83 protein-coding genes and 2 pseudogenes are annotated in these 96,513 nt (G+C 38.1%); 45 read left to right on the forward strand and 40 right to left on the reverse strand.

All coding sequences use genetic code 11. The features are described from left to right. Positions 1-80: 80 nt before the first annotated feature. The 12 genes from IO68_RS25450 to IO68_RS25505 form a co-directional block, all read right to left on the reverse strand. Positions 81-344, reverse strand: a complete 264-nt coding sequence (locus IO68_RS25450; protein WP_007481631.1) for a PAAR domain-containing protein — start codon at positions 342-344, stop codon at positions 81-83. A 30-nt stretch (positions 345-374) separates the two neighbouring features. Next, entirely contained in the window at positions 375-1,142 is a 768-nt protein-coding gene (locus tag IO68_RS25455) for an OmpA family protein (protein ID WP_031234797.1), read from the reverse strand. A gap of 2 nt (positions 1,143-1,144) precedes the next feature. Beyond that, the gene (gene tagF, locus IO68_RS25460) at positions 1,145-2,104 is read right to left on the reverse strand and encodes a type VI secretion system-associated protein TagF (protein WP_023013377.1); all 960 of its coding nucleotides are present in this window, start codon (positions 2,102-2,104) and stop codon (positions 1,145-1,147) included. A 34-nt stretch (positions 2,105-2,138) separates the two neighbouring features. After that, positions 2,139-5,951, reverse strand: a complete 3,813-nt coding sequence (tssM, locus tag IO68_RS25465) for a type VI secretion system membrane subunit TssM (protein WP_023013378.1) — start codon at positions 5,949-5,951, stop codon at positions 2,139-2,141. A 28-nt stretch (positions 5,952-5,979) separates the two neighbouring features. Further along, positions 5,980-7,404 carry a hypothetical protein gene (locus IO68_RS25470; protein WP_023013379.1) on the reverse strand — a complete coding sequence of 475 codons (1,425 nt, stop codon included), beginning with the start codon at positions 7,402-7,404 and terminating at the stop codon, positions 5,980-5,982. Next, on the reverse strand, positions 7,404-8,399 hold the full coding sequence (gene tssG / locus IO68_RS25475) for a type VI secretion system baseplate subunit TssG (RefSeq protein ID WP_023013380.1): 996 nt from the start codon (positions 8,397-8,399) through the stop codon (positions 7,404-7,406). The genes IO68_RS25470 and tssG overlap by 1 nt, the downstream gene beginning before the upstream one ends. Further along, positions 8,363-10,171, reverse strand: coding sequence for a type VI secretion system baseplate subunit TssF (tssF, locus tag IO68_RS25480; protein ID WP_023013381.1), 1,809 nt, complete (start codon positions 10,169-10,171; stop codon positions 8,363-8,365). Before tssF ends, tssG begins: the two co-directional genes overlap by 37 nt. Before the next feature lie 12 nt (positions 10,172-10,183). Continuing rightward, positions 10,184-10,660: a type VI secretion system baseplate subunit TssE gene (tssE, locus tag IO68_RS25485; protein ID WP_007481642.1), complete on the reverse strand. Its 477-nt coding sequence runs from the start codon at positions 10,658-10,660 to the stop codon at positions 10,184-10,186. A 72-nt stretch (positions 10,661-10,732) separates the two neighbouring features. Next, positions 10,733-11,236: an Hcp family type VI secretion system effector gene (locus IO68_RS25490; RefSeq protein WP_007481644.1), complete on the reverse strand. Its 504-nt coding sequence runs from the start codon at positions 11,234-11,236 to the stop codon at positions 10,733-10,735. Positions 11,237-11,286: 50 nt separating this feature from the next. Then, positions 11,287-12,768, reverse strand: a complete 1,482-nt coding sequence (tssC, locus tag IO68_RS25495; RefSeq protein WP_007481645.1) for a type VI secretion system contractile sheath large subunit — start codon at positions 12,766-12,768, stop codon at positions 11,287-11,289. Then, positions 12,761-13,264, reverse strand: coding sequence for a type VI secretion system contractile sheath small subunit (gene tssB, locus IO68_RS25500; protein ID WP_019383967.1), 504 nt, complete (start codon positions 13,262-13,264; stop codon positions 12,761-12,763). Before tssB ends, tssC begins: the two co-directional genes overlap by 8 nt. A 19-nt stretch (positions 13,265-13,283) precedes the next feature. Next, on the reverse strand, positions 13,284-13,985 hold the full coding sequence (locus tag IO68_RS25505) for a hypothetical protein (protein WP_007481649.1): 702 nt from the start codon (positions 13,983-13,985) through the stop codon (positions 13,284-13,286). A gap of 363 nt (positions 13,986-14,348) precedes the next feature. On the opposite strand from IO68_RS25505, the gene tssH reads away from it, so the two are divergent. The 6 genes from tssH to IO68_RS25540 are packed head-to-tail and all read left to right on the forward strand — an operon-like array spanning position 14,349 to position 21,914. Next, entirely contained in the window at positions 14,349-17,018 is a 2,670-nt protein-coding gene (gene tssH / locus IO68_RS25515; RefSeq protein WP_023013383.1) for a type VI secretion system ATPase TssH, read from the forward strand. A 27-nt stretch (positions 17,019-17,045) separates the two neighbouring features. Beyond that, a complete protein-coding gene (tssA, locus tag IO68_RS25520) occupies positions 17,046-18,143 on the forward strand; it encodes a type VI secretion system protein TssA (RefSeq protein ID WP_031234798.1) in 1,098 nt (365 codons plus the stop codon). A 16-nt stretch (positions 18,144-18,159) separates the two neighbouring features. Then, positions 18,160-19,524, forward strand: coding sequence for a type VI secretion system baseplate subunit TssK (gene tssK / locus IO68_RS25525; RefSeq protein ID WP_007481653.1), 1,365 nt, complete (start codon positions 18,160-18,162; stop codon positions 19,522-19,524). Between the two features lie 10 nt (positions 19,525-19,534). Next, positions 19,535-20,344, forward strand: a complete 810-nt coding sequence (icmH, locus tag IO68_RS25530) for a type IVB secretion system protein IcmH/DotU (RefSeq protein ID WP_019383961.1) — start codon at positions 19,535-19,537, stop codon at positions 20,342-20,344. Positions 20,345-20,354: 10 nt separating this feature from the next. Further along, positions 20,355-20,954 (forward strand): hypothetical protein, encoded by a 600-nt coding sequence (locus IO68_RS25535; protein WP_023013385.1) that lies wholly within the window; start codon positions 20,355-20,357, stop codon positions 20,952-20,954. A 3-nt stretch (positions 20,955-20,957) separates the two neighbouring features. Further along, positions 20,958-21,914: a M15 family metallopeptidase gene (locus IO68_RS25540; protein WP_081401465.1), complete on the forward strand. Its 957-nt coding sequence runs from the start codon at positions 20,958-20,960 to the stop codon at positions 21,912-21,914. Positions 21,915-22,013: 99 nt separating this feature from the next. Here IO68_RS25540 and IO68_RS25545 read toward each other — a convergent pair whose 3' ends face one another. Then, entirely contained in the window at positions 22,014-22,385 is a 372-nt protein-coding gene (locus IO68_RS25545) for a DUF962 domain-containing protein (protein WP_004878406.1), read from the reverse strand. A gap of 177 nt (positions 22,386-22,562) precedes the next feature. On the opposite strand from IO68_RS25545, the gene IO68_RS25550 reads away from it, so the two are divergent. Then, positions 22,563-24,008 (forward strand): CYTH and CHAD domain-containing protein, encoded by a 1,446-nt coding sequence (locus IO68_RS25550; protein ID WP_023013387.1) that lies wholly within the window; start codon positions 22,563-22,565, stop codon positions 24,006-24,008. A gap of 348 nt (positions 24,009-24,356) precedes the next feature. Here IO68_RS25550 and IO68_RS25555 read toward each other — a convergent pair whose 3' ends face one another. Then, on the reverse strand, positions 24,357-24,989 hold the full coding sequence (locus tag IO68_RS25555; RefSeq protein ID WP_023013388.1) for a hypothetical protein: 633 nt from the start codon (positions 24,987-24,989) through the stop codon (positions 24,357-24,359). A 104-nt stretch (positions 24,990-25,093) separates the two neighbouring features. On the opposite strand from IO68_RS25555, the gene IO68_RS25560 reads away from it, so the two are divergent. Beyond that, complete coding sequence (locus tag IO68_RS25560) at positions 25,094-25,477, forward strand: DUF3144 domain-containing protein (protein WP_004878403.1); 384 nt, start codon at positions 25,094-25,096, stop codon at positions 25,475-25,477. Between the two features lie 72 nt (positions 25,478-25,549). Here IO68_RS25560 and IO68_RS25565 read toward each other — a convergent pair whose 3' ends face one another. From IO68_RS25565 to IO68_RS25575, 3 genes are all read right to left on the reverse strand, one after another. Then, positions 25,550-26,515, reverse strand: coding sequence for a calcium/sodium antiporter (locus IO68_RS25565; RefSeq protein WP_023013389.1), 966 nt, complete (start codon positions 26,513-26,515; stop codon positions 25,550-25,552). Positions 26,516-26,654: 139 nt separating this feature from the next. Continuing rightward, positions 26,655-29,423 carry a M16 family metallopeptidase gene (locus IO68_RS25570; protein WP_023013390.1) on the reverse strand — a complete coding sequence of 923 codons (2,769 nt, stop codon included), beginning with the start codon at positions 29,421-29,423 and terminating at the stop codon, positions 26,655-26,657. Between the two features lie 145 nt (positions 29,424-29,568). Continuing rightward, positions 29,569-30,387, reverse strand: a complete 819-nt coding sequence (locus tag IO68_RS25575; protein ID WP_004878400.1) for a PhzF family phenazine biosynthesis protein — start codon at positions 30,385-30,387, stop codon at positions 29,569-29,571. A 245-nt stretch (positions 30,388-30,632) separates the two neighbouring features. Between IO68_RS25575 and IO68_RS25580 the strand changes: the two genes are divergently transcribed. Beyond that, a complete protein-coding gene (locus tag IO68_RS25580; protein ID WP_023013391.1) occupies positions 30,633-31,283 on the forward strand; it encodes a DJ-1/PfpI family protein in 651 nt (216 codons plus the stop codon). Positions 31,284-31,359: 76 nt separating this feature from the next. On the opposite strand, the gene icd is transcribed toward IO68_RS25580, so the two are convergent. Next, positions 31,360-32,616, reverse strand: coding sequence for an NADP-dependent isocitrate dehydrogenase (icd, locus tag IO68_RS25585; protein ID WP_023013392.1), 1,257 nt, complete (start codon positions 32,614-32,616; stop codon positions 31,360-31,362). Positions 32,617-32,810: 194 nt separating this feature from the next. Between icd and IO68_RS25590 the strand changes: the two genes are divergently transcribed. Continuing rightward, complete coding sequence (locus IO68_RS25590; protein ID WP_007481676.1) at positions 32,811-33,614, forward strand: rRNA large subunit pseudouridine synthase E; 804 nt, start codon at positions 32,811-32,813, stop codon at positions 33,612-33,614. Positions 33,615-33,675: 61 nt separating this feature from the next. On the opposite strand, the gene IO68_RS25595 is transcribed toward IO68_RS25590, so the two are convergent. After that, positions 33,676-34,320, reverse strand: coding sequence for a hypothetical protein (locus IO68_RS25595; RefSeq protein ID WP_023013393.1), 645 nt, complete (start codon positions 34,318-34,320; stop codon positions 33,676-33,678). Between the two features lie 114 nt (positions 34,321-34,434). After that, positions 34,435-36,666 (reverse strand): NADP-dependent isocitrate dehydrogenase, encoded by a 2,232-nt coding sequence (locus tag IO68_RS25600; RefSeq protein WP_023013394.1) that lies wholly within the window; start codon positions 36,664-36,666, stop codon positions 34,435-34,437. Positions 36,667-37,157: 491 nt separating this feature from the next. Here IO68_RS25600 and uraH point away from each other — a divergent pair, with 491 nt between their 5' ends. Next, positions 37,158-37,556: a hydroxyisourate hydrolase gene (gene uraH, locus IO68_RS25605; RefSeq protein WP_023013395.1), complete on the forward strand. Its 399-nt coding sequence runs from the start codon at positions 37,158-37,160 to the stop codon at positions 37,554-37,556. An 84-nt stretch (positions 37,557-37,640) separates the two neighbouring features. Here the strand turns inward: uraH and IO68_RS25610 are convergent, their stop codons facing one another. Beyond that, on the reverse strand, positions 37,641-39,344 hold the full coding sequence (locus tag IO68_RS25610) for a M61 family metallopeptidase (RefSeq protein ID WP_023013396.1): 1,704 nt from the start codon (positions 39,342-39,344) through the stop codon (positions 37,641-37,643). A gap of 170 nt (positions 39,345-39,514) precedes the next feature. Between IO68_RS25610 and IO68_RS25615 the strand changes: the two genes are divergently transcribed. From IO68_RS25615 to IO68_RS25655, 9 genes are all read left to right on the forward strand, one after another. Then, complete coding sequence (locus IO68_RS25615) at positions 39,515-40,834, forward strand: D-alanyl-D-alanine carboxypeptidase PBP6B (RefSeq protein WP_031234800.1); 1,320 nt, start codon at positions 39,515-39,517, stop codon at positions 40,832-40,834. 93 nt (positions 40,835-40,927) lie between these two features. Continuing rightward, positions 40,928-42,214, forward strand: a complete 1,287-nt coding sequence (locus IO68_RS25620) for an NAD(P)/FAD-dependent oxidoreductase (RefSeq protein ID WP_023013398.1) — start codon at positions 40,928-40,930, stop codon at positions 42,212-42,214. Positions 42,215-42,327: 113 nt separating this feature from the next. After that, positions 42,328-42,810, forward strand: coding sequence for an FKBP-type peptidyl-prolyl cis-trans isomerase (locus IO68_RS25625; RefSeq protein WP_004878390.1), 483 nt, complete (start codon positions 42,328-42,330; stop codon positions 42,808-42,810). Between the two features lie 115 nt (positions 42,811-42,925). Continuing rightward, positions 42,926-44,368 (forward strand): cryptochrome/photolyase family protein, encoded by a 1,443-nt coding sequence (locus tag IO68_RS25630; protein ID WP_023013399.1) that lies wholly within the window; start codon positions 42,926-42,928, stop codon positions 44,366-44,368. A 151-nt stretch (positions 44,369-44,519) separates the two neighbouring features. Next, positions 44,520-45,266, forward strand: coding sequence for a hypothetical protein (locus IO68_RS25635; RefSeq protein ID WP_023013400.1), 747 nt, complete (start codon positions 44,520-44,522; stop codon positions 45,264-45,266). Next, positions 45,267-46,169 carry a hypothetical protein gene (locus tag IO68_RS25640; protein ID WP_023013401.1) on the forward strand — a complete coding sequence of 301 codons (903 nt, stop codon included), beginning with the start codon at positions 45,267-45,269 and terminating at the stop codon, positions 46,167-46,169. Then, positions 46,156-47,406 carry a glycosyltransferase family 2 protein gene (locus tag IO68_RS25645; RefSeq protein WP_023013402.1) on the forward strand — a complete coding sequence of 417 codons (1,251 nt, stop codon included), beginning with the start codon at positions 46,156-46,158 and terminating at the stop codon, positions 47,404-47,406. The genes IO68_RS25640 and IO68_RS25645 overlap by 14 nt, the downstream gene beginning before the upstream one ends. Continuing rightward, positions 47,407-49,254 carry a hypothetical protein gene (locus IO68_RS25650; RefSeq protein ID WP_023013403.1) on the forward strand — a complete coding sequence of 616 codons (1,848 nt, stop codon included), beginning with the start codon at positions 47,407-47,409 and terminating at the stop codon, positions 49,252-49,254. A 55-nt stretch (positions 49,255-49,309) separates the two neighbouring features. Next, positions 49,310-50,107 carry a hypothetical protein gene (locus tag IO68_RS25655; protein WP_023013404.1) on the forward strand — a complete coding sequence of 266 codons (798 nt, stop codon included), beginning with the start codon at positions 49,310-49,312 and terminating at the stop codon, positions 50,105-50,107. Positions 50,108-50,123: 16 nt separating this feature from the next. Here IO68_RS25655 and wecB read toward each other — a convergent pair whose 3' ends face one another. Both wecB and IO68_RS25665 read right to left on the reverse strand, forming a co-directional pair. Further along, complete coding sequence (wecB, locus tag IO68_RS25660) at positions 50,124-51,251, reverse strand: non-hydrolyzing UDP-N-acetylglucosamine 2-epimerase (protein WP_023013405.1); 1,128 nt, start codon at positions 51,249-51,251, stop codon at positions 50,124-50,126. Positions 51,252-51,254: 3 nt separating this feature from the next. After that, positions 51,255-52,469 carry a tetratricopeptide repeat protein gene (locus IO68_RS25665; RefSeq protein ID WP_023013406.1) on the reverse strand — a complete coding sequence of 405 codons (1,215 nt, stop codon included), beginning with the start codon at positions 52,467-52,469 and terminating at the stop codon, positions 51,255-51,257. A gap of 229 nt (positions 52,470-52,698) precedes the next feature. On the opposite strand from IO68_RS25665, the gene IO68_RS25670 reads away from it, so the two are divergent. The 5 genes from IO68_RS25670 to IO68_RS25690 all read left to right on the forward strand — a co-directional run bounded on the left by IO68_RS25670 (position 52,699) and on the right by IO68_RS25690 (position 57,962). Beyond that, the gene (locus IO68_RS25670) at positions 52,699-53,400 is read left to right on the forward strand and encodes a VIT family protein (RefSeq protein WP_031234802.1); all 702 of its coding nucleotides are present in this window, start codon (positions 52,699-52,701) and stop codon (positions 53,398-53,400) included. 182 nt (positions 53,401-53,582) lie between these two features. Further along, positions 53,583-54,035, forward strand: a complete 453-nt coding sequence (locus IO68_RS25675; RefSeq protein ID WP_026094042.1) for a DUF2946 domain-containing protein — start codon at positions 53,583-53,585, stop codon at positions 54,033-54,035. A gap of 155 nt (positions 54,036-54,190) precedes the next feature. Further along, complete coding sequence (locus IO68_RS25680; protein ID WP_023013409.1) at positions 54,191-55,624, forward strand: cytochrome ubiquinol oxidase subunit I; 1,434 nt, start codon at positions 54,191-54,193, stop codon at positions 55,622-55,624. A gap of 2 nt (positions 55,625-55,626) precedes the next feature. Further along, the gene (cydB, locus tag IO68_RS25685; RefSeq protein WP_023013410.1) at positions 55,627-56,628 is read left to right on the forward strand and encodes a cytochrome d ubiquinol oxidase subunit II; all 1,002 of its coding nucleotides are present in this window, start codon (positions 55,627-55,629) and stop codon (positions 56,626-56,628) included. 290 nt (positions 56,629-56,918) lie between these two features. Beyond that, positions 56,919-57,962 carry an NAD(P)H-dependent flavin oxidoreductase gene (locus IO68_RS25690; protein WP_031234803.1) on the forward strand — a complete coding sequence of 348 codons (1,044 nt, stop codon included), beginning with the start codon at positions 56,919-56,921 and terminating at the stop codon, positions 57,960-57,962. A gap of 86 nt (positions 57,963-58,048) precedes the next feature. Here the strand turns inward: IO68_RS25690 and ppk1 are convergent, their stop codons facing one another. Both ppk1 and mtgA read right to left on the reverse strand, forming a co-directional pair. After that, positions 58,049-60,127: a polyphosphate kinase 1 gene (gene ppk1, locus IO68_RS25695; protein ID WP_004878374.1), complete on the reverse strand. Its 2,079-nt coding sequence runs from the start codon at positions 60,125-60,127 to the stop codon at positions 58,049-58,051. Positions 60,128-60,237: 110 nt separating this feature from the next. Then, positions 60,238-60,912 carry a monofunctional biosynthetic peptidoglycan transglycosylase gene (gene mtgA, locus IO68_RS25700; protein WP_019383930.1) on the reverse strand — a complete coding sequence of 225 codons (675 nt, stop codon included), beginning with the start codon at positions 60,910-60,912 and terminating at the stop codon, positions 60,238-60,240. A gap of 106 nt (positions 60,913-61,018) precedes the next feature. Here mtgA and IO68_RS25705 point away from each other — a divergent pair, with 106 nt between their 5' ends. Further along, positions 61,019-61,825 (forward strand): rhomboid family intramembrane serine protease, encoded by an 807-nt coding sequence (locus tag IO68_RS25705; RefSeq protein WP_023013413.1) that lies wholly within the window; start codon positions 61,019-61,021, stop codon positions 61,823-61,825. On the opposite strand, the gene IO68_RS25710 is transcribed toward IO68_RS25705, so the two are convergent. Both IO68_RS25710 and IO68_RS25715 read right to left on the reverse strand, forming a co-directional pair. Then, positions 61,822-64,305: an ABC transporter permease gene (locus IO68_RS25710; RefSeq protein ID WP_023013414.1), complete on the reverse strand. Its 2,484-nt coding sequence runs from the start codon at positions 64,303-64,305 to the stop codon at positions 61,822-61,824. The genes IO68_RS25705 and IO68_RS25710 overlap by 4 nt on opposite strands. Then, complete coding sequence (locus IO68_RS25715; RefSeq protein WP_023013415.1) at positions 64,302-65,006, reverse strand: ABC transporter ATP-binding protein; 705 nt, start codon at positions 65,004-65,006, stop codon at positions 64,302-64,304. Before IO68_RS25715 ends, IO68_RS25710 begins: the two co-directional genes overlap by 4 nt. Positions 65,007-65,048: 42 nt before the next feature. Here IO68_RS25715 and IO68_RS25720 point away from each other — a divergent pair, with 42 nt between their 5' ends. Beyond that, entirely contained in the window at positions 65,049-65,672 is a 624-nt protein-coding gene (locus IO68_RS25720; protein ID WP_171068572.1) for an arylesterase, read from the forward strand. 29 nt (positions 65,673-65,701) lie between these two features. On the opposite strand, the gene IO68_RS25725 is transcribed toward IO68_RS25720, so the two are convergent. After that, the gene (locus tag IO68_RS25725) at positions 65,702-66,316 is read right to left on the reverse strand and encodes a carbonic anhydrase (RefSeq protein ID WP_004878368.1); all 615 of its coding nucleotides are present in this window, start codon (positions 66,314-66,316) and stop codon (positions 65,702-65,704) included. Between the two features lie 237 nt (positions 66,317-66,553). Here IO68_RS25725 and IO68_RS25730 point away from each other — a divergent pair, with 237 nt between their 5' ends. After that, the gene (locus IO68_RS25730) at positions 66,554-67,567 is read left to right on the forward strand and encodes an alpha/beta fold hydrolase (RefSeq protein WP_029424850.1); all 1,014 of its coding nucleotides are present in this window, start codon (positions 66,554-66,556) and stop codon (positions 67,565-67,567) included. Positions 67,568-67,590: 23 nt separating this feature from the next. Continuing rightward, a complete protein-coding gene (locus tag IO68_RS25735) occupies positions 67,591-68,598 on the forward strand; it encodes a hypothetical protein (RefSeq protein ID WP_023013417.1) in 1,008 nt (335 codons plus the stop codon). 32 nt (positions 68,599-68,630) lie between these two features. Here the strand turns inward: IO68_RS25735 and IO68_RS25740 are convergent, their stop codons facing one another. Next, entirely contained in the window at positions 68,631-70,640 is a 2,010-nt protein-coding gene (locus IO68_RS25740) for a ligand-gated channel protein (RefSeq protein ID WP_023013418.1), read from the reverse strand. A 226-nt stretch (positions 70,641-70,866) separates the two neighbouring features. After that, positions 70,867-71,505 carry a Fe-S biogenesis protein NfuA gene (nfuA, locus tag IO68_RS25745; protein ID WP_004878363.1) on the reverse strand — a complete coding sequence of 213 codons (639 nt, stop codon included), beginning with the start codon at positions 71,503-71,505 and terminating at the stop codon, positions 70,867-70,869. A 153-nt stretch (positions 71,506-71,658) separates the two neighbouring features. Between nfuA and IO68_RS25750 the strand changes: the two genes are divergently transcribed. The 3 genes from IO68_RS25750 to IO68_RS25760 all read left to right on the forward strand — a co-directional run bounded on the left by IO68_RS25750 (position 71,659) and on the right by IO68_RS25760 (position 73,921). Then, a complete protein-coding gene (locus tag IO68_RS25750; protein ID WP_007481717.1) occupies positions 71,659-72,276 on the forward strand; it encodes a rhomboid family intramembrane serine protease in 618 nt (205 codons plus the stop codon). A 161-nt stretch (positions 72,277-72,437) separates the two neighbouring features. Further along, the gene (locus IO68_RS34010) at positions 72,438-72,599 is read left to right on the forward strand and encodes a hypothetical protein (protein ID WP_004878361.1); all 162 of its coding nucleotides are present in this window, start codon (positions 72,438-72,440) and stop codon (positions 72,597-72,599) included. Positions 72,600-72,793: 194 nt separating this feature from the next. Next, positions 72,794-73,921: a helix-turn-helix transcriptional regulator gene (locus IO68_RS25760; RefSeq protein WP_023013420.1), complete on the forward strand. Its 1,128-nt coding sequence runs from the start codon at positions 72,794-72,796 to the stop codon at positions 73,919-73,921. 20 nt (positions 73,922-73,941) lie between these two features. On the opposite strand, the gene epmA is transcribed toward IO68_RS25760, so the two are convergent. Continuing rightward, positions 73,942-74,913 (reverse strand): EF-P lysine aminoacylase EpmA, encoded by a 972-nt coding sequence (gene epmA, locus IO68_RS25765; RefSeq protein ID WP_413540712.1) that lies wholly within the window; start codon positions 74,911-74,913, stop codon positions 73,942-73,944. Between the two features lie 8 nt (positions 74,914-74,921). Next, the gene (locus IO68_RS25770) at positions 74,922-75,989 is read right to left on the reverse strand and encodes a 4-phosphoerythronate dehydrogenase (RefSeq protein ID WP_023013422.1); all 1,068 of its coding nucleotides are present in this window, start codon (positions 75,987-75,989) and stop codon (positions 74,922-74,924) included. A gap of 193 nt (positions 75,990-76,182) precedes the next feature. On the opposite strand from IO68_RS25770, the gene IO68_RS25775 reads away from it, so the two are divergent. Beyond that, entirely contained in the window at positions 76,183-76,557 is a 375-nt protein-coding gene (locus IO68_RS25775) for a diacylglycerol kinase (RefSeq protein ID WP_004878357.1), read from the forward strand. 119 nt (positions 76,558-76,676) lie between these two features. On the opposite strand, the gene IO68_RS34185 is transcribed toward IO68_RS25775, so the two are convergent. Together IO68_RS34185 and IO68_RS25780 are read right to left on the reverse strand one after the other, a co-directional pair. Then, positions 76,677-79,073: a YadA-like family protein gene (locus tag IO68_RS34185; protein WP_023013423.1), complete on the reverse strand. Its 2,397-nt coding sequence runs from the start codon at positions 79,071-79,073 to the stop codon at positions 76,677-76,679. Between the two features lie 266 nt (positions 79,074-79,339). Continuing rightward, positions 79,340-80,077, reverse strand: coding sequence for a hypothetical protein (locus IO68_RS25780; protein WP_007481726.1), 738 nt, complete (start codon positions 80,075-80,077; stop codon positions 79,340-79,342). A 337-nt stretch (positions 80,078-80,414) separates the two neighbouring features. Between IO68_RS25780 and IO68_RS25785 the strand changes: the two genes are divergently transcribed. The 10 genes from IO68_RS25785 to IO68_RS34015 all read left to right on the forward strand — a co-directional run bounded on the left by IO68_RS25785 (position 80,415) and on the right by IO68_RS34015 (position 89,964). Continuing rightward, positions 80,415-81,632: a tyrosine-type recombinase/integrase gene (locus tag IO68_RS25785; RefSeq protein ID WP_031234806.1), complete on the forward strand. Its 1,218-nt coding sequence runs from the start codon at positions 80,415-80,417 to the stop codon at positions 81,630-81,632. Positions 81,633-81,709: 77 nt separating this feature from the next. Next, the gene (locus tag IO68_RS33940; RefSeq protein WP_023013426.1) at positions 81,710-81,865 is read left to right on the forward strand and encodes a hypothetical protein; all 156 of its coding nucleotides are present in this window, start codon (positions 81,710-81,712) and stop codon (positions 81,863-81,865) included. 134 nt (positions 81,866-81,999) lie between these two features. Continuing rightward, entirely contained in the window at positions 82,000-83,481 is a 1,482-nt protein-coding gene (locus IO68_RS25790; RefSeq protein ID WP_023013427.1) for a type I restriction-modification system subunit M, read from the forward strand. Beyond that, a complete protein-coding gene (locus tag IO68_RS25795; protein WP_023013428.1) occupies positions 83,478-84,656 on the forward strand; it encodes a restriction endonuclease subunit S in 1,179 nt (392 codons plus the stop codon). Before IO68_RS25790 ends, IO68_RS25795 begins: the two co-directional genes overlap by 4 nt. A gap of 31 nt (positions 84,657-84,687) precedes the next feature. After that, positions 84,688-88,128, forward strand: a complete 3,441-nt coding sequence (locus tag IO68_RS25800; RefSeq protein WP_023013429.1) for a DEAD/DEAH box helicase family protein — start codon at positions 84,688-84,690, stop codon at positions 88,126-88,128. A 75-nt stretch (positions 88,129-88,203) separates the two neighbouring features. Next, positions 88,204-88,542 (forward strand): hypothetical protein, encoded by a 339-nt coding sequence (locus IO68_RS25805; RefSeq protein ID WP_023013430.1) that lies wholly within the window; start codon positions 88,204-88,206, stop codon positions 88,540-88,542. A 71-nt stretch (positions 88,543-88,613) separates the two neighbouring features. Continuing rightward, entirely contained in the window at positions 88,614-89,015 is a 402-nt protein-coding gene (locus tag IO68_RS34360) for a transposase family protein (protein ID WP_023013431.1), read from the forward strand. A gap of 34 nt (positions 89,016-89,049) precedes the next feature. Next, positions 89,050-89,433, forward strand: coding sequence for a transposase (locus tag IO68_RS34365; protein ID WP_413540713.1), 384 nt, complete (start codon positions 89,050-89,052; stop codon positions 89,431-89,433). A 70-nt stretch (positions 89,434-89,503) separates the two neighbouring features. Beyond that, positions 89,504-89,773, forward strand: a complete 270-nt coding sequence (locus IO68_RS25820) for a hypothetical protein (protein WP_023013433.1) — start codon at positions 89,504-89,506, stop codon at positions 89,771-89,773. A 2-nt stretch (positions 89,774-89,775) separates the two neighbouring features. Then, positions 89,776-89,964 carry a hypothetical protein gene (locus IO68_RS34015; protein ID WP_023013434.1) on the forward strand — a complete coding sequence of 63 codons (189 nt, stop codon included), beginning with the start codon at positions 89,776-89,778 and terminating at the stop codon, positions 89,962-89,964. Between the two features lie 173 nt (positions 89,965-90,137). On the opposite strand, the pseudogene IO68_RS34320 reads toward IO68_RS34015, so the two are convergent. From IO68_RS34320 to IO68_RS25840, 3 genes and pseudogenes are all read right to left on the reverse strand, one after another. Continuing rightward, a pseudogene (locus IO68_RS34320) lies at positions 90,138-90,424 on the reverse strand (type II toxin-antitoxin system death-on-curing family toxin); the annotation flags it as partial. A 410-nt stretch (positions 90,425-90,834) separates the two neighbouring features. Further along, positions 90,835-91,473: a glutathione S-transferase family protein gene (locus IO68_RS25835; RefSeq protein WP_023013435.1), complete on the reverse strand. Its 639-nt coding sequence runs from the start codon at positions 91,471-91,473 to the stop codon at positions 90,835-90,837. A gap of 16 nt (positions 91,474-91,489) precedes the next feature. After that, positions 91,490-92,509 (reverse strand): NADP-dependent oxidoreductase, encoded by a 1,020-nt coding sequence (locus tag IO68_RS25840; protein ID WP_023013436.1) that lies wholly within the window; start codon positions 92,507-92,509, stop codon positions 91,490-91,492. A gap of 143 nt (positions 92,510-92,652) precedes the next feature. On the opposite strand from IO68_RS25840, the gene IO68_RS25845 reads away from it, so the two are divergent. Next, the gene (locus IO68_RS25845) at positions 92,653-93,261 is read left to right on the forward strand and encodes a TetR/AcrR family transcriptional regulator (protein ID WP_023013437.1); all 609 of its coding nucleotides are present in this window, start codon (positions 92,653-92,655) and stop codon (positions 93,259-93,261) included. Positions 93,262-93,424: 163 nt separating this feature from the next. On the opposite strand, the gene IO68_RS25850 is transcribed toward IO68_RS25845, so the two are convergent. Together IO68_RS25850 and IO68_RS25855 are read right to left on the reverse strand one after the other, a co-directional pair. Continuing rightward, the gene (locus IO68_RS25850) at positions 93,425-94,102 is read right to left on the reverse strand and encodes a type 1 glutamine amidotransferase domain-containing protein (protein WP_023013438.1); all 678 of its coding nucleotides are present in this window, start codon (positions 94,100-94,102) and stop codon (positions 93,425-93,427) included. Between the two features lie 75 nt (positions 94,103-94,177). Next, entirely contained in the window at positions 94,178-95,335 is a 1,158-nt protein-coding gene (locus tag IO68_RS25855) for an iron-containing alcohol dehydrogenase (RefSeq protein WP_023013439.1), read from the reverse strand. Positions 95,336-95,521: 186 nt separating this feature from the next. On the opposite strand from IO68_RS25855, the pseudogene IO68_RS34060 reads away from it, so the two are divergent. Next, positions 95,522-95,713 (forward strand): annotated as a pseudogene (locus IO68_RS34060) (IS3 family transposase); the annotation flags it as partial. A 218-nt stretch (positions 95,714-95,931) separates the two neighbouring features. On the opposite strand, the gene IO68_RS25865 reads toward IO68_RS34060, so the two are convergent. Beyond that, entirely contained in the window at positions 95,932-96,234 is a 303-nt protein-coding gene (locus IO68_RS25865) for a putative quinol monooxygenase (RefSeq protein WP_000920558.1), read from the reverse strand. Positions 96,235-96,513 lie beyond the last annotated feature (279 nt).

Here is a 96,513-nt window from a genome sequence, read left to right on the forward strand (position 1 = left end):
GACAAACATGGTACGGTTCATTATTATACATTTCAGTTGGCTTTGTTTTCTCCTGTTGACTATTTGGAGAACCACCAGCATTATCCCTTTACCACCAAACTCTGCTTAGGCAACAACTTACAACCACATGACAAAGCATCATTTACTCTTGCCACAGCTTTACCCATCACTTGAACTGTGGGATCACCCGCAACAATTGTGGCAACTGTTTGATGCTTTGGACAAGTTGCTTTATCGCCAACACAAGCAACAGGAATACCTTCAACTAAAAAACTACTATTTCCAGTAATTACTTGCCCACCACCTGTCGTTGGACAGCCAATAACAATATAAGGTGTTGCCATGCGGATATCTCTCTTATACTTTTCAATAAATTAAAGTACTTCAAACTCGATTCGACGATTTTTTCTACGTCCATCAGCAGTTGCATTGTCAGCGACTGGCTGGCTAGAGCCTTTACCCTCTGTACTCAAACGATCAATCGCAATATTTTTACTTACTAAATAGCTTTGTACAGCTACAGCACGTTCTTGGCTCAAAATTGTATTTTTAGCTGCATCACCAGAACTATCAGTATGACCAATAATTTTGACTTTCTTAGTACCTACTTTATTTAACGCGACAGCCATTTCATCAAGAATACTTTTACCTGCCGCAGTTAATATTGCACTTCCTGATTCAAATTCGATGATGCGATTTTTAAGCGCATCGTCAATAATTTTTTGCTCGGCTTGATTTACTGTAAGTTGTGCACTAAAACGATAAGGCTGTTGAACCAATGATTCAAATTTCGATGTTGTTGGTGTTATCTCATTCGGGTCAGTCATTTTTCCTGTCAATTCGATCTGAGTGCCACGAACATTCAATTGACCCTGCTTCACTTTTTTTAAATCAGAAGTAATGACTTGAGTAACAGAATCACTCCAATCATTAGGCGCAGAAACAGGTCGTACTTGTATTTTGTCTACGACTTGGTCTGCACCATAAACCGACTGCATTTTAGTTATGATCGCTTGTTTGCTTGCATCATTCGGTACAACACCCTCTACGACTATCGGGGCAGCATTAATCGCGGCACTGTAACTTAAAACAGTTAGCCCAAAAGATAGTGTAGCCAATATTACTTTCGAATTATTTTTCATCATTACTCATCTAAAAAAGTTTGTCTGAAAAGTTTTAAACCTTGATTTAGGCTCAATTGACGCTGGCAAAGAGATTGCTCTAATGTCGCAAGACCTGCATTCTGTTCAAGATAAGCATCAATCCACTGGGCTTGAATCAAAGAAACCCAATGCTCACTCTGCATGTTCTGAGTGAAAATATCACTCAGTGCCATGATGTCTGCACCTTGAAATCCAATAAACAAGAGTGGTTCATCACGATGTAAAATCCCTATTAACACCTCGGTATTACTACTTCCTAAGAATCGACCAATCATTCCTACCCAAAAAGCAGCGATTTCATAACAATACATATGGTTATTAATTGGAAGAATCAGCACTTTATTTAAACGGCTTGTACCATTCTTTAAAATTGGCTGTAGCAAAAGCCCAAGACCAATCATACTTTGAGCCAATTCATACACATTAATCTTCATCAATTGAGCAAATGAATGCATCGTATGATTTTCATAAAAGCTATTACATTCAGTGGATGTAAATACTTGAATAACATTCGGTAAATTATTCAACTTTTCAATCATGATATTGGTATCAGCAATACTACGAAGTACTCTATTTCTTTGAAATAAATCCACCAAAACAGCTTTATAAATGTACGGCGCTTGCAAAAGGTTCTGGTATGGTTGTTCAACCTCGAGTAGCTGACTTACCACCATTGGAAAAGCACGTCCAGAACTGTCTTGACTGGCAATCAAATTTGCAGCCAAAAACATTGGCTCGGCTGGATTTGCAATAAAGAAGTCTAGTGCAGGTAAGGAAGCGTAGCGTTGTTTAAACTCAGGAGTACGCATTGCCAGCTCTAGTGCTTCAGTAATCCACTGATCAAGCACTTGGATCAAAGCATATTGACCTTTGGACTTAATGAAATCCCCTCTTGCAGGCGTCTTTCCATAATACAATGGGGTGCTTTTTAATTGCTGCATATCAGCACCTCTTGCTTAATGATGATCATCCCTATCATTGCTGTACTGCTCCTGATTGGGGTGATAAAACTGGCGGTGCTTTCACACCCTCTCCAGCTGGGGTTGCTTGCGCTGCAACAACACGAACAGCTTTGTCTGTGACCACTTTATCGACCAATTTCAATCCAGCATATCCACGACTAGAGCCAATATTTCCTGAGCTATTTCCACTGATCAATCTGAACTTTACTTTAATTGAAAGAGATGGCTCGGCCTTGCTCGTCCACGTCATTTCAAAGCTGCCATTTTGTTCTTTGCGTTGTGCCGCATCAATTAAACGGTTAATCCCATATTCGCCGGGCTCTTCAAAAATCGTATGCGTCTTCCCTTCCAAATCAACAGCCGTGATGCGCGCACCAGGAATCGCTCCCTTATTTGGCCAAACGAAGTTCACCCACTGCTGAATACCATTTTCAAAGACCATCCGCTGACCATCGATATCAATCGTGTAAGACAAATACTGTGGATTTTGTAATGGATAAAATTGGAAATTAGACTGATTTGAAGCAGGCGCAGCAGCAGGCTGATCTAAACTGCCTGTCGCCATCCCATTGATTGGTGCAACATATTGTTGGAAAGCCATAACAAATTGTGGATTTAAACTAATGCCTAAATCTTTCCACGTTTTTGAAGTAAGAACGTATCCTCGGCGTATGACAAATGGATCTAAGGCTTCTTTAACAAATCTTGAAATGCTTCCAGTCTCACCAAAAATTTGAGCTATTTCATTACTTGTTGCTTGTAAAGTAACACCTGAGTTAAAGGGATATTTTTGACTTAAATTCGCTTGGAATGGTTGATAAGCTTGAATACCCCATAGTTTATTTAATTCATCCTGAGTCGGAACAATCAAACTTGCAAATGATTGCGTTAATGGTCCCATCAATAGCTTTTGTAATAATTGCTGATCGGTGTCTTTCAAACCGACCATCATTTTTTCATCAACATATTTCTGAGTTACATTAAAGACTGAGTTTTGATCATTAATGGTTTGTTTCACCAATGTCATCGCGCTCGGCCCAATTTCACCAGCAGTTTTTAAATCATTAAACTTACTACGCACTTGAGCAAGATTGTTCATGTACTCATCAAACAACGATTTATCTTGCAAATCATCCCGCTTACGAACGAGCTGATAAAACATTTGATATTCTTGAGAGATCGCACCTTGCGCTTTATTCACTGCCTGTGCAGCAGCTTTATCATCTGTATTATTTAAAACTTTTCGTTTAAACCATGCCACAAAACCTTTTTCAGGCACAGCAAGTTCAGCTTGTACAATCGGATTATCCCAGTTCGTCTCTATTGCAATCCGTTGTAATAATGCTCGAATTGGCGAGTTTTCAGGTTCACCCAAAACATCAATCGTTTTTACTTGCTGGCTGAATTGATCTGCTTTTGCGTAATAAATACCGTTCAGAAACTTCTTCCACTCAGCTACATATTCTTGCTTATATAATGCAACCAATTGCTTACGAATCTGTTCAGGACTACCAGAGAAAGTCAAATCATCAGATTGATTGCTGTTCAGCACCCAATCCTTACTATCGGTTGGTTTATTTGCGGCATCATCAATCGCTTGTTCTACATATTCATCCCATGCTTTATGAGTAAATACACCTGGTAATGCATAACTTCCCAAAACAATATTACGGTTTTGTTCGCCTACGATTTGACCAACTGTGACTGCTGGGAAGCGTACTGCAGCACGCATTTTGATTTCGTTATAAACACGATCTCGCGCAGGCATACCACGTATGACAGACAATAAAACTTGGCGTGTTTGGTCCACCACTTGTGCATCTGTTTCTAACGTAGGGAAACCTTCTTGATTCGCTAAAGACATCGCATAAGATAAAATTTTCTCAGCATCTTGAATCATCTCACCACGCGGCATATCACCACGATTTGCATCTAACCAAGAGCGCCAAAATCTAGACACCTGATCACTCAAATGACTACTATCCATATATTCAGGATTGCTCAACATAAGATATGCTTTCAAGGCGTTATAGGCATCTTGAGGATTGGTATCTGATGGTTCTAAATATTGTTGGGTCTTGGCAACTTGTTTAATTTCAACATTTGCATGATTGGCTTTGAGCGTTGCCTCATTATTTTTCACACGCTGTAAATACTGTGCAATATTTTGCTGTGTCGGTGTTAAAACAATCTGCTGAATCCCGTTCAGATACTCAGCTTTTAGACTTTCGCGTAACTGATTGCCTTGATATAAACCAAAACTAAATTTTAAAGGGCGATTTGCATCAAATTCATCTAGCTGCTGTAAACGCTCTTGCAAGATCAATAAAGATTCAAGTTGGGTTGATAATTGTTGTCCAGATGCTTTTTCTAAATGTACAACTTTATCTAAATCCGCCTGTACATCTGCAATCAATTGCTGGTTATTTCGATAAGACCACACCCATACGCCAAGAACCAAAGACACACCCACCAAAGCAGCAATAAAAGCAATATAACGCTGACGTTTTTTAGCAGGATTAATATGTTGTTTAACGAGATCCTTATCTCGTAAGATCACATTCGAGAAAAGACCTTGTAAGAAGTAACCATGATTAGGTGTAAGCGAAGAGTTTATTCCATCCTGATCTTGATTTGAAATTTGCTGTAATTGGAATTCTTGGGCAATATTTTCAGTCATTGGACTTTCAATAGCACCTTCCTGTAAAGCACTGGTGAAATAAAAACCACGGAATACAGGCTGGAATTGATAAGGATTTTCTTCGAATAATGTTCCAATAAAACTCTTCAATGCTGGTTTTAGTGTTTTAAACTCCAGTGGAAATGTCATCACGCTTGGTGAAATATTTTGTGAATGACGACGACTCAAATGCGTTGTACTAACACTTTTTAATCCATCGTAAAGAATGCTGTAATGCTTATCGAATAGTTCAACGGCATTATGAGATGAACTTTGCTCATAGGGTAAAGTAGCACCCCAAGCTTGATTGTATTCTTGAGATTCATAGCAATCGAAGAACTCAGTAAAACCAGCAATTAAGTCCATTTTCGAAAAAACCAAATAGACAGGAACCACGACTTCTAATTTTTCAGTCAAATCTTGAATTCGAGCGCGTAAGTTTTTAGCTAGTTTTAATGAACTTTCAGGGCTTTGACTAACCAACTCAGCAATACTAACAATCACAATAAGGCCATTTACGGGTGATTTTGAACGGTTTTTCTTCAAAATATTTAAAAAGCCTAACCATTCAGAATGGTCTTCAGAATAAACGGAATAACGCCCTGCTGTATCCAATAGAATACCTTCTGTTGAAAAGAACCAATCGCAGTTACGCGTTCCACTCAGCCCTGCTGAAACCATTTTTTGATGTGTTTCTTCAAATGGAAACTTCAATCCAGAATTATAAATTGCAGAACTTTTCCCAGCAGCAGGATTACCAATCACCATGTACCAAGGCAATTCGTATAAAGCAGCATTGCCCTTTTTGTCCCCCAATTTAGATTTACGAATCAATTGAATTGATTCTTTCACCTGCTGATTGATCAGTTGCAACTCGGCTTTATCTTTTTGTTGAGCATTTTCTGAATTGCCTTCTTGCTCTATCGCATTAGCAAGCTCTTCGCCTTGTGCAGCATGGCGTTTTCTTTGTATTAACGAATAAATCCCATAAACAATTAGCCCCAAAGCATAAGTCGCAGCCAACGCCCAAAAGATATTGCGAGGAATAGAAGAATATGAGGAAATAAGCGCCACAAATAATGATAAAGCAATGATTGCCTTAGGATTTGTGATGTACTGCCATAAATAACCTAAAATGATGTACATTGAGTTCTCGAATTCTTAATAAAATTAATCAATCAGCAATTGCGACACTTTCCTGATCTGCTGAGACCTCTGGGAAAGTTTGAAAAAATGCTTTTAAATCTTGACTATAAACAAACGCAACGTATTGATCCGAAAGCTGAGCAGCAAGCATCACTGCAAAAACTTTTGCGACATTTAACGTATTTCCAACTGCAGGTTTACAGTACAAATAATGATGTTGCTCAACTGAACTTTGTCCAAAAAACTGCTCAAGTTTCTTTACAACTTTGATGTCTGATCCATCTTCAGCAACAAATACAAATGGAGCTTCATCTTGATATTGCGGTAAATCATGGATATCTAACTCTTTAAATATTTGATTTAAATTATTATGATGAGCAACCAACTTTAAGGTTTTTACAGGCTGGGACTGCTCGATTTCTAGACTTGGATGCGCCACAAAACAACTACTGATAAATTCAGCTGGAATATACATTTTCGCACTCCAGCTCTTTTCATCGATAACATCCTGATCAATTTCAGAATCGACAGCAATCAACCATGAAATCTCATGAGGTTGTTTTTGAATACGATCAAATAATTCAAGTAAATATTGATCAGAGGATTCAGAACTCACAAAGTGATATTCGATATGCAATTTTTGAGGAATGATTTCTAAATCATAAAAAATGGTTTGGATATATTCATTACAATCATGTTCATTCCACGTATGTAGGAGGTCTTCAGACAGTAGGATATGTAAATTGAGTTTGTCTATACGATAAACTTGTTGAACCAGCTGAGGTTCTAGATCTTCTTCACTATCATGCGTTGGATCAGTCCAAGCAGGATGCATACGGTATTCATACAGACTTTGGCTTTCATAGAATAAACTTGAAGCTTTTAAATGCTGAGAAACCCGCATGAGGAATTCAGTATTTTGTTCAATTTGATGCTGAAGCAATGCGGTAATACGTTGCTGACGAATTGATAGAAAAGCTTGCTCAGATTCTTCATCATGTTCGAGTTGTTGATCTAAATCAGCAACTCGATAAGATAAAATCGGTAGTCCTTGAAAATTCAAAAGCGCTGTATCAAGTTGCGCGCTAGTAAATTGTTTGATTCCCTCAACAATTGCATCATTTTCACCAAAAGAGTGATAAGCACTCGCAGCAAATACATTCAATGCTATCCATTGGCTAGATTGATTAACTTGCTCTGCATCAACCTTCTGATCACTCCTCTCATCTTGCTGACTCGATGCCTGCTGCTTTTTCTTCTTGCGATGTTGATAAACGCTATAAACGAACCACGGTGAAAGTAAAACAACTGTGATAACAATAGGTAGAAAAATAAAATAATTAATTAAATCAGTAGATTCAGGTTGATACTGTGTATCACGCCAGTAAAAAATCACAATCAGAGCAACCAATACAAAGCAGCTCATCAAAGTTGCAAGGATTTTCTTAATCATTATGCCGCTCCCAAAAGTGCATAACGAGTTTCCTTGTTATGATGCAATTGTTCTGATGGCATTAGAAATGTACCCTGCCCCAACCCCAACTCATGACTAGAATCAAGACACAGAGGAATGACGTTATCTTTATCTAAAATCAACCGAACATCGATAAATAAAGTTGGGCTGCACCAAGTTTGGATGAGATCTTTTAATTTTTTACTTAATGGTTGATTTGGTAAAAAAGCTAAATATTTTTCGCGTGATAGTGGACCAATTTGGATTTCAATCTTGCCATCTATCTGCTCAACCGTGTCACCACAAAACGTGTTCACACCAAGTAAACTTGGGTTTGTGCCCCCTAGCGTTGTTTTCTGATCTTCGCCTAACTTAAATTTTTCTTTTATAAATTCCTCAACATTGACTTGTTCATTAAAAACACAAGATAAAACGGTTTTCAAAGCGTGAGCCGTGTTATTTTGCCCTTGTATCAAACCAGAAAATTCAGCGAAATATTCATCTAAATCATGTTGTTGATGCTGAGCACGAACATAGCCATTCAAAGCATGCAAGATATCAAGATAATGATTTTCTTGTTCTATTTCATAACGGATAGGTAAATTATAAGTAAGACTAGCATCTACGTATTTAGCAGTGAGATTATGGTTAAATAAACCAAGAAATTCTTTAATCTCAAGCCGTTGTTGTCTTGAACTTTGCTTTACCTTATTGGTATATGTATATGGTAAAGCTCCTTGTGTTCCTGTTAAACCGACAATCAAATTAGTCAAATGAATACGATCATCTTGATAACTTAATTCTTCAATTTCTGTCGCAGGAAAACTTAAGCTAAAAGAAGTGTCGAACTTAAAATCAGCCGACCAATTTTTTACGCTACTGCTATTGGGGACATGACGCAATAATCGTGTTGACTGAATAAACTCAAATGTACTCGATCGATTAAAAACCTGATCAACTACAGAAGCGTCTTGCCACCAACGTTCTGAACGCATTGGTACATCTCCTGCTGATGAATACTGTCTTTAACCACAACATCGACGAAACTATTGATTTGGACTTTTAGATTAAAAATATGACTTAATAATTGAATGAAAATATATAAGCTATGTCCTCTAAATACACTGCTATTCACAGTCAATTCAGCTTGAACACCTCGAATAAACATTGGAAAAGGCTTTGCATGAACGAGCTTATTCGTTGTCGAGAAACTTAGACTTTTAAGCGCATCAATTAACAAAATATTTTCTTTGGAATGTGGCAAGTTATATAAGGCAAGTAGTTCTTTAACATGACTCAAAGTATCCCCTTTCATCAAAGCCAAAGTATTCAAAGATAAATGTGAAATGATGCGCCACTGTTCATTTTTATTTTGATCAAAATAAAATGGCGATGTCGGGCGCTTTAAAATCAGAGCACGTCTTGCCAGACTACTATCATTCAGATTTAGAATATTATTACTTTGACTCAAAGCTTCATGTGGTAAATCACCATTCGAGCAAAGTAATTTCGTACTAATAAAATCTGATTTTATTTCATAGGGTTTTAGGTCTTTTGAAATGATTGAATATCCCATTTGCTTATGTTTGTTTTGGGAGGATAAGTAATTCAATGAATAGAAAAATTGTACTTTGTCATTGTGATAATGACTCATTGCAAAAAAAGGTAATACAGGAAGATGAGTCTGCTCCTGATTTGTCTTTTCTCGTACCATATTCATTTCAACAACTGAGTAAACATGGTAAAGATCAGGATGATGAGCATCTGTAATCAGTGGATATTGCAATTGTGTATGAGAAATTTTTTGTGGTTCAGCCTGCTTTTCAAATAAGTTAATCGCAGGTGTAGTAAATAATTTGAAGTTTGCGACATTCAATTCGGAGTAATTACGAACAACGGCTTGATCATTTAAATTGAGCTTAAGATGAATCAAGATTTCAAAATGATTGCTATTCCCTACCAGTGCCTTGAGTTGGCTTAGATCTAAGTTTAAATAATTAAACTTCTCTGGGAAGCAAAAATACTCCATCAATAAACGATAAGCATGGTGGGTATGCTGATCAACAGGCAACAAACTTTCTTGTTCAGTAAAGCCCATAACTTCAAAAGGATTATCAATTTGGACTAACCGCTGCCCCACACGAATCGAAAAACCAGTCTCTTTTCGAAAAATGTTATCTAAAACCTGCAATGGGAAATTAGAAATTGCATCTAAATAAATTGGTAACTTTTCATCTAAAACCCAATTCTGCGTATCATTGAAGATTTCAAATTTTAAGCTAAGTGATGCATTTTGATTTAAATGCATATGACTGCTTGGAGACGTCTGGAACGCTAAACTTGTTAATGTAATCGGCAATAATCGAACAGTACTCGTACTATTAAACTCACACTGTACCCCTTTAAAACTACGAGATTTCAATGTGGTTTTTTGAGGAATGATATGTGCTGTTGTAAGTTGCTTAATTTTATTTATATCTTCAAAACTAACCACTGTACATGCAGGGAAATGGCGTAGATATTGAGGGAACATAACCTCAAACAAGGAATGAGTAAAAACGTCATAACTATCCGCTAATTTTTTATCAATACGTGCGGCAATAAGTGAAAAAGCTTGAATAAGCCGCTCAATATGTGGGTCGTCAATTTGTTCTTGGTTTAATGACAGACGTTGCGCAATTTTGGGATATTTCTGCGCAAACTCTCTAGATTGCTGACCAAATTCTTGTAATTGTTTTTCATAATACGGTAAAAGTTGTTCTATCACGGTACGCTCACACTAAGTTCTAGCAGAAATAACATACTGCTGTGTTGTCGGTTTCAGTAAAGCGTCGAAAAAAACAGGTTCGTATAATGGATGAATGTTTAAGTAAGCTTGAATACTTAAACATAGTGATCCCATATTGTGACCATCTAATAACATCTCAACTTTGATCTGACGTAACCGAGGTTCGTGCGCAGCAATAGACTGTTCGATAGACTGACAAATTTTATCTCGATCCAAAGGATTTGCTGTTGAAAGGCCTACGAAATCAATAATTCCAAACTGCAAAATAGATTGTTTTGCCAATGGATAGTCATCCATGTCTTCATCAAACTGTGCAATACGACTATTAAGTAAATCCTCTAAATCACGAGCAACAGATTCTCGTAATTGCTGAATAGATAAACCTCTTAGATAGTCTTCATGCTCAGGAACTAAACGATCAAATAGTGTTGATCGAAATCCGTAGGGATATAAATGATCTAGATTCATGTCACAAAACAAAATATGGGAGAAATAGAGGCTAATGAATAATTAACCTCTATTAGAAAATCACGATATCTATTACGCAGCGTATGAAGCTGTGTTATTAGAAAGTGACCATTTCTTAGTAACAGCACCTTTCGCAGTACCATTAATATCTTGTTGATTATATGTCCACTCAACAGCAGCATATTTCAAACCAAATGCTTCTGTTGGTACACCTTCTTCATTTACAGTTGGCGTTACGCTTGATACAAGCACATGCTTCAATTTGATTTGTAAGTACTTGATGCGCTTATCACCATTTGCACGGTAAAAATCGATTTGTACTTCATCAAATGTATAACCAGCAGAACATGCTTCCCAAAGTTTAGGACTTGTAGCATCTAAATCTTTAACGAAGATCATGTCTGAGTGTTCAACACGTTCAGCAGTATGGCCACCAACACTACTCGAAGTAGCAGATTTTGGTTGGCGGATGTTATGAGACCAAGAGTTAACTTCTAGCCAACCTTTGTGCTCAGAGTCACGAGACTCACCATCCACTTTATATTTGCCGCGAAACTCAACGTATATATCTTTCATTTAAAAATTACCTCTATTTATTTAAAGTTATTATCTAGCTGATCTCATTTTTAATTTGAGGACTGCGGTAGTTCAGTCACGAGTCGTAAAGAAACGGACAACTCATCCAGCTGGAAATGCGGTCTTAAAAAGACCACTGATTTGTAGTGACCTGGTTGAGCAGGATCTTCTACAACTTTTACTGATGCTTCACGAAGTGGATATTGCGCCTTCGCTTCTTGAGAAGCACCATCATCAAGCAATACATATTGAGAAAGCCATTCATTCAAAAAGGCTTCAACATTTCCTGCTGATGCAAAACTTCCTACTTTGTCACGCATCATTGCTTTTAAGTAATGAGCAATCCTTGACACTGCCATGATGTACTGAATTTGACTTGAAAGTGCTGAGTTCGCATTTGCGGTATCGTTATCATATTTCTTCGGTTTTTGGGTAGATTGGGCACCAAAGAAAGCGGCATAGTCAGTATTTTTACAATGCACCAATGGAATAAAACCAAGATCACTGAGCTCTTTTTCACGACGGTCAGTAATTGCAATTTCAGTTGGGCACTTAAATACCACTTCACCGTCTGAAGTTTTGAATGTGTGAACAGGAAGTCCTTCAACTAAACCACCACCTTCAACACCACGAATCGCAGCACACCAACCATGCGAATCAAATGCATTGGTTAAACGTGTACCAAATGCATAAGCAGCATTCATCCAAAGATAATCATGATGATTTTCACCAGAAACATCTTCAGCAAAGTTGAAGCCTTCTGTCGCAGTTCCTTCTTTTGGATGGTACGGCAAACGACCTAAAACATGTGGCATAGTCAAAGCAACATAGCGAGAGTCTTCACTATCACGGAAAGATCGCCATTGAACATATTCAGCAGTTTCAAAAATTTTAGATACGTCACGAGGTCGGTCGATATCAGTAAACGATTCAAGACCTAAAATACTTGGGCTGGCTGCTGAAATAAATGGCGCGTGAGCTGCTGCGGCAACATGCGATACTTGTTCTAATAAATACATGTCAGATGGCGTACGATCAAATTCGAAATCACCAATCAATGCAGAGTATGGCGCACCACCAAATGAACCATATTCTTCTTCATAAATCTTTTTGAACAATGTGCTTTGATCAAAATCCGTTGCACCTTGAAAGTCCTTAACCAATTCTTTTTTCGTCGTATTTAACATACGAATTTTGATCATTGGATTAGATGGTGTTTCTTGGCAGAAATAATAAAGACCACGCCAAGTAGACTCAATTTTTTGAAATTGTTCGTGATGCATAATTTGACTTAATTGATTTGAAATCAATGCATCAATTTCAGCAATACGTTTATCAATCGACAAAGTCATATTTTCAGAAACAGTGATTGTTCCTGCCATCACTTCTTTAGCTAACTCACCAATTAAACTTTTAGCGCGAACATGCTCATCATCATTACGTGCGATGCGACTTTGCTCAACGATTGAATCTAATAAATTATTAGAATCTGCGGCTACTGCTGTTGCAGCTAAGGCTTGTGCATTACTCATTTTCAGCCTCCGCACTTAATTGACGTACTTGATCTGTATTTTGTAAGACCTCATCCAACAAATCTTCTAGACGCTCACTGTTAGAGATTTTGTTACGAAGATCTGTTAAACGTTCACGTGCAGCAACTAATTTGCGTAATGGATCAACCTGCTGAACAACTTGCTCAGGTCTAAAATCTTCCATTGAGTTGAATGTCAAATCCACTGACATGCGACCACCTTCCTCAGTCAAAGTATTATCGACTTGAAAAGCAGCTCTTGGTGCTAAAGACTCCATAACTTCATCAATATTATCTAAATCAACATTGATAAATTTTTTATCTTTTAATTTGGTTTTTTCTAATTCAGAAGCCGCAGAGAAATCACCCATTACACCAACAACAAAAGGTAATTCTTTTGACTCTTTTCCATCCCCAACTTCAACATCATATGTTAGCTGGACGCGTGGTGGTCGAATGCGTTGCAGTTTCTTCTGTACACTTTCTCTTTTCGCCATAACTCTATACCTCTGATTGTTATTTCAACGAATCGAATGGATTCGAACCTGTCTTTTGAACAGTATTTGGTTGTTTAGAAACAGTTGGGGTCACTGTTGTTTGACGTTTCGTAGTCGTGTTGACCTGATTTACTGTTTTTCGGGTTGATTGTGTAGTCCGAGTTTTCTGCCTATTGGAGGTACGGCGAGAATTCGTAGTTTGCTGAATTTCTTTTTGAAGTGACTCATCCGTAATTGCTTTACTTGTCGATGTATCTGGTGCCGGAATTGCACTGCGAATATTGTCACTCAATTGCTTTGCAGGCGGATAAGTTGAGTCATTACTGAGATAACGCATTTCTTCAGAACGCATATGCTTTAAAGCATTATTTGCAATTTCTACACTGGCAAGAAAAGTTACATCTGTGAGTGTCGCGCCTCGCACGTTTTGTTGTTGCAATTGATTTGCTAACTGCAATGCATTCATGGGTTGCTTTAACTGATACATACGCATGGCCGCTTGAGCTAACAAATCATTAACTCGCGAAGCATTGTCTTTATCACACACCTGTTGGTAAATATTTAATAACTCTTGATCCGTCTGATTCGCAGCTAATGGGTTGTGTCTAATACACTTACTTTTTAATTTAATTGGCTTAATTTCTTGATCTCCAGCATAAACAGAGCTGTCTACTAGACAAATCGTTATACAAAGAGTTGATATTAAAATACCTTTTTTCAAAATATGCCTCATCATTATTTAGTTTATAATTGAAGAGTGGACAATTATTGTTAAAAAACCCTCTTACTCGTCAATTTTTATACACACAGAACATTTCGGCGAATTTAACAAAAAAATCACACAGAAAGTCAATACTAATTACGTTTATTAACATTATTGTTTTTTTGATAGAATTTTTTTTAATAATTCTGATGCAATTTTTGTTTAAAAGTGACAATTTTTGTAGTAGAATAATCTGTATACCTTTGCAAGGTTTAGATAAGTTTTTGATTTTATTCAAAAAATATATATTCAACATAACAAACATATCAAGTCAAAATTTATGAACTAGTGCTTGGTATTCGAAAAACTTGTGAGTCTTAAATGAGTAACCTTAAGGTTTTAATTACAAAACTATCCCAACCTACTCGTTCAGCTTTAGAAAAATCTGCAAATTATTGTATTAACCAATTGAATTATGAAATAGAAATAGAACATTTATTTGTAGAATTATTAAATCAAAAAGAACCCAATGATTTACTTATTTTATTAAAGAAAAATAATATATCTTACGAAGCATTAATTAATGATTTAAAAGAAACCATTCTATCCTTACCCAAAGGAAATACTAGAACCCCTATTTTTGCAAAATCTATCGTTAAATTATTTGAACAAGCATGGTTATTAGCCTCTGCGGAACAAACACCTATCATTCGCAGCGGCCACTTGCTTGTTGCATTACTAACTGCACCTGATTTGCAACAAATTGCCGCGAGAGCTTCAAGTTTATTTGAGCTATTCCCAATAGATACAATGAAACACAAGTTCCTTGATATTTGTGAACAAAGTAGCGAACAAACCCAAATAGAAAATAGCCCTTCAATAGATGGGCAACAGAATAAATCTCAAAATGCTCCGATCCCTGTTAAGACGCCAGCCCTAGATCAGTACACAATCAATTTGACCGAAAAAGCGCAAAAGGGATTGATTGATCCAGTGATTGGTCGTGAATTCGAAATTCGTTTAATGCTGGATATTTTGATGCGTCGTCGTCAGAACAATCCAATTTTGACAGGTGAACCGGGCGTAGGAAAAACGGCTGTTGTGGAAGGCTTAGCTTTAAAAATTGCTCAAGGTCTGGTTCCAGATGCACTCAAGAATGTACATATCCATGTTTTAGATATGGGATTATTACAAGCAGGCGCTAGCGTAAAGGGTGAATTTGAAAACCGATTAAAACAAGTGATTCAAGAAGTTCAAGCATCAACACATCCTATTATTTTATTTATTGACGAAGCGCACACATTAATCGGTGCTGGTGGTCAAGCGGGACAAAATGATGCTGCAAATCTACTTAAGCCTGCTTTAGCACGTGGTGAGTTAAGAACGATTGCCGCAACAACTTGGGCTGAATATAAACAATACTTCGAAAAAGATGCGGCACTTAGCCGTAGATTCCAAGTTGTCAAAGTTGAAGAACCCACAGAAGAAGTTGCTATTGATATGCTACGTGCCATGATCCCAGTCATGCAAAATCATTTCAATTTACATATTGATGATCAAGCAATAATTACTGCGGTTCAAGCCTCTCATCGTTACATTAGTGGTCGACAACTTCCAGACAAAGCAGTTAGCGTATTAGATACGGCAGCAGCACGTGTTGCATTAACCCAGAATGCTCAGCCAGTTCTTTTGGATCAACTTAAAGCACAGCAACACAACCTAAACCTTGAGCAACAGATTTTAATTCAAGAACATCAGCATTTCCCAATTCATCATGAACGATTAGAGTCACTTAAACAGCAACTTGCGACTTTAGATCAAGATATTCAGGCAACAGAGGAAAAATGGCAGCAAGAATTAAAACTTGTACAAGAAATTAATCAACTAAATACTCAATCTGAGGATGAATCAGCACATTCTAAAATTGAGGCTTTAAGGACAGAATTAGAGCAACTGCAAGGCCAAGCACCATTGGTATTTGAACGTGTAAATGCACGTATCATTAATGAAATTATTTCTGACTGGACTGGTATACCTGTTGGAAATATGGTCAATGATGAAATTAAGCAGATTTTAACCCTTGAAGATAAATTAGCAGAACGAGTTATGGGGCAAGACTATGCCCTGTCACAACTCGTACAGGGAGTCAAAACTTCTAAAGCAAAATTAGAAGATCCAAATAAACCACAAGGTGTTTTTTTGCTGGTTGGTCCAAGTGGTGTAGGTAAGACAGAAACTGCGCTCGCGCTTGCAAATGAACTGTATGGTGGTGAACAACATTTGATTACGATCAATATGTCTGAATATCAAGAAGCACATACTGTTTCATCTTTAAAAGGTGCGCCTCCAGGTTATGTCGGTTATGGACAAGGTGGTGTCTTAACTGAAGCTGTGCGCCGAAACCCATATAGCGTTGTTCTATTAGATGAAATAGAAAAAGCACATAGTGATGTTCAAGAACTTTTTTATCAGGTCTTTGATAAAGGTATGCTTGAAGATGGTGAAGGTCGTATTATTGATTTTAAAAATACCACGATCTTATTGACCTCAAATACTGGTTCAAGCGCGATTATGCAAGCCTGTTTAAACCAGCCTGTTGAAGATTGGCCAAATGCTGAGGATCTGATTGAGCATCTAAAACCAAGTTTATATAAACAATTTAAACCTGCTTTTATTGGACGTATGCGAGTTGTTCCATACTTTCCATTACATGATGACCTACTTGTTCGAATCATTAAACATAAACTTGGCAAAATTATTCAACGTATCGAAAACCAATATGCAACGGCAGTTGAATATTCTGATGACCTCGTCGAATTACTTTTAAGTCGTTGTACCGAAGTTGATAGCGGCGCACGTAATGTCGATAACATTTTGAATTCAAGTGTATTACCTTCTCTCGCAACTGAAATTTTAGTGGCATTAGCTGAACATAAACTCCCTAAACGTATCGTAATTGATGTCAAAGATGATGATATTAGCTATCAATTAGATCCAGCAGAGAAAGTCACTAAAAAACGTACTAGTAAGAAAACTAAAGCTGACGTTTAGAAATTTAAAGATTGAGTTAACATTGTTATGCACATGGATATATCATCTCTCCTCACCCCAATTTACGAGCAAGCGCCTTGTGGTGAGGATTTTTCTTTTTCCAATGAGTTTCATGCAATTAAAAAAGCAAAAACTCAAGATGACCTACTGTTAGATCAAGGTGATTGGGTCACTGAACCCAAACAAGCAGATTGGGATTTTGTCGCATCTACTTCAGTCGATTTACTTCAATCCAAAAGTAAAGATATTCGCTTACTTACTTGGCTCTCTGAAGCTTGGGCCAATCTTTATGGTTTTGAAGGGATCTCAAAAAGTCTTGAATTAAGTCATCAACTCCTTGATCAATATTGGTTAAGCATACATCCAGAAGTAGAAGATGATGACTTAGATCAACGCATAGGTTTATTACAAGGCTTAATTAATCAACTTCCTTTATTAATTAAGAAAGTCGCGCTAATCAATCAAGCTCCTTTCTATCATCTTTTAGATTATGACAACTTTCTCTATCATGAAAATATTCGTCGCAAACAGAGCGATGAATATGAGAGTTCGCAGAATTCAACAGAGTTAGAATTATTTGAACAAGCTGTATCGAATACCGATAAAAATTTTGTTATCAAAAATTACCAATATTTTAATGAAATACTCCAGCAATGGTCTGTTTTAAAACAAGTATTGGATGACTTATTAGGCTTAGACTCACCAAGTTTTGCTTCAATAGATTCAAATTTAGATAACATTCATATCAGTCTGAAAAAAATTTATAAAACAGAGAACTTTGTGCAAACCTCTCAGCAACACACAACTGTGACTGAAACAATAATGGCACCGACAACAACCGAAATATTGACGCAACAAAGCATTCCTCAAAACCAAATGTCTTTTCAGCCTCAAGTTCAATCCCACATTGAGAATCGTGAACAAGCAATGCGAGTGTTACAGGACATTGCAACTTACTTTGAGAAAAATGAACCTCATAGCCCTGTTAGCTATATGCTGCAAAAAACAATTAAATGGAGTCAGATGCCACTTCATGAATGGTTAACACATGTAATTAAGGACGAACATCCGCTACAAATGTTGCAGGACACATTAGGTGTTCAACCAAAGAATGAATATGAATAAAGATTGGTAAGTAAAGATGTTTAAAGCAGAAAAAGTATTGTGGGGTGAAGGATTATTTTTACGCCCTCAACATTTCCAGATCCAAGATACCTATCATGAGCAGCGTTTAAATCATACTGTTCGTGCGATGATCCCCCATGCTTATGGCGTACAGAAACTAAAATTTGATTCTATACAACTTTCTACACACGTACTTGCTTTAGAAGATGTAGAAATTATTTGGCAGGACGGTGAAATCTACCACGCCCCTGCGCAAGATCTGTTACCTGAACCACTTTTGCTAGATGATCTAAATCTCCAAGGTGAAATGATTGTTTATTTGGCTTTGCCAATGTTACAAGCAAATAAAAAGAATATTGCAGATGACACTCGAACCGTATCAAGCCGTTATCATAATTATTTAACGGAAACCCATGATTTATTTACAGACGCAAGTCCTGCAGAACTCAATTTATTACGCCGTAGAGCTGAATTCAAATTACTTGAACCACATATTCAACCCAGCCAAAATTTGGATGGTTTCTTATATTTAGCGATTGGCAAATTAAAACGTCAAAGTTCTGGCAGCTTTGAACTTGATCAAAAATTTATTCCACCCATTTTACATATTGCAGCTTCAGAGTCTCTAACTGGAAATCTAAAACGTACGCTGAATGTCATTAAGGCAAAAATTAAAACGATCCAAAGTAATAATCGTGAGAATGAACAAAAGCTGATTGAGTTCCGTTCTGGTGATATTGTCTCTTTCTGGTTAATTAATGCCTTAAATACCGCTTATGCAGGTTTAAATCATCTTCAACAATATCCATTGGTGCATCCTGAACGTTTATTCGCTGAATTGCTGAGACTTGCAGGTTCACTGCTGACATTTTCCACTGCTTATGATGTTGATCATTTACCACATTACCAACATCAACAGCTGCAAGATAGCTTTCAAAAACTGGATATTATTTTAAGAGACTTGTTAGACACTATTATTTCAAGTCGTTATTTCAATATTGCATTAAAAGAAACTCGACCATCTTATTGGGTCGGTAGTCTTGAGTCAGACAAAATTACCCGAGATACACGGTTATATATTGCTGTTTCAAGCAGCATGATGCAAACCCATGAACTCATTCAAATCGTTCCTTTGCGCTTCAAAGTTGGCAGTACTATTGACGTGGAGCAACGGGTTATTGCTGCACTTCCAGCTGTACCAATTCATCACTTAATGCAAGTTCCTACCGCAATTCCAGTGCGTTCTGGGGTGAGCTATTTTGAAATTGAGCCACATCATGAACTGTATCAACGAATGCTTGAATCAGAAACTATTTGTGTCTATGTCCCTGCGGGCTTTCAAGACATTAGCATTGAACTGATTGCTGTAATGAATACCTAAGAGAATAGCAATGACGCAACATCCTACAGGCATCCCGTCTTTATTTGATGATGGTAAAATTGGTTCAGGACTTCCAAGTTCTGATCACACGCAAAATAAAATTCAAGCAACGAATTTAATTGATTTATTGCATGATGGCTTTTACCTCGTCTTCTTGCTCCGAAACAAATATATTCCTTCAAATCCAAATGATTTTCGTGAAAAGATTTTGGATTTACTCAATCGCTTCGAACAACAAGCGAAACGATTACAATTTCCTGCTGATGATATTCACGATGCAAAATATGCCTTTTGTGCTTTAATCGATGAAACTATCGCGACACAACAAGATGCCGCTTACTTTAATCTGCAAAACACATGGTTAATTAGCCCATTACAGCTTAGTTTGTTTGGTTCTCAACTAGCAGGTTATCGTTTTTTCGAAATCCTCGAACAACTTCGTAGCCGTGGAAAAGAACGCTTAGCATCACTTGAAGTTTTTCACTACTGCTTACTTCTTGGTTTTCAAGGTAAGTATCGTTTGGAATCAGTGGAAAGTCTAAACCATCTAGTTGCTCGTGTCGGTGATGAAATTGATTATTTAAAAGGGAAAAAAGCCGCCTTTTCACCTTTTGCTGCGATCCCTGATCAAATTAAGAATATTATCCATCATGAGTTACCATTTTTGTGGATTTTGATCTTCTTATTAATATTCAGTGTACTGACATTTTCAGGACTGAGATTTATGTTGTCAAAACAAAATCAAAGTGCTTTATCGCCTTATCAGAATGTTATTTCAGCACCAGCTGAAGAAGCACATATCACCATCCATTTACCTTAGTTGATAGCGCATGATTCAGGAAAAACCAACCTCTTTACGCTTATTACAAACCAATAAGAAAAAAAGTCTATCCCCTATTGTTTATGTTTTGATTGGATTTATTTCAGGTGTAGCTTTTACTTTATTGATTGGCTTTGTTTTCTTTATGACGCAACAGAAAAGCAAAACAGAAGTAGATAATGTCCAAACGGAGCAAGAACATTCTGCATTACCAGTTGAAACGCAAAAAGAATCATCAAAAGAAATTGCTGTAACCTCAACTCATGATGATGCTATGGGAGCGGAAGAGGACAATAATCTCGTACAACCTGGCAGTAATGACTTAAATAAGTTCTTCCAGCATGCACCAGCAGTACCTACCGCTCCAACAGAACAAAGGAGCTCTCCATTTGCAAATGAACCAAATAAAAAAGTGGCACATCCACCTTTAGTTGTTAAATCAACTACGACAGCAAACAGAACAACCTCACCGCAAAATAACAATATTTCGAAATCTATCCAAACAAACGAACATAAATCACAAGTTACCGAACCAGAAGTTGAAGCACCTCAAGCAACAGTTCAAATTAAAGTGACGCAAAAACCTTTTACAGTGAACGAACTTCATTAAACAATGATTTGGTTTATTGCAATCTGCTTCATAAGTGTCGTCATTACACTAACACTATTAATGTCACACGAATTGCGTTTTAAAGTTAAGCAAAGTTTGCTGTCTTTGATTCCCGATAGTAAGAAGCGATTAGCAAATGCAATGCAGTTTGCTGAAAATATGCATCAAGCGGCATCTCCTTCACGAATCCAGTCGGATTGGCATTTACAACAATGGTGGATCTTAATTGCAGGTTTCTTTTTATTTTCTAGTATTCTGATCTTTGCATTTACACGGCCGATTGATTCTACTCGAATCGAAGCAGAATATTTGAAGGAAACTGATCCGCAAATATATGCGTTACTCGATGGAGAAATACTCAGTCCTCTACCAGAAGTAGATGAAACACTAGTTCAAGATGCAATTGTTGAAGCAACTCGATTAGAGCAAGCATATCAGGCTCAACATAATATGAGCATTGATGCATCTCAAATCGAGATTCCAATAACACACTCACATGGCAGTTTAGACTCGCCTCTTGTTGATCGTAAATGGGATAAAATTAATCCTCGTTATAAACAACGTCTACTTATGGTCTTTAAAATCATGAAGGAACAACATGGGTATGACCTTGTGTTACTGGAAGGTTATCGCAGCCCAAGTCGACAAAACATGCTAGCAGGCAATCCAAATACAACACGTGCTAAAGGTTATCAAAGCTATCACCAGTTTGGGCTTGCTGCCGATGTCGCATTTAGACGCAATGGAAAAATTGTGATTACGGAACGAGATCCTTGGGCAATGCGCGGCTATCAACTTTATGGGGAAGTTGCAGAATCTGTAGGATTGACTTGGGGTGGCCGTTGGAAGTCAATCAAAGACTATGGTCACACTGAATATAGAATGCCTGGTTTAAGAAAAACCAAAGAAATGGCAGAGCAACTTATTGCCGAAGGGCAGTTAACGGCAAGTCAATCTTAGCTTGTGTTTTAAATAAAAAATTAAGGCTTGTACTTCATCAAGTATTTAAAATATATCTATCTAAACTTATTTATCTAAATAGATATATTACAAAGATAGTTAGCTATCAATCTTATCAAACTGACGATCAACCAGACTCAATCGACCACGTACAACATCTGACAACATACGCCAATCTGAAATAAAACTATATAAAGGTTGCTTGAAACTTGCTGGCTTATTATGTTCAAAGAAGAAATGCCCCACCCATGCACAAGCGTAACCAGATAATAAACCATAAGCCAAATATTTTGCCTTGCGTTGGCGGATAGCTTTACTCCAGAAATACAAACCGATCGAACTGCCTACCACATGCAAACGGCGGCTCGTAATATTTCGATGCTCAGTTAAATAAAAACGGTAAAACTCATTGTAGTTTTTAATAGGCAAAGAGAATTCCACTGGCTGAGGTAAATTTGCTGGTGCATTCATTTTATGATCATCCTAATCTTCTAAGGCTTAGCACACGTTAATGCATTTTTTGTTCAAAATAAAGTCATTGCATACCATCCTTTTCCAACTTAAAACAACTTTACAATGATTGTTAAGATCAACAGGTTATACTCATTTTTATATTTATCAGTCTCATTGATCAGGAGTCATTACATCATGGAAATAGAGTTAAAATTTCAACTTCCTGAATCTAAGAAAAAAAATGTCTTACAAACTTTAAATAAGCAAAAAGCACAGAAAATTCGTTTACAAGCTAAGTATTACGATACAGCAGACCGCCTACTTGCGAAAAATTACGTTGCGATTCGTCTACGTCAAGAAGGTGAACATTGGGTACAGACCTTTAAAGCTGCGAGCAAAAATCATTTACAGCGTATCGAAGAAGATATTTTCTTGGGTAAATGCGCAGAAGAACCTGAACTCGATCTGTCTCTTTATAAACATAACCAAACTGTTAAAAGTGTCCTACGTGATATTTTGGGTAATGATGCTCCAGAATTAATCTTGCAGTTTCAAACTGATGTACAAAGAAGCTTTCATGTATTTGACTTTGAGAACTCAAAAATAGAAGTCTGCTTAGATGACGGAGGAATCCGTACACCTACCGATCAAGCAAAAATCTGTGAGGTAGAATTTGAGCTGAAACAAGGTTCTGCTCAAGATTTAATTCTTTTCTCTAAAACTTGGGTAGAAAAATATCAGTTATGGCTCGATGTAAGAAGCAAAGCAGAACGCGGTAATTTATTGGCTATTGGCAAAAAAGTTTCTCCTGCCACCAAAGCTAAATCGTTAAATTTAGAATCAAATGCCAGTGCCGAACAAGCAATAAAACAGATTGTTGAAAATGCCTTGAACCATATTTTGCCTAATGCAGCTTCGATTGCAGATGGTGTAGCCGAAGCCACTCATGTTCATCAAGCGCGTGTTGGATTACGCCGTTTGCGTTCAGCTTTGAAACATTTTTCCAATTGGTCAACACAAATTGATCCAACATGGGAAAGCCAATTAGCAGAAATTTTTCAAGCTCTGGGACAATCTCGTGATTTTGATGCAATCAAAGACTCAGTCATTCCTTTGGTTCAACAGGTATCTCATTTTGAATTTTCACTTATCGCCAATCAGACAAAGGATATTGCCCAACAGTTTAGCCATCCCAAAACAACGCAGTTATTTTTATCACTATTGAACTTTGTATATAGTGAAAATGAACATAAAGCCAAACTATCAAAACAGGCGGCAAAAAGCTTATCTCAATTGTACGCCAAAATTCTAAAAGACTCGGCTCAGTTTCTGGATCTTCCTGTTGAGCAGCAACACCGTACTCGCAAACGTGTTAAACAATTGCGTTACTGCATCGACTTTATTGCAGGTCTTTATCCTGAGAAAAAAGTCCAACCATTTTTAGATAAACTACAGCCTATTCAGGAGTACTTAGGTTTTTATAATGATCTCTATGTTGCTGAAAAAATCTTTGAGCAACAGGCAGTAGGACAACCAAAATTTCTATTTGCATTAGGTTGGGTCAAAGCGCAACAACCGCATGTTGCAAAGAAAGCGGATAAAAAGCTGAAAACTCTATCTATTCAAGACGCTTTTTGGTAATAAAGTTTCATTCTCTAAGTTTATTTCATATCGGAGTCATGCCGACTTTTCATTCAATTTCAGAAGATACCTTCGGAGACCTATCTTGCGAAACGTTGTTTCTCATTTTGGGAAAAGTAGGCAAAACCTAGGTTGCGGTTATAGCAACGTAAGATCTACAAAACCTGAGGTACAAATAGCAAAGATTAATAATCTTTACCGTACCACAAGGTGAAAGCTTGCTTGAGCATGAACTACGCACTTCGTTTGTCTTGCGCTGTGCCAAAGCTTTAATCGCTTTGGCTTGCTCAGGTTGTAGATGACGCTCCCGACACTCATATTTTCGAGTAAAATACTCAATTAAATCATTTACCGATACTTTCCAAAAATTTTCCAAATCCCATTATCTGCAATCGGATCACTATAACTATCATTACGTTGCTTACGTGGCTTATCCCGTGCATCTACTAATTTAAAATGTGGCTCAACACTCAGAATCACGCCATTCATATAAAAACGTGTTCGTGTATATTCACTTTGTCCATGCTGAAACACATAAGTTCTTAAATCAATAAATTCACGATGGGCGACTAAAGCTGCCGTGTCATCACTTCCCAACCATTCCTGCATCGCAAAGATTTGATCCGTGTCAAACTGCCCGCATTTCTCCACCAAAGCAGCCACACCACGAAAGGTCTTTGACTCTTTAGCTCTCGTTTTATTAATACGAATTCGATCTACATGAAAGAAAAATAAAGGCAAATTCAAATGGCTTGGTAGATGAATCGCTTCCACAGCTTCATCTTCCATAAATGGCTGACACAACTGCTGTGCTCTTTCGATCAAAGGCTGCCATTGACGATAATATTCTTCAACTTCTTCTTTCAATCCATAATAAATTGGCAAACCTTCGACATGCTGCAAGTATTGTGGTGGATAAATATGTTGACGAAGTAAGGCAATATCTGTTTTTAGACTTTGAATGGCGATCGCATCTTGCATCATCTTGATCCGAATTGCTTAGGCTATTTTAGATTAAGGCAAAGGTTTAGTTTCGACAAGGCTTTGTCTATAATAATGTGTCTTATTTGTTGTTTGGAATTACCATGTCTCAAAAAATTAATGCCACTGATGTAACGGAAGAAGAAGCTTTAAATGCGGTGTTTTTTGAGCGTGCGGATGAGTTTATCAAACAAGCTAATGATTTCTGTCGCCCACCGAAAGGTCAACAAGCAAAGCCAGAAGAATTACGTGGTCAAGTGAGCGCGGCTATGTTATTTGCCACTGCCCGTTTTAATACGTGGGTTGCTGCCAATAACTTTAAAGATGGCGAAGAAATGCGTGAAGCGAAAGAACAAGTGATGTCTTATTTACTCCAACAATTCCAAATGATGTTAGAAGATAATTTTGATGAATATTGCGAACAATTTGAAAACTATCTTCGCTTCCGTAAAAACGAAGACTTCCACGCACATAAGCATGATCACTAATTCGAATATTCGGGAATGACTATTTCATTCCTCAATAAGAAAAAGGCATTGAATATTTCAATGCCTTTTCATTTAAAATGCAGTATTAATCAAATAACATGTGTATGCAATAAAACTAAATAGCCAGATACTACCTTTAACGCGTCCAATCCGCCCTTGCCCTTTAAAGCTCAACGTGAAAAGTAACAAGCTCAATGTCAGTGTGCCCATTACAACCATATCGCGCTGTAAAACTTCTGGCGGCACTATCGTAGGATGAATTACGCCAGCAAGCCCAACCACAGCAAGTGTATTAAACATATTTGAGCCGATCACATTGCCAATCGCAATATCAAGCTCTCCTTTTCGGGCCGCAGCAATAGAAGATGCCAACTCAGGTAAGGATGTACCAACAGCAACAACGGTTAAGCCAATAATCAGCTCGCTCACACCAAAAGCTTGAGCGATTTCCACGGCTCCCCAAACCAATAGTCGTGAACTAATCACTAAGACAATCAGACCAAAAATCAACTGAAATATTGATGTTTTTAAAGGGACTTCTTTCTCTTGTAATTGGTGATCAAACTCATGACTTAATACATCACTTTGGTTTCTCATTCCTTGCCAAATCGTCCAGCCCATATATAGAACAAGCATCAACAGCATAATAATGGCATCATTTCGACTAAGCACACCATCAAAGATCTGGAAAATACAAATACCTGTCACAAGCAATAACAGAGGAAGTTCTTTACGCACGACAGCGGAATGCACCATGATCGGTTGAATTAGAACAGTAACACCAAGTATTAATGCAATATTTGCGATATTGGAGCCATAAGCATTGCCTAATGCCAGTCCTGGATTGCCATCTATCGCAGCCATCACAGAAACAACAATTTCAGGTGCAGACGTCCCGAAACCAACAATCACCATACCAACCAATAATGGTGGCATACCAAAATGACTTGCCGTTGCTGAAGCGCCATCAATAAACTTGTCTGCGCTCCAAACTAATAATACCAATCCGAGAATGACCGCGATCACAGCCCAAAGCATGATTTGTTCCTCTATTTATAATGATCAACATCATAACAATTGATTGTACGCATAATAAAATGCAAGCAGAAAGAAATGATCTATCTACTTGCATCTAAGTAAGGTTGCGGGCTAAAGCTAACCCACTATATTCAATAAATTATTGAGAGTTTTGAGCCTGTCCATATTGATCAGCCATCACCTCAACGAAATGATCTAACTTGATGTATTTTTTAATCACCGCATCTACATCTGCTTTGGTTAATTTAGCAAGTGCTTGATCTCGAGTAGCACGATCAAGTAGCGTTTTATTACGCTCTAATTGACCAGTGAGCATCCCATGAATATTTCGTTCATCTTCCAAAGAAGTCACACGTTTTTTCATGATGTCTGCTTTTGCAGCTTCGACTTCTTGTTCAGTCACACCTTTACTCAAAAGCTCATTCAACACTTTATGTACAGATTGAGAAACTTGATCAGAACGACCAGAAGTATAGTTTGCCGTAATACTTAGCGTACCATCATTCACATCTGGATCTAAGTCTAAGCCGCTACCAAAACCGTAAACTAATGCATTCTTCTCACGTAACTCTTGCGCTAAACGAGAAGACAATTGCGAATTACCTAGAATATGGCTGAGTACGATCAATGCTGGTGCATCTTGATGATATGAACCTACAGGAAGTGCCAAAATACTTTGATAACTACCAAACTCACGCTGTTCAGAAAGTGCATGAACTTTCTGTGCTTTATAGACGGTATATTGCCCAGTTACCTTTTCATAAGGTTGTTTTGATTTCCAAGAACCAAAAGCTTTCTGCAACGTTTTTTGCATTTTCTTCGCATCAAAATCACCTGTTACAGCAATCTGAGCATGATCAGTAACAAAGAACTGATCATAGAATTGTTTTACTTGAGCTTGAGTCGAATTACTGATTTCTTTTTTCGCAAGTTCAGGTTCAAAGTGATAACGTAAATCACCCGGCTGATAAATCTCTAGAATTTTAGAGAGTGTCATTGAAGCCACTACCGCAGGTTCAGTATATGGTCGATCTAAAACAGACAAGCTCTGATTTTTTGCTAGGTCAAATTCAGTTTGCGAGAATTTTGGTTGTTTAATGACATCAATAATGAAGTTTAAGAAATCCTCAAATTTATCTTTCTTCGCTTGAACAACAATCGTAAAACCATTGCCGTTTGAACTGACTGATGCACCACCACTTGCAGCAATGGCTTTATCAGTAATTTCCTGCAAGGTATGCTTCTCAGAACCACGCAGCATTAAATAGCTGGTTAAATCTAAAGTAACGCCTTTGCCAAACAATGATTTTTCGTTACCGAAATCTAAGCTAATCGTCGCATAGGTTTTATCATCACGAGTCGATGTTGGGAACAAAGCATAACGAATCCCATTTTTTAACTCACCGCGTTTGATCTTCTGCTCATTCTTTTGCAATTCTTGTGCAGACTGGGCTACAAACTGAGCAACCTCTTGTTTATAAACGCTTGGATCTTTCATTGGTTCAGGCTTTTCAGCAGTTTGATCCAAAGTTTTTGGTTTATCCTCTGCTTTTAAAGTCATCGCTTTCTTTTGATCTTCAGGCGTAGGTAATATGTCGCCTGAAATACGATGTGATGACACTAAAAACTGTTTTAGTGTTTTATTCGCATCATCAAGTTTTAAATCTTGAACTGCTTGTAAATCTTTAAAATATTGATCCCATTGACCATGAGATGAAACAGCATAATCACTTAAACGAGAACCTAAAGCCACCGCATCATTCATAATAGTATCAGCAGAGTTTTGGGTAATATTTTTAATACGCTGCAATTCAGCTTCAGTAAATGGTTGGCTATTTTCAACACCGACTTTTAATGATTCATCGACTTTTTTAGCATCATGATTTGGTGCGTAAATTGCCCCCATAAACACAACATTAAAATCTTGATCTAACCATGTTGTCGATTGCACAGCGGTGCTTATACCCGTTTCAACCATACTCTTATACAACACTCCACTTGGTTGCATTGTATATAGTGCAGGTGCGAGTGCTAAAGTTGGTTGTAATGTTGTATTTTTTCCATTCATGTAAATATGGAATTTGGCTAAGTCACTGCCCTTTTGAACGGTAAACTGACGTTGTTCAATTTTACTTGAATCTAAGACTGGCACTTGCACTGGTGCAGGTACAGGACGAGCAGCAATTGGACTGAAGTATTGGTCGATTTTGCTTAAAACTTCAGCCTTATCAAATTTTCCTGAAATCACCATCACTGCATTATTTGGTGCATACCATGTTCTATAAAACTGATTCAGCTCATTCATTTTTATAGATTTTAACTCTGGTAAATCACCAATCGGCAAACGACCTAAATATTGATTGCCATAAGCGGCTTTCCACATCTGATCTAATAAAACAGCAAAAGGTTGATCCATACGGATTTCACGTTCACGTTTTACGATTTCAATTTCAGAAGGAACGAACTTTTCTTGCAACACCAATTTATCCATACGCTCAGACTCAAGGTATAGAATTTCATTCAATGCATTTTTTTCAGGGCGAACAATATTTAAGTACTTAGTCGAATAATAATCCGTACTGGCATTGGTCATTAATGTGTATTGATCTAAACGGCGCTGGAACTCTTCACCTTTAACATTTTGTGTGCCTTTAAATGCCAAATGTTCAAGTAAATGAGCCAGACCACCTTTACCTTTTGGATCATTTAATGAGCCTGTTAAATAAACGGTATTTACATAAACTTTATTTTCTTTATCGTTTGGCGCAAGAATAACTCTAAAACCATTATCTAATTTATATTCCTCAATATTCTTTTCACTTTTTACGAGCACCGTCTGAGACCAAGACGCTGCACTCAACCCGATTAAACAAAGAGAGAAAGTAAGCTGCTTAAACCGCATTAACATAGATTATCCAATTATTTTTGGTGATTTAAATAAAAATGACAGACTATAGTAGAGAATGATTCGCATCTTTAATAGTTATGTTTTGAAAAAAGCTGCTTATTTAAACAGCTTTTTTCTTTGTTTTTATATTGATTTAGTTAAAAACTTAAAGTGCAAGTTCCGCTTGCATATACAGACGTGCATAACCTGAGATTTCAATACGATCTTCAGATGCGATAACACATTCTAAAATCCCACCACGTTTAGAAGCTTGTAAAGCAATTAATCTTGTCTGATCTAATTTTTCAGCCCAAAGAGGTACAATCGCAGTGTGGATTGAACCCGTTACAGGGTCTTCATCAATCCCAATTGCTGGCGCAAAATAACGAGATACACAATCAAACTGCCCTTCTCCTCGTGCTGTAATTGCAACATCTGGCTGAGATGCCGTAATCGCTGTACGGACTTGTCCCAATAATTTGAGTTTTTCCAAGTTAGGTCGCTCGTCCAATACATCTTGCACTGTTTCATACTCAACAATATAAGCTTGAGCATTTCGATAAACTGCTTTAAACGGCTTGGTTAATCCATCACGTAACGCTTGTGGATACTCAGAAACTAATTCAGCTTTACGAATCGGAAAGTTCATTTTTATTTTGCCATCTGCATCTTGGCTAACAATAAAAATCCCCAATTCACGTACATGGAATTGAATTGTTTTCGCCGTGGTAAAATCCTTAAAAAGAACAAAAGCACTGGCTAAAGTTGCATGACCGCAAAATGCAACTTCATCCGTTGGAGAGAACCAACGAATCTCATAGTTGCTCTCATCAAGCGTTTTCACAAAAGCTGTTTCTGATAGATTGTTTTCCATGGCAATATTTTGCATCAGCTGCTCATCTAACCATTCATCCATCACAAAAACTGCCGCTGGATTTCCTTTGAATAATTCTTTTGTAAAAGCATCAACTTGATACATTTTCATGTCACAGCACCTTCTCTGATTTTCAGTTATTTTGAACGTTTGGTAGATAAATCATAGATACAGTTTTTTCTAAATTTTCGATACACCTACTTTTTTAAATACTTGGTCTCTCGAATGTTCAAAAAATCCTCTAAAGTCAGACATGACTTGCTATCAGATCAGCTCAAAAGTCCAATGATTTAGCATAAATAAAAATAAGCCATACAGTTATTCACACATAAAAATAGGCAGCTCTTTATGGTGTTATGCAGATTAAATCTGTGAGAAATAAAGTGCCTATTCCAGTGAATGCTATCGTATTTGATGACTTTGAGACGCTCGATATTATGGGGCCTGTTGAACTCTTTGGCTTACTGCAAACTCATTATCAAGTGCAATTCTATAGTCTAAATGGCGGTTTAATTTCCAATAAACATGGGGTCACAATTCAGACTCAAGCTTTTCAGGCAATGGAAATCAATAGCCAAAGTATTTTAGTCGTACCAGGGGGTATCGTCACTTTTGAACTGATTAAAAATCAAGAATTTCTAGATAAGCTAAAAACTTTGGCTTCTCAAAGTGGCTCTGTCCTGAGTATTTGTACGGGCAGCTCTCTGCTTGCTGCGACAGGTATTCTTGATGGAATCAAAGCCACTTCGAATAAAATGGCCTTTGAACTTGTCAAAAAGCTAAATGACAAAGTGTTATGGCAAGCACAAGCGCGTTGGGTAGTTGATGGAAAATTTTATACATCTTCAGGTGTGAGTGCGGGTATGGATATGACTCTTGCATTTATCCACGAGACTCAAGGTGAAAAAGTTGCACAGTTATGTGCAGAAGAAGCTGAATATATTTGGAATAATGATCCAAATGTAGATCCTTTTTCTAAACTAACAACCACTGAAATAGTAGGCTAAAAATTACGACAGGAATTCTTAGCTGAAAATAAAAAAGAGCGGATCATACCGCTCTTTTTTCTTAACTCAATAAAAGTTAATCTTCCATATGCTCAATGATCGCTCGACCAAACTCTGAACAACGTAACAAAGTTGCATTTGGCATTAGACGCTCAAAGTCATAAGTCACAGTACGAGCGGAGATTGCACCAGAGACCCCTGTGATAATCAAATCAGCAGCTTCTACCCAGCCCATATCACGTAACATCATTTCAGCTGACAAAATAATCGACCCCGGATTGACTTTATCCTGTCCTGCATATTTCGGAGCTGTACCGTGAGTTGCTTCGTAAACCGCAATTGCACCACCAATATTGGCACCCGGCGCAATGCCAATTCCCCCAACCTCAGCAGCAAGCGCATCGGAAATATAATCACCATTAAGGTTTAATGTCGCAATCACAGAATAGTCAGCAGGTCGCATCAGAATCTGTTGCAAGAAGGCATCTGCAATCACATCTTTAATAATTATGTCTTTGCCTGTTTTTGGATTCCTAATTTTTACCCAAGGACCACCATCTAATAACTCACCACCAAAACGCTCAAGAGCCAATTCATAGCCCCATTCTTTGAATGCGCCTTCGGTGTATTTCATGATATTGCCTTTGTGAACAAGCGTCACAGAAGGTTTGTCATTATCAATTGCAAACTGAATTGCTTTGCGTACCAACCGCTGAGTACCTTCTTTCGAAACAGGTTTGATTCCAATGCCACAACCCTCTGGGAAACGGATTTTGGTCACACCCATTTCCTCTTGCAGGAATTTAATGACTTTTTTGGCTTCTGGAGAGTCGGCCTTCCATTCAATCCCAGCATAGATATCTTCTGAGTTCTCACGGAAAATTACCATGTCTGTTAGTTCAGGATGCTGTACTGGTGATGGTACACCTTCAAACCAGCGCACAGGACGAACACATACATACAAATCTAATTCTTGGCGTAAAGCGACATTCAATGAACGAATACCACGACCAACAGGTGTGGTTAATGGGCCTTTAATTGATATAATAAACTCACGTAGAGCTTCAAATGTTTCTTCTGGCATGTATGTGCCATAAATTTTATCGGCTTTTTCACCGCAGTAAACTTCCATCCATTCGATCGAACGTTTGCCACCGTAAGCTTTTAAAACTGCAGCATCTACTACTGCTTTCATTGCTGGTGTAATATCCACACCAATACCATCACCTTCAATGAAAGGAATGATTGGATGATTTGGAACATTCAGTGACAGGTCTGCATTCACTGTGATTTTGTCACCATCTGCAGGAACCACGATCTTCTGATAACCCATTTTGCAGGTTCTCCCTCATGTATTTAGCGAATTTATACATGCCTTCTATGGCATACTTTCGTTTTTTATTACATGAAACAGTTTAGTTCAAAACAAAGGTTGTTTGCGATTTATACGGGAAATAACAACATTTTCCCTATAAATAAAAACCGTTACTTTTGTGATGCCGCCTAAAACCCAAGTAGTATATTTATATGAAAATAGTCGTATTTAACAAACCTTTCGACGTATTGTCGCAGTTCCGTGAGGATGAAGCTCATCTCACGCTTGCTCATTTTATTCACGACCCTGATTTACGTCTCGCAGGTCGATTAGATCTTGACTCAGAAGGTCTAATGTTTCTTACTGATCACGGCGGTTTGAATCAATACATCACGAACCCAGTGAATAAGAAATTTAAAACTTATCTCGCTCAAGTTGATGGTGATGTAACTGAAGAAGCACTTGAGCAACTTCGTAAAGGCGTTGAACTTGCTGATGGCATGACTTTACCTGCAAAAGCGATCAAAGTTGATGCACCTGAATGGTTATGGGAGCGTGATCCACCTGTTCGTTACCGTGCAAATATTCCGACGAGTTGGATTGAACTACAAATCTGTGAAGGTCGTAATCGTCAAGTTCGTCGTATGACAGCTGCTGTTGGTTTTCCGACTTTGCGTTTGATTCGTACTAAGATTGGTTCTATTGATTTAGTTCGTATGGGTTTACAACCGGGCGAGCAAACCGAAATCGAACCTTTGCTATATCCTGATTTTAAAGATGTGCCTGAAGATAAGCCTTATCGCTCTCGTTCTTACGTGAAAAAACCAGGTGGTACTGGCGGTAAGCCAATGCATCAGAAAAAGAAAGATGGCGATGCAAAAGGTGGGGAAAAGAAAAAGTCAGGTACAAAGCGTATTTGGCAAATGGATGAAAGCGAGAAACCACGTCGTAAGACCAATGGTACGACGCGTCCAAATACCAAAGCACCACGCGGTCGCACCCGTAATGGTCGTTAGAATTTAGATGTTTTAAAGCCCACGGAAGTGGGCTTTAAAATATACCGAAACAACAGATGATTTAGAATACAAAAGAATAAATATCAAAAATGCATTTTATGAAATAACCCAACATAAGTAAGGGACAACCATAAATTATAAAGTAATCATATTTATATTTATTTAGCTGTCTTTCACGAAGAATTTTACACCAATAAATCAGGACCGAAAGATTTACGCAGAGAGCAAAAACAAGACTGATCACCAATTTACCGACAAGTGTTGATAATGATGGAGAAAAAAACTCCCTATTATTTATAATTTTATATTTATCATTATTAATTAAGTCAAAATATTTAACTCTAACCGACTTCACCTCACCTAAATCATTAACTCGGGCTTCGTAGGCTAAATTTTCGACTTTAAAGCCATACTGATGATCACTCCACTCCCGACATAACTTAATCATAGTTGATCCACAAAAAATATCTCCTAAATAAGCTCCATCATTGTAAAGTTCAAAATAATATACCGTGTTTTTAGCTGGATATTTTTCTACATAAACTCTTATTTTTTCATCTGCCTCAACATAATGTTGTATTTTTTGATAAAGATGATTTTCAATAAAACTAAAAGTAGATTCCGAAACCATAAAATAGGCTAGATGGAGCAAGAAAAAAGCAGCTATCAAAGCATAAAAATGTGCATCAGCCCGAGTTTGTTCCATTTTTTACTTTAAAACCTAAACAATCTAAAAATTTGATCCATATTAATAAAAGACCGATGCTTTAGCATCGGTCTCTTTACATTACCAACAAGCTTGTTAGTTCTGTATTAACACTTAAATTGTTTCAAGCGCAGCATTAAGCGTAGCACTTGGACGCATTACAGCATTTACTTTTGCAGTATCTACTGCATAATAACCACCGATGTCCGCAGCATTACCTTGTACTTGAGCAAGCTCAGCAACAATTTTCTGTTCATTTTCAGCCAATGCTTTTGCAAGAGGCGCAAATTTAGCTTTTAACTCAGCATCTTCGCCTTGAGCAGCCAAAGCTTCAGCCCAGTACATTGCCAAGTAGAAGTGGCTACCACGGTTATCCAACTCACCTGTACGGCGTGATGGAGACTTGTCATTATCAAGAAGTTTACCAGTTGCTTGATCTAATGTTTTAGCAAGCAATTTAGCGCGGTTATTATCTTCTTTAATGCCAAGCTCTTCTAAAGAAACAGCAAGTGCAAGGAATTCACCTAAAGAATCCCAACGCAAATGATTTTCTTCTACAAGCTGTTGTACATGTTTAGGCGCTGAACCACCCGCACCTGTTTCGTACATTCCACCACCAGCCATCAACGGTACGATAGACAACATTTTCGCTGATGTGCCCAACTCCATGATTGGGAACAAATCAGTTAAGTAGTCACGTAAGATGTTACCAGTTACAGAAATCGTATCTAAACCACGAGCTACGCGCTCAAGCGTATAACGCATTGCACGAACTTGCGACATAATTTGGATATCTAAACCATCTGTATCGTGATCTTTCAGATATTCTTCAACTTTCTTGATCAACTCATTTTCGTGTGGACGGTATGGATCTAACCAAAAGATTGCTGGCATACCAGAGTTACGCGCACGCGTTACAGCAAGTTTCACCCAGTCACGGATTGGTGCGTCTTTCACCTGACACATACGCCAGATATCGCCTTCCTCAACGTTTTGAGACATCAACACTTCACCAGTGTCTAAGTCAGTGATGTTTGCAACACCTGCTTCAGAAATTTCAAAAGTCTTGTCGTGTGAACCGTATTCTTCTGCTTTTTGCGCCATCAAACCAACGTTTGGCACTGTTCCCATGGTACGTGGGTCAAAGTTACCATTCCATTTACAGAAGTTGATCATTTCTTGGTAAATACGTGCGAAAGTTGATTCAGGCATAACCGCTTTAGCATCGTACTGCTTACCATCAGCACCCCACATTTTACCGCCCGCACGGATCATTGCTGGCATAGATGCATCGACAATGATGTCATTTGGCGAATGGAAGTTAGTGATGCCTTTTGCTGAATCTACCATTGCTAATGCAGGACGGTGTTCTTGGCAAGCGTGTAAATCTTCGATAATTTCTTCACGGAGTGATGTAGGAAGCGTCTCAATTTTCTCGTAGAGACCAGCCATACCGTTATTGACATTAATACCTAATTCGTCAAATAACTTACCGTGTTTTTCAAAAGCATCTTTGTAGTAAATTTTCACACAGTGACCAAATACGATCGGGTGTGAAACTTTCATCATGGTTGCTTTAACGTGTAATGAGAACAAGATACCAGCTTCACGACAATCTTCGAGTTCTTTCTCATAGAAATCGCAAAGTGCTTTTTTGCTCATAAACATTGAATCAATGATTTCACCGTCTTGAAGCGCAACTTTCGGCTTAAGCACAATGGTTTCACCATTTTTAGTGATGAGTTCCATTTTTACGTTACGTGCGCGATCAAGCGTCATTGATTTTTCACCGTGGTAGAAGTCACCTTCTTCCATGTGTGAAACGTGAGTTTGTGACCATTGCTTCCACTCGCTCATTGAGTGCGGGTGTTTTTTAGCATAATTCTTAACAGCAGTTGGCGCACGGCGATCAGAGTTACCTTCACGTAAAACAGGGTTTACTGCTGAACCAAGACATTTACCGTAACGAGCTTTGATTGCTTTCTCTTCTTCAGTGGTCGGGTTTTCTGGATAGTCAGGGATTGGAAAACCTTTTGATTGAAGCTCTTTGATACATGAAGTCAACTGAGCAACAGAAGCACTGATATTTGGAAGCTTAATGATGTTTGTATCTGGATCTTGCGTGAGACGACCTAGCTCCGCAAGGTTGTTAGTCACTTTCTGCTCGTCGCTTAAATAGTCCGAGAATTCTGCAAGTACACGTGCAGCTACAGAAATGTCACTCTTGACAATCTCGATGCCAGCTGGCTTAGTAAAGGTCTCAATGATCGGCAGTAGAGAATAGGTCGCCAGTAGTGGCGCCTCATCAGTCAGTGTGTAAATGATTTTTGACTTTCCACCAGCCATATATAGCCCCTTGTGTTAGGTTGAGTTTTTGAGGAGCGAGCTTTTGACCCAGTCCTTTAAAACCGGTTTGCTTAAATAAGGTCTGAGAGTATCAGCCCTGATCTTGTCGCAGTCAACGCAATATCCCGTGATAATGACATTTCGCTACGAAATAATAGTATAAAGCTTAAGCTTTACCACTAACGAACCGGTTAGATTAAATAAAACATGAGAGTATCAGCTTTGATTACTTCTCAGTCAATGCAATATATCGTGATAACGACATTTCGCTACGAAATACCACAATATGAATATTCTTTATCCAATTTGTGCATTCATCTTTGGACTTATATTTGTACATAAATATATGTCCAATCTTTTACAAGAAATATCTATTCATAATAGATTGTTTTAATCCAAACGAATATTCGACTCTAGTTTCATATACATTTTGTAAACCTAAATTTTGAACAAATGATTAAAATCATTTTTTTATTTTTAGGATCAGAAACATGATTAAAGCGCTTGTTCCAGTTTCAGCGATTTTTATTTCATCTTTTAGCTTTGCTCAAAATCCGCTAAGCGTGCATGTTCTCAATCTAGAGAATGGTCTTCCCTCTGCTGGCGTAAAAGTGATTTTAGAAAAACAAGAAAAGGATCAATGGAAAGAACTAAGTAAAAGCACCACGAATCAACAAGGTCGAATCACTGCGCTATATCCACAGGACACACCTTTTGAAAAAGGTATTTATAAAGTGACGTTTAAAACAGGTGAATGGTTTCAAAAGAATAAACAGAGTTCATTTTTCCCAGAAGTTCCAGTTATCTTTTCTGTTGATGGAAAACTTGAGCACTACCATATCCCTCTGCTCATTAGTCCTTATGGATATTCAACATATCGTGGAAATTAAATCCAATTGGAAAAGAGGGACTCAAAACTGAATCCCTCTTTTCCAATAAAAATCTTGATCCGAGAATTTAGATCATTGACTAAATCAGCCTTTCAACCAAGCATCCAACTTCACTTGATCATCAATGTTAAATTCAACTGTTGAGAGTAAATTTTCTCCTGCTGAAATTTCAAACTGCAACAATTCATCACGACGGAATGCATAAACTGTAAATGTGCCTTGTTGCTTTGCGTACTTCGCTAAGAGTTTTTCAGATGCCTTTAAACCATCAACGGCAATAATGACATCGTTAGCAGATAAGCCAGCCTGAGCAGCGGCACTCTCGCGACGCACTTGTTGAATCACAACACCTTCCGCCTTATCTGCCACTTTTAAACCAAATGGCAAAGCCTTGTCATTTTTAATGCTGTAACTTAAACCAAACTCAGGAAACAACTGATCGAGTGGTAATTCATCTGTAGTATTGATGAGGTGATTGATTTGTTCAATCCAATTATCCCCCGTCAACTCATTGCATAGCTCAACAATGGTACGATCATTTACTTGCATCCCATTTTGAGTATTTTCATATAAACGACGCATGAGAGAGTCAAGATTCGAACCACGCAAACGCAATCCTAAATCTAAACACAGTGCGACTAAGCTGCCTTTGTTGTAATAACTCGTTCCCGCATTATTTGAGTTCTCATCTTGGCGATAGAATTTAATCCATGCATCAAAACTCGACTCAGAAACTGACTGAATAAAGCGACCAGGATTTTGCAAATAACGATCAATTTGTGCTTTGAGTAAATCTAAATATGACTTCTGAGAAATCACACCGCTACGCAATAAAATTAAATCATCATAGTAAGAGGTGAAACCTTCAAAAATCCAAAGTAAGCTGGTGTAGCCTTCTTTGTGCAAATCATAATTGGCAAAATTTTCAGGACGGATAAATTTAACTAACCATGAATGGAAATACTCATGACTACATAAGCCTAAGAAACGTTGATAATCCTTAGATGGTTCTTCAGCTTCGCCTGCTTTTGGAAGGTCATCGCGTGGCGTAATTAAACTCGTACTATTACAGTGTTCTAATCCACCATAACTATTACCAGTCGCCATAGTCATAAAGGTATAGTCTTTAAATGGCGCAGAACCAAACATGTTAATTTCAGTTTCACAGATTTTCTTGATGTCTGCTTTTAAACGATCCAAATCGGTACTGTGTTTACCAGAAATCACAAACTCATGTGAAATACCATTAGCTACGAAACTAAAACGACTTTGATCAGCAAGTTCAAATGGACTATCAATCAACTGATCATAATTTTCAGCTTTTAAAGTGAAACGACCTTTGACGAGGCTCTTTGAAGTTAGACCTGTTGCAATCTGAAAATGCTTTAGCTCATCAGGTAGGAAAACCTCAACTTCACAAGGTGCTTGTTCTTGATCTTGTAAACCTAAGCAAACACATGCTGGGTTGATATATAAACGAGTTTGATCAACATAAGCACCACGAACAGATAAATCATATGCATAGACATCATATTCAACCGTAATCAATTCATGATCCGTATTGAATAAACGCCAGCGATTCTTTTCTGTCTTTTTAATGCTCAGTATGCGCCCTGCTTCATCAGAAGCCTTCACTGATTCGATATGCTTTGAAAACTCTCGAACCAAATAACTACCCGGTATCCATGTTGGCAACCAAAGTTCTTGGTTAGGATTTGCTAGAAAACGAAGGGTGACATGAACAAGATGTTGGCGATAATCGTCGAACTCAATTTGGTAGTGCAACATAGCTTTAGATCGTAAAAATAAGAACAATTTCTCACAGCTTAGCATTTTTTTACAAAGTCATGCGTAGATGTCGTAATTGTCAGCAAAAGTCGCTAGCTTCCATAGCCAAAAAGTCATAGGATGCTTCTTTCGCATTTCGTGCCATTGGATCGGCAACACAAGGTGTTTACGTGAAATTCATCCTCTCTCTCTTTACGTTGTTTAGCTTGCTATGTGTCAACTTCGCGCATGCAAATTTACTTAATATCGCACCAGAATCAGTTGAAGTACAGGCTTGGTCTATCATTGATGCTCAGTCAGGACAGATCATTTCAGAGCACAATAGTCATGTACAACGTGCCCCTGCTTCACTGACAAAAATGATGGTTGCTTATATCGCTTTAAAAGAAATAGAAGCTGGAAAATTACGTAAAGAAGACGTTATTACGGCAACGCCTGTGGTGAATACCATCATGTGGGATGAGTCCCAGATGTATTTAAAAGCAGGCGAACAAATTTCTGTTGATCAGCTTTTAGCAGGCTTGATTGTCATGTCTGCCAATGATGCGGCAGTAACACTTGCGGAAAAGATTTCAGGTAGTGTTCCTCAGTTTGTTGCTCGAATGAACCAAGAAGCTCAAGCACTTGGTATGAAAGACACTCACTTTAGTAATCCAGCTGGGATCACGATGACTGATCACTACTCTACTGCGGCTGATCTGAGCATGCTTGCAAAAGCAATCGTGAAACAAACACCAGAATATTTATATTATTCAAAAATGCCAAGCTTTAGCTATAACCAACATTTCCATCATGCAACTAACCTTGCATTAAAAATGGATCCAACAGCAGATGGTTTAAAGACAGGTTATACAAAAGCAGCGGGTTATAATTTGGCACTCACTGCTGAACGCCCAACCCTTAATCCTCATGTTGAAAAACGCCGTCTGATTGTTGTGGTTCTAGGTACGCCAAGTGCGGAAAAGCGTGCGGAAGTGGCGCATAAGCTTATGAATCTAGCTTATACCTATACGCGTGACGAAGAAGTTATTCCACAACAAAGATTGATCGCTGAGTTACCCGTAATTAAATCAACGTTAAAAATGTTTAAGGTTGAAACTCAACAACCGACGATTGTAACTACCTCTTTATACGCTCCAACGGCACCCATCGACTTAAATAGCTTTGACTTAACGACACAACGTATTCATTTAGTGGATGCTAACCAGCAAGTAACATCGGTTGAGCCATTACAAACAACAAATACGCATATCAATATTGAGTTGAATGAACAGCATTTAACTGCACCATTGATGCAAGTGATGAACTTGGCAACTGTGTCAATTTATCAAAATAATCAGTTAATTCGCAGCTTTCAGATTGAGAATGATGTGCATATTGAAGAGGCTAATATTTTCCAGAAAATTATGATTTGGTTCTCTAATTTATTCTCATTTTTTTCAACCAATGATTCTAAGGTTGCCAAACTTTACCCTCTAAATCAAGGATAAAAAGTCTACTATTTTTATCAAGATTGACCATACAATCGTGAAAAAAGGATGGCATAATCCAACCATCCTTTCACAAAAATAATTAGGTTAATCATGAGCAAAACCTTACATCATATCGTGATTGTGGGCGGTGGCGCAGGTGGTTTAGAGCTTGCAACACAACTAGGTGAACGTTTTGGTAGACGAAAGAAAGCTAAAATTACCCTAGTCGATCAAAACCTCACACACATATGGAAACCTCTCCTACACGAAATAGCCGCTGGCTCTCTCAATCCTCACGAAGAACAAACCAATTATTTTGCCCACGCTGAAAAGCATCATTTCGAGTTTGTACTCGGCACACTCATTAAGGTCAATAAAGACCAAAAGCAAATTGTGACTTCTCCCCCACAGCTTTCCAAAGAACACACGCCTCAAATTCAAAACCTGACATACGATACCTTAGTGCTTGCCGTCGGCTCGGTATCTAATGATTTTGGAACAGAAGGTGTTCGTGAACATTGTCATTTCTTAGATAGCCGCCAGCAGGCTGATATTTTCCAACAAGATTTATTCCATCTTTACATCGAGGCGCAAAATCAAGCAGATGTACGCGCTTTGAATATTGGAATTGTCGGTGCGGGTGCAACAGGCGTTGAACTTGCTGCTGAGTTAATTGAAACCACCAAGAACTTCTACCGTTATGGCTTGAAGAAAATTGACCCTAAACAAGTCAAAATTACGCTGATCGAAGCATCTGACCGTATTTTGCCAGCATTAAATGAAAAGACTGCTGCGCATAGTGCAAAACAGCTTAAAAAAATGGGCATTGAAATTTTGACTCAACATAAAGTCCAAAAAGTGGATGAATCAAATGTCTATTTTAGCCATGGTGAAGTTATCCATTCAGATATCACAGTATGGGCAGCAGGTGTAAAAGCACCTAAGGTTTTAGAAAGTTTCGAGGATTTCAAACGAGATAAGATTAATCGTTTGATGGTTTACGCGACACTACAAACCTACTCAGACCAAAATGTCTTTGCTTTTGGTGACTGCGCGAATTGCCAGTTAGATGCACGTCAACCACCATTGGGCCCTCGTGCTCAAGTAGCCAGTCAGCAAGCAACGTTTCTAGTGGATGCAATGGCTGCTCGCATAGCAGGCACGCCACAACCTATGTTTAGCTTTAATGATAAAGGTTCATTGGTTTCATTGAGCCGTAATCAAGCTGTAGGAGAATTGCTTGGCGATGTCAGCGTTCAAGGCTTTATTGCAAAAACGATGTACGTCTCACTCTACCGACTGCATCAAGCGAATATTCATGGTTATACCCAAGCAGGTATGTTAACCATGAAAGATTTTCTGACGCGTCGTGTCCGCCCAAAAATTAAACTGTATTGAGTTGAAATCTCAAATTTCGTTCCCATTTATAGTTGAATAGTGTCAAAAAGTGGAAAAGAACCTATTTTTCACTTTATGATGTACACCTAAATTGATTGAATGGATCAAATAACATGACTGCTATTGCAAATAACCACGTGGTTTCATTCCACTACACTTTAACAAACGCTGAGGGTGAAACACTTGATCAATCTCAAGGTGAACCACTTGCATATTTGCACGGCGCGGGCAACATCATTCCTGGTTTAGAAAATGCACTTACAGGCAAAACTGTTGGTGAGAAATTCACTGTAAACGTTCCAGCTGCTGAAGGTTACGGCGAATACAATCCTGACCTAGTTCAAGAAGTTCCAGCTCAAATGTTCCAAGGTGTAGACAACATCCAACCTGGTATGCAATTCCAAGCTCAAACTGATGACGGCGTTCAAATCGTTACAGTTAAAGCGATCGAAGGCGAAAACGTTATCGTTGATGCAAACTTCCCGCTTGCTGGTCAAGACCTTACTTTCGAAGTTGAAATCGTAGAAATCCGTGACGCTTCTCAAGAAGAATTAGATCACGGTCACGTACACGGTGTAGGTGGTCACCACCACTAATTCATTTCTTGAATTAGATTTTAAAAAAGCAAAGCTTCGGCTTTGCTTTTTCTTCACATAGACTTAGATAAAATAATAATTAATCTTTTAAATTAAATTTTAATACAGCCATTCTATGTCAAATGCTTATCAGTTAATTTGGTTTCGCCAAGATTTAAGAATCCATGATCATGCTGCGATATGGCATGCAACTCAAGCTGGTCCTTGCATTGCAATCTGCATTTTGTCACCTGCACAATGGCAACGACATGATGATGCAGCGATTAAAATAGATTTTTATTTACGCCAATTACAAACATTGGAACAACAACTAAACGCACTCAATATTCCGCTGATTATAAAAAACATTGATCTTTGGAAAGACATTCCTGATTACTTCAACGCACTTCTGCAAGAGATTCAGATTGAAAACATCTTTGCCAATATCGAACTCGGAGTCAACGAGTTAAAACGAGATAAGGAAGTACAAGCCTTTTTCAATTCACAAAAAAAAGAGTTTCATCTTTTTCATGATCGTACCTTATTTCCGATTGCCTCGATCCGCAATCAATCAGATGCGCCTTACCAAGTTTTTGGCGCGTTCAAAAAAACCTGCTACCAACGTCTAGAACATGGTTTACCACAATGCTATCCAGCGCCATCTCCACAAAATAAAATCCAGATTGATATTGCTCAATACTCAACAGCGGATATCGAAACATTACGTTCTGTTTACTTGACCCAAATCAAGGATCGCCATTTAACAGAATGGCCTGTTGGAGAATCTTATGCTTTATCGTTATTAGATCAATTTATCAAAGATCATGTCACAGACTATAAAACAGCAAGAGACTTTCCATCTCAATCTGGAACGAGCCAATTATCCGCTTACTTAAATATCGGCATTATTTCTATTCGACAGTGCATCCAAGCTTTATTTAGGCAACAACATGGTGATTTTTTAATTGAGTCTGAAGGTCAACAGACATGGTTAGATGAGTTGTTGTGGCGTGAATTTTATCAACATATCTTATTTGACTTCCCGCAAGTTTCTAAGCATCAGCCATTTAAAGCATCTACTCAAAAAATCACATGGAATGATGATCCGAGTGGACTGGAACGATGGCAACAAGGGCAAACAGGGATTCCAATTGTTGATGCGGGTATGCGTCAACTCTTAGCGACTGGCTGGATGCACAATCGTGTTCGCATGATCTGTGCCATGTTCCTCAGCAAAAATCTACTCATCGACTGGCGCAAAGGTGAACAATGGTTTATGCAACAGTTGATTGATGGAAACTTGGCAGCCAATAATGGTGGCTGGCAATGGTGTGCTTCAACAGGAACAGATGCTGCTCCTTATTTCCGTATTTTCAACCCAATCAGCCAATCACAGAAATTCGATGAAAATGGTGATTATATTCGACATTGGGTACCTGAACTTGCCCATTTAGATGCTAAAACCATCCATGATCCTTATGCAAAAAATACAATAAAACACCTAGATTATCCACGCCCTATGGTTGATCTAAAGACATCAAGAGCAAAAGCGATTGAAGTATTTAAGACTTACTTATAAGTTGCCTCGCATATCATAAATTTAATAGATAAAAAATTTATGTTACTGTTTTATACAATTATTTTAAAAAATAAATAACATAAAACAATCGAATGCATACGGCTAAAATGCTAAATTAATCACAGAATAATTTAATAAAATTAAAACTATTATGCAAAAAAATCCTGCTCCAGCCCTCGTCTTATGGATTATCTCTTCTCAAATTTTTATGGGAATAATCGCATATGAGTGGCTGCCTGCAACTTATCGCGGTAGTTGGATTTTCCTATTGCTCTTATTAATCTCGGGTGCTTTTTTAAATGTCGGTTTAGCACTGATTTTAGGCTTAGTTGCATTCGTAAGTATGGCTGTTTATTTTGCCTTAGATTTAGCCAATCAAACCTATATTGAAAGACAGTTACTCTTACTTTTTGTGATTCCAATGGCACCAATTTTTATGAGTGCCGTACGTCATAATATTCAAAACGCCCTTAAAACTTATCGTGATATTCAAAGTTATGATCGAAACTATCAACATGATATTTTACCGTTAACAGCTTTAAATCATTTTCAGGTTGAATTACGCAAGTTATTGAAACTCACTCAAAAAGATCATTATAAAGTTTTTAGCATACATATCACTAACACTGTTCTTATCCGAGAAATGTTAGGTGAAGATATTTGGAAAGAAACTCAGAATAAGATCATGGAGATTTTATCAAGTGATCAAGACAGTGTCATTTATCATTTCATTAGTGAAGAGCTTAGTGAAATTAGAAGTATTGTCATTCATGAAAATAAATCAGATGATGACCTCTCCCCCCCTCTATTTGTACAACGCTTACAAGAACTAAGCGTGCTTAAGCTTCAAATTGAACAACACAATGAATGCGTTGCTCCTATTAGTGGAGATGCATAAATGTCAGTGATCGTAAACATTTGCGGAATATTAGTGGCAACCGCTAATTTCCCAGATCAAACCTTACAGGATTTTTATCAACAATATTATCATTGTAAAATTGAGCGTCGTTATGATGACTCATTAACGCAAATCCAATCTACTCAGGCAATTCCGCACTTTTTTTCAAAGCCTCCGACATGGTGGCCAGTATTCACTTCCGATCAATTACAGTCTGAAAGTTTTCAAAAGTTAGTTGAACACGGTATTAAGCCTGGTGTTATTTTACCCAATGAATATTTTAGTTTAATTGATTATATAAGAATTAAAAAAGCAGTGAGTGAAGGTGCTATTCCTGTTGCTTACTATCAAATGAAGCAATCAAGATACTTTGCATCTAAAGCGACTTTTTCTACTGCAATTGGTTTACGACCGTTGGTTGCGTTTGTACAAACAGGCTGGGATGAAAACATCATTTCACAACCTGCGGGGAGTTATATCATCCAATCACAAGACGATGATTTAAATATTCCAGCTCGTGCCATCCAACGTAAACAACAATATTTTTATAACGCGACCACAGATGCGACATTAAGTTCAGGTTATCAAGTGATTATCAATCCTCCTGAGAATATGTCTCTAAATAATATTGAATATCCACAGCTTGGAATTTCTTGGAAAATACATAAGACCAAGTTTCAAAGTACACCTCAGGGAGTAAAAACCAGCCCATCGGGTTACTTTTTAATAGTGATGAGTACCGTGGTAATTCCACTCGATTATATCTTTTCTGCCCGTTATCCAAGCTTATTAAGTACATTTGGTAGCTCGATTTCATGGATTTCTTTATTACTCGGATGCACTTTATTGCTGATCCTGATTATGTCAATCATTCGTAGGAGAAGAATAAATGCCCGCAATTGATGTTCTTTTCTTATTTGGTTTTTTGGGTATTTGGATTCCCCAAGCCTTTTGGGCATGGCTCAGTTATCAAGCTTGGAAATACTCAAAAAATGCCGCCCGCGAACTCGAAAATATGCCTGTGCCTGAGCAATGGCCATTTTTAAGTGTCTTGATTCCCGCCTATAACGAAGGCGTTGTTATCGAAGATACTTTACATGCAATTGCACAACAAGATTATCCAGCTCATGCCTATGAAGTCTTACTGATCAATGATGGTTCTAAAGACAATACCTTAGAAATCGCGGAGGGCATGGCAGCAATTTATCCCTGTATTAAAATCGTCAATGTCCCGAAGGGTATGGGAGGAAAAGGTAAATCTCGCACTTTAAATAACGGTTTACCACATGCCAAAGGTGAATTAATCGTTGTTTATGATGCCGACAGCACCCCTGAACCAGATTGCGTCCGTTTACTTGCTCAAACCTTAATTGCTGATAAAAAGTTAGTTGCGGTAAACGGTAAGGTTCGTACACGGAACTGGCGAGATAGTATTTTGACTCGCTTTATTGCAATTGAATTTATTTTCTTTCAGTGGATTTTCCAAGGTGGACGCTGGCAACGTTTTGAGCTCTCAACATTGATGGGAACCAACTATGTGATCTGGCGTGATGCCTTAGAAACCTTAGGTGGTTTCGATGAAAAATCGCTGGTAGATGATACTGAAATGAGCTTTAGGATTTTCTTGGGTCAGCGAAGAATCAAATGGGTGCCTTACGCGGTGGGTTGGCAACAAGACCCTCCTTCACTCAGCGTATTTTTCAAACAACGTTCTCGTTGGACACAAGGTAACTTTTATGTAACCAGTAAATATTTACCTATTGCTTTAAGAAAACCTTTTCCAATTGGGATCGAGATCTTTAATAACATCATGTGCTATGTACTGTTTGTGCCAGCACTAATATGGAGTCATATCACGTTAAGCTTAGGCTTACTCGGTATTGCAGGGATCACACTTGCGGGTCCATTCACCTTACTTTGGGGCTTATCATTTTGCTTATATGTTGCCCAAATGTGGTTCACGCTTTCATTAGAAAGAGCAAAACCACAACTGTATTTCTTCTCAGTTTTATCCTATGTAACCTATTCCCAAATTTTCTTATTCATCGTTTTCAAAGCAGCATACGATATGTTGAAAAATAAAATACAGGGAAACTCATTACAGTGGTACAAAACTGAACGTAGCAAAGAGAGAAAATAAATGAAAAAAAATCCATTACATCATCAAGTATTGAAAGTTCTTTTAACCAGCGCAGCGCTCTCTTTGCCGATTTTATCCAATGCAGAGACATGGAATACTTGGACTTTTGACAATATTGATACCTCAAATAAATACACCATTGAGCCCCACTATTTCTATATCGGAAAAGGTTCAGAATGGCAAAGTATTCGTTTCAGCAGTGAATATGCAACTGAACACTACACATCCCTACTGGTGAAATATGATGACAAACTCATCTATAACACTATGCTCAACGGCACGGGTGAACTGAGTTTTAATATTCCTGCGAGTAAAAGTGGCTTCCATCGCCTTGATTTTATTCTGCAACAATATTCACCATCAACTTCACCTGCAGCGAATCGCACGACATTCTGTAGTGAAGATGTGGATCAAGTTACCTACCTAACCAACTCAAAAATAGATTATTTACGTCATCGCCCAGTTTACAAACTGAAAGACTTACCTGATGCCCTATTCAATCCACAAATTGTGCGTCCAACACCTTTTATCGGTGTTTTAAAATATAACCCCGCCAACTTAACTGAAGCTTCGATGCTTGGTCGCTTAGTGAGTGCATGGACGCCAGTTACTCAAATCAAATGGTACGAACAAAATGCGCCGACGAATCAACCTGCTAATTTCTTTATTGAACTGAAAAAGTCAGCAACACCTTTACCAAATGGCACATTCGCTCAAATTATTCTAAAGGATGATATCCCTACTTTAGAAATTCAATATGACCAACCTGAGAAACTAAAATCGGCAATCAATGGCTTACTCAATACTAATTATTTAGATCAGTTAGATACTTCGGCAACATATCTTCCAAATAAAATTGCTGCACCTAACTGGGCACAGTTGAAAGAAATTAAAACGCTTGCCGATCTGGGGATTAGTGATTTTCGATTAAACCAAGCTGAGAAAAATCTATTCTTAAACTTCCCTGCTGTTTGGCAACCAACCGATATCTTACAAGGTCAAATTGCACTTCGCGTACAAAGTGGTTTACTCGAAGGCTCAAATATCACCACATGGATTGATGGTGGATTAGCAGGCAGTTTAAAAACTGCTGACTTGGCATCTGACCCAGTCAATCGTCAATTCAACTACTTTGCTAAAAATATTTCTAATGACACAACGTTTAGCATGAAGTTGGAAAACTCGGTGATTGTAAACTCACAGTGTTTACCGACGGCAAAAGGTTCATTATGGATTGATACCCAAAAATCAACCGTAAAACTACCACATAAAATGAAAAACGGTGTTGGATCACTCTCAGTAAGCTTTGCAACTCACCCAACCATCGCAATAGATAGCCATCCTGGTAGTTTAGAAATGGCGATTGCAATTAGTCAAACAGCCAAGAAAATGTTGATGACCAATGATCCTGTGCCATTAAACCTAGTGAAGTTTGACAATGCCAAACCAGAAGTCTTAAACGTTCAAGTCAATCCAAATATATATCGACAACAAGTTTTAATGCACCCTGACGTGATATATGCACCAGCAACTGCACGTGGTTTTTTGGTGAGTTCACATGATCAACGTTTTGATGTTATTACAGACTCGTTAGAGGGAGCACAGAACTTTACACGACTTTGGGATAAAATTCAGCATGACATTCCAAATAATGCCAGCAAGATTTTAGTTGCTGAAAATGGCCAAGTTTTTATTTTGCAAAAAATCATCGTTGGTAATCAAAAAGCGCCTTTAGTACAACAATCTTCATTTTTCATCTTGATTGTTACCATCTCTACGATCATTATAATGGTGATTCTATTCTGGTATTGGCGAAAACGTCGCAATGATAACAACAAGGCCGACTAAAAAAAAATCAATTATAATTGGCCTTATTCTCTCAGCGCTAATTGCCTCAGGTTGTATGCACAGTAGCCCTGACATACAACCTCCTCAAATTGAAGGTATGTTTTGGCAACCAGACCTAGCCACAACTGCCCCCAAGGGAAATTGGGACTTATTAGGGGTAAATACTTTTGTTCCACAGTGGTCGATTGTTGAATCAAAATCTTGGTTTGATCTCGATATGGATTTTCCCAAATGGGAAAAGAATATCAGCCTAAAAAAACTGAATCAAAAACCGTGGGCAGAAAATATTATTTTAGGTCTTGCTGGTGAATATGATGAAAAAACAGCACGAGCAAATGTTGTAAATCTGGCAACACACTCAAAAAAAATTATTGAGCAAACTCAATCATACCCGCTTAAAGGATATTACTTCCCCGTAGAAGCAGATCCAACATGGATTTGTGTAGACGATCTAGCTAAAGCGATTAATATTCTAGCCAAGCCAGTCTGGATCAGTATTTATAGCGCTGAGCAAACACCACATCACTTAGATTCTTGGTTAAGAAGTTGGTTACCTGAGCATACTGGTGTGTTCTTTCAGGATGGCGTCGGTGTAGGAACTCGTACTCCTGAACAAGCAAGAAAGACTTTGGAACAGCTTCAACTTGAGTTTGGTAAAGAACATATCATTATTGTATTAGAAGCATTTAGGCCAAGGAAAAATGGACAATTTCGTTCAGCATATCCTTGGGAAATCGCTGAACAATTAAAAGCTTATGAAGGTCAAAAAGTTTATATTTTTGACGGCCCACATTACATGAACCGCTGGACTGTTTATGCTGTTACATTATGGTATAAATTGCGTTATGGTTGATTAACCATCATCTGGTTTATCCAAAAGCAATTTGATCCAAAATTCTTAATGATGCCTTACCATCACCAAAAGGATTTGGTGCATTTGCCATCAGATTATAGTGCTCACGATCAGAAAGTAACTTTTCTGCTTCATTCACAATCTTCCCTTGATCAGTTCCTACCAAAATACCAGCACCAACCTGAACAACCTCAGGACGCTCCGTTGTTTCTCTTAGAATAAGAACTGGTTTATGGAATGATGGGCTCTCCTCTTGCAGACCACCAGAATCCGTCAATATGAATTCAGCACGATCAATTACTGCCAACAAACTTGGATAATCAAGTGGTTTAACCAGATGAACCTGAGCATGATCACTAAATTTTGCGTGCACGATATCATGCACTGCTGGATTCAAATGAACAGGCCATACAAAATGTACATCTTTAAATTGTCGTGCTAGATATTCAACAGCAGCACAAATATTTTGAATACCTTCACCAAAATTCTCACGACGATGTGCTGTAATTAATACAACTCGAGCCTCTTTTGGGAAGTTTAAACCATGCTGTTCAAGATGATTACTTTCGCTCCCTTGTTTATGGATAAGCTCTCGACCTAAATACACTGCATCCACAACAGTATTTCCTGTAACCGTAATACTTTCTTCAGCAATATGTTCTTGCAGCAAATTGAGCTTAGATTGTTCTGTCGGAGCAAAATGCCATTTCGTAACACGGGACACAAGCTGACGATTGCCTTCCTCAGGAAATGGATGATCTAAATCAAATGATCGCAGACCAGCTTCAACATGAGCGACTGGAATTTTCATAGAAAATGCGACAAGACCAGCAGCTAAAACTGTCGTTGTGTCGCCTTGAATGATGACCGCATCACGCTGTTTACCATCATTAAAAATATTTTCGAGCTGACCAAGACCTTGAATGAGGAGCTGATTTAGACTTTGACCAGCATTCATCATTTTTAAACGATGATCAATTTTGATTTGGAAAAAATCAATCGCATCGCGTACTAACTCATCATGTTGCCCAGTAAAAATAACTTCGACTTGAAACCGTTGATCTTGTTGGGCCTGAAGAATCACTGGTGCTAACTTAATTAATTCAGGTCTTGTTCCAAATACGATTGAAATAAGTTTCTTCATTATTTAAAAATCCTTATAAAAAACAAGTTCGGTACGAGTATTGTTATAGCTGTCAGTACCATCCGCCAAAGCATCTTTAAAATAGTTCCCATATAGACGTTCAACACGAATTTTCACAGGTATGTAGTTAAATGGTTGCCATGCCACACCAGCACCATATTCAAATAAGTTATTGTAGTTTTCACCTTTTGAATCGGCTAAGGCATGTAATTTGCCATAGGCCTGTACCGTACCAGCTTCACCTCGATATACATTAAAACCTGAACGTAATCTCAAATCAGCAATCACGCTATAGTCCTCTCTGGAATAACTCGCTATGTTTCCATATAAGTCAGTAAAATAGTCATTCCAAACTGTACGTTGTTCAATGGTTGGATTGGCATACCACTCTTGATAACCTGTTACACCACCGACCACACTTTCACGGAATTTATCGCGATTACGATCAATCAGATCATAACTGCCACCAACTTCTAAATAAGCTCGAACTGGTATTGACGTCCAAGGTTGATAATTTGCACCAACACCAACAGTTACAGCATTCTCATCAATAATCTCTGGTCGAACACCACCTTTAGACTTTGTATCTCGGTTAAGGTTTATAAAACCATAAACTTGTGCACGTCCATTATCTAAGTTTTTCCCATAGCGCATTTTTAATGGAAAAATAAAATCATCGTAACGTGACTCATATGACGGAGCGAAATAGATATCTTTAAATATTGGTTTTACAGCACCACCGCTTAAATTACGTACCGCCTCTTGTGCTTTACTCGCAATTTCTGGGTTATTTGAAGTTGTTAAATCCTTAAAAATCGGTAATGCATCTTTGTCTTTTTTGAGCTGATTTAACAGATAGGCTTGTTGTAATTTAAGTTGATCATCTTGCGGGGCAAGTTTTGAGGCTTGTTGTACGCTCTGAAGTGCTTGATCTTGTTTATTTAGGCGAATTTGTAGATAAGTTAAACTTTTCCAAACCTTTACATCTTGAGGTGTAATTTCGCTCAGTTCTAGCAAAACTTTTTCAGCCTGCTCTGGCTGATTTGGCTCAAGCTTATAGAATTGATCCCAACGATCATAAATCGGGTTGCCAGGCTTATACTCAGCATCTCCCTCTTTTACAAAACCAGCCTCGGCACTGAATGAGGATTGAAAAGGAAACATTAAACTGAAAGCTAATAATGAATATGTTATGGGCTTTTTCTTAGAATAGTTCATTTTATATCTCAACTAAAAGCACTCAGCGCAACTACTATGAATAGTAGATTAAACAAAGAGTTAAAACGGTGAATTATTCACATATTATAACTAAACAGCTGTTCTGATATCGTTAAAATAAGTTATTTTATAAGTAAGTTAAGTTGATGAATCATTGATAAAACCAAAAAATAAAACTTGAAGACATCACTTTGTAGATAACCAACAATATTTTCATACGAGTAAAATTATGTCGCATTCTCACCACTCTGAAATCCATGTTATGCAGCGTTCTGGCTGGCTTCGTGCAGCCGTACTTGGTGCAAATGATGGAATTATCTCTGTAACCAGTTTAATTATGGGGATGGCAGCTAGTGGCGCTAGCTCTCATACACTTTTAGTTACTTGTATTGCAGGCTTGATTTCTGGTGCTACATCTATGGCTGCTGGAGAATATATTTCTGTTAAATCACAAGAAGATATTGAGCAATCTGATCTACGTTCAGAAGCCCATGAACTTGAAAAAAACCCTCATGCCGAGCTAAAAGAATTAACTCAAATTTATATTTCGCGTGGTTTGAGCCCTGAACTCGCCCATGAAGTTGCTGTACAGTTAACAGCTCATGACGCGCTTGGTGCACATGCTCGTGATGAAATCGGTATTCATGAAAATACCGCAGCAAACCCTGTGCAAGCAGCGCTTTCATCAGCAGCATCATTTTCATGTGGCGCAGCGTTGCCTATGTTAGCGATTCTACTCAGTTCACACGAATGGGTAGCTCAGTCAGTATTAATTACAGGTATTATTTCTCTTGCATTTTTAGGTGCTTTATCGAGTTATTTTGCAAAGACCTCAATGCTCAAAGGCAGCTTACGTATTACCTTGTGGGGAATTTTAGCAATGGCATTTTCAGCTTGGGTCGGTTCTTTATTCAACGTTCAGCCCCTTTAGAAAAGTGAGTAAAATCATTACTTAGTAAATTATATTAAAAAATAATAATATATGTATTTTATATATAAGATTTTTCTTAAATTTAGGTGTATGATGACTACTAATCGAAAGTTGAGTTAGCTAGTAAGAATTACTTGAAATCTCAACTTGCTGGTTTGAAGTAACCAATGTAGAGAAGTGTCTTGATACATCGACTTGGGATATTGTTTGCTTTTGCAACAATAGCATTACAGATAGCTGTCTTCTTGCAGCCTCTATTGCCAGAGAAATATCAAATTTCTCCAGCTTGTGAGACTGTAACGCATCTGTCTTCCCAAATGAAACACGAACACACTGCTCACTCAGCACATACATCACATCAAAATCATTTAGAACATAATCACTCAACAAGCGATCATGTACATTTTGATTCGACACATCATTCGCATCAACACGACTTTAACCATCAATGTCCATTCTGTTTCTTTTATGGGCATTTAGTTGCGCCTCCAACACTTGGAGTTAAAGAAGTTTTTGTTCGCTTACAAGTCCGCTTTTTACACTTATATCAAGTTTTTATCGCGTTCTTTTTCTCATTACAGCGTTTATTTCTCATCCCCCAAGGTCGAGCCCCTCCTTTTGCTTTCTCAATGTAATCATTTATTTAACTAAATTATTGAGAAAGTGAGTTTTATATGCTTTATCGAATTTCTTTTGCTGATCAACAGCAAGAGCGAGACAAACACATCGCTAAAAAAATGTCTGTTGAACTAGTTTTACAACGATTCAGTTATCCGTTGGAGGACTCATTATGGACTTAGGTTTAACAGCGTTAGAGTTAGCACGTATCCAATTTGCCTTTACAGTCTCGTTTCATATTATTTTTCCTGCAACGTCAATCGGTCTCGCTTGTTTTCTAGCAGTTCTAGAATGGAAATGGCTACGTAGTCATAATCCAATCTATCAAGACCTCTATAAATATTGGCTCAAGATTTTTGCCGTGACATTTGGTATGGGGGTCGTTTCTGGGGTCGTTATGAGCTATCAGTTTGGGACAAACTGGAGTGAGTTTTCTCGAATTGCAGGAAGTATTACTGGGCCACTGCTGACCTATGAAGTATTGTCCGCCTTTTTCCTTGAAGCAGGATTTTTAGGAATCATGCTATTTGGTTGGGGACGAGTCAGTGAAAAAGCCCATTTCTTTGCAACGTTCATGGTAGCAATTGGCACCTGTATATCCATGTTTTGGATTTTGTCTTCAAACAGTTGGATGCAAACGCCACAAGGCTTCAGCATCGAAAATGGCATCATTGTGCCTCAAGATTGGTTCGCGATTGTCTTTAACCCATCATTTCCGTATCGCTTTGCACATATGGCGGTTGCAGCTTTTCTAGTCTCGGCATTAGTTATCGCAGCAACAGCGGCTTGGCATTTAATTCGCGGTCGTCGAGATGAGTTAGTAAAGAAATCCTTCTCTATGGCGATGTGGATGATCTTATTCGCAGCACCTGCGCAAGTCTTAATTGGCGATCATCACGGTTTGAATACCTTAAAGCATCAACCAGCTAAGTTAGCGGCGATGGAAGGTCACTGGGAAACAAATGTCGATGAACCAATGCCTCTCTATTTGTTTGGTATTCCAGATATGCAAGAAGAAACCACTAAATATGCTGTGGGCATTCCTTATTTAGGTAGCTTGATTCTAACCCATAGTCTCGATGGTGAAGTTAAAGGGTTGAAAGAGTTTGCCCCTGAAGATCGTCCAAATTCAACTTTAGTTTTCTGGAGCTTCCGTATCATGGTTGGTCTAGGAACACTGATGGTTTTACTGGCAGTGGTTGGCTTATGGTTGCGCAAAAAAGAACGAATTTATGAGAACAAATGGTTTCACAAGTTCGCCTTAATCATGGGGCCAACGGGTTATATCGCGTTACTTGCTGGATGGTTTACCACTGAAATTGGCCGCCAACCTTGGGTTGTGTATGGTGTCCTGCGTACAGAGGATGCTTTGTCCAATGTTTCTGCAAATCAAGTCGGTATTACGCTGATTATCTTTGTATTGGTTTATACCGTTGTCTTTGGAACAGGTATCTATTACATCCTTAAACTCATGTACAAAGGCCCCCAATTCATTCATACCCCTGTTGAAGAACAAGGTGGTGTTGGACACTTTAGAACGCCAATGCGCCCACTCAGTGCGGTTGAAGATAGCCTCGAAACCAAAGATCAGACGAAAGGAGAATAAGAATGGATATTTCTCTCATTTGGGCCATGATCATCGCGCTAGGCGTATTGATCTACGTCATTTTGGATGGCTTCGATCTTGGTATCGGCATCCTGTTCCCATTTATTAAGGGACAACAAGAACGTGATGTCATGATGAATACCGTTGCACCCGTTTGGGATGGCAATGAAACATGGATGGTACTGGGCGGTGCTGGATTATTTGCAGCCTTTCCAATTGTCTATGCAACTGTTTTATCTGCTCTTTATATGCCGATTACCTTGATGGTAATTGCGCTAATTTTTAGGGGAGTTGCTTTTGAGTTTCGCTTTAAAGCAAATCGCTCAAAAGCATTATGGGATCTGGCTTTTATTTGCGGTTCAACCTTAGCAAGTTTTCTACAAGGCGTGATTTTAGGTGCTTACATTCAAGGTTTAGAAACTGAAAATGGGATCTTTGTCGGTGGTAGTTTGGATTGGCTAACACCCTTTTCTCTCTTTACAGGTTTAGGCGTTGTGATCATGTATGCCGCATTGGGTTGCGGATGGTTAATTTTGAAAACTGATGATGGTTTACAAGATCGAATGTATCAATTAATGCCTAAATTAATCTTTGCACTGTTCGTTATTTTCGCAGCCGTCAGTTTATATACTCCTTACAGCCAACCTGCTATTGCTGAAAAATGGTTTGCAATTCCACAACTGATCTATTTCAGTCCTGTTCCTATTTTAGTCGTTATTTTTACGTTCTTGACATGGCAAGCTTGTTTAAAAAGGAGTGAATACAAACCTTTCATTTATACCTTGATGCTGATGTTCTTGGCTTACTCTGGCTTTGTCATCACTCTATGGCCAAACATTATTCCTCCATCTGTTACCATTTGGGAAGCTGCCGCACCGCGAGACAGTCAGGTCTTTGCATTAATTGGTGCATTGATCATGATCCCAATCATTTTAGTGTACACCTTTTGGGGATATTGGATTTTTCGAGATAAAGTCCGTGTTGGCGATCAAGACTACCACTGAGGTGAACGACGATGAAATCATCACAAATCAAATGGTTTATCGGCTTATGGATCGTGGGTTTTGTAGGTTTAGCAATTATTGCTGGCCTATTTAAAGCCTTACTGGTTTTAGCCTATCATTAAGCAATAACATTATCAGATGTTTGGTTAATTCATTAGCCAAACATCTTTTTATTTTCAGATAGATAAACAATCCACGTATCTCCATTCTAAAAAGAAATAACCAGTATTATTTGCTATTTTTTTGATATTTAAGCTATGTTGAATCAAAACCAATTAGGTATATATGACATGACAATTTTAGAATTATTAGAAATTAAACATCCTATTTTTCTTGCACCAATGGCTGGTGTTTCTACACCTGAACTTGCTGCTGAAGTTTCTAATCAGGGAGCTTTAGGTTCATTAGGTTTAGGCGCAAATACACCTTCGGCAGCTAAGGAGCTGATTTTAAAAACTCAAGCGCTAACTGAAAAACCATTCCAAGTCAACTTTTTCTGTCATCAATCTGAATCACTCAATCCAGACATCGCACAGCAATGGATTGAATATATTGCGCCACATTTTGAAAAATTTGGCACAACACCACCGACACAACTGAACTGTATTTACCCAAGTTTTTTAGATAATGATGATTTCTTAAATATTGTTTTAGAAACTCAACCTAAAGCCGTGAGTTTCCATTTTGGGATCCCCCATCCTCATCAAATTAAAGCATTAAAAGATGCAGGTATTATCACAATGGTATCTGCAACTAACTTGATCGAAGCGCAGCAAATTGAAGCTGCGGGTATTGATCTGATTATTGCTCAAGGGATTGAAGCAGGTGGACATCGAGGAATATTTAATCAACATTTTGATGCTGCGATCAAAACCTTAGATCTGGTGCAGCTAATTTCTAAACATTGCACAACACCTGTAATTGCTGCTGGCGGTATCATGAATGGCGAACAGGCAAAGCAGATGTTAAAAGCTGGTGCTTCAGCCGTTCAATTAGGCACAGCCTTTGTTCAATGTAAAAGCTCAAGTGCGAATACTGCATATCGTAAAGCATTATTTAATCAAAATATTACCCAAATTAGTGCTAGCTTATCAGGTCGTCCTGCACGAGGTCTGATCGGGACTTGGCATACTGAAATTGATCGTCCTAACCGACCAAATGTTCCAGCCTACCCATATACGTACGATTTAGCTAAACAGTTGATGGCGATTGCCAATCAACAACATGATTTTAGTTATGGTGCATTTTGGGCAGGTAGTAATGTTGCTCAAATTCGAGAACTCGAAGCTGCTGATCTGGTGAATCAATTGGTTTTAGAAATTAAAAGTAACTAAGCAGAAAATAAAAAACCGATCTCTGATCGATCGGTTTTTTCAAGGCATCTTGTATAAATGCTTATACAAGATGCCTAATTTTTTAATTACTTAATCGCATCCAACAAAGTCTGTTGAGCGTTATGCGGTTCCTCACCTTCCACAAGTTTAGCGCGTTCCCAAACGCCATCACCTTGCAACAACCACGCTTGTTGATTGTCTTTTAGATAGTTCAATAAACCTAGTTGATAGATACGTTTTTTCAAAACTGGATCTTCAATCGGGAAGCATGCTTCTACACGGTTGAATAAGTTACGATCCATCCAATCTGCACTTGAACCATAAATACGTGGATTACCATTATTACTAAAATAAAACACGCGTGTATGTTCTAGGAAACGTCCAACAATTGAGCGAACACGAATATTTTCAGATAAATTTGGCAAACCCGGGCGTAAACAACAAATCGAACGAATGATCAAATCAATTTGTACACCCGCTTGTGAAGCTTCATACAATTTATTAATGAGCTGAACTTCGGTGAGTGCATTCACCTTCACAATAATCTGTGCAGGTTTACCGGCTTTTACATTGGCAATTTCATCGTCAATGAAGTTAATCAGTTGAGCATGTAAAGTGAATGGTGCATGAAGCAGCTTTTTCGGCTTCGCCATTTTCCCCATACCAGTCAATTCTTGGAAAATACGGTGCACATCTTCGCAGACATCTTTATCTGTCGTCATCAAACCATAATCGGTATAAATACGCGCATTACCCGCATGATAGTTACCTGTTCCCAAATGAACATAGCGTACTAATTTATTATTTTCACGGCGTACCACTAAAATCATTTTGGCGTGAGTCTTATAGCCTACAATGCCATATACAACGACTGCACCTGCTTCTTGCAATACGTTAGCAACCTCGATATTTGACTCTTCATCAAAACGAGCACGCAACTCAATAACTGCGGTCACTTCCTTACCATTACGTGCAGCTTCGGCAAGTACTTGTACAATTTCAGAATCCACACCACTACGATAAAGTGTTTGCTTGATTGCAAGCACTTGTGGATCACGCGCTGCTTCACGTAACAATTGAATGACTGGTGCAAATGATTCAAATGGATGATGCAATAGAATATCTTGCTTTTGCATTGCAGCAAAAATGCTTTCCGATTTTTTGAACGCTTTTGGAATCACAGGTGTATGTGAGTCATAACGTAAATGCGGACGTTTAAAATTTGAAAGTAAACGCGCTAAATTTACTGGTCCATCAACACGATAAAGCTGTTCTTCGTTTAAGTCGAACTCGTCCAGTAAATATTCATAAATATGTTTTGGACAATTATGCGTTACTTCTAAACGTACTGCGCGACCAAAACGACGTGAACTCAACTCACCTTTTAATGCTTTAGCAAGATCTTCAACATCTTCATTCAATGCTAAATCGGCATTACGCGTCACACGGAATTGATAACAACCTGTTGCTGTCATGCCTGGGAATAGATCAGAAACATGCTCGTGAATAATCGCAGAAAGCATGACATGGTGTTCTTTACCATCGGTCAGCTCATCTGGTAAACGGACAACACGAGGCAGTGAACGCGGTGCAGGAACAACGGCTAAATCAATTTGACGACCAAAGGCATCTTTTCCTTCTAAGGTGACAATGAAGTTCAAGCTTTTATTGACTAAGCGAGGAAATGGATGCGCTGGATCAAGGCTGATTGGTGTCAATACTGGCGCTACTTGCTCTTGGAAATACTTTTTGATCCAAGCAGATTGTGCAGGTGTTAACTCGCCACGACGTAAGAAGCAAATATCTTCTTCACGTAACTTCGGTAAGATTTCTTCATTTAAAATACGATATTGGCGTTCGATTGCCGCATGTGCAGTTCTAGAAATTTCATCCAAAACTTGTTTAGGTGTCAAACCATCAGGAGTGCGACTTTCATTGCCTAAAGTCAGTTGCTCCATCATGCCAGCAACACGAATCTCGAAAAACTCATCTAAATTACGCGAAAAGATGAGTAAGAAATTCATCCGCTCTAACAAGGGATGGAGTGGATCAACCGCCTGTTCTAGTACACGTAAATGGAAATCGAGAATCGAAAGTTCACGATTTATATAACGATCGTTGTAACTATATTCTATTGGCGCTGTTGTCGTCACTGCAGTATTCATACCGAACCTTATCGCTTTAATTTATCAAGTGATCGTTTAAGTATGCTGCAAAATTATGTCATTTTGGTAAAAAAGCCCAAAAATATTAGGCTTTTTTTAAATAAAATGAACTATTGAGGAATTTGTGTACCATTCATATATTTTAAAATGACACGTTTGCGATATTGCAACTTACGATCATTTCTATGGTCTTGGTAATATTTAGGATTCGGTAATAAAGCAGCTAAAAATGCAGCTTGTTCACGCGTTAAACTTTTTGCACTTTTTCCATAATAAAACTGAGTTGCCGCCTCAACGCCATAAATATTTTGTCCAAATTCCACAGAGTTCATATATACCTCTAGGATTCGACGCTTTGACCACATACGCTCCATCATCCAAGTTGCTACGGCTTCCTGACCTTTACGGATAAATGATCGTTGATTGTAGAGAAATAAGTTCTTGGCAAGTTGCTGTGAGATCGTAGAGCCGCCTGCAACCACTTCACCTTTTTCACTATTCCGTTCTAAAGCATGTTGGATACCCGCCCAATCAAAGCCATGATGATGAATAAACTTCGCATCTTCACCAGCTAAGATCGCGTGCTTGAAGTTATCACTAATGTCATCGTAATCACGCCATTCTTGCTGAATAGGTTTGAAATCCGACCAATAATCAAGCCGCATGAACATTGTTGTTTGAACAGGATGTGTTCTCCACCACACCAAGCTAGAAAAAATCCATAGCTGGATAAGCAGAATTACCCCAATAATCAACATGACTGTACGTGCTAAAAAGGCTTTCATTAAAGTGCTTCACTCCTTCGGATATCGGCGTTATGACATATGATCCATGTCTCGTCCTGTCAATTCATGCTAAGCTATTTTTCATATTCATGGCTAGCTCAAACATATGACGGAAACGACTCCACCACAAATCAATCAAAAAATGCAAATACAAACATGGTGGTTTACTGCAATCTTAATCGCGGTCAATGTTGGATTATTTGGTTGGCAAATCCTTACAGGTGTGAATATTACCGACCCATCCCCTATGGATGCAATCGCTTGGGGCGCCGATTTTACACCACTCACCTTTTCGGGTGAGCCTGAACGCCTTTTTAGCAGCATGTTTTTCCATTTTGGATTGATCCATTTAATGTTAAATATGTGGGCACTCTATATATTTGGCAGTGTTGCTGAGCAGTTATTTGGTCGTTCCTATTATATCGGTATGTATTTTCTTGCGGGTTTGATGGGAAGTGTACTTTCTAGCTATCTGAGTATTCGTGACGGTTATCAACTTTTACAACATTTTGACCCAAGCTTGCTCCCTCATATCAGTGCAGGTGCATCAGGAGCAGTCATGGGGCTGGGCGCAGCACTGACAGCTGTTTCATTATTTCCAGCATTACCAAGACAACGTTTTTGGTTAGATAAAAAATCTCTAGTTATGGTGATGGCGATCAACCTAATCTTTGGTTTTACGGTTTCAGGAATTAACAATGCAGCCCATATCGGCGGCATGATCATGGGGGCTTTGCTTGCAAGTCTTTGGTATTTCGCTCAAAAGACCCAACGTAAAGTTGCTATACAAATGATTGCACTGGTTCTGTGTAGCGTATTACTTGCTGGATTTTATTTTTATTGTACGCAGTTAAGTACAGGTCTCACCCCATTATGGGATGAGATTCTGCGTCAAAATCAACTGACTTTTTAAGATTGATTGATTTCTCTTAAACTTTGTAATGGCGGAATATCGCATAAATAACTCAGACGATATCGTCCAATTAAAGTACATACCAGCATCATTGCTAAAGGTAAAATAAACCAAATTTCTGGATGCAATTGGACTGCCATTTGCATCTTATAACTTGCAATTGTACTGATTACTTCTGCAAATAAACACGCCACAACACCCGCAAGTAAACCAATAAAACCAATCTCTAAGCTGAGCATCCGCTTTAATTTATTTTTAGCGACACCAAATGAACGCAATAATGCAACCTCTTTGCGGCGCTCATCCATTAATACATTTAAGCAGGCAATTAAAACCAACACACCGGACATGCCAACAAGCACGGCCAATACCGTCACGATCTGAACCAATACATTCATCAAGCGTTTAACTTCATCCAATATCCGCCCGACATCAATAAATACTGTATTGGAAAATTGCTGAATGAGCTGTACCATTTTTGGCTGATCGACTGTCGGAACATAAAAACTGCCTAAATAACTTCCTGCATTCTCATCCATGGTTTGAGGAGAGAAAATAAAGAAGAAATTGGGACTAAAACTTTCCCATTCCACTGAGCGAAGATTAATTACTTTGGCTTCTAATATTCCCTCAGGCAAGCTAAAGCGTAATTGATCACCAATTTTAATGCCTAACTCAGTGGCTAGTTTTTCTTCAACAGAAACTTGCCCTACTGCACTGAAATTTGCTTTGCCTTGTGTAATGACATTGTCCGTCGGATATGCACTCGCTTGCGTCAGATTCAATTCACGTCGAAGTGAATTATTTTGCTTAATCAACTCAGGAGAAAATGCCTGATTATTCTTCGCAATTAATCGCCCTCGAATGTTCGGATATAGTGGTGTTGAAGACCAGTTATTCTGCTCAAGCTTTTGTTTAAATTGAGGCATATCAAATGGAGGTAAACCATATACAAATTGGTTTGGCGTTCCTTCTGGTAATTGTTGCTGCCAACGTTGCAATAAATCTGTTCTTAATACACTCAGCACTGTAATCAAGCTTAAACCAAGTGCTAATGCCGTGATTTGTAATGCCGTTTGATGCGGTATACGTACATATGCTGACAAAGGATGCTTTAATCGTTTAATGGCTTTTAACAGCAACCAGATCATCGCAAAAAGCACAGTACATAGCACAAGAATCGCCACTAAGACCAAAAGGCTTAACTGTAAGTTATCGCTCAACACCAAACTGAAAATGATAAGACTAGAAATCCCCACAGCGAACATCGCCACATAGGACTTACGAGAACGTTCTTGTTGACGAATGACCCGAATAGGCGGAGTGTTTAACAGCTCCCAAATACTTGGCAGAATAAAACCGATCAACACCATTACACTGGTGAAAATGGCGATAGGCAAAGCCATGAGTAAATCACTTACCGCAAAACTCAGCTGCAATTGAGGAATCAACTGTAGCATTAACTGCAACAATCCATATCCCAAGCCAATCCCAATCAAACTACCAAGTGCAATCGAAATCAAACTCACAATCCCAAGTAAAATAATGTAAGCCGATAAAATCTGACTCTTACTCGCGCCTAAACAGCGCATCAGTGCAATATGATCTTGATTTTGTTGTACATAACGCTGGCTCGTTAAAGCAATCGCAATACCACATAGCAGAATCGTCAAAAGATTGGCAAGCTGTAGAAAAGTATCTAAATTCTCTATGGGCTTCATCAATCTTGTATTGGATTGACTTGCATCACGTAACTTGAGAGATGTTTGTTCGGCTGCTTCTGCTTGAGACTCTACTTTTTGATTATCGGATTCCGTGTCAATTTGTTGCCTAAATATCTTCTTATAAGCATCGACAGCATTTGGTTCTCCAGCCATCAATAAGCGATATTCGATACGACTACCCACTTGAATAGCATTGGTTTTAGCAATATCAGCTTGATGAATAATCACGGTTGGAGAAAAACCTGAGAACCCAAGCTCTTGATTTGAATCATGTTCAATCAGACCTGTGACTTTAAAATCGCCATCAGCAATTGCAACATTATCCCCCAATTTCACGGCGAGAAGATCCATCGCACGGGGACTCAACCACACCTCTCCTTGTTTTATTTGCTGAGCTTTTGGTGCAATCTCAAGCTGTCCACGAAGCGGAAAAGCGCCATCAATGGCTTTGACATTCACCATGACAAATTGATCTTGAGTATGCGCCATTGAACCAAACAGCGTGACCGAAGCCTGTTTTAAATTGAGTTTTTTTGCCTGTTCATGCCAATTTTCTTGAATCGGTTGATTATCAGATAGAACGAGATCCGCACCCAGCATTTCAGCAGCTTGAAGCGTTACAGCATTCTGAACTTGAGTATTACTGAACTTTAAAGCGGTTGTCGCACTAATAGCCAATGACAGTGCAATGAGCAGTAAATATAAACCACCTGTGCGAAAGCTTTGTAACAGTAAAGGTTTCAGGATCGAGTTCATATTCTCTCCTCAGCCTTTACAATTTCTTGAATCTGACCATCCACAAGTTTGACATGACGTTGACACAGCGCTGCTAAATTTTGATCATGCGTTACCAACACTAAAGTCGTGCCCAACTCATGATTTAAATCAAATAATAGTTGTTCAATTTCTTCTGCTGTTTGCCCATCCAAGTTGCCTGTAGGTTCATCTGCAAAAATAATTTTTGGCTCAGCAATCAATGCTCTTGCAATCGCAACGCGTTGTTGCTCACCGCCCGATAAGACTTTAGGTGTTTGTTGAGCCTGACGACTTAATCCGACTCGCTCTAACCAAGCCAAAGCCTTTTGCTCAGCTTGTTTAAAATGAAAATCAGGCTGTAGACGCAAAGGTAACATCACATTTTCCAATGCGCTAAGCTGTGGTAACAATTGAAATGATTGGAAAACAAAGCCAATATTCTCCAAGCGAACCTGTGCTCGTTGCTCTTCAGTCAGCGAATGCACAGCCTTTCCACACACCCATAATTCGCCTGCACTCGGACGATCTAGTGTTGCTAAAATCCCGAGTAAAGTCGATTTTCCTGAGCCAGACCGACCTGTAATGGCAATTTGCTCACCTGCATAAATCTCTAAATCAATCTCTTTTAAGATGGTTAGATTTTGCTGATTAATTTGAATATTTTGTGTAACTTTTTGGGCAGAAATAATCGCTTGTGGCATGATGTCACGTATCCTTTAGGACAAATTTGAAGTGCTATGCAAATATCTAAAGTTATCTTGTCGGTATCAAAAACGCTTGGAACAATCACTCTATGTTTAGTACCAACACTTGTTTCTGCAAAGACTATTTTAATTTTGGGTGATAGCCTGAGTGCAGGTTATGGTATTGATGCAAAACAAGGTTGGGTTCATTTACTCCAACAACGCTTAAACCAACAGTATCCGAAACAACATAAAGTGGTCAATGCAAGTGTCAGTGGAGAAACAACAAGTGGTGCACTGGCGAGACTGCCAAAACTACTACAAACCTATAAACCAGAAATTGTTGTGATCGAACTTGGCGGTAATGATGGTTTACGCGGTCAGCCACCGCAAATGATTCAAAAAAACTTGGCACAATTGGTACGACTCAGTCAGAAACAAAAAGCCAAAGTTTTACTGTTTGGTATGAAGATACCACCAAACTATGGAACAGCGTATAGCACTGCCTTTGAAAATAATTATAAAGTTGTAAGTCAGCAATATAAGATCAAGCTCTTACCATTTTTTCTTGATGGTGTAGCAGGAAATAAAAGTTTGATCCAAAACGATCAAATCCATCCGAATGCGAAAGCTCAACCGATTCTACTCAATCTCGCCTACCCATACATAAAAGGTGCTTTATAAGCACCTTTTATGACGAAATATATGAGTCGTTAGAAATCAAAAAAAATCACTTCACCAGTTTCTAAAGAATACTCAGCACCCACTACAATCAATTTGCCTTTTTCAATCAAGCTTTCAAGCACTGCTGAGCCGTGACGTAATTGATTCACAGATGCAAATACATTTGAACGAACAGCATGTGCAGACAATTTTTTCAAATCATCCTTTAATTCAGTCTGCATTAAAATTTCGACAGAAGGACGCACACGATTGACAATCGACATGAGATTTGACGATGGTGGTTGATCTGGATTTTTTAAGGTATCAATCGTTGCTTGAATCGCACCACAGTGGCTATGACCCAATACAACAACAACGGCGCAATCATAACGCTCAGCTGCGAACTCAACACTTCCGACTTGCGATGGCGCAACAACATTGCCCGCAACACGAATAACGAATAAATCCCCTAACCCTTGGTCAAATACCATTTCAGCTGGTACTCGAGAATCTGAACATCCTAAAACAATTGCAAAAGGATTTTGTTCACTGGCCATTTCGGCGCGCTCTTGGTGAGAGAGTAGTTTCTGTTGGGTTGCTTCCCCTTTCACAAAACGGGCATTACCAGCTTTTAATCGTTCTAGCGTTTCTTGGGCGGTGAGCATGCTTAAATCCATCTATGATTGACATGAAAAAATAGTTTAATGTGGACATGTTCGAAAGTCACTGACAAAAATAAAAACTCTCAAGTTAAAGGCTGTCGTTTTCATCAAGGAAATAGTGGAAATTTACTCATTTCATTGGCAAGAATTTCCAGACCCTTGTAGATTATGCAAATGACTCAGCTGGAAACTTCAACAATAATCAATTGGTTTAAAAAATAAATCAAGGATAGAACAATGATGATGAATACCCTATTACCGATACCATTTCGTAAAACATTTACAGCTTTTTTACTCAGTTGTAGCCTTGGGGCGATGGCAATTCAAACGACACAAGCTGCTGAAATTGAAATGAGTTTTCAAAATTTATTACAACAAGAACGTGCTTGGGCAGGCTTACAAACTAAAACTTTAAAAGTTGGCGATATTACGTGGTCATATAGTGAAGGCGGACAAGCTGGTAAGCCAATTGTTATTTTAATTCACGGCTTAGCTGGAAGTCGTGATAACTGGAATCGTGTGGCACATGCTTTAACGGCAAATTATCATGTGATCATTCCTGATCTGCCTGCCAGTGGTGAAACAAAAGTCCCTAAAGAATTTGATTATTCTGTTCCAAACGTCACAGAAAAATTACGTCGTTTTATTGAAGCTGCAAATCTTACAGGTCCAGCTCATATCGCAGGACATTCATTAGGTGGCTCAATTGCAATGCTCTACGCTGGTCAGTATCCATTCGAAACGAAAAGCCTGTTTTTAATCGATGCAGCAGGTGTTTATAAGTCAGCGACCACACCTTACCTAAAAGATCCAGCTCAAGTTAAAAATATGATTGTGAGCAAGAAAGGTGATTTTAATTACTTAATGCAACAAGCGATGTACTCGCCACCATTCATTCCAAAAGAAATTGCGCAAGCACAAGAAAAAATGATGATTGGGCAAGTTGAAGAAACACAAAAGATGGTTGATCAAATTATTGCGCTCAATAAGCTATTCACACCTGACTCTTTTGCTTTACTTGCGAAATCAATTGATGCCCCAACACTGATTTTATGGGGCAAACAAGATAAAATTATTAATGTTGAAGTAGCACCTGAGTTAAAATCCCTGCTGAAAAATGCACAGACCCCAGTGATTTTGGATAATGTTGGTCACATGCCAATATTAGAAGCAGATCAATTGGTGGTTCAGCAATATTTACCATTTTTAAGCAAGATTCAGGCGCAAAAACCTGCAACTGCCCCATCACCATAATTTAAATCATTATTTGAGCTTTTATGTCTAAACATCCAATGATAGAACAACTGATTGATGCACAACTTGATTTTTTAGATCATGAATTTGCACAAGCTGAAACTATTCAACATGAGTTAAAGCAGTTCTATCATTGGTTGCGTTTACAACAACTTCAGCATATTTGGTCATTTGAACAGATTATTGATCTGATCGAAAAACAAATTTTAGCAACGCCTGCGAGTTCTTTTTTAGTCGAACAAATTGCTGAACATATCCGATTTGCTTTAATTCATCCGTTAAATGATCAAACTACAATCGAAGATGTAATTCCTGTACTGACCATTGATTCAATCGCGCAATACGTTGCGAGTAAAAGCGGTCATCGTCAACGGCTCATTAAAACGATTGTCAATAACCAAGCGTTCTCAGCATTAGTCACTCAACTAATTCAGCACTCTATCCAAGACTATTTAGATAACTCTGTTATTTCTAAACGTGTACCTGGTGTAGGTCACTTTATGAAAATGGGGAAATCTGTTTTAGAAACAGTCACTGACTCAAACCTGAATGATACTATCGGCCATTATTTGCAAAAGAATATTTTGAAGATTAGCCAAATGAGTGAAAATGTTTTAAATCAACATTTTAATGATGAAAAACTTTATCATTTTCAGGCAAATCTTTGGCATAAAATTAAAGTCATGCCATTATCAGTTTTACGCAATTATTTAGAAGTTCAGGATTTACCCAAAACCGTGGGTATGGGGCATGAAATTTGGGAGCATATTCGTCAAACACCGTATTTAAAACAGCAAGTCCATGACGGTGTTTATGCATGGTATGCACGCAATCAAGAGCGAAGCTTTAATCTGCTGTTACGTGATCTCAATATCGATGAAGACTTAATTCAAAATGAGTTAAGCAAATTATTAGCGCCAGTTTTAAAGCAAGTGATTGAAACAGGTTATTTAAGAGAACGAGCACGTTCTTATTTAGAAAAGTTTTATTATTCTGAACAAGTGATGAGTATTTTAAAACAAGAAAGATAAGGCAAATTCACCTTACCTTTCTTGCAATCAACTTAGAAGCTATAAGTCACACCGAGATTATAACGACGACCATCTAAGACATAGTTATAGGTATCTTTATCAATCTCTTTGTCAAATAAATTATAAACGCCTGCTGCAACTGCGATGTTTTGTGTTGGCTTATAGTTCAATCCAACATCAACCATCGTATAAGCAGGTTTACCTTTTGCCATTGCGGTACGGCTCAAATAATCAGATGTTTTACTGCGATAGTTGACACGTCCCCAGCTTGAGAATTGATCATTAATTTCCCAGTCAGCAGTTGTATTGAACATATGCTTTGGCATTTCATTTAAAGGTTTTCCTTTATTGATACCACTTTTTTGCTCTGTATCCGTGAAGGTATAATTTGCAGATACATTTACATTTGGCAGAGCCTGCCAACCAAACGTTACTTCCGCACCACGCATGCTGGCTTTATCAACATTTTCACGTAAGCTAACAAAGTCAAATTTTTCACCTAACCAATCACACTCTAACGCACCAACATTCTCACCCTGACAAGTTCTGACTTCAGTGATTTTATCTTTAAACTCACTATTAAATAGTGTTAAGCCAGCATTTAAGTTATCTAAATTGTCCCAGTTAAATGACACTTCATAGTTCACACTTTTCTCTGGTTTTAGATCAGGATTACCGACAATAACTCCCTTACTTTGTCCACCGCCTGTTGCTTGTCCCCATTCAGCAACAGTTGCACGCAATGCTGGTGTTTTATAACCTGTAGATACACCGCCTTTGATCACCCAGTTATCATTTAAACCCCAAACGCCATAAATCTTTGGACTCCAATGATCACCAAACTTCTCGTCTTCATCTAGACGTAATGAAGTTGTCAAAGTGAAATCATCCACAATGTTCCATGCATTTTCAGCAAATAGAGCCCAGTTATAACGATCTAAGCTAGAAACAGGTGTAGAACCACCGATGCTCAATTGATTACCTTTATCTTCTAATTCTTCTTTTAAATACATCCCACCAAAGCTGAGACTTTGACGATCAAAATTAATTTTATTGATTGTATTAAATGTCGTATTAATCGCTTCCATATTACGTGATGGATTTTCATTTTCCTCACGTTGAATATAAGAATGTGTTTCCACTGCACCAAGTGTACCACGGTGTGTCAAACTGTATTCTGTACGGTAATAATCTGTGAGTGAGTTTACTGGTGGATTTCTGCCTGTTTGAATTGGCGAAATACTCTTGCCAACCGTTGCATCACGATTTTGAATTGAACGTTGATATTCCAAATCAAAAGTATGTTGATCATTTGGCGTAAGTGTTAATGCTGCCCCGCCTGCTCGAATTTTTTGCTCACTATAACCGCCATAAATTTCATCTTCATCACGTTGCGAATACAAACCATTGGCTTTGAAAGATAAAAGATTCGCAATTAAAGGACCTGCAATATATGCATTGGTTTGGTAAATATTTCCTGATTTTGAGTTTTCTTGTAATGTCGTATCTAGCTTGATTGATCCAGTCCATTCATTGGTATTTTTCTTAGTAATAATATTAATTACCCCGCCCATGGCATCAGAACCATATAAGCCTGACATTGGACCACGAATTACTTCAATTCGCTCAATCGCACCAATATTAGGTAACCATCCCTGTTCAATTCCAGAGTTATCACTATTTGGTCTTACAGAACGCGTGTTTACTTTTTTTCCATCAACCATAATGACTGTGTAAGCACTCCCCATACCACGGATACTAATATCACTTGAACTTCCACCGCCTGTTACCACAACCCCAGGTACATCTTTCAATGCATCAGTGACATCGCGATAAGCTTTTTTATTAATTTCTTCTTGTGTGAGAACTGAAATAGAAGCAGCAGCTTTTTTAATATCTTGCTCAAAGCCACTTGCTGTGATCACAATTTTTTCTAGTTGAGTAACTTCGTTTGTCTGAGTGTCGTTCGCATTTGCGATTGCAATCATATTACCAAGAACAGAAATGGCGAGTAGTGATTGACGAGCTAATTTATTGGACATATTCCCACCTAAACATGACAAATCTTAAGATTTGCTTAAAAAATTTAGTAGAATTCTAACAAAAAATAAATAAAACTCAATACAAATGATAATTATTATTATTTATATATTCATCTTTTTTGTTCTACATCTTGTTATGAAACAAAGAAAAATATTTACTGATGTTTTTCTGACATGAAAAAAGCCCTCGAAAGGGCCTTTTCCAATAGATGATATTTCAAGTTTTTTACTTAAAATATGCGCCTTCTGCTTGGCTATGGTCAGTTTGATCAACGACACGCTGTAACTCAGGAACGTGTTGCTTTAATGTGGTTTCAACACCTTGCTTTAAAGTTACATCAATCGCTGAACAACCTTGGCAACCACCACCGAATTTTAATACAGCAGTTAGACCGTGTTCTGCATCATCCTGAACTTCAACAAGACTACAGTTACCACCATGCCCTTCTAAGCTCGGGTTAATTTCAGATTGAAGTACATAAGTAATGCGCTCTTCAATTGAAGCATCTGGACCAACACGTGGAACCTTCGAGTTAGGTGCACGGAATGTTAATTGTCCACCAAAACGATCTTTGTTGTAGTCAATTACAGCATCAAGCAAATATGGAATTGATGGTGCATCTACATAGGCTGGAAAGTCTGGATAATCCTGCTTATAGTCTGTTGGCACAACTTCTTCAGGTGCACTATAAGCCATACAACACTCTGCACGTGGTGTACCCGGATGCTCTACAAAAACACGAACGCCAATTCCTGGAGTATTTTGCTTTGCTAATAAATCACGTAAATACTCTTGTGCAGAGGGAGTAATCAAAAGGTTTGGAATTTCTTCTGCGACAGCAGTGTTGGTGTTCTCAGTCGACATAACAATAATCCTCAAGCTGATGTCGTTATATTAACCGAAGATGGAGGGTAATAAAAAAAAATCAACCATTTTTGTAGGAATTATATGCAAGATCATTGTTTATTAAGTTTTTAATGGCATTATTGCTTAGACACTGATCAATTTAAAACATTTATGTTACATCTACCCTTTAGCCATACTGTGACGCTTATCATTATCACAGTTGCAATTTCTTTATTGGCATTCTCCAATCAGGCAGTGATGAACCGTCTGATTTTTTGGCCTCCTGCAATGCAACGTGGTCAATTTGATCGTTTCATTACCCATGGTTTTGTCCATGCTGATGGTACACATTTACTTTTTAATATGATTACCCTGTTCTTTTTTGGGAATATCATTGAGAGTTTTTATCGTCAGTTTTTCTACGACATGGGCTTTGTGTTGTTTTATCTAGGTGGTTTGATTTTTGCTATACTACCAAGCTATTTGAAACATAAAAATGATGTACGTTGGGCAAGTCTTGGGGCTTCAGGAGCTGTATCTGCAGTTTTATTTGCCTATATTCTGTTTCAACCTTGGAACTTAATTTTTGTATTTTTCATTCCAGTACCCGCGATTATTTTTGCAATTTTATATGTCGCATATAGCATCTGGTCAGGGAAACGCGGCAATAGCAACATCAATCACAGCGCTCATCTTTGGGGAGCTGCTTATGGTGTCGTCGTCACAATCTTATTAGAGCCTAGAGTTGTTCCACACTTCCTTAATCAACTGACTAAATTACCTTTTTAAAATCTGAAAATAAATTCAATTGAAAAATAAGCCTCATATTTGAGGCTTTTAAATATCATCATTGATACAAATATTAGTTAAAAATTTCATTTTTTATCTAGTAGAAAATCGAATATACCCTTAAAGTTTCTATGGAAAAACATAAAGATTGGGATGAAATCATGAAAAAAACTTTATTGTGCTTAAGCGCATTATTCTTTGTTGGATTATCAGGTTGTGCTGTACACACACCTCACGGCAGTGTCGTCGTTGATCCAGATCATAATCATGGTGGTTCAGGTAATTTCTGTCCTCCTGGTCAAGCGAAGAAAGGTCGCTGCTAATCAGTTTCCAACCTAAGCTCATTGCAATGGGCTTAGGTAGTCTAAACTTCCTACAATAAGCATCTAAAATAAGATTTACTCCATCAGATAATTGCAAAAAACATCACTTTTTTTCTGTTCTTGGATTTCATTTTCGTAAAACCCATATACTATATAGGGAAATGTATTTTATTCATTTTTATGGGATTTCTAAGATGAATCTAATCCAGCCCTGTGTCGTTACCGAAATATTGAATAAGGTTCAACATGCAGATGATTGGATTAATTTTCTAGAACAGCTCAATCTCCATTTTAATGTTCAAGCATCACAGCTTTTAGCCGTTGATCTGGAAGTACAAGCTCTGTCTTTCAGTGTCCATCACGGCGTAAATCTTGATGAAAATCAACTCGAACAAGCCGCTTTAAAACAAATCCGTCTAGCCATAGATGATGACCCTCGCTTAAAAAAAATGTTACTAGCACCAATGAATGGTTGGATGCATTGTTCACAACATTTTCAAGAACATGAAATCACCCGAACTGAAGTCTATCAACAAGTATTACAACCCCTAGATTTAAGATTCTGTTCTGCGATTCAAGTCATATATGATCAAAAAGTTTGTGTTATTTTAGCTTTCCTCAGTAGCCAAGATCGAGGTAGCTTAAATTGTTCAGAATTACAACCGATCTATGAGATTTTGCCAATTTTACAGCAAAAAATTCAGCAATATCGACATCATTTTGAATATTCTACAATGACACTGCTCGGATCACAATTGATCCAAAAGATGAAGCAGCCAATTGCGATTATTAATCTAAATGGTGATATCTTAGAGATAAATGCTGAAGCAGAACAATTATTTGAAAATAATGAGCTGATTCAAATTAAACAGCGTCGTTTTAGCCTGAATGAACATCATCAGCAGCTGTTTGATCAAAACCTAATAGAATTAGAAAGAAATTATAAAAATCATAGACAACTTGATTCTAAAGAACAGACGAAAATCATGATGCTCAGCGATGATTTATTTCTAACATTAGACTTACTTAGCCCAGAAAAGACGCATAAAATTTTTGGATTACGCCCCGTTTTACTTGCAACATTTTCTGGGCTTCAACACCGTCCTAAATATCAGAAAGAGCTTTATACACAACTATTTATGTTCACACCTGTGGAACATAAGATATGTGAGCAATTACTAGAAGGTAAAACAACCAAAGAAATTGCGCTCTCTCATGAAATCCAATTAGATACGGTTAAAAAACATCTAAAATCTATTTTTAAGAAGACCAAAACCAATCGGCAAGCTGGATTGATCCAGCTACTAATGCAGTTTCTATAAATAGTTTAAATATCTTTTTACTATGCAATCTCAGCTGGAAATGCAATCACTTGGTCAATTTTCATCTTATTCATTGACACCATCAACAAACGATCTATTCCCAAGGCTATTCCTGAACATTCAGGCATATTAGGTAAAGCTGCCAATAAGTTGTGATCAGTCGGGATTGTTGGCAAACCTTGCTTTAAACGCTCAGTATTATCAGCTTCAAAACGAGCGGCTAAAACATCTGCATCTAACAATTCATCATATGCATTGGCAAGTTCTAAACCTTCGATATAAACCTCGAAACGCGCTGCAACAAGTTCCCCATCTTCATCTTGTTTTACCTTCGCTAAAGAGGCAATTTCAGGAGGGAAATCAGTCAGAAAAACAGGCCCATCAAAACCTAAGCTCGGCTCAACAAAATGGGAAAATAATAAATCCATATACGCTAGGCGATCATCACCTAGATCAAGATTCAATCCAACTCGATTTGCTACGCTCTTCAACTGCTCTAAGCTTGCTTGTAAAGGATTAATCTCTAAACGATCTTGGAATGCATGCTTATAGCTTAAAAGATAAGGACGAACTTCACCAAAACGGTGAGATAGACACAGCTCAAGTAAATCAGCTGTTTCATGCATTAATCCTTTTAAATCTAAAGCTGGCCGATACCATTCCAACATTGTAAATTCACTATTGTGCTTACGACCATGTTCATCATCACGAAATACTTTACAGATTTGATAAATTGCCCCACTACCACTGGCCAATAAACGTTTCATTGGAAATTCAGGTGAAGTCTGCAAATATTGCGTGTTTAACTTGCCATAAATATGACGCTGCACTTGTACTGATGCTAAATGAACATCCGTCACGCCTGCCTGTGAGAGAATAGGAGTTTCCACTTCCAAAACACCACGCTCAGCAAAAAACTGACGGATTTTTTGATACATTGCTGCACGTGCTTTGAGTGCATCGATAGAACATGTCGGTTGATAACGATTCACTGTCTCACTCACGCTTTAGGCCCTCCATGTGCAGCCCATTCACGGCGCAATGGATAATTCTTACGCAGTAGATCAAACGCTCTTTGTTCAACCTTACCCGCTTCAACACAAGCACGAAGTTGTCGATCATCTTCAGCAATATTATAAATTTGTACCAAATGCTGTTTAAGTGCAGTTTTTAAATCATGCTGCTCAAAATACTGTTCGACACTTGGCAATTGGCTTTCAAATCGTTTCGATGCCTTATAACCGAAGGTATTACAAAAGGCCTCATAGATCATCTGTGTACCTCTCGCTTTACCTTCCAAGCTATAACCTGCAATATGTGGTGTTGCAAGAGCGAGCTGATCGAGTAATTGCTGTGAAATTTCAGGCTCAAACTCGAACACATCTAACACTACTTGGCGTTTTGTCTTTTCAATATTTTCAATTAATGCAGATTGCTGAATCACTGGTCCACGCGCACTATTAATTAAAATCGTCGAATCTTTCATTTGAGCAAAGGCAGCTTGATTAAATAAATGCTGTGTTGGATATTCGCCTGATTTTGTTAATGGTACATGAATTGAAATCGCATCAGCTCTTTTTAAAAGCTGCTCAAAAGCAACATTCTCAATGCCATCAAGTTGTACATATGGATCATAACCGATCACATGCCAGCCAAGGAGTTGTGCCATCACTGCAAGACGGCTTCCAACATTTCCCAAACCCACAATAGCCAACGTAAATGCGCTATTTTGTTCTAATAGATCAATATTTAAATGCAATAAAGCAGTAATTACATATTCAGCTACGGCTTGAGCATTACAACCCGCTGCATTACTCCATCGAATATGTTTTTGCTCTAAAACTTGAATATCTAAATGATCAGTCCCAATCGTTGCACTACCCACAAACTTAATTTTTGTTTGGTCAATAAGATCATGATTTACTTTTGTGACTGATCGCACTAGCAATGCATCAGCATTTTCAACATCGGCATGTGCGAGTGTTCGCCCTGCTTTATGCTGAATTTCTGCAAATTCCGCGAAGAAATAATCGGTAAATGCCAAATTTTCATCTGCGATAATTTTCATGCAGAACCGTCCTATAGAAAATCAACACTTATTATCCTTAGCATAGGCAAATTTGACAATTCAAATCTGTTTAACTTGCATACAATATTGCAATAAGCACTAAAATTTTGATGCATTGTTGCGATGTATTGCCAATCCCGAATCCTATTTTTAATTTTATAATAAGCATATCCCCTTTCTTTCTCCTTTCACTATGTCTCTTTATTCTCCTTATAAAGGCAAAAATGGTCTTAAACGAATCTTTGACGCGACAGGCTATTCACTTGCTGGATTCAAGGCTGCTTTTAGTCATGAAGCCGCATTTAGACAAGTCATTTTGCTCAATCTAATTCTGATTCCATTGAGTTTCTTTGTTCATGTATCGGCGTTAGAACAAGCATTAATGGTTGCTGTTTGCCTATTAGCAATTATCGTTGAGTTATTTAATTCAGCTATCGAAGCTGTTGTAGATCGTATTTCTTTGGAAAAACATGAATTGTCTAAGAATGCGAAAGATATGGGGAGCGCAGCTCAATTTGTTTCTTTAGCCATTATTTTCTTTACTTGGGTAATTATTTTATTTAAATAAAAAAAGAGGTTGTCTCCTTTGCTGGGTAGAGACAACCTTAAAAATGAACTGTTTTAAAAGAAAGCCTGAATTTATTTATAAACTCAGGTTTTCTTTAGTATTTTAAGTATTTTTTACTATTACTTACCGCCAAAGACGTAAGCAACACCTACACGACCACCGAATTCATCACCACCTGCGAACCCCAAGGCCCCACTAGCAGAAATACGATTCGTAAATGATGTTACAATACCAATAGAACCGGCAGTTTCACCTTCATAATGGCCAACACCACCAAATACAGCGACTTGACCAGGTTGAATGCTAGGTACAGCTTGTTGTGCAGCCAATGCAATTGCAATCCCACGGTAGGCTGTACGCTCTACATCATCAACTCTAGTATTTAACTGATTAACACGATTATTTAGTTGATTAATACTACGATCAAAAGTAGCTACACGAGCATCAGTGTAGCCTTTAGCACTGACTAAAGTTGCTTTATCACCATCAACAATAGCTTTGTTGACACGTGTACTTTCTACTGCTGCCTCATGGCGCAATGTTGTTGCCGTATTATCCGTATGCATTTTTGCAGATACCAAAGTTGCCGTATCCGCCATATTCATTTGTTTAAGATTTACTGCATCTGTATCTGCCGTAGCTGCAGCTACATGAATAATCTGACGTTCACCACCAACAGAACCCACTGAAACCGTATTATCTCGATCAGATGTGGACGCATTTCCTAACACAACTGCATTGGTTGCATTAGTATTTATATTGTTACCCAAAACGAAAGTATTATCTCCATTTACGGTATTGTTATTACCTACAGCATAACTAGCATTACCGCTTACGACGTTTGGATCACCAATTGCACCCGAGTGATTCCCAGTGACCTGATTTCCCACACCGATTGCAATTGCCTGCTCACCTTGTGCAACAGCACCAACGCCGATCGCAATAGATCGCGTCCCTTCTGCTTTAGCCAACTCATCACCATCATTACTTTGCAGTGCTACAAATGGCGAACCATTTGCGTTCGCATCCGTATATGCTTTCGCCTGCTCTAAAACGGATGAACTGCTTTGGTCTGTATATTGTTTAGCATTGTTTAAGGTTGTAGCTGCTATACTATTTGTATGAGCCTTTGCATCTGCTAATGTTTTTGCGTTGCTATCCTTCACTTCATTGCGAATCGCTGTAGCCGTATCTGCTGTCGTTTTATTCGCAGATGCTAATGTTGATGCATTTCCATCCGCAATCGCCTTATCTAAACGAGCGGACTCGGTTGCTGCTTCTGAACGTAATGTAGTTGCTGTCTCATCTGCATATGCTTTTGCATCGGCTAAAGTTGATGTATTTCCATCTGCAATCGCCTTATCTAAACGAGCAGACTCGGTTGCTGCTTCTGAACGTAATGTTGTTGCTGTTTCATCTGCATATGCTTTTGCATCGGCTAATGTCTGAGCATCACCATTTGTCACCTTTGCAATTTCCTGATTTAAACGCTCGGTTTCTGCAGTAACTTCTGCTCTTAATGTCGTCGTCGTATCATCAATATATGTTTTGGCATCAGCTAATGTTTGAGCGTCCTGCTCTTTAAGTTGTTTTAAATTAACAGCATCTGTATCTTTTGTTGCCGTCGCTACATTGGTAATTCGCTTTTCTGCACCAGATCTTCCAACTGAAATCGTATTAGCTTCATCTGCAATAGCATTTACACCAAGCGCCGTTGCATTATCGGCTAAAGCAGTACTGTTATGACCAAATACACTACTGTTATTTCCTACTGCTATATTTTGACTACCCACCACTGTACTACTTTTACCCAAAGCAACGGAACCACCTTGTTGTAGCGTACCAATCAAGTTATCCACATTCTGAGATTCAACTTCAATACCATTAATATGAGTAATCGATGAGATTGTTAAGTCTGTTGCAGTAACTGAAATGCCATTGATTTCTATCAACTTTGCACCATCATCACTTGCTATATAATAATTTGATCCAGATGACGCACCAAATGCACTAGCCCCGCTTTGTTGTGTTAACATATTTGAACCAATCGCAACACTACCTGTACCATTGGCTATATTATTATTTCCTACGGCACTACTACGATAACCCAAACTCTTATTATGATTCCCTATAGCAAGGCTATTGCGATCAGATGCAGTGTTTTGACCACCAATAGCTTGACTACTTTCAGCTAATGCTGTGTTACCATTCCCAATAGCGCTACTACCACGTCCCACAGCACGATTATTTACACCTACGGCAGTATTCCATTCACTAGAACTATTAGCATAACCAATAGCTGCACTATATAAATATGAAGAATTACCCACTCCAAACGCAATACTATTTTGTCCCAATGCTTGATTCGATACACCACAAGTGACCGATGTCCCCCCACTTTCACAAACTGCAGCTTCTACTTGACCACTTCCCATCACTAAAACCAAAGCCATCGCGAGCTTACTGAGTTTAATTTCAGTATTTCTGAAATTTATGATTTTATTAACTTGATTCATAGAATATCCCTACCTTTTCTTTAATTACCCCATTAATAACTTCTGATATATAAATATTAGGAATTATTAAGGGAATGTATTAAACATTGTCAGTAGGTAATACATTACTGAATCATAATTTTTTGATCCATTCCCCAATTGGGGTATAAAAATACTTGATATAAACTTAAACAAATTTATTTTTTAATTATTTTTACAGATTAATTTTTCGTAACATTCAGCATATATCTAACATATTGTTAAATATATGCTGATATAAAAATGATCTAAAATGCGAAACCAATCCCTACTACAGGACCTTTCTGCTCAGTATCCCATTTAAAACTACCACTTTTATAATCCTGAGATACATAACGATATCCAACTCTAAAGTTGATAGGTGCTGAGAATACTTTTTGGCGATATCCTACATATGCTTGAGCAATTTGTGTTTGTTCAGTGCCATAAGTATATTGAGCAGCAATGTTCCAAGGAGAGTCTGTGTTGTAACGAAAACGCGCACCACCAAAGTATTCGAACCAATCTTTCTCTACTGCAACCACTTTTCCCAAAGCGCCTAAATTCCCCTCTAAATCCGTGTAGTTAAAGCCCAAAGTAGGTTCAATCACCAAACCTTTTCCCTGCGGATACTGCTCATAGGCTCGATAATAAATTCCTAAATTACTTAAATTCACTTTTGTTGATAATGCTATCGGATAGGAATAAACCTGTTTTTCTTCTTCAGTCTTCACGTATTGAATATCCGAATAAACGCCCCATTTGCCTTTAGCTATTTCAAAATGTCCCATTAATGCTTTATCTAATGAATCTAGCGTATCTTTGAATGGTTGATCTAAATGATAATTCATTCCCTGATAACCAATTTTTCCATCAATATCAGCAGCAAAACCATAAATATTTACAAACACTTTCGTATCGCCAATAAAAGAGTCTTTAAGACTTTCTGCTTGCGCATGGGGAATGAATAATCCACAACTCAGCATATACAGGCAATATTTATACATTTATTTCTCCAAAACCGTTTATAAAAATTTAAGTATGATTCATGTATTTTTAATATGAATCAATTTATTAGTAACGTTTTCCTAAAGTATTTTCTATACTAGAAACGTAAAAAATCCCTGCATTAGCAGGGATTTTTATGATTTGGACAATGATGTGATTACATCATGCCAATTAATAATCTAACCTTCACTAAATACAAATTACATTACAACCTATCCAATTGATTTAAAAATATTTTTATTCTAACGGTCCATAACAATGTGATACATGCAATTACCAATTTTTGTGAGTAAGATTGTGAGTAAGCACTTTCAAAAATACCGTTACTCACAACATATGCTAAACGATCTTAAAATCAAAAGCTTAAAACCACGTGAAGAATTATACCGCGTGGCTGATCATTCAGGACTCTGTATAGAAATCCGCCCATCTGGTAGCAAATTCTGGCGTTATCGCTACCGATTTCTTACTAAAGCAAAAATGCTCACAATCGGTCAATATCCCGAAATTACTTTAGCATACGCTCGCTTGAAAACAATGGAATATCGAGAACAACTCGCTAAAGGAGTAGACCCAATAAGCCATCAAAAAAAAGAACGCCTTGAAGCAATCAAAGCAAATAATGGTACATTCCGTTTAGTCGCCAACGAATTTATGAATTCTCGAAAAACTCAACAATCAAAGGAATGGGAACAACGCCGCAGCAGTTATTTTGAGAAAGATGTTTATCCTCTTATCGGTAATAAACCTATCCATGAGATCGACTCGATTGATATTAAAAATGTTCTTGATAGTACTATGGCAAGAATCAAAAAATCAGGAAGAGGTACAGGGGAAGTTAAGGGAATTTTTGTTAGGCAAATAATAGGTGAAGTCATGGAATATGCCATTATCACAAAACGTATTTCTATTGACCCTACCTACGTCCTTAGAGGCTACATAAAGCAGCCAGAAGTAACTCATGCCAGACCCTTGACCGAATCTGAAAAAAGAGAACTTATGTCTAAGCTCAATACATACGGTGGCTCTACTAGTACAAGGAATGCTATCAAAGTGGCAACATATACATGGCTTAGAAGCATTGAAATACGTCGAGGCAAAAAGGAATATATTAATTTTGAAGATAGGACGTGGACTATTCCAACAGTATCACAGGCTGATATTTTGGCTGGAAAGCGTAATATGAAAAAGAACAGAATGCATGTTGTCCCTTTATCAAATCAAGCCATACAAATCATTAAAGAGCAATTTGCTCTTTACCCCAATAGCGAATATATTTTTGCAGGTGAAGATGGTGAAATGATGGGTAAAACTACATTAAATACTGCCCTTCATAATATGAAATTAGAATTCAGCATGCATGCCCTAAGAGCAACAGCTTCAACAATTGCAAATGAGAATGGTTTTAATAAGGATTGGGTTGAAATACAGCTTGCCCACGTTTCGGATAATAAAACACGGGCGACATACAATCATGCTCAATGGTTAAATGATCGTAAAACTATGATGCAATGGTGGGCTGATCATGTAGATAGTTGGGGCTTTGTTTCATAAACAACTGACACACCTACATGTATCACTTACAACTATATTTATAGTTTTGAAACACTAATCTAATGAGATTTAAAAACATGAATAATAAATTTAAGGGCGATCTTGATTTTTATGAATTAGAAGACGTAAGTCATCGTCTTGAAGTAATTGAGCTCATACTTAGAGAGGATGAAATCTCCTTCTCAATGAAATGGGCTTACGAAGTTTATCACGCTTGGATTGATGAAAAATAAAATGATTTGATGCCAATATCTCAAAATATAGGCAATTTTTTTGCGACACAAGTTGTCTCATCTTTCTAATTTATCATAGCTTTTTCATCTAAAATTCAACACAATACTCTCAAAGAAATTTGAGAGTCATCTACGTGATTACAGGCGAAATTAAAAGCAAAATTGACCAGATTTGGAATGCATTTTGGAGTGGTGGTATTTCCAATCCTTTAGAAGTCATGGAGCAAATGACTTATTTGCTATTTATTCGCCGACTGGATGAAATTCAGATCACAAAAGAAAAGAAAGCCAACCGCTTAAAAACTGCTGTAGAACATCCAATTTTCACACCTGAGCAAGATCATCTTCGTTGGTCAAAGTTTATTACTTTAGGCGATGCTACAACGTTGTATAACACGGTTGCCAATGAAGTCTTTCCTTTCATTAAAAACTTAGGTGCAGAAGACGAAACCACCTATAGCCATCACATGAAGGATGCACGTTTTACCATTCCTACGCCTGCGCTACTCACCAAAGTGGTGGATTTGGTTGCGGATGTGCCAATGGATGATAAAGACACAAAGGGTGATATTTACGAGTACATGCTCGGTAAAATTGCATCAGCAGGTCAAAATGGTCAGTTCCGTACGCCTCGCCATATCATCAAAATGATTGTGGAGTTGATGCAGCCAAAACCAACCGATACCATTTGTGATCCTGCGTGTGGTACAGCGGGCTTTTTGGTGGCTGCAAGTGAATACCTAAACGATCATTACAGCACTGAGATTTTTGCCAATCCTGAAGCGGCAAAACGCTTTAGTGAAGAAACTTTTTTTGGTTATGACTTTGATAGCACCATGCTTCGCATTGGTTCAATGAACATGATGCTGCACGGTGTTGAAAACCCACGAATTGAAAACCGTGACTCATTAAGCGAAGCACATTCACATATTGCGGAAAAATACAGTTTGATTTTAGCCAATCCGCCATTTGCAGGCAGTTTGGACAATGAAAGCTGTGCCAAGAACATTCAAGCTGTAGTAAAAACCAAAAAGACTGAATTACTGTTTTTAGCCTTGTTCTTACGTTTGTTAAAAACTGGCGGTCGTGCTGCGGTGATTGTGCCTGATGGTGTGTTATTTGGTTCGTCAACTGCACATAAAGCATTACGTCAAAAGATTGTAGAAGAACAAAAGCTTGAAGCAATTATTTCAATGCCTTCAGGGGTGTTTAAGCCGTATGCAGGGGTTTCGACTGCGATTATGATTTTTACCAAAACCATGTCAGGCGGTACGGACAAAGTTTGGTTTTATGATATGCAGGCAGATGGTTATTCGCTAGATGATAAGCGTAATGAACTTGATGCGTCTAAGCATGAAAATAACAACATTCCTGACATTATTGCGCGTTTTAAAAACTTGGAAGCGGAAAGTTCTCGTCAAGCCACAGAGCAAAGCTTTATGGTGGATAAAGCGGATATTGCTGCCAATGGTTATGACTTGTCGATTAACCGTTATAAGGAAGTGGTATATGAGCAAGTGGAATATGAAGCACCAAGTAAAATTTTGGCGGATTTAGAAGTGCTTGAGCAGGATATTTTAAAAGGAATGGCTACGCTTAAGGAGATGCTTAAGTGAGTTGGGAGCAAGTTAAGTTAGGTGATATTTTCGAAATTGCTCGTGGTGGTTCTCCACGTCCGATTGATCAATATATTACAGATGATCCTAATGGATTAAATTGGATTAGCATTAAAGATGCATCTAATAGTTCAAAATATATTTATAAAACTGAAAAAAAGATTGAACCTGAAGGTCTGCATAAAACTCGTTTAGTGCATCCAAATGATTTTCTATTGACTAATTCGATGAGTTTTGGTCGTCCTTACATCATGAAAACGACTGGTTGTATTCATGATGGCTGGTTGGTTTTAAGTGCTGACAAAACAAAAGTAGATACAGATTATTTTTATCACTTATTAGGTAGTGATTTTATGTATCGAAAATTCACAGGCTTAGCCGCAGGTGCAGTCGTAAAAAACTTAAATACAGAATTAGTTAAATCTGTATCTGTCCCACTCCCACCACTTGCAGAACAACGCCGAATTGCGTCAATTTTAGATCAAGCGGACGAGTTACGCCAAAAACGGCAGCAAGCGATTGAAAAGTTAGATCAGCTTTTAAGAGTCACCTTTATTGATATGTTTGGCGATCCTGTAAGTAATCCTAAAGGGTGGGATTTAAGATCTGTTGGTGAAATAAGTGAATCTAAACTCGGGAAAATGCTAGATAAGAAAAAACAATCTTCTGAAATTGATCAATATAAATACTTAAGAAATGCCAATGTTCAATGGTTTAGATTTGATCTATCTGATGTATTCGAAATGGAGTTTAATGAAAAAGATCGGAAAAACTGTGAATTGAAATTCGGAGATGTTCTTGTTTGTGAAGGTGGTGAACCTGGGCGTGCTGCAATATGGAAAAATGACTTAGAAAATTGTTTTTTTCAAAAAGCGTTGCATCGAGTTCGCCTAGATATGACACAAATACTACCTGAATATTTTGTTTGGTTATTTTGGTTCTATTCAAAAAATGGTGGGTTTGACGATCATATTACAGTGGCAACGATTGCACATTTAACTGGTGTTAAAATGAAAGCAATGCAAATACCAATCCCACCTCTTTCATTGCAAGAAGATTTTCAACAAAAAGTCAATGAAATTGAAGTATTAAAGACAACACTTGAAAATTCTAGTAAGTTATTTGAAAGCCTATTTGAATCACTACAAAACCAAGCATTTAACGGCACTTTATAACATTTAATTAAAAATATGAGGGAATATATTCATGAGCAATTTTCAGTTTTTAGAACCTGAATTTAAAAGCTTGGCAGCTACGGCTAAAGAAGCCGAAAAGCTCGTGTATATTTCCCCTCAATTTGCCCTTGCTGCGGCACGTACATCACTTGAAAACCTTGTGCTTTGGCTATATCAATACGACAAAAAACTCACCCAACCTTATGATGCATCACTGCATAACTTACTCAATGACATCAAATTTAAAGACCTGATTCCCCCTTATATTTGGGACAAAATGGACAACATCCGCATGGTCGGCAACAGTGCCGTACATGGGAAAAAGTTCAAACAACTCACCACCGAAGAAACCGTAAAACACATCAGCCATTTATTCCTGATGTATGTTTGGTTTGAACGGAACTATGGTTCACCTTCAAAAGACCGTTCACAGCCACATATTTTTAAAACTGAACTGATTCCTAACGCAGATAACACACAGCAAATCACCGCCAACCAAGAACAACTGCAAAAAGAAACAGAAGCTAAAGAAAAACAGTTTGCGGAGCAACATAAAGCCCTACGCGAACGTGAGCAAAAACTTTTTGAACTGTCCGCAAGTTTAGAAGAACGTGAAAAATTACTTGCAAATATAGATGCTGAACTTGCACAAAAACGTGCAGACGTTGAACAAGCCAAGATTGCCAACAGCAAAATCGAAGACCATACCGACTATAAAGAAGACGAAACCCGAAAGCTTAAAATTGACCTCATGCTTGAAGAAGCAGGTTGGGAAATTGGTAAAACGGTTCGAGAAGAAGTTGCTGTTACAGGCATGCCAAGCTCATCGGGTAAAGGTGCTGTGGACTATGTGCTGTATGATGCCAATGGCTTGCCCTTGGCTGTGGTTGAAGCCAAACGTACATCAACAGACCCTGATATTGGACAACAACAAGCCAAGCTCTATGCAGACTGCTTAGAGCAACAAACAGGACAACGCCCTGTCATTTTCTATACCAATGGCTACAAAACCCGAATTTGGAATGATGTGCAAGGTGGTCCACCACGTTTGGTGCATGGTTTCTATACTCAGGCAGAACTCAAACGTCTGATCGAAAGACGTAAGAACAACCCTGATTTAAGCAGCTTCCCGATCAATGCGGACATTGTCGAGCGTTACTACCAAACTCGTGCCATTAAAGCCATGCTTGCAGCCTATCAGCGTAAAGAACGTGCAGGCTTGCTGATCATGGCAACAGGTACAGGTAAGACTCGTACCGCCATTGCACTGGTCGATGTGTTGATGAAAGCCAATGTAGTGCAAAAGGCGTTATTTCTTGCAGACCGCACTTCATTGGTCAATCAGGCACACAACGCCTTTAAAGCCAATTTAAAAGATGCCTCATTCGTCAATTTACTTGAGGATAAAAATCAGGTTGGTCGAGTGTATTTCTCGACCTATCAAACTATGATGGGCTTAATTGACGAAAAAAATGCGGACGGTACACGCCAATTCGGCACTGGCATGTTTGACCTGATTATTATTGATGAAGCACACCGCAGCGTATACCAAAAGTTTGGTGAAATTTTTAAATATTTCGATAGTTTACTCGTAGGTTTAACTGCAACACCACGAGATGAAGTCGATCGTGATACCTATGCTTTATTCGGCTTAGAAAGTGGTGTCCCAACTGATTATTACGACCTCGATCAAGCGATTGCCGATGGTTATCTCGTGCCACCGAAAGCCTATTCTGTACCACTTAAATTCATGCGCGAAGGCGTGATATATGACGAACTTTCCGAAGAGGAAAAACAACATTGGGATAGTCTGAATTGGGGTGATGAAGATGCACCCGAAGAAGTTTCAGCATCCAAGATTAATAAAGAGCTGTTTAATACAGGCACCATTGATTTAATGCTCAAGCACTTGATGGAAAATGGTATTAAGACCGAAGGCGGTGATCGTTTGGGTAAAACCATTATCTTTGCCGTCAATCAAAAACATGCCCAGTTTATTGCTGATCGCTTCAATGAAAACTATCCGCAATATGATGGCAAGTTTGCCCGTGTCATTACCCATGCCACTAAGTATCCACAAAGCTTAATTGATGACTTTAGCAAGAAAGATTTACCTGAGCCCCAGATTGCGATTTCAGTGGATATGCTCGATACAGGCATTGATGTACCTGAAGTGGTCAACTTAGTATTCTTTAAAGCTGTACGTTCTAAAGTGAAGTTTATGCAGATGATTGGGCGTGGTACACGCCTCTGCAAAGAATTGTTTAGCCCTGAAAAAGATAAAAAAGAATTCTTTATTTTCGACTATTGCTCTAACTTTGAATACTTCAATGAAAACCCTGATGGTGCGCCTGTTGCGACCACAGAGCCACTCGGACAACGCTTGTTTAAAGCACGTTTAAATATCCTGAGTTTACTGAATGCGAAGGACGATGCCACCGAAGAATTAAAAGCTGTACAGCAAGATATGCGTCAGAGTTTACAGACTGAAGTGAAGTCCATGAACAATGACAATTTCATTGTAAAGTCTGAGCTTGAGCATGTTGAACATTTCAAGAATGATGATGCTTGGAACAACTTAGATGATCTTGCCATCGGTACATTACGAGAACACATTTCTAAATTACCAAACCAACTTGAGCCTGAAACTTTAGAAGCTAAATTGTTTGATATGCTTTGCTACAATCTTGAGTTGGCAGTATTGGAAAAGAACAATACAGCGATTCAGAGTTATGCCAATAAAGTGATTGAAATTGCTTCTAAACTGGAAAGCAAAGAAAATATTCCTGTTGTTGCAGAACAGATTGCGCTGATTCAAGACATTCAAACCGTTGAATATTGGAAAGGCATCACCTTGCCAATGTTAGAGGCGATGCGTAAACGTATTCGCGGCTTGGTGAAACTGATTGAAAAATCCACATCGACTATTGTCTACTCCATGCTTGATGATGAAATTGGAGATATGCAAGCGGTTGATATTCCAGTGGTGTCAAGTGGTGTAAACCTTGCCCAGTACCGCAAGCGTGTAGAGAGCTTTATTAAGGCGAATGAAGACCATATTACCATCGCAAAGTTAAAGCGTGGTTTAGCACTGACACCGACTGACTTAAGTGAGCTAGAACGTTTCGTTTTTGAAGCCCAAGAAGTTGAAAGTCGAGATAAGTTTGAAGAGTGCTTTGGGACAGAAAGATCACTGCCTCTTTTTATTCGTTCCTTGGTCGGTCTAGATCGTCAGGCAGTACAAGAAGCTTTTTCAAAGTATCTGCAAGGTACAACCTATAACGATAAACAGATTCGTTTTATTGAAATGATCATTGATCATCTCAATATGCGTGGAACTTTAGATGCTACTCAGCTATATGAACCACCTTTCAATCAAATCCACTATGAAGGAATTGATGGAGTGTTTGATGATGCAGAGGCTGACAACATATTTGGCGTTGTTGAAGCGTTTAATGAAGCGGTAGCGTAGGTTTTATTTTAAAGGAGAAAAATAATATGGTTTTACCAATATGTGCTGCTTATGCAGTAGCAGGATTAGCTATAAGTGGCGTATCAAGCTATTTTATTTACAATAATTGGGAAAAATTTAAAAAAACTATTTAATGGTAAATCTATTGTCATTTTAGGGCAGCGTACTACTGGTAAAACAACGCTTCTTAATTATTTACTTAAGGGAGAAATTACTTTAAAGCATGAGGCAACAATTGGTGTTGAGAAAGTTAAAATTAGCAAAAAGAAACTAGCAGATCTTGGCTGGGATGTTCGTTTGAATAGTATTCAAAAAGATTATAGTGGAGTTACTTCTAATTATGAACAATGGTTAAAAGCACTTAAAAATGCTGATATTTTTATTTACCTATTTAAAATTAGATCTCTTGCATAAATCAAAAAACGATCAATTTATTGGTCGTTTTTTGTATCAAACAATACGCCATTTTCGATTATTATTGTTCCATGAACTACTCAAAAGTAAAAACACTGTCAAACAGCCAGTTTAAACGACTTGTCGGAATACAAACCTCAACTTTTGCAGAAATGCTTGAAGTATTGAGAGCTGCTCAAAGTGTTAGTCGACGAGGAAGACCTTCTGTACTTTCGCTTAAAGATCAGCTATTGATGACCTTAAGTTATTGGCGTGAATATCGAACACTTTTTCATGTTTCGATGAGCTATGGTATACATGAATCTAATGCTTCTAGAATTATTCAAAAGATTGAGAATATCTTAATAAAATCCAATAAATCTCATTTACCTAAAAAATTACCACAAGGTGAAGGTTTAGATTGGGAAGTTGTCGTGGTTGATGCTACCGAGATAACCATAGAACGTCCCAAAAAAACAGAAAAAGTATTATAGCGGCAAGAAAAAGCGTCACACCATCAAAGCCCAGCTGATGATTCACTACGAAACACGTCAGATCATATCAACAGCCATTGCACACGGTAGTGTGCATGATGTTCAATTATTTAGAAGGCAACGCAAAAAACAAAGATACAAAGGGTTGTTGCTTGCAGATAAAGGCTATCAAGGTTTGAATCGACTAGGAGTGAGTTGCCTCATTCCCATAAAATCAAGCAAAAAGAAACCATTAACGCTGCTACATAAGCAAATCAATCGTGAAATTGGAAAACGACGTATCCGAATTGAGCATGTAAATGGTAAATTAAAGACCTTTAAAATTCTTGCTGAACGTTATCGTAATCGGCGTAAACGCATGGGTTTACGCCTCAATTTGATTGCTGCAATTTACAACATGGAGTTGGTCAATAAATGATTTTTGCAAGAGGTCTATTGATGAATGGATTTTAGATGAAGGATCTGTAGAAAATCAAATTGAAAAAGATATGAAAAATATTCAAAAAGAGTTAAATGGTAGAAATATACCGATGTTTATCATTGGTACTCATTTAGATCTACTTGAAAGTATTGAATTTAATAATAAAAAAGAAAAAATTAAATTGATCGATGATCTTCAAGATGAAGTATTTTTTAAAAATATTAAATCTAGATTAAATATGGATAATTCAAAAGCCTATTTACATTTTGGGAGTATGAAAGATGAAATAGGATTAAATGAAATTACTCACTTCATAATCGGTCATATGGGAGAATAGATGTGGAAGATATGAAAATATATCTTTTTGCACAAGCATTAGATAATAATAGCACTGATGATTGGTATGAATATACCCAAAATTCTATTGAAAAAATAATCAAAGAAAATGAACAGTCGTGGGTTAATAATTTAATATTTGAACTGACTAATGAGGGAGAAAGAGAAATTTTTCATAATGTGGAGTGTTAATGATGGATTGGACGAGTGAAATTTTATTTATATTTTAAATCAAAAACTTATTAGAAAAATTTTAAATTTTAGGCGTAAAATAGGTGCAAATAACATCCACATTTTGTCCAATTTTGCTGTTCTATTATTTTAATTTTGTTTGATTATTATTCAACCTAAAAAGCTTCAATTCACTATATTTCTGAGAGCTCATACAAGAAATCTGAAACTTTTTGTGCAAGAATTTCATGATCATCCTGACTTTCAACAATATCCACCATTAAATCATCAAGCCCTGTATTATCTTGAATACTAACGCCTTGAATTTAAAGAAAAGTAAGCATTACAGCAAGGCCTGTGCGTTTATTCCCATCAACAAATGCATGTTCTTTTGATATTGCAATACCGTACCAAGCTGCTATTTCATAAAGATCATCAACCTGATGTAATACATTTGTTGATCAATTCTGCTTAACACGCTGGAGGTGTTGCAAAAAGTATGCTGACTATATTTTACTCGCTATGTAAATGTCAAGCGGGGCGTGATTTTTACGCACATGTGTTTATGTTATTAAAATGATGTGGTTTACTTGTTTAATACCCCGAGGAATAATTTAATCTTGCTGTGCGTTAGTCACGTTTCTTTCTTTCAAAAGTTGATTATATCTTTCAACGTAATCGTCACGATATTCAAGCTCTCTTGATAGGGATTTACAGTGGAGAATAGGCGAAACTTGTCTTAAATAATGGTAATTTATTATCTTTAAAATAGAGAACGCCCGATGAAATTCATTAGGCGTTTAATTTAAATAAGTTTCAGCTTATTTTATAACTAGATGTACTTGTCAATCACGATTCTTTTTCTCAATTGCCTTAAAAAAAACAATCTTGCTATTTTTGACTTTTCACACCATTTTGTTCAATTTGTACTGCGGCTTGCCAGCTAGGTAGTTGGCTTAAACCTGCTACATAACGTTGGATATGCGGATAATTTTCACCTTGTCCCATATGATAAACTAAAGCATGTAGTCCAAAGCCCATCATAAAGTCAGCACCGGTTAAACGGTCTGCGACTAGAAATTCTTTATCTTTTAAATATTCATTTAAATAGCTAAATACTTTATCGAACTCAACTTGAGTATAATTTTCTAGAAATACCAACTTCGTACCATGCTTGGTTTCTATCGCATTAAACGTTTTTAACAAAAATGGCAGCATGGCAGAGCTTTCTGAGAAATGAATCCACTGTAGATAATCGACATAGGTAGGTTCATCCATATCTGGTGCTAAATGCGGCGCAAGTTGCTGAATTAATAACTCAACGATTGCGCCTGACTCTGCAATAACTTTGCCATCCCATTCCAATACTGGAGATTTCCCTAAAGGATGGATAGTTTTTAAAGATTCAGGGGCCAAATGCGTGCTTGAGTCACGATAATAGCGTTTCAGCTCATAGGGCTGCTTGATTTCTTCAAGTAACCACAAAATGCGAAAAGAACGTGATTGATCTAAATGATGTAGTGTAATCATGATAATTCCTATTTTTTTAAAGTTTTACAACCACTTTGCCAAAGTTTTCGCCTTTCAACATACCATTGAAAGCATTGATCGTGTTATCTAAACCTTGCACCATATGCTCTTTATATTTGATTTTTCCGTCTTTCAACCATTCAGACATTTGCTGATAGAATTCCGGATACTGACTGCCATAATCATCAAAAATAATAAAGCCTTGCATGCGAATACGCTTTTTTAAAAGGGTGGAAATAAAGCCCGGTAAACGGTCTGGCCCTTGTGCTTGCTCGGTAGCGTTATACTGAGAAACTACACCACACACCGGTACACGTGCCGCAGAGTTAAGCAATGGCCATACCGCATCAAACACTTTACCCCCTACATTCTCATAATAAATATCAATACCATTGGGAGCTGCTTGTTGTAATTGATCTGCAAAATTTTCATCATGATGATTGATACAAGCATCGAAGCCGAGTTCTTCTACTGCATAACGGCATTTTTCAGGCCCACCTGCGACGCCAACCACACGACAACCTTTAAGTTTGCCAATTTGTCCAACCGTAGCACCAACAGGTCCCGTTGCAGCTGCAACGACTAATGTTTCACCGGCTTTAGGCTGACCAATGTCCAACAACCCCATATAAGCAGTAAATCCTGGCATTCCCAAAATACCCAATGCCCAAGATGGATGTTCAGGTTGCATACCTAAGCTTTGACAGGCAGACCCATTAGAAATTGCGTAGCCCTGCCAGCCATTTCCAGAAAGAACCCACTCACCTTCTTTGAATTTTGGGTTTTTAGAGGCCACCACTTGACTGACTGTTCCACCGACCATCACTTCGCCAATTTCAACCGGTGCTGCATATGAAGGAGCATCACTCATGCGACCACGCATATAAGGATCGAGTGACAAGTAAATGGTTTTTAACAATATCTCGCCTTGTTTAAGTTCATTGAGTTCAACTTGTTCAATACGAAAATCGCTGTGTTTTGGCTCACCCACTGGCCGTTTAGCTAAAACGATGCGTTGATTAATAACTGTTTTCACACATATAACTCCATGTTTTATTTAAAAGTATTTCTCTTCACAATCAAAAATTATGATTAAAATTTCTTTACATCCATTGTAGATGAGTTATAATAAAAAACAATACGACTGGTCTATTTTTTACAATAGAGTAAATAATTAATATGAAGCCTACTCCTATTAAAAAGTCTGAAGCGAAGCGCTTACACATTCTTAATACCAGTTCAGACCTGATTTTGCATAAAGGTTTTACCGGTGTAGGATTACAGGAAATTTTACAGAGCTGTGAGATCCCTAAAGGCTCGTTTTATCATTATTTCCAATCTAAGGAAGCTTTCGGATGTGAATTGGTACAGCATTATGTAGATAATTATCAAGTCCGTTTAAATGATGTATGGCGTAGTGATAAATCCCCTTATCAAAAGCTGATTGAGTATTTTAATTTATGGATAGAAGATCCTGAAACACAGTGTGGTTGGGCGGATAGCTGTTTAATTGTGAAACTTGCCGCAGAAGTTGCCGATCTATCTGAAGATATGCGCTCCATTATGTCCGCTGGCGTGGATGATGTAATCCAACGTATTGCTGGTTTAATTGATTTGGGAAAACAGGATCAGTCTATTCAAGCAAATACTGAGGCCTCGACGTTGGCACAAGTACTTTACCAAATGTGGTTAGGTGCAGCATTACTGAGTAAGTTGCAAAAAGATAAAACACCATTACATCAAGCTCTGAGAGCAACTAAATTTCTATTAAAAAGTGAAGATTCATAAAAATTAAAGGAGCTTCCTTCCTGTATATAGAAAAATAAAGGAAGGAAAGCTATTCACTCAGGCCCCTCACCATTAAGTGAGGGTTTTTTTGCTTATTGCGCCAGTTGCTCAGAGTCAGAAGTTTTATTCACTGCTAAGCACCACAACAGACACTAGCTACTCTTTATTTCAACAATTGAAGTAATGCTGTAGCAGTTGCAGCAGAAGATGCTGGATTTTGTCCAGTAACCAGCAAGCCATCTACTTGAACATGTACTTGCCAATCATCCACTTTAGAATAATGACCACCGTTTTCTTTAAGCATGTCTTCGACTAAAAATGGTACAATTTCAGTCAAACCTACAGCGGCCTCCTCAGTATTGGTGAAACCAGTCACTAATTTACCGCTAACTAAAGGCGCTCCATTACTCGCTTTCACATGACGAAGAACACCCGGGGCATGACACACTGCTGCAACAGGTTTGCCAGACTGAATCGCCTGTTCAATCAGAGAAATTGAAATCGGATCTTCTGCTAAATCCCACAATGGGCCATGCCCGCCTGGATAAAACACTGCATCATAATCAGCTACAGAAATTTCGCTAAGTTTGTGCGTCTGTGTTAATGCTTGCATTGCAGTTGGATCTGCTTCAAAACGATGAGTGGTTTCAGTTTGAGCATCGGCTAAATTACTTTTCGGATCTAGTGGTGGCTGCCCACCTTGAGGCGACGCCAGCGTAACTTCAGCACCAGAGTCAATAAAGGTGTAATAGGGTGCAGCAAGTTCTTCTAGCCAGAAACCTGTTTTCTTACCAGTATTGCCAAGTTGATCGTGTGAGGTTAAAACGATTAAAATTTTCATGTTATTTCTCCGATAATTTTCATGATTGAGGAGCATTGTTACAGGGTCAGAGCATGCCAGATACGCGCATTTAGCTTAGATGCTCATCTCGAGAATTTGGCGACTGATCTCTAATGAAACATTTTTATGTTCGCCTAGCTGTGTCAGATTATGTGATTTAAGTTGCGTAATGATGATCTCAATATCTGTCTCCCCCAGTCCATAATCGCTAAGACGAGTCGGCAATCCAAGTTGCTCAAAGAAGGCTCGAGTACGAGCAATAGCAGTATCAATACGTTGTTCTTCATCACCTTCTACAATCTGCCAGACTTGAGCTGCATACTGTAGTAATTTTTCTCGCTTCTCTTGACGACGCACTTGTAGATTGGCCGGCAACACAATGGCCAAGGTACGAGCATGATCAATACCATGTAAAGCCGTGAGCTCATGCCCAATCAAATGGGTTGACCAATCTTGTGGTACACCAGCTCCAATTAGCCCATTCAGTGCCATGCTAGCAGCCCACATCAAATTCGCACGCGTGTCATAATCTGCTGAATCGTCCAAGATTTTCGGTCCAATCTCAATCAGAGTTTGCAATAGACCTTCGGCAAAACGATCTTGTACTTGTGCATTCACAGGGTAAGTTAAGTACTGTTCCATGACATGAACAAATGCATCGACCACGCCATTTGCTAACTGGCGCGTCGGCAAGCTAAAAGTTTTATTCGGATCAAGTACGGAAAATTGCGGAAAAACATAGGGGCTGCTAAATGACAATTTGGCTTGGATCGATTTTCTGGTGACTACCCCACCGCTATTCATTTCTGAACCAGTTGCCGGAAGGGTGAGTACACTCGCAAAAGGCAAAGCTTGAGTAATTTTAGTACCATGGTTTTCTAAAATCTCCCATGTATCCCCTGTATAATTGACTGCTGCTGCAATAAATTTAGTACCATCAATTACCGATCCACCACCGACAGCCATCAAGAAATCAATCTTTTGTTCTCGAATCAGCTCTACAGCTTTCATGAGGGTTTCATAACTCGGATTCGGCTCAATTCCGCCAAATTCATGAATTTCTCTTGCACCTAATGCTTCACGCACCTCAGCTAAAGTACCATTCTTACGTGCACTTTCACCACCAAACAACATTAATACTTTTGCTTCTGTAGGCACATAGTCATTGATTTTAGCTATTGTATCGCCACCAAAAATAATGCGGGTCGGATTATAAAAGTTAAAATTCAGCATATTTTTATCCTAGGATGATCAGTTAATTGATTTGAAAAACCACCGTTATTCATCAAATAAACTTTTAAAAAATCGGACAACACTGTGGCTTTTGCCTACACCATATCCTAACTATACATAAAAATAGACCAGTCGTCTATTTTTATAAAAAATTATTTCAGCTTGCGACTTTAGTGATGGTTAAAAAATTCAGGCTTGTTCTATACCGCTTTTATTATTGATGTATTTTCACGAGCGATTGTTGGATGAAAGGTATCAACACGTATGACTACTGACATGGTCGTGAACGCATTGGCTAAAACAGTGAATGGCTTATACAAAACAGAGGTGATTGAATATTTAAAAGCAAATTGGCACGGTTTAGCAGATGTACAAATGCAACGCTAAATTAGATAGTTTAGTTCAATATAAAGCATGTACATGGGTGCATTCGTTTATTTACCCTGTTTTGATATTGACCCATGTAAATGATGAGATTAAGCCATTCAATAAAGTATCCCAACTTGAATAAAAATCCTCAGACAAACCTCACAGGGTTGAAGTGCTGCCTTTTATTCGAAATTTCAGGCAGCAATTTCATACATTTAAGCGTCGGTTTAAGCTGGTAGTTTACTCGCCAAAACATCTACTTTTTCAATAGACGGTGGCTCTGAAAATAGCTCTTCGGCCTGAGCCATCAACGCAGCTGCAACCTTGCCAGATAAATGTGCTTGGCGACCCGCCTCATCAGGAAATGCATCAAAAATACCAAATGTTGTAGGTCCAAGACGTAGGCCAAACCACGCAACTGTCGCAGGTTCTTCCATTACAATAGGTAAACCAGCTTTAAGGAAAGCTTCCACTTCGTCTTCTTTACCTGGTTTAGCTTCAAGACGGACATATAAAGCTGTTTTAAGCATGACTAAAACTCCACAATTGATTAGAATTCAAACTGATTCTGACATTGCTAATGTATGCATGTCAGAAAGTTTTGTTGTATAAAAGTTAAAAAAAAATTCCCATAGCTGAGCCAAAATTTAGATTTTTATTTCGACATAATGCTATGAATTTATTCAAGTTAATATCATTAACATTTGAATCAAAAAATCAAGATATGAGATGATTAAATTCAATCTTAGTTATATAAGGACCAATTGACTCTACCTTAGATTTATAAGCTTGGACTGCCACCACTCTCC

The sequence above is a fragment of the Acinetobacter sp. COS3 genome (genome assembly GCF_000475335.1).
GTDB classification, from domain to species: domain Bacteria; phylum Pseudomonadota; class Gammaproteobacteria; order Pseudomonadales; family Moraxellaceae; genus Acinetobacter; species Acinetobacter venetianus.

What these genes read in the sequence shown, in the direction of transcription:
- IO68_RS25450 (WP_007481631.1), bottom strand. Translation starts at nt 344, where the DNA reads ATGGCAACACCTTATATTGTTATTGGCTGTCCAACGACAGGTGGTGGG.
- IO68_RS25455 (WP_031234797.1), bottom strand. Translation starts at nt 1,142, where the DNA reads ATGAAAAATAATTCGAAAGTAATATTGGCTACACTATCTTTTGGGCTA.
- tagF (WP_023013377.1), bottom strand. Translation starts at nt 2,104, where the DNA reads ATGCAGCAATTAAAAAGCACCCCATTGTATTATGGAAAGACGCCTGCA.
- tssM (WP_023013378.1), bottom strand. Translation starts at nt 5,951, where the DNA reads ATGTACATCATTTTAGGTTATTTATGGCAGTACATCACAAATCCTAAG.
- IO68_RS25470 (WP_023013379.1), bottom strand. Translation starts at nt 7,404, where the DNA reads ATGATTAAGAAAATCCTTGCAACTTTGATGAGCTGCTTTGTATTGGTT.
- tssG (WP_023013380.1), bottom strand. Translation starts at nt 8,399, where the DNA reads ATGCGTTCAGAACGTTGGTGGCAAGACGCTTCTGTAGTTGATCAGGTT.
- tssE (WP_007481642.1), bottom strand. Translation starts at nt 10,660, where the DNA reads ATGAATCTAGATCATTTATATCCCTACGGATTTCGATCAACACTATTT.
- IO68_RS25490 (WP_007481644.1), bottom strand. Translation starts at nt 11,236, where the DNA reads ATGAAAGATATATACGTTGAGTTTCGCGGCAAATATAAAGTGGATGGT.
- tssC (WP_007481645.1), bottom strand. Translation starts at nt 12,768, where the DNA reads ATGAGTAATGCACAAGCCTTAGCTGCAACAGCAGTAGCCGCAGATTCT.
- tssB (WP_019383967.1), bottom strand. Translation starts at nt 13,264, where the DNA reads ATGGCGAAAAGAGAAAGTGTACAGAAGAAACTGCAACGCATTCGACCA.
- tssH (WP_023013383.1), top strand. Translation starts at nt 14,349, where the DNA reads ATGAGTAACCTTAAGGTTTTAATTACAAAACTATCCCAACCTACTCGT.
- tssA (WP_031234798.1), top strand. Translation starts at nt 17,046, where the DNA reads ATGCACATGGATATATCATCTCTCCTCACCCCAATTTACGAGCAAGCG.
- tssK (WP_007481653.1), top strand. Translation starts at nt 18,160, where the DNA reads ATGTTTAAAGCAGAAAAAGTATTGTGGGGTGAAGGATTATTTTTACGC.
- icmH (WP_019383961.1), top strand. Translation starts at nt 19,535, where the DNA reads ATGACGCAACATCCTACAGGCATCCCGTCTTTATTTGATGATGGTAAA.
- IO68_RS25535 (WP_023013385.1), top strand. Translation starts at nt 20,355, where the DNA reads ATGATTCAGGAAAAACCAACCTCTTTACGCTTATTACAAACCAATAAG.
- IO68_RS25540 (WP_081401465.1), top strand. Translation starts at nt 20,958, where the DNA reads ATGATTTGGTTTATTGCAATCTGCTTCATAAGTGTCGTCATTACACTA.
- IO68_RS25545 (WP_004878406.1), bottom strand. Translation starts at nt 22,385, where the DNA reads ATGAATGCACCAGCAAATTTACCTCAGCCAGTGGAATTCTCTTTGCCT.
- IO68_RS25550 (WP_023013387.1), top strand. Translation starts at nt 22,563, where the DNA reads ATGGAAATAGAGTTAAAATTTCAACTTCCTGAATCTAAGAAAAAAAAT.
- IO68_RS25555 (WP_023013388.1), bottom strand. Translation starts at nt 24,989, where the DNA reads ATGCAAGATGCGATCGCCATTCAAAGTCTAAAAACAGATATTGCCTTA.
- IO68_RS25560 (WP_004878403.1), top strand. Translation starts at nt 25,094, where the DNA reads ATGTCTCAAAAAATTAATGCCACTGATGTAACGGAAGAAGAAGCTTTA.
- IO68_RS25565 (WP_023013389.1), bottom strand. Translation starts at nt 26,515, where the DNA reads ATGCTTTGGGCTGTGATCGCGGTCATTCTCGGATTGGTATTATTAGTT.
- IO68_RS25570 (WP_023013390.1), bottom strand. Translation starts at nt 29,423, where the DNA reads ATGTTAATGCGGTTTAAGCAGCTTACTTTCTCTCTTTGTTTAATCGGG.
- IO68_RS25575 (WP_004878400.1), bottom strand. Translation starts at nt 30,387, where the DNA reads ATGAAAATGTATCAAGTTGATGCTTTTACAAAAGAATTATTCAAAGGA.
- IO68_RS25580 (WP_023013391.1), top strand. Translation starts at nt 30,633, where the DNA reads ATGCAGATTAAATCTGTGAGAAATAAAGTGCCTATTCCAGTGAATGCT.
- icd (WP_023013392.1), bottom strand. Translation starts at nt 32,616, where the DNA reads ATGGGTTATCAGAAGATCGTGGTTCCTGCAGATGGTGACAAAATCACA.
- IO68_RS25590 (WP_007481676.1), top strand. Translation starts at nt 32,811, where the DNA reads ATGAAAATAGTCGTATTTAACAAACCTTTCGACGTATTGTCGCAGTTC.
- IO68_RS25595 (WP_023013393.1), bottom strand. Translation starts at nt 34,320, where the DNA reads ATGGAACAAACTCGGGCTGATGCACATTTTTATGCTTTGATAGCTGCT.
- IO68_RS25600 (WP_023013394.1), bottom strand. Translation starts at nt 36,666, where the DNA reads ATGGCTGGTGGAAAGTCAAAAATCATTTACACACTGACTGATGAGGCG.
- uraH (WP_023013395.1), top strand. Translation starts at nt 37,158, where the DNA reads ATGATTAAAGCGCTTGTTCCAGTTTCAGCGATTTTTATTTCATCTTTT.
- IO68_RS25610 (WP_023013396.1), bottom strand. Translation starts at nt 39,344, where the DNA reads ATGTTGCACTACCAAATTGAGTTCGACGATTATCGCCAACATCTTGTT.
- IO68_RS25620 (WP_023013398.1), top strand. Translation starts at nt 40,928, where the DNA reads ATGAGCAAAACCTTACATCATATCGTGATTGTGGGCGGTGGCGCAGGT.
- IO68_RS25625 (WP_004878390.1), top strand. Translation starts at nt 42,328, where the DNA reads ATGACTGCTATTGCAAATAACCACGTGGTTTCATTCCACTACACTTTA.
- IO68_RS25630 (WP_023013399.1), top strand. Translation starts at nt 42,926, where the DNA reads ATGTCAAATGCTTATCAGTTAATTTGGTTTCGCCAAGATTTAAGAATC.
- IO68_RS25635 (WP_023013400.1), top strand. Translation starts at nt 44,520, where the DNA reads ATGCAAAAAAATCCTGCTCCAGCCCTCGTCTTATGGATTATCTCTTCT.
- IO68_RS25640 (WP_023013401.1), top strand. Translation starts at nt 45,267, where the DNA reads ATGTCAGTGATCGTAAACATTTGCGGAATATTAGTGGCAACCGCTAAT.
- IO68_RS25645 (WP_023013402.1), top strand. Translation starts at nt 46,156, where the DNA reads ATGCCCGCAATTGATGTTCTTTTCTTATTTGGTTTTTTGGGTATTTGG.
- IO68_RS25650 (WP_023013403.1), top strand. Translation starts at nt 47,407, where the DNA reads ATGAAAAAAAATCCATTACATCATCAAGTATTGAAAGTTCTTTTAACC.
- IO68_RS25655 (WP_023013404.1), top strand. Translation starts at nt 49,310, where the DNA reads ATGCACAGTAGCCCTGACATACAACCTCCTCAAATTGAAGGTATGTTT.
- wecB (WP_023013405.1), bottom strand. Translation starts at nt 51,251, where the DNA reads ATGAAGAAACTTATTTCAATCGTATTTGGAACAAGACCTGAATTAATT.
- IO68_RS25665 (WP_023013406.1), bottom strand. Translation starts at nt 52,469, where the DNA reads ATGAACTATTCTAAGAAAAAGCCCATAACATATTCATTATTAGCTTTC.
- IO68_RS25670 (WP_031234802.1), top strand. Translation starts at nt 52,699, where the DNA reads ATGTCGCATTCTCACCACTCTGAAATCCATGTTATGCAGCGTTCTGGC.
- IO68_RS25680 (WP_023013409.1), top strand. Translation starts at nt 54,191, where the DNA reads ATGGACTTAGGTTTAACAGCGTTAGAGTTAGCACGTATCCAATTTGCC.
- cydB (WP_023013410.1), top strand. Translation starts at nt 55,627, where the DNA reads ATGGATATTTCTCTCATTTGGGCCATGATCATCGCGCTAGGCGTATTG.
- IO68_RS25690 (WP_031234803.1), top strand. Translation starts at nt 56,919, where the DNA reads ATGACAATTTTAGAATTATTAGAAATTAAACATCCTATTTTTCTTGCA.
- ppk1 (WP_004878374.1), bottom strand. Translation starts at nt 60,127, where the DNA reads ATGAATACTGCAGTGACGACAACAGCGCCAATAGAATATAGTTACAAC.
- mtgA (WP_019383930.1), bottom strand. Translation starts at nt 60,912, where the DNA reads ATGAAAGCCTTTTTAGCACGTACAGTCATGTTGATTATTGGGGTAATT.
- IO68_RS25705 (WP_023013413.1), top strand. Translation starts at nt 61,019, where the DNA reads ATGACGGAAACGACTCCACCACAAATCAATCAAAAAATGCAAATACAA.
- IO68_RS25710 (WP_023013414.1), bottom strand. Translation starts at nt 64,305, where the DNA reads ATGAACTCGATCCTGAAACCTTTACTGTTACAAAGCTTTCGCACAGGT.
- IO68_RS25715 (WP_023013415.1), bottom strand. Translation starts at nt 65,006, where the DNA reads ATGCCACAAGCGATTATTTCTGCCCAAAAAGTTACACAAAATATTCAA.
- IO68_RS25725 (WP_004878368.1), bottom strand. Translation starts at nt 66,316, where the DNA reads ATGCTCACCGCCCAAGAAACGCTAGAACGATTAAAAGCTGGTAATGCC.
- IO68_RS25730 (WP_029424850.1), top strand. Translation starts at nt 66,554, where the DNA reads ATGATGAATACCCTATTACCGATACCATTTCGTAAAACATTTACAGCT.
- IO68_RS25735 (WP_023013417.1), top strand. Translation starts at nt 67,591, where the DNA reads ATGTCTAAACATCCAATGATAGAACAACTGATTGATGCACAACTTGAT.
- IO68_RS25740 (WP_023013418.1), bottom strand. Translation starts at nt 70,640, where the DNA reads ATGTCCAATAAATTAGCTCGTCAATCACTACTCGCCATTTCTGTTCTT.
- nfuA (WP_004878363.1), bottom strand. Translation starts at nt 71,505, where the DNA reads ATGTCGACTGAGAACACCAACACTGCTGTCGCAGAAGAAATTCCAAAC.
- IO68_RS25750 (WP_007481717.1), top strand. Translation starts at nt 71,659, where the DNA reads ATGTTACATCTACCCTTTAGCCATACTGTGACGCTTATCATTATCACA.
- IO68_RS34010 (WP_004878361.1), top strand. Translation starts at nt 72,438, where the DNA reads ATGAAAAAAACTTTATTGTGCTTAAGCGCATTATTCTTTGTTGGATTA.
- IO68_RS25760 (WP_023013420.1), top strand. Translation starts at nt 72,794, where the DNA reads ATGAATCTAATCCAGCCCTGTGTCGTTACCGAAATATTGAATAAGGTT.
- IO68_RS25770 (WP_023013422.1), bottom strand. Translation starts at nt 75,989, where the DNA reads ATGAAAATTATCGCAGATGAAAATTTGGCATTTACCGATTATTTCTTC.
- IO68_RS25775 (WP_004878357.1), top strand. Translation starts at nt 76,183, where the DNA reads ATGTCTCTTTATTCTCCTTATAAAGGCAAAAATGGTCTTAAACGAATC.
- IO68_RS34185 (WP_023013423.1), bottom strand. Translation starts at nt 79,073, where the DNA reads ATGAATCAAGTTAATAAAATCATAAATTTCAGAAATACTGAAATTAAA.
- IO68_RS25780 (WP_007481726.1), bottom strand. Translation starts at nt 80,077, where the DNA reads ATGTATAAATATTGCCTGTATATGCTGAGTTGTGGATTATTCATTCCC.
- IO68_RS25785 (WP_031234806.1), top strand. Translation starts at nt 80,415, where the DNA reads ATGCTAAACGATCTTAAAATCAAAAGCTTAAAACCACGTGAAGAATTA.
- IO68_RS33940 (WP_023013426.1), top strand. Translation starts at nt 81,710, where the DNA reads ATGAATAATAAATTTAAGGGCGATCTTGATTTTTATGAATTAGAAGAC.
- IO68_RS25800 (WP_023013429.1), top strand. Translation starts at nt 84,688, where the DNA reads ATGAGCAATTTTCAGTTTTTAGAACCTGAATTTAAAAGCTTGGCAGCT.
- IO68_RS34360 (WP_023013431.1), top strand. Translation starts at nt 88,614, where the DNA reads ATGAACTACTCAAAAGTAAAAACACTGTCAAACAGCCAGTTTAAACGA.
- IO68_RS25820 (WP_023013433.1), top strand. Translation starts at nt 89,504, where the DNA reads ATGAAAAATATTCAAAAAGAGTTAAATGGTAGAAATATACCGATGTTT.
- IO68_RS25835 (WP_023013435.1), bottom strand. Translation starts at nt 91,473, where the DNA reads ATGATTACACTACATCATTTAGATCAATCACGTTCTTTTCGCATTTTG.
- IO68_RS25845 (WP_023013437.1), top strand. Translation starts at nt 92,653, where the DNA reads ATGAAGCCTACTCCTATTAAAAAGTCTGAAGCGAAGCGCTTACACATT.
- IO68_RS25850 (WP_023013438.1), bottom strand. Translation starts at nt 94,102, where the DNA reads ATGAAAATTTTAATCGTTTTAACCTCACACGATCAACTTGGCAATACT.
- IO68_RS25855 (WP_023013439.1), bottom strand. Translation starts at nt 95,335, where the DNA reads ATGCTGAATTTTAACTTTTATAATCCGACCCGCATTATTTTTGGTGGC.
- IO68_RS25865 (WP_000920558.1), bottom strand. Translation starts at nt 96,234, where the DNA reads ATGCTTAAAACAGCTTTATATGTCCGTCTTGAAGCTAAACCAGGTAAA.